Annotated in this window: 92 protein-coding genes, 1 tRNA gene and 1 pseudogene (2 of these 94 running past the window's edge); 49 read left to right on the top strand and 45 right to left on the bottom strand. The window is 57.5% G+C overall.

What is annotated here, in order from left to right; translation table 11 throughout:
- A protein-coding gene (locus EHN06_RS07115; RefSeq protein ID WP_127331483.1) for a DNA repair protein crosses the window boundary here: on the bottom strand, window positions 1-376 show its 5' end (the start). The gene continues 875 nt to the left of window position 1, outside the view; only the first 376 of its 1,251 coding nucleotides appear in the window; the start codon lies at window positions 374-376; its stop codon lies beyond the left edge, outside the window.
- 194 nt (window positions 377-570) lie between these two features.
- Window positions 571-2,640, bottom strand: coding sequence for an NADPH-dependent 2,4-dienoyl-CoA reductase (locus EHN06_RS07110; RefSeq protein ID WP_127334374.1), 2,070 nt, complete (start codon window positions 2,638-2,640; stop codon window positions 571-573).
- 146 nt (window positions 2,641-2,786) lie between these two features.
- Here EHN06_RS07110 and EHN06_RS07105 point away from each other — a divergent pair, with 146 nt between their 5' ends.
- Window positions 2,787-3,848: an AraC family transcriptional regulator gene (locus EHN06_RS07105; RefSeq protein WP_416332544.1), complete on the top strand. Its 1,062-nt coding sequence runs from the start codon at window positions 2,787-2,789 to the stop codon at window positions 3,846-3,848.
- A 60-nt stretch (window positions 3,849-3,908) separates the two neighbouring features.
- Here EHN06_RS07105 and EHN06_RS07100 read toward each other — a convergent pair.
- Together EHN06_RS07100 and EHN06_RS07095 are read right to left on the bottom strand one after the other, a co-directional pair.
- Window positions 3,909-3,985: transfer RNA gene (locus EHN06_RS07100), tRNA-Asp, on the bottom strand.
- 169 nt (window positions 3,986-4,154) lie between these two features.
- Window positions 4,155-5,186 carry an AraC family transcriptional regulator gene (locus EHN06_RS07095; protein ID WP_127331479.1) on the bottom strand — a complete coding sequence of 344 codons (1,032 nt, stop codon included), beginning with the start codon at window positions 5,184-5,186 and terminating at the stop codon, window positions 4,155-4,157.
- 230 nt (window positions 5,187-5,416) lie between these two features.
- Here EHN06_RS07095 and EHN06_RS07090 point away from each other — a divergent pair, with 230 nt between their 5' ends.
- Window positions 5,417-6,292: a MaoC/PaaZ C-terminal domain-containing protein gene (locus EHN06_RS07090; RefSeq protein WP_127331477.1), complete on the top strand. Its 876-nt coding sequence runs from the start codon at window positions 5,417-5,419 to the stop codon at window positions 6,290-6,292.
- Here the strand turns inward: EHN06_RS07090 and EHN06_RS07085 are convergent.
- The 3 genes and pseudogenes from EHN06_RS07085 to EHN06_RS07075 all read right to left on the bottom strand — a co-directional run bounded on the left by EHN06_RS07085 (window position 6,289) and on the right by EHN06_RS07075 (window position 10,974).
- A pseudogene (locus EHN06_RS07085) lies at window positions 6,289-7,856 on the bottom strand (response regulator). The gene EHN06_RS07090 and the pseudogene EHN06_RS07085 sit on opposite strands and share 4 nt — an antisense overlap.
- Window positions 7,857-7,901: 45 nt before the next feature.
- A complete protein-coding gene (gene fixJ / locus EHN06_RS07080; RefSeq protein ID WP_127331475.1) occupies window positions 7,902-8,528 on the bottom strand; it encodes a response regulator FixJ in 627 nt (208 codons plus the stop codon).
- 37 nt (window positions 8,529-8,565) lie between these two features.
- Complete coding sequence (locus tag EHN06_RS07075) at window positions 8,566-10,974, bottom strand: Lon protease family protein (RefSeq protein ID WP_127331473.1); 2,409 nt, start codon at window positions 10,972-10,974, stop codon at window positions 8,566-8,568.
- Between the two features lie 372 nt (window positions 10,975-11,346).
- Between EHN06_RS07075 and EHN06_RS07070 the strand changes: the two genes are divergently transcribed.
- From EHN06_RS07070 to EHN06_RS07060, 3 genes are all read left to right on the top strand, one after another.
- Window positions 11,347-11,811 carry an Hsp20/alpha crystallin family protein gene (locus EHN06_RS07070; protein WP_164735589.1) on the top strand — a complete coding sequence of 155 codons (465 nt, stop codon included), beginning with the start codon at window positions 11,347-11,349 and terminating at the stop codon, window positions 11,809-11,811.
- A 109-nt stretch (window positions 11,812-11,920) separates the two neighbouring features.
- Window positions 11,921-14,479 (top strand): alpha-glucan family phosphorylase, encoded by a 2,559-nt coding sequence (gene glgP / locus EHN06_RS07065; protein WP_127331469.1) that lies wholly within the window; start codon window positions 11,921-11,923, stop codon window positions 14,477-14,479.
- Window positions 14,480-14,512: 33 nt separating this feature from the next.
- Window positions 14,513-14,947: a host attachment protein gene (locus tag EHN06_RS07060; protein ID WP_127331467.1), complete on the top strand. Its 435-nt coding sequence runs from the start codon at window positions 14,513-14,515 to the stop codon at window positions 14,945-14,947.
- A gap of 51 nt (window positions 14,948-14,998) precedes the next feature.
- Here the strand turns inward: EHN06_RS07060 and lon are convergent, their stop codons facing one another.
- Window positions 14,999-17,431: an endopeptidase La gene (gene lon / locus EHN06_RS07055; protein ID WP_127331465.1), complete on the bottom strand. Its 2,433-nt coding sequence runs from the start codon at window positions 17,429-17,431 to the stop codon at window positions 14,999-15,001.
- A gap of 304 nt (window positions 17,432-17,735) precedes the next feature.
- Here lon and polX point away from each other — a divergent pair, with 304 nt between their 5' ends.
- On the top strand, window positions 17,736-19,457 hold the full coding sequence (gene polX, locus EHN06_RS07050) for a DNA polymerase/3'-5' exonuclease PolX (RefSeq protein ID WP_127331463.1): 1,722 nt from the start codon (window positions 17,736-17,738) through the stop codon (window positions 19,455-19,457).
- Here polX and glgA read toward each other — a convergent pair.
- Genes glgA through glgB form a run of 4 tightly spaced genes read right to left on the bottom strand, consistent with a single transcriptional unit; the run spans window position 19,432 to window position 23,325 of the window.
- Entirely contained in the window at window positions 19,432-20,691 is a 1,260-nt protein-coding gene (glgA, locus tag EHN06_RS07045; protein ID WP_416332550.1) for a glycogen synthase GlgA, read from the bottom strand. The genes polX and glgA overlap by 26 nt on opposite strands.
- Before the next feature lie 50 nt (window positions 20,692-20,741).
- Complete coding sequence (locus EHN06_RS21750; protein WP_416332543.1) at window positions 20,742-20,918, bottom strand: glycogen/starch synthase; 177 nt, start codon at window positions 20,916-20,918, stop codon at window positions 20,742-20,744.
- Window positions 20,915-21,070: a hypothetical protein gene (locus EHN06_RS21135; protein WP_164735588.1), complete on the bottom strand. Its 156-nt coding sequence runs from the start codon at window positions 21,068-21,070 to the stop codon at window positions 20,915-20,917. The genes EHN06_RS21750 and EHN06_RS21135 overlap by 4 nt, the downstream gene beginning before the upstream one ends.
- Window positions 21,071-21,096: 26 nt before the next feature.
- A complete protein-coding gene (gene glgB, locus EHN06_RS07040; protein WP_127331461.1) occupies window positions 21,097-23,325 on the bottom strand; it encodes a 1,4-alpha-glucan branching protein GlgB in 2,229 nt (742 codons plus the stop codon).
- 163 nt (window positions 23,326-23,488) lie between these two features.
- Here glgB and glgC point away from each other — a divergent pair, with 163 nt between their 5' ends.
- The 4 genes from glgC to EHN06_RS07020 all read left to right on the top strand — a co-directional run bounded on the left by glgC (window position 23,489) and on the right by EHN06_RS07020 (window position 29,245).
- A complete protein-coding gene (gene glgC, locus EHN06_RS07035) occupies window positions 23,489-24,811 on the top strand; it encodes a glucose-1-phosphate adenylyltransferase (RefSeq protein WP_127331459.1) in 1,323 nt (440 codons plus the stop codon).
- Window positions 24,812-24,828: 17 nt separating this feature from the next.
- On the top strand, window positions 24,829-26,475 hold the full coding sequence (locus EHN06_RS07030) for a glycoside hydrolase family 57 protein (protein ID WP_127331457.1): 1,647 nt from the start codon (window positions 24,829-24,831) through the stop codon (window positions 26,473-26,475).
- 5 nt (window positions 26,476-26,480) lie between these two features.
- Complete coding sequence (gene malQ / locus EHN06_RS07025) at window positions 26,481-27,998, top strand: 4-alpha-glucanotransferase (protein WP_127331455.1); 1,518 nt, start codon at window positions 26,481-26,483, stop codon at window positions 27,996-27,998.
- 458 nt (window positions 27,999-28,456) lie between these two features.
- Window positions 28,457-29,245 (top strand): Crp/Fnr family transcriptional regulator, encoded by a 789-nt coding sequence (locus tag EHN06_RS07020; RefSeq protein WP_127331453.1) that lies wholly within the window; start codon window positions 28,457-28,459, stop codon window positions 29,243-29,245.
- Between the two features lie 12 nt (window positions 29,246-29,257).
- Here EHN06_RS07020 and EHN06_RS07015 read toward each other — a convergent pair whose 3' ends face one another.
- The 3 genes from EHN06_RS07015 to pncC form a co-directional block, all read right to left on the bottom strand.
- On the bottom strand, window positions 29,258-29,728 hold the full coding sequence (locus EHN06_RS07015; RefSeq protein ID WP_127331451.1) for a flavodoxin family protein: 471 nt from the start codon (window positions 29,726-29,728) through the stop codon (window positions 29,258-29,260).
- Window positions 29,729-29,952: 224 nt separating this feature from the next.
- Window positions 29,953-31,005, bottom strand: coding sequence for a recombinase RecA (gene recA, locus EHN06_RS07010; protein WP_127331449.1), 1,053 nt, complete (start codon window positions 31,003-31,005; stop codon window positions 29,953-29,955).
- A gap of 74 nt (window positions 31,006-31,079) precedes the next feature.
- Entirely contained in the window at window positions 31,080-31,580 is a 501-nt protein-coding gene (pncC, locus tag EHN06_RS07005) for a nicotinamide-nucleotide amidase (RefSeq protein WP_127331447.1), read from the bottom strand.
- Between the two features lie 81 nt (window positions 31,581-31,661).
- Between pncC and mutS the strand changes: the two genes are divergently transcribed.
- Window positions 31,662-34,271, top strand: a complete 2,610-nt coding sequence (gene mutS, locus EHN06_RS07000) for a DNA mismatch repair protein MutS (protein WP_127331445.1) — start codon at window positions 31,662-31,664, stop codon at window positions 34,269-34,271.
- Between the two features lie 139 nt (window positions 34,272-34,410).
- On the top strand, window positions 34,411-34,734 hold the full coding sequence (fdxA, locus tag EHN06_RS06995) for a ferredoxin FdxA (protein WP_008170541.1): 324 nt from the start codon (window positions 34,411-34,413) through the stop codon (window positions 34,732-34,734).
- A gap of 81 nt (window positions 34,735-34,815) precedes the next feature.
- Here fdxA and EHN06_RS06990 read toward each other — a convergent pair whose 3' ends face one another.
- From EHN06_RS06990 to EHN06_RS06965, 6 genes are all read right to left on the bottom strand, one after another.
- A complete protein-coding gene (locus EHN06_RS06990; protein WP_228257425.1) occupies window positions 34,816-35,487 on the bottom strand; it encodes a LysE family translocator in 672 nt (223 codons plus the stop codon).
- The gene (locus EHN06_RS06985) at window positions 35,484-36,518 is read right to left on the bottom strand and encodes a hypothetical protein (protein ID WP_127331443.1); all 1,035 of its coding nucleotides are present in this window, start codon (window positions 36,516-36,518) and stop codon (window positions 35,484-35,486) included. Before EHN06_RS06985 ends, EHN06_RS06990 begins: the two co-directional genes overlap by 4 nt.
- Window positions 36,519-36,656: 138 nt before the next feature.
- The gene (locus EHN06_RS06980) at window positions 36,657-37,589 is read right to left on the bottom strand and encodes a DegV family protein (protein ID WP_265936917.1); all 933 of its coding nucleotides are present in this window, start codon (window positions 37,587-37,589) and stop codon (window positions 36,657-36,659) included.
- A gap of 128 nt (window positions 37,590-37,717) precedes the next feature.
- Window positions 37,718-38,551, bottom strand: a complete 834-nt coding sequence (locus tag EHN06_RS06975; protein ID WP_127331439.1) for a metal-dependent hydrolase — start codon at window positions 38,549-38,551, stop codon at window positions 37,718-37,720.
- 221 nt (window positions 38,552-38,772) lie between these two features.
- Entirely contained in the window at window positions 38,773-40,149 is a 1,377-nt protein-coding gene (locus EHN06_RS06970; RefSeq protein WP_127331437.1) for a solute carrier family 23 protein, read from the bottom strand.
- Between the two features lie 93 nt (window positions 40,150-40,242).
- Window positions 40,243-41,871 carry an acyl-CoA synthetase gene (locus tag EHN06_RS06965; RefSeq protein WP_127331435.1) on the bottom strand — a complete coding sequence of 543 codons (1,629 nt, stop codon included), beginning with the start codon at window positions 41,869-41,871 and terminating at the stop codon, window positions 40,243-40,245.
- 173 nt (window positions 41,872-42,044) lie between these two features.
- On the opposite strand from EHN06_RS06965, the gene EHN06_RS06960 reads away from it, so the two are divergent.
- Complete coding sequence (locus EHN06_RS06960; protein WP_228257424.1) at window positions 42,045-43,523, top strand: sensor histidine kinase; 1,479 nt, start codon at window positions 42,045-42,047, stop codon at window positions 43,521-43,523.
- A complete protein-coding gene (locus EHN06_RS06955) occupies window positions 43,516-44,166 on the top strand; it encodes a response regulator transcription factor (RefSeq protein ID WP_127331431.1) in 651 nt (216 codons plus the stop codon). The genes EHN06_RS06960 and EHN06_RS06955 overlap by 8 nt, the downstream gene beginning before the upstream one ends.
- Here EHN06_RS06955 and EHN06_RS06950 read toward each other — a convergent pair.
- A complete protein-coding gene (locus EHN06_RS06950; RefSeq protein WP_127331429.1) occupies window positions 44,152-45,561 on the bottom strand; it encodes a PLP-dependent aminotransferase family protein in 1,410 nt (469 codons plus the stop codon). The two genes, EHN06_RS06955 and EHN06_RS06950, sit on opposite strands and share 15 nt — an antisense overlap.
- Window positions 45,562-45,738: 177 nt before the next feature.
- Here EHN06_RS06950 and EHN06_RS06945 point away from each other — a divergent pair, with 177 nt between their 5' ends.
- From EHN06_RS06945 to EHN06_RS06930, 4 genes are all read left to right on the top strand, one after another.
- Window positions 45,739-46,044, top strand: coding sequence for a hypothetical protein (locus EHN06_RS06945; RefSeq protein ID WP_127331427.1), 306 nt, complete (start codon window positions 45,739-45,741; stop codon window positions 46,042-46,044).
- Window positions 46,041-46,844 carry a PhzF family phenazine biosynthesis protein gene (locus EHN06_RS06940; RefSeq protein ID WP_127331425.1) on the top strand — a complete coding sequence of 268 codons (804 nt, stop codon included), beginning with the start codon at window positions 46,041-46,043 and terminating at the stop codon, window positions 46,842-46,844. Before EHN06_RS06945 ends, EHN06_RS06940 begins: the two co-directional genes overlap by 4 nt.
- 94 nt (window positions 46,845-46,938) lie before the next feature.
- The gene (locus EHN06_RS06935) at window positions 46,939-48,120 is read left to right on the top strand and encodes an NAD(P)/FAD-dependent oxidoreductase (protein ID WP_127331423.1); all 1,182 of its coding nucleotides are present in this window, start codon (window positions 46,939-46,941) and stop codon (window positions 48,118-48,120) included.
- Window positions 48,121-48,178: 58 nt separating this feature from the next.
- Window positions 48,179-49,459 (top strand): MgtC/SapB family protein, encoded by a 1,281-nt coding sequence (locus tag EHN06_RS06930; protein ID WP_127331421.1) that lies wholly within the window; start codon window positions 48,179-48,181, stop codon window positions 49,457-49,459.
- Between the two features lie 2 nt (window positions 49,460-49,461).
- Here the strand turns inward: EHN06_RS06930 and alkB are convergent, their stop codons facing one another.
- Window positions 49,462-50,130: a DNA oxidative demethylase AlkB gene (gene alkB, locus EHN06_RS06925; RefSeq protein WP_127331419.1), complete on the bottom strand. Its 669-nt coding sequence runs from the start codon at window positions 50,128-50,130 to the stop codon at window positions 49,462-49,464.
- Between the two features lie 95 nt (window positions 50,131-50,225).
- On the opposite strand from alkB, the gene EHN06_RS06920 reads away from it, so the two are divergent.
- The 4 genes from EHN06_RS06920 to EHN06_RS06905 all read left to right on the top strand — a co-directional run bounded on the left by EHN06_RS06920 (window position 50,226) and on the right by EHN06_RS06905 (window position 57,347).
- Window positions 50,226-53,111: an HD domain-containing phosphohydrolase gene (locus EHN06_RS06920; RefSeq protein WP_127331417.1), complete on the top strand. Its 2,886-nt coding sequence runs from the start codon at window positions 50,226-50,228 to the stop codon at window positions 53,109-53,111.
- Between the two features lie 47 nt (window positions 53,112-53,158).
- Window positions 53,159-53,935, top strand: a complete 777-nt coding sequence (gene djlA, locus EHN06_RS06915; protein WP_127331415.1) for a co-chaperone DjlA — start codon at window positions 53,159-53,161, stop codon at window positions 53,933-53,935.
- Window positions 53,936-54,067: 132 nt separating this feature from the next.
- Window positions 54,068-55,483, top strand: coding sequence for an amidase (locus EHN06_RS06910; RefSeq protein ID WP_323053021.1), 1,416 nt, complete (start codon window positions 54,068-54,070; stop codon window positions 55,481-55,483).
- Window positions 55,476-57,347: a sensor domain-containing phosphodiesterase gene (locus tag EHN06_RS06905; protein ID WP_127331413.1), complete on the top strand. Its 1,872-nt coding sequence runs from the start codon at window positions 55,476-55,478 to the stop codon at window positions 57,345-57,347. The genes EHN06_RS06910 and EHN06_RS06905 overlap by 8 nt, the downstream gene beginning before the upstream one ends.
- Here EHN06_RS06905 and EHN06_RS06900 read toward each other — a convergent pair.
- The gene (locus EHN06_RS06900; protein WP_127331411.1) at window positions 57,340-60,405 is read right to left on the bottom strand and encodes an efflux RND transporter permease subunit; all 3,066 of its coding nucleotides are present in this window, start codon (window positions 60,403-60,405) and stop codon (window positions 57,340-57,342) included. The two genes, EHN06_RS06905 and EHN06_RS06900, sit on opposite strands and share 8 nt — an antisense overlap.
- A gap of 5 nt (window positions 60,406-60,410) precedes the next feature.
- On the bottom strand, window positions 60,411-61,493 hold the full coding sequence (locus EHN06_RS06895) for an efflux RND transporter periplasmic adaptor subunit (RefSeq protein WP_127331409.1): 1,083 nt from the start codon (window positions 61,491-61,493) through the stop codon (window positions 60,411-60,413).
- Between the two features lie 323 nt (window positions 61,494-61,816).
- On the opposite strand from EHN06_RS06895, the gene ilvG reads away from it, so the two are divergent.
- From ilvG to EHN06_RS06880, 3 genes are all read left to right on the top strand, one after another.
- Window positions 61,817-63,517 (top strand): acetolactate synthase 2 catalytic subunit, encoded by a 1,701-nt coding sequence (gene ilvG, locus EHN06_RS06890; RefSeq protein WP_127331407.1) that lies wholly within the window; start codon window positions 61,817-61,819, stop codon window positions 63,515-63,517.
- Window positions 63,514-63,792, top strand: coding sequence for an ACT domain-containing protein (locus EHN06_RS06885; RefSeq protein WP_127331405.1), 279 nt, complete (start codon window positions 63,514-63,516; stop codon window positions 63,790-63,792). The genes ilvG and EHN06_RS06885 overlap by 4 nt, the downstream gene beginning before the upstream one ends.
- Before the next feature lie 284 nt (window positions 63,793-64,076).
- Entirely contained in the window at window positions 64,077-65,081 is a 1,005-nt protein-coding gene (locus tag EHN06_RS06880; protein ID WP_127331403.1) for an AraC family transcriptional regulator, read from the top strand.
- A 22-nt stretch (window positions 65,082-65,103) separates the two neighbouring features.
- On the opposite strand, the gene EHN06_RS06875 is transcribed toward EHN06_RS06880, so the two are convergent.
- The 3 genes from EHN06_RS06875 to EHN06_RS06865 are packed head-to-tail and all read right to left on the bottom strand — an operon-like array spanning window position 65,104 to window position 68,247.
- The gene (locus tag EHN06_RS06875; RefSeq protein WP_127331401.1) at window positions 65,104-66,285 is read right to left on the bottom strand and encodes a thiolase family protein; all 1,182 of its coding nucleotides are present in this window, start codon (window positions 66,283-66,285) and stop codon (window positions 65,104-65,106) included.
- Between the two features lie 25 nt (window positions 66,286-66,310).
- Window positions 66,311-67,462, bottom strand: a complete 1,152-nt coding sequence (locus EHN06_RS06870) for an acyl-CoA dehydrogenase family protein (protein ID WP_127331399.1) — start codon at window positions 67,460-67,462, stop codon at window positions 66,311-66,313.
- Between the two features lie 23 nt (window positions 67,463-67,485).
- Complete coding sequence (locus tag EHN06_RS06865) at window positions 67,486-68,247, bottom strand: SDR family NAD(P)-dependent oxidoreductase (protein ID WP_127331397.1); 762 nt, start codon at window positions 68,245-68,247, stop codon at window positions 67,486-67,488.
- 194 nt (window positions 68,248-68,441) lie between these two features.
- Here EHN06_RS06865 and EHN06_RS06860 point away from each other — a divergent pair, with 194 nt between their 5' ends.
- The 16 genes from EHN06_RS06860 to EHN06_RS06785 all read left to right on the top strand — a co-directional run bounded on the left by EHN06_RS06860 (window position 68,442) and on the right by EHN06_RS06785 (window position 85,569).
- Window positions 68,442-68,870, top strand: coding sequence for a MerR family transcriptional regulator (locus tag EHN06_RS06860; protein WP_127331395.1), 429 nt, complete (start codon window positions 68,442-68,444; stop codon window positions 68,868-68,870).
- A 40-nt stretch (window positions 68,871-68,910) separates the two neighbouring features.
- Window positions 68,911-70,077 carry an isovaleryl-CoA dehydrogenase gene (locus EHN06_RS06855; protein ID WP_127331393.1) on the top strand — a complete coding sequence of 389 codons (1,167 nt, stop codon included), beginning with the start codon at window positions 68,911-68,913 and terminating at the stop codon, window positions 70,075-70,077.
- Between the two features lie 190 nt (window positions 70,078-70,267).
- Window positions 70,268-71,875 (top strand): carboxyl transferase domain-containing protein, encoded by a 1,608-nt coding sequence (locus EHN06_RS06850; protein WP_127331391.1) that lies wholly within the window; start codon window positions 70,268-70,270, stop codon window positions 71,873-71,875.
- Window positions 71,876-71,889: 14 nt separating this feature from the next.
- Window positions 71,890-72,693: an enoyl-CoA hydratase-related protein gene (locus EHN06_RS06845; protein WP_127331389.1), complete on the top strand. Its 804-nt coding sequence runs from the start codon at window positions 71,890-71,892 to the stop codon at window positions 72,691-72,693.
- Between the two features lie 5 nt (window positions 72,694-72,698).
- Window positions 72,699-74,693 carry an acetyl/propionyl/methylcrotonyl-CoA carboxylase subunit alpha gene (locus tag EHN06_RS06840; RefSeq protein WP_127331387.1) on the top strand — a complete coding sequence of 665 codons (1,995 nt, stop codon included), beginning with the start codon at window positions 72,699-72,701 and terminating at the stop codon, window positions 74,691-74,693.
- A 1-nt stretch (window position 74,694) separates the two neighbouring features.
- Window positions 74,695-75,603, top strand: a complete 909-nt coding sequence (locus EHN06_RS06835; RefSeq protein ID WP_127331385.1) for a hydroxymethylglutaryl-CoA lyase — start codon at window positions 74,695-74,697, stop codon at window positions 75,601-75,603.
- Complete coding sequence (locus EHN06_RS06830; RefSeq protein WP_127331383.1) at window positions 75,600-76,178, top strand: peroxidase-related enzyme; 579 nt, start codon at window positions 75,600-75,602, stop codon at window positions 76,176-76,178. The genes EHN06_RS06835 and EHN06_RS06830 overlap by 4 nt, the downstream gene beginning before the upstream one ends.
- 61 nt (window positions 76,179-76,239) lie before the next feature.
- Window positions 76,240-77,922 (top strand): AMP-binding protein, encoded by a 1,683-nt coding sequence (locus tag EHN06_RS06825; RefSeq protein WP_228257467.1) that lies wholly within the window; start codon window positions 76,240-76,242, stop codon window positions 77,920-77,922.
- A 456-nt stretch (window positions 77,923-78,378) separates the two neighbouring features.
- Window positions 78,379-78,879: a hypothetical protein gene (locus tag EHN06_RS06820; RefSeq protein WP_228257423.1), complete on the top strand. Its 501-nt coding sequence runs from the start codon at window positions 78,379-78,381 to the stop codon at window positions 78,877-78,879.
- Between the two features lie 222 nt (window positions 78,880-79,101).
- Window positions 79,102-80,331 (top strand): hypothetical protein, encoded by a 1,230-nt coding sequence (locus EHN06_RS06815; protein ID WP_127331377.1) that lies wholly within the window; start codon window positions 79,102-79,104, stop codon window positions 80,329-80,331.
- Between the two features lie 215 nt (window positions 80,332-80,546).
- Window positions 80,547-81,701 carry a reverse transcriptase family protein gene (locus EHN06_RS06810; protein ID WP_127331375.1) on the top strand — a complete coding sequence of 385 codons (1,155 nt, stop codon included), beginning with the start codon at window positions 80,547-80,549 and terminating at the stop codon, window positions 81,699-81,701.
- A 112-nt stretch (window positions 81,702-81,813) separates the two neighbouring features.
- Window positions 81,814-82,701, top strand: coding sequence for a hypothetical protein (locus EHN06_RS06805; RefSeq protein ID WP_127331373.1), 888 nt, complete (start codon window positions 81,814-81,816; stop codon window positions 82,699-82,701).
- Window positions 82,702-82,796: 95 nt separating this feature from the next.
- Entirely contained in the window at window positions 82,797-83,270 is a 474-nt protein-coding gene (locus tag EHN06_RS06800; RefSeq protein ID WP_127331371.1) for a hypothetical protein, read from the top strand.
- A 46-nt stretch (window positions 83,271-83,316) separates the two neighbouring features.
- A complete protein-coding gene (locus tag EHN06_RS06795; RefSeq protein WP_127331369.1) occupies window positions 83,317-83,973 on the top strand; it encodes a hypothetical protein in 657 nt (218 codons plus the stop codon).
- A gap of 148 nt (window positions 83,974-84,121) precedes the next feature.
- Entirely contained in the window at window positions 84,122-84,667 is a 546-nt protein-coding gene (locus EHN06_RS06790) for a hypothetical protein (protein ID WP_127331367.1), read from the top strand.
- A gap of 107 nt (window positions 84,668-84,774) precedes the next feature.
- Window positions 84,775-85,569, top strand: coding sequence for a hypothetical protein (locus EHN06_RS06785; protein ID WP_127331365.1), 795 nt, complete (start codon window positions 84,775-84,777; stop codon window positions 85,567-85,569).
- Between the two features lie 283 nt (window positions 85,570-85,852).
- Here EHN06_RS06785 and EHN06_RS06780 read toward each other — a convergent pair whose 3' ends face one another.
- Complete coding sequence (locus tag EHN06_RS06780; RefSeq protein WP_228257422.1) at window positions 85,853-86,812, bottom strand: AraC family transcriptional regulator; 960 nt, start codon at window positions 86,810-86,812, stop codon at window positions 85,853-85,855.
- 168 nt (window positions 86,813-86,980) lie between these two features.
- Here EHN06_RS06780 and EHN06_RS06775 point away from each other — a divergent pair, with 168 nt between their 5' ends.
- Both EHN06_RS06775 and EHN06_RS06770 read left to right on the top strand, forming a co-directional pair.
- A complete protein-coding gene (locus EHN06_RS06775; RefSeq protein WP_127331363.1) occupies window positions 86,981-88,066 on the top strand; it encodes an aldo/keto reductase in 1,086 nt (361 codons plus the stop codon).
- Window positions 88,067-88,189: 123 nt separating this feature from the next.
- On the top strand, window positions 88,190-88,741 hold the full coding sequence (locus tag EHN06_RS06770; protein ID WP_127331361.1) for a YdeI/OmpD-associated family protein: 552 nt from the start codon (window positions 88,190-88,192) through the stop codon (window positions 88,739-88,741).
- Window positions 88,742-88,770: 29 nt separating this feature from the next.
- Here the strand turns inward: EHN06_RS06770 and EHN06_RS06765 are convergent, their stop codons facing one another.
- The gene (locus EHN06_RS06765; RefSeq protein WP_127331359.1) at window positions 88,771-89,709 is read right to left on the bottom strand and encodes a carbon-nitrogen hydrolase family protein; all 939 of its coding nucleotides are present in this window, start codon (window positions 89,707-89,709) and stop codon (window positions 88,771-88,773) included.
- 143 nt (window positions 89,710-89,852) lie between these two features.
- Between EHN06_RS06765 and EHN06_RS06760 the strand changes: the two genes are divergently transcribed.
- From EHN06_RS06760 to EHN06_RS06750, 3 genes are all read left to right on the top strand, one after another.
- The gene (locus tag EHN06_RS06760) at window positions 89,853-90,554 is read left to right on the top strand and encodes a winged helix-turn-helix transcriptional regulator (protein WP_127331357.1); all 702 of its coding nucleotides are present in this window, start codon (window positions 89,853-89,855) and stop codon (window positions 90,552-90,554) included.
- A gap of 64 nt (window positions 90,555-90,618) precedes the next feature.
- Window positions 90,619-91,251 carry a glutathione S-transferase family protein gene (locus EHN06_RS06755; protein ID WP_127331355.1) on the top strand — a complete coding sequence of 211 codons (633 nt, stop codon included), beginning with the start codon at window positions 90,619-90,621 and terminating at the stop codon, window positions 91,249-91,251.
- Between the two features lie 116 nt (window positions 91,252-91,367).
- Window positions 91,368-92,054 carry a DUF2959 domain-containing protein gene (locus tag EHN06_RS06750; RefSeq protein WP_127331353.1) on the top strand — a complete coding sequence of 229 codons (687 nt, stop codon included), beginning with the start codon at window positions 91,368-91,370 and terminating at the stop codon, window positions 92,052-92,054.
- Between the two features lie 22 nt (window positions 92,055-92,076).
- Here EHN06_RS06750 and EHN06_RS06745 read toward each other — a convergent pair whose 3' ends face one another.
- Entirely contained in the window at window positions 92,077-93,372 is a 1,296-nt protein-coding gene (locus EHN06_RS06745; RefSeq protein WP_127331351.1) for an MFS transporter, read from the bottom strand.
- Between the two features lie 123 nt (window positions 93,373-93,495).
- Here EHN06_RS06745 and EHN06_RS06740 point away from each other — a divergent pair, with 123 nt between their 5' ends.
- Both EHN06_RS06740 and EHN06_RS06735 read left to right on the top strand, forming a co-directional pair.
- A complete protein-coding gene (locus tag EHN06_RS06740) occupies window positions 93,496-95,505 on the top strand; it encodes a hypothetical protein (protein ID WP_127331349.1) in 2,010 nt (669 codons plus the stop codon).
- 113 nt (window positions 95,506-95,618) lie between these two features.
- A complete protein-coding gene (locus EHN06_RS06735) occupies window positions 95,619-96,440 on the top strand; it encodes a YciI family protein (RefSeq protein ID WP_127331347.1) in 822 nt (273 codons plus the stop codon).
- A gap of 4 nt (window positions 96,441-96,444) precedes the next feature.
- On the opposite strand, the gene EHN06_RS06730 is transcribed toward EHN06_RS06735, so the two are convergent.
- Complete coding sequence (locus tag EHN06_RS06730) at window positions 96,445-98,124, bottom strand: NAD-dependent malic enzyme (protein WP_127331345.1); 1,680 nt, start codon at window positions 98,122-98,124, stop codon at window positions 96,445-96,447.
- A 224-nt stretch (window positions 98,125-98,348) separates the two neighbouring features.
- Here EHN06_RS06730 and EHN06_RS06725 point away from each other — a divergent pair, with 224 nt between their 5' ends.
- Entirely contained in the window at window positions 98,349-98,834 is a 486-nt protein-coding gene (locus tag EHN06_RS06725) for a VOC family protein (protein WP_127331343.1), read from the top strand.
- Window positions 98,835-98,955: 121 nt separating this feature from the next.
- On the opposite strand, the gene EHN06_RS06720 is transcribed toward EHN06_RS06725, so the two are convergent.
- The 13 genes from EHN06_RS06720 to EHN06_RS06660 form a co-directional block, all read right to left on the bottom strand.
- Complete coding sequence (locus tag EHN06_RS06720; RefSeq protein WP_127331341.1) at window positions 98,956-99,405, bottom strand: nuclear transport factor 2 family protein; 450 nt, start codon at window positions 99,403-99,405, stop codon at window positions 98,956-98,958.
- Window positions 99,406-99,519: 114 nt separating this feature from the next.
- Window positions 99,520-100,779: a DUF1329 domain-containing protein gene (locus EHN06_RS06715; protein WP_127331339.1), complete on the bottom strand. Its 1,260-nt coding sequence runs from the start codon at window positions 100,777-100,779 to the stop codon at window positions 99,520-99,522.
- 15 nt (window positions 100,780-100,794) lie between these two features.
- Window positions 100,795-102,339 (bottom strand): DUF1302 family protein, encoded by a 1,545-nt coding sequence (locus tag EHN06_RS06710; protein WP_127331337.1) that lies wholly within the window; start codon window positions 102,337-102,339, stop codon window positions 100,795-100,797.
- 113 nt (window positions 102,340-102,452) lie between these two features.
- Window positions 102,453-104,879, bottom strand: a complete 2,427-nt coding sequence (locus EHN06_RS06705; protein ID WP_127331335.1) for an efflux RND transporter permease subunit — start codon at window positions 104,877-104,879, stop codon at window positions 102,453-102,455.
- Between the two features lie 25 nt (window positions 104,880-104,904).
- Window positions 104,905-105,873 carry a WD40/YVTN/BNR-like repeat-containing protein gene (locus EHN06_RS06700; RefSeq protein WP_206075738.1) on the bottom strand — a complete coding sequence of 323 codons (969 nt, stop codon included), beginning with the start codon at window positions 105,871-105,873 and terminating at the stop codon, window positions 104,905-104,907.
- A gap of 51 nt (window positions 105,874-105,924) precedes the next feature.
- Complete coding sequence (locus EHN06_RS06695; protein WP_127331331.1) at window positions 105,925-106,308, bottom strand: c-type cytochrome; 384 nt, start codon at window positions 106,306-106,308, stop codon at window positions 105,925-105,927.
- Window positions 106,309-106,335: 27 nt separating this feature from the next.
- Window positions 106,336-108,072, bottom strand: coding sequence for an FAD-dependent oxidoreductase (locus tag EHN06_RS06690; RefSeq protein ID WP_127331329.1), 1,737 nt, complete (start codon window positions 108,070-108,072; stop codon window positions 106,336-106,338).
- A gap of 132 nt (window positions 108,073-108,204) precedes the next feature.
- Window positions 108,205-109,971: an FAD-dependent monooxygenase gene (locus EHN06_RS06685; protein WP_127331327.1), complete on the bottom strand. Its 1,767-nt coding sequence runs from the start codon at window positions 109,969-109,971 to the stop codon at window positions 108,205-108,207.
- A 55-nt stretch (window positions 109,972-110,026) separates the two neighbouring features.
- A complete protein-coding gene (locus EHN06_RS06680) occupies window positions 110,027-110,968 on the bottom strand; it encodes a VOC family protein (protein WP_127331325.1) in 942 nt (313 codons plus the stop codon).
- A 90-nt stretch (window positions 110,969-111,058) separates the two neighbouring features.
- Window positions 111,059-111,919: a fumarylacetoacetate hydrolase family protein gene (locus EHN06_RS06675; RefSeq protein WP_127331323.1), complete on the bottom strand. Its 861-nt coding sequence runs from the start codon at window positions 111,917-111,919 to the stop codon at window positions 111,059-111,061.
- 146 nt (window positions 111,920-112,065) lie between these two features.
- Window positions 112,066-114,444: an efflux RND transporter permease subunit gene (locus EHN06_RS06670; protein ID WP_127331321.1), complete on the bottom strand. Its 2,379-nt coding sequence runs from the start codon at window positions 114,442-114,444 to the stop codon at window positions 112,066-112,068.
- 14 nt (window positions 114,445-114,458) lie between these two features.
- The gene (locus EHN06_RS06665; protein ID WP_127331319.1) at window positions 114,459-114,716 is read right to left on the bottom strand and encodes a hypothetical protein; all 258 of its coding nucleotides are present in this window, start codon (window positions 114,714-114,716) and stop codon (window positions 114,459-114,461) included.
- Between the two features lie 32 nt (window positions 114,717-114,748).
- Window positions 114,749-115,343, bottom strand: the 3' portion of a protein-coding gene (locus tag EHN06_RS06660; RefSeq protein ID WP_127331317.1) for a hypothetical protein. The gene runs 152 nt beyond the window's last position; the window shows 595 of its 747 coding nt (coding positions 153-747); its start codon lies beyond the right edge, outside the window; it ends in the stop codon at window positions 114,749-114,751.

Raw genomic sequence — 115,343 nt, 5'->3', positions numbered from 1 at the left:
TATCCGGATCCCACAACTCCTCCGCAAACGATGGGTCCGGGCACTGGCTGCGGCAGACCAGGCGAATCGGCCCTGCCCCCATATCCGGTCCTTTTGCGCCTTCCAGGGCAAGCTTTTCGATGGGCACATTCCAGTGGCTATCAGCACGCCCTTCTTCATCAAAATAAATCCGGAAGAACACCAGTGACCGCACCTGCAGATCCCCACTCAGATCCACCAGCACCGCCTTTACATCGGTTTCCGCCAGGTCGGAAAGACCGACATAACCATCAAGGAAGGCACCGAATTCCGTCGCACGCATCTGTCGCGACACGTTGTTGCCGTCCATAAAAAACACCGCCGAATAACCATCACTCGCCTGGTCGGCAGATACCATTGTTGACTCCCCGCTATTCTGAAACCCGACACCAACACGCAAAACACCCCGGGGGTGTTCCATTTGTAATTGAAGCCGGTGCTCTCACCCCGGAGCGCTCAGGCCCGGGGCAAGATTTGAAACTGACAGACTTCTGGATAATAGTCTAGCCAGACTGGCGGTGGGGAACAGCGAAAAACTGAAACGTTTTGTGATCAGATCTGCGCTGCCAGGCGACTGCCCTGATCGATGGCACGCTTGGCGTCCAGTTCGGCCGCAACGTCGGCGCCACCGATCAGGTGAACCGGCAGACCAGCCGACTCCAGCCCCTCCTGTAGCTCACGCAAGGGTTCCTGACCCGCGCAGAGTATAATGGTATCCACTGGCAACAGCCTGTCCTCGCCCTGCTCCGCCCCCTTGGGCGTGACCGTAATATGCAGCCCATCGTCATCGATCTTGCGGTAGGTCACCCCCGGTACCATCTGTACCTGACGGTTCTTGAGGGAAGTGCGGTGAATCCAGCCCGTGGTCTTACCCAGGTTCTTGCCGACTTTGGAGACCTTGCGCTGCAGCAGATAGACTTCCCGGGCCGGCTCAGGCACTTCCGGCGTCACGCCTTTGATACCGCCACGGTGTTCAACACTGAGGTCCACGCCCCACTCCCGCATGAAATGCTCCGGGTCCAGCGCCGCGGATGTGCCTTTGTGAACAATGAACTCCGACACGTCGAAGCCAATACCGCCGGCGCCGATCACCGCCACTTTCCGGCCAACCGGTTTGCGCTCTAGCAGCGCATCCAGATAGCCGATCACCTTGGGATGATCCACGCCCTCGATCTCGGGCGTGCGGGGCTCGACACCGGTGGCCAGCACCACATCATCAAAACCACCAGCCTTGAGCGCATCCACGTCGACCCGGGTATTCAGGCGAACATCCACACCATGCTTATCCAGCATGACACGGAAATAACGCAGGGTTTCGTAGAATTCTTCCTTGCCGGGAATACGCTTGGCAACATTGAACTGACCGCCGATTTCACTGCCGGCATCGAACAGCGTGACCTTGTGCCCGCGCTCTGCAGCCACTGTCGCGAATGCCAGACCGGCGGGGCCAGCGCCCACCACGGCAATGGATTTCGGAGACGCCGTTTTCACGTAGCTCAGCTCGGTTTCATGACAGGCCCGGGGATTCACCAGACAGGATGTCAGTTTGCCGCCAAAGGTGTGGTCCAGACAGGCCTGGTTACAGCCAATACAGGTATTGATCTCATCCGCCCGGTCTTCCGCTGCCTTGAGTACCAGATCCGCGTCGGCAAGGAACGGACGCGCCATGGACACCATATCGGCATCCCCCTCCGCCAGGATCTTCTCCGCCACGTCCGGCATATTGATGCGGTTGGTGGTCACCAGCGGAATCGACACTTCGTCTTTCAGACGGGCGGTCACCTTGGTAAACGCGCCGCGGGGAACCGACGTGGCAATGGTAGGCACGCGGGCCTCATGCCAGCCGATGCCGGTGTTGATAATGGTCGCGCCGGCCTTCTCAATTTCCTTCGCCAGCTGAACCACCTCATCCCAGGTGCTGCCGTCCTCAATCAGATCCAGCATCGACAGCCGGTAAATCAGGATAAATTCCTTACCTACCCGCTCACGAACACGGCGTACGATCTCAATCGGCAGGCGGATGCGGTTTTCGTAACTGCCACCCCAACCATCCGTACGATGATTGGTATGAGCCACGATAAACTGGTTAATGAAATAGCCCTCGGACCCCATGATTTCCACGCCGTCGTAACCGGCACGCTGTGCCAGTGCGGCGCAGTCGACGTAATCCTGGATCTGCTTTTCGATGCCGGCCTCATCCAGCTCATTCGGCTTGAACGGGTTAATCGGTGCCTGAATCGCGGAGGGCGCAACCAGAGCCGGCGAGTAGGCATAACGGCCCGCGTGAAGAATCTGCATGCAGATCTTGCCATCAGCTTCATGCACGGCCTGAGTAATCACCTTGTGGCGGTCGGACTCTTCCTCGGTACTCATTTTGGCCGCATGCTGAAATACGCCCCCCTCCTCGTTGGGCGCGATACCACCGGTCACAATCAGGCCGGCTCCGCCCCGGGCGCGTTCGGCGTAAAAGGCCGCCAGGCGATCAAAACCATGCTTCGCCTCTTCCAATCCGGTATGCATGGAGCCCATCAGGGTGCGATTGCGCAAACGGGTAAAGCCCAGATCCAGTGGCTCCAGAAGGTTCGGGTATTTCTGCACGCCGGGGGTTGCTGCTGCGGTCATCATCTCTCTCCTCAGATTTTATCCGGACCGATCGAAGATCATTGCCGGCCCTGTTGATGAGGCTAAATTACCGATGCCCCTTGCAATGAACAATATCCCCAGACTACATTTTGATATCTTCAGATAACACTTAAGGCATGAGCATCATGGAAACGACATCCGCCCGCCGCCGCAACTCGTTGGGAGACATCAGTGTTCTTTACGTATCGGTATTGATGAGGGCCGTTACAGCGGAGGGAAAAAATCCGGCTCCCCTGCTGGAGCGTTTCCGCCTCAACGACGAAACCCTCGCATCCCCGGACGCCCGCATCAGCATTCCCCGCTTTATGCGCCTGGGGCAGGCCGCCATTGAGCTGACCGGCCAGCCCGCCATTGGCCTGACCATGGGCAGCCTGAGCCGCCCGGTGGATGCCGGCATTGCCGGGCTGGCCGGACAGTGCGCCGCCACCACCGGAGAGGCATTGACCACCCTGATCCGCTACGGTCTGCTGACCAGCCATAACAGCCGGGGCGCCTCAACAACCAGCCACAACGGGCAACAGGCACACTTTTACTCCATACGCCCCTACAACGTATTCAACTTCTTTGTGGTGGATTCCGTGCTGGCCGCCTGGACCCAGTTCGTACGAACCATCAGTGGCCAACAGGCCGTGCTTGAGCGGGTCACCATCGAATACCCGTCCATTGGCCTGGATGAGCAGTTTGAAGAATGGTTTGGCTGTCCGGTGACCTTCGGCGCCGAAAGCAATGGCATCACCCTCGCTCCGGACATTCCTCGGCTTCCTTCCCAAAGCGCACAAAGCGCCGTTCATGCCGCCCTGGTGCGACAGTGCGATGACGCACTGCGGAAAATTCGCCACGGCTGGACCACGGGAGACAAGGTCAGGGACCTGCTGACGCCATTACTGCAAGGGGAAACGCCCTCACTGGAAACAATCGCAACCCGCCTTGGCACAACGCCCTGGACCCTGCAACGACAACTGGCGGAGGAACAGACGGGGTTCCGGGAACTGGTGGACGAAACACGGAAGGAACTGGCAACTGACTATATCCGGGAAACCAGGACGTCCTTGGCGGAGATTGCCTGGCTATTGGGCTTTGCCAACCCGGCCGCCTTTCACAAGGCCTACAAGCGCTGGTTCGGCCTCAGCCCGGGCGAACACCGCAAGCAGTTTCATGAGGAACAGAAAAGCAAAGGTATACGCTGAGAGGCCATCTCAGGACGTGCATACAAAGAATAAAAAGGAGATTACATCAGGGAAGGAAAATGGCGGAGCGGACGGGACTCGAACCCGCGACCCCCGGCGTGACAGGCCGGTATTCTAACCAGCTGAACTACCGCTCCGCGTTGGCTACCACCTTCAGGACCGAAAACCGCTTTCTCTTTAGAGATCAGGTTGTTCCATCCACCACAGTCAGGGGCCTGACTGCTTGGTGACAACGAGGGCGCATTATAAAGACGCCCCTGATTATGTCAACGATTTTTTCCAAAAACTTTCCAGACACCCGCTATCTTACATGGCATCAACCATCGCATCCTTGCCTTGCGCGGTTTTGCGGTATTCGATCGGCGTCATACCCGACCAGCGCTTGAACGCACGATAAAAAGTACTGGGCTCGGAGAAACCGGTCAGGTAGACGATCTCATCGATGGATTCGTCCGTGGTCGCCAGCAACTGGCGCGCCAGCCGATAGCGGAAATCCGCCAACACCTGGTTAAAACTGGTCTCGGCTTCAGTCAGCCTGGTACGAAGCGTTCGGGGCTTGATGCCCAGCCGCTCGGCAACCGCATCCAGAGTAACCTCACCGCTGTCGAGGAGTTCCGCCACGATACGCTCAACCTGACCGACAATGTCTTTCTTCTCCAGGCGTGCCACTTGTTCGCTGGCAAAGCGCTCATGGAGATCCAGCAGTTCTGGCTCGGCATGGGGAGAGGCATGGGAGAGCATCTCAACCGGGAAATAAAGGCGATTTTCTTCAGCGCCGAAAACGACCTCACAGCCAAGAATTTCTTCGGCATGTTCCAGACCGTGATCACGCTGATGTTCGAACTCAATACGGGAAGGCTTGAACTCTCCGTCAGTGATCGACTGAAAGAAGATAATCAGCCCCTGAACAAAGCATTCGTTGAAATGCCTGAGGCGGCTAATTTCTTCAGAGGCAGCATCCAGCACCATACAGGCGTTGTCGCCTTCAATGAAGAAGTCGGTATTGGCGGCGTCGCTTAACAGGCGCTGATAGTTCTGAGCACGGCGCAGACCTTCACCGAAGGTCGGACTGCTTAAAAAAAGATATTCAAGCACCTGCCCCTTATAGGCGGGGAGTAACTGCCCGAGGTGCAAACCTATGTCAGGATCACCGGAGACATCCTCCACTGCCTGCCAGAAGTACACCTGTGCACTATGGGGTGTTCTTAACTGCTCGGTGTAAACGTATTTTTCGTCTACACCCAACCGGCTGAATATTGCATCTGTGTCGATACCCTTCCGTTTCATCGCCTCATAGATCAGGCGCAACATCACTCCTGCGTCACGAAGTTCCTGCATAACATCCCGCTTATAGTTGTGTTTGGAAACCGCCTTGGCCCACCGGACAAATACCCATGGGAACCAAGTCAATGTCGAATCCAGCCGGGTTTGCCAGACTTTAAGACCTTGGTCTTATATTAGAGCATATCAGGCCAGACACGCACAGTTGTACCAGAATGTTTACACATCTCACCCTTTTGGTCACCAAACAGCTTCTAACTGTTTCAAAGTGTTGGAGATTTCTCAGTATGTCCGATGTGTCTATATACCACAGCCATCCGCCGTCACTCTGGTCACTGTACGGTAAAGCCGTACTTCCCAAAGGCCAGACAACCACCGGTGACCTGAAAATTCCTGGACTCAGCGTCAGTCTGGTTGGCGTCAGTACGGCCAACGATAACCTGAAACGCTACCAAAAGGTATGCGGTTTTTCGCGGCAAACCCATGCCCCGATCACCTGGCCCCATATTCTGGCATTCCCACTCCACCTCAAACTCCTGACCGAAAAGGCCTTCCCCCTGCCTCTGCTGGGATTGGTTCACCTGCGCAACACCATCACCCAGCACCGGCCCATCGGCATTGGCGAAACCCTGGATATTGATGTTCGACTGGATGGGCAGAATCAAGGTGCCAAAGGACTGGAATTTGACCTGGTGACCGAGGCACGCTCAGCAGGAAAACTGGTGTGGGAGGAAGTCAGCACCAACCTGTTCCGCCAGCCCCAAAAAAATGACAAGGGCAAACCCGGCAAAACACCGGAACTGGAGCGCTACCCGAACACCCTGAGCATCAATGCGCCTGAGTCCATTGGTCGCCAATACGCCAAGGTATCCGGCGATCGCAACCCGATCCACCTGCATGCGTTGACCGCCAAGGCGTTCGGATTTCCGCGGGCGATCGCCCATGGCATGTGGAGCAAAGCGCAGGTTCTGGCGCTGCTTGAGCAGCAAGCAGGCTGGAGAAATGAAGCGGTATCGGTTTCCTGCCAGTTCAAAAAACCGCTGTTCTTGCCGGGTACTGCCCAGCTCAACTGGCAAACCGGAGAAGAAGGCTGGGATTACCAACTGCTGAACGCAAAGGGCGACGCCCCTCACCTGACCGGGAAGATCACCTGGGGCTGTTAATCAGCCTCGCAGGGAGTCCCCTCGGCGCCCGCAACCGGCAACGTGAAGAAAAAGCGGGCGCCACCATCTGCTGGTCTCTCAAACCCGATGTCTCCGCCCTGGGCCTGAATCAGCGAACGGCACATAGAAAGACCAATACCCATACCGTCTTCCTTTGTTGAATAAAAAGGCAGAAACAGTTTGTCTTCCGCATCCTCCGGCAGGCCCGGACCGTGGTCCCGCACGTCAATCCGCACACAGCGACTGCCAGACATGGCAGCGGATACTTCCACGGGTGCTGAGGCCCCCACACTTCCGGTAGCCTCCAGGGCGTTACGAATCAGGTTCAGGGCGACCTGTTGCACCTGTATCGGGTCCGCCAGAACGTCCGGAACATCCTCCGCCACAGAGACCTCAATCCCGCCTTCGTTATTGCGCATGTCCACCTCAGCAAACTGCCGGGTGTCCTCCAGCAAAGCCGTCACCGACAGAACTTCCTTGCCGGTAGCAGGTTTTTTCATGAAACGGCGGATACGACGGATAATCTCACTGGCACGATGGGACTGTGCTTCGATCTTGTCGAGGGTTTCCTGTAACAGGTCGCGGTCCAGAACTTCTTTCGCCATCAATCGCTTGGCGACACGGGCATAATTGGTGATGGCGGTCAGCGGCTGGTTGACTTCATGGGCAAAACCGGCGGCCATCTCACCCATGGTGGACAGCCTTGAAGCGTGCGCAAGCTGATCCCGCTGTTCTTGCACGATGGCTCTGGCGTCTTCCAGCGCCTGCTCGCTTTCCAGTTCCGCGGTGATATCCCGGAACACGACAACTGCACCGCGAAGCTCTTCACCATCCAGCTTGGGGGTAGAACGGCACTCGGCGGGAAAAGCCGTCCCATCCGGCCGCCCCATGACGATGTTCCGCTGATTCTCGGGAATACCCTGGCGACAGGTTGACTGCACCGGATGCTGACTGGTGCCTGCATCAACGTCGGCAGTGCAATGAAGCTCAAAAAATTACGACCGATCAGCTCTTCCACCGGCGAACGCATAATCAGCGCGGCAGCTGGGTTGGCAAAAATGATGTTGCCCTCGGCGTCCAGACCGTAAATCCCCTCGCTGATGGAGTTCAGGATACGTGCCTGGTCGCTTTCCAGTTGTCGGTTACGTTCCTGGAGTTCACGCTCAAGGCGAATAACGCGGGCGTGGGTTTTTACCCGTGCGATAACCTCCTGAGCCTGGAATGGCTTGGAGATATAGTCGGCACCACCAAGGGCAAACCCCCTGACCTTCGCCTGCACGTCATCCAGGGCCGACAGGAAGACAACGGCGCAATCAGAGGTGACCGGGTCGGCTTTCAATCGTTCACACACCTGGTAGCCGTCCAGTTCCGGCATCATGATGTCCAGCAGAATGACTTCCGGCTGGTGGCGATGGGCCAGGTCCAGGGCTTTTTCGCCGTCATTGGCAATCAGCAGGCGGTAGCCTTTGTCCTTCAGGGTCTCATAGAGGACTTTGAGGTTCTGCGGATTATCATCCACAAGCAGAACCGTCACCTCTGAGGTCTCACTGACAGCTTCAGTCATATAAACAGGGCCGGTTGAAAAGTTGACCGTATCATGCCGGCCAATTCAGCGGGCGTCGATAAGGTCCTTTACGGACAGGACCATGCGGACCAGGTGCGCAAGAGAATGAGTACCCATTTTGTGCATCACTCGCGAACGGTGGATCTCGACGGTACGCTGACTGATCTCCAGCTCAATGGCGATCACCTTGTTGGCCTGACCCGCAATCATCCGATCCATGATTTCATGTTCTCGTGGTGTCAGGCTTTTGATTCGCTTTATGATTTCCTGCTTCTCATCCAGCGATTTGCGCTGCTCCCGATCCTGGGCCAGGGCGGCCTCGATCTTTTCCAGCAACGCCTCTTCGCGATACGGTTTCTGGATAAAGTCCACAGCGCCCTCTTTCATGGCATCCACCGCCATGGGCACATCACCGTGACCGGTCACAAAGATAATCGGCAGAATGGAGTGTTTGTCATTGAGCTTTTTCTGCAGCTCCATGCCATCCATCCCCGGCATGCGGATATCCAGCACGATACAACCGGCCATTTTCTCGGAGTAATCCCGCAGAAAAGCCGTGGCGTTCTCGTAGGTCTTTACCGGCTTGCCATCCGACTTGAGCAGCAGTTCCAGTGAATCACGAACGGCTTCGTCATCTTCTACCACGTAAACGGTTTGCTGGATATCAGTCATGTGATCTTACTCTCCTGTCCTTTATTATCATTGCCGGTCAATGAATTGACGGGTCTTTGTGATCATCCCGTGCGTGTTCCTGGCGCTCATGCTCACGCATTTTTTCAAGGCGTTGCTGGATAATGCCAAAAACACTCTGCTTGGGGTACCGGCCCTTGGTGTCGGCCTTGCCCGCGGGCTTGCCCAGCAGCAAAGTGATCGCCTCCTCCGCGCGACTGACGGAATAAACCGAAAACTGGCCCTTACGCACGGCCTGGACCACCTCGCTGTCCAACATCAGGTTCTGCACATTGGTCTCCGGCAGAATCACTCCCTGGGTTCCGGTAAGGCCACCCTTCAACTGACAGGTGTGGAAAAAACCCTCAACCTTCTCGTTGACGCCACCAATCGGCTGCACCTCGCCAAACTGGTTCACCGAACCGGTAATCGCCAGGTCCTGACGAACCGGCAGTCCGGACAACGAGGACACCAGAGCACACAACTCCGCCAGAGACGCACTGTCGCCATCCACTTCGCCGTAGTTCTGCTCGAAGGTCAGGCTCGCAGACAGGTGCATGGGATCATTAACCGCAAAATGAGCCGCCAGCCAGGAACTGAGAATCATCACCCCTTTGGAATGGATATTCCCACCCAGCTTAACGTCCCGCTCTATATCCATGACGGCACCATCGCCATAATAGCAGGTGGCCGTGATACGGTTTGACAGCCCGAACTCGAAGCCCCCTGTGGACAGCACCGACAAGGCGTTGACCTGACCGACACAGGCACCTTCGGTGGATACGAGTGTGGAGCCGTCACGGATGGCATCATAGAACTGGTCGCGAATGCGACTGCTGCGATACCTGGCGCTCTCCAGTGCCCGTTCCACATGAACATCCTGAATCAGTCTGGCCTTCGCCTGACGGGCCCAGAAATCCGATTCCCGCAGCAGGTTGGCGATATCGGCAGCATGCAGGGAAAGACGATCCTGGTGATCGGCCATACGGGCACTGTATTCGATGATCCGCGCTACCGCCTTGTTGCTGCAGTGCAACAGCTTCTTCTCGCTGACCAGGCTGGCAATAAACTTGGCGTACAGGAGCTGACTGTCATCGGTGCGGTACATTTCATTCTCGAAATCCGCAGTGACCCGAAACAGCTCGGCGAACTCGGGATCGTGATCCTGCAGCAACATCCAGGTTTCGCGGTCACCGAACAGCACAATCTTGACGTCCAGGGGAACGGCTTCCGGCTCGATGGAAATGGTCCCGGACAAGGTCATTTCCCGCTCGAGGGAATTAATCTGGATTGACTTGGACCGCAACGCCCGCTTCAGGCCATCCCAGACGAAGGGCTGTTCCAGCACCTTGATGGCATCCATCAGCAGGTAGCCACCGTTGGCCCGGTGCAGACTGCCCGGACGAATCAGGGAAAAATCGGTGAACACGGTGCCCTTGTAGGTCACGTTCTCCACATAACCGAACAGGTTGTGATAGGTCGGGTTGTCCTCTACCACCACCGGTACCTCGTCCGTTTTCTGGTGCACCAGGACATTGACCAGATACCGGCGGGGCATTTTCTTGTCCAGGGACGCGTAGGCAATGGCGGCCTGTTCCTCATTATCCTCCAGGAAGATATCGAGGCTATCGACCAGATCCTTTCTTACCGCCTCGAAATAGGCCACCACATCCGGGAGGTCCTTGTACTTGGCAATCAACTCGTCCAGTTGGTGCCCGGAAATCCCTTCCAGGGTCTCCTGGTTCAGGGCCTGCTGTTTCTCGGCATACTCCTGCTCCCAATCCGCCAGCTTGCGCAGGGCCTGGCGCAGCTTCTTCTCCAGCTTGTTGATGGAGTCCTCAAACTTTTCCCGCTCCTCGTCGCTCAGCGCCTGGAACGTCTCGGCGGTATGCGGTTCTTCACCATTCATCGCCACCAGGCGATAGCCTCCCGGTGTTGTCACGTTCAGACTGACCTTCTTTCGCTTCGCCTGATTCGCCACCTTCTCCAGCTCGTCTTCCTGCTTTTTGCCGTACTCGTTCTTGAGCTGTTCGGAACGTTCCAGAAAGCTGTCGCTGTCAAAAGTCTGGGGGATCATTTTCATGAGCCGCCCCATCAACTGCTCCATGTCCTGTTTCAGGGCGTTGCCTTTACCCGCAGGCAAACGAAGCAGTTTTGGTATCCGGGGCTCCTCGAAATTGGCGACGTAGCACCAGTCGTGACTGCTGTGCTCGGTGTCCACATGGTGTTCGAGATAGCGGAGCATCATGGTGCGCTTGCCCAGACCGTTACGGCCGACGGCATAGACGTTGTAACCACTGTGGGGCATGGCCAGCGCAAAACGGACGGCTTCCTGGGCGCGGTTCTGGCCAACGATTTCAGCCAGCGGCTCCAGTTGCCGGGTGGTCTTGAATGGCAGATCTTTTAGGACACAGGCTTTGTAAAGCTGATGCAGGGACAGTGACTTCAAGGTTCGGTCCTGTAACGGTCAGAATGCTCTGGCGATCCCCTTTCGGGTATCGGACCGCCAAACGGGTTAGTTCTATGGCCGGTCATTGTAGAATCTGACGCCTGCTATGTCGCGTTCCCGCTGAAGATTTCTCGCATCTGGCCGACGCAAACCGATACATTGCCAATTCCCGGCACCGATCCTCGAACTCATTCTCGTCATCGCCACGGCAAGGAATCCCGCATCCGAGTGACCTAAGTCAGGGCTCGCCAGGGGCCCGGATCTATACTTTTCATGACTGGCAGCCAAAGGTATCGGAGCCAGCCAATCAAGGCGACTGACCTTGTCCCTGCACCCAAACAACGTGGTTCTATAATTCGAGGAGAGCACATCATGTCTCTGTTAAAACGCAAGTCCCTGAGCGCCTTCCCGCAGCTGCCGCTGGCGTCCCAACTGAGTGAAGAGATGAATCGCCTGATGGAGCGCGAGTTTCCCCTGCTAGGCCGTCACTGGGAAACCCTCGGCGGTCAGTGGCAGCCGGATGTCGATATCGAGCAGAAGGCTAACGAGTACCTGATCACCGTCGATATTCCCGGTGTTGATCCGAAGGACATCAGTGTGTCAATGGACAACGGCATGCTCACCATCGAAGGCAAGCGGGAAAGTAAGGTTGAGGAGAAGAAAGAGAACTACCGCTGCATCGAGCGGGAGTATGGCTCCTTCTACCGCAGTTTCAGCCTGCCGGATGCCGGCGAGTCGGACAAGATCAAGGCCCATGTCCACAATGGAGTCCTGGAGATCACTGTACCCAAGCTGGAATCCACCAAGCAGAAAAAGATCGAGGTTCATGTCGACTGACATTGCAGGGCCGGCGTGTTTGGCCACGCCGGCTGTTCCCGCTTTGCGGTGAACAACCGTGGTTTGAGGATCACAACTCGAGTGGATTAACTGCCGCTGGAAACGCCCAATGGTCGGAACCCTGTATTCACTGGAAGTACAGCCCAAGCTCCCCAAGCAAATTGAGCGGCTGGAAGAGCTTGCCGGCAACCTGTTTTACAGTTGGGACCGTCAGGTCCGGAGCCTGTTTTTCCGTCTCGATCCGGCCTTGTGGGAGAGCTGCGGCCACAACCCGAAACTCTTCCTGCGCTGGGTGGACCAGGCCAAACTGGATGCCGCCGCCAATGACCGGATCTACGTCCAGGACCTCCAACGGACCCTGGCCACGTTCGATGCCTACCTGAACGAACAACCCGGCAAGGAAGCTCGCAACTACCTGGACCCGGATCAGGACCTTGTCGCTTATTTCTGCGCCGAGTTTGGTCTCCATGAGAGCCTGCCCATTTATTCCGGTGGGCTTGGAATCCTCGCGGGCGACCACTGCAAAGCAGCCAGCGACCTTAGCCTGCCCTTTGTCGCCATCGGCATTCTCTATCGCGAAGGCTATTTCCACCAGACCATCGACTGCAACGGCAAACAGGTGGTCCAGTTCCAGCAGAACCGTTTCAGCGACCTGCCCATCGTACCGGCCACCGATCCGCAGGGCGAAGAGATGCGGGTGACCATCCAGTTTCACGGCCGCGGAATCCAGCTGAGGGTCTGGCGCACCATGTGCGGCCATATCCCCATATACCTGCTGGACAGTGACCTGCCGGAGAACTCCGATCAGGACCGCCGCATTACCCATCACCTCTATACCGGCAACCAGCACACCCGGCTGCTGCAGGAAATCATCCTGGGTATCGGCGGCGTGCGGATTATCCGGGCCCTCAAGCTGAAGCCCACGGCCTGGCATATCAATGAGGGGCATGCGGCTTTCATGATCCTGGAACGCTGTCGCGAGTGGATCCGCGAGGGCCTCGGGTTCAACGAAGCCCTGGAAATGGTGGCCAGCAACACCCTGTTCACGACCCATACCCCGGTGTCGGCAGGACACGACGTCTTCGATCCACAATGGATAGAAGAGGCGTTCAGGGACTATTCCGCGGAGCTCAATGTTCCGATGCCGGATATCCTCAAGCTGGGCAAGAGTCCGGATGCCGGGGAACGCTTCAACATGACCGCCCTGGCTCTCCGGGGTTCCAGCTACCACAACGGTGTCAGCCGTATCCATGGCAGCGTCGCGGCCCGAATGGAGAGTTACATCTGGCCACAGGTTCCGCCCACGGAGAACTCTGTGGGCTATGTCACCAACGGCATACATGTGCCCACCTTCCTGGCCAAGGAATGGGTCAACCTGTTCGACCTGCAGTTTGGTGGCGGCTGGCACAACAAACTGCTCGACGCCGAATTCTGGCAACAGATCGACAACATCCCCAATCACAGTTTCTGGAGCGTCCGTCAAACTCTGAAATCCAGGCTCGCCGAGGATGTCCTCAACCGGATAAGCCTACAGATGCACCGCAATGGCTGCAGCGAAGCGCAACTCGCCCATGTCACCCGTTTCCTGAAACCCCGGGAAACCGACCTGCTGATGCTCGGCTTCGCCCGCCGGTTTGCCACCTACAAACGGGCAACGCTGATCTTTGCCGACCTGGAACGGCTCAAGAAACTGCTGAACAATCCGGAATACCCTGTGGTGATCTTCTTTGCAGGCAAGGCACACCCTGAAGACGAACCGGCACAGCGCCTGATCAAGCAGATCTTCGACTACGCCATGCTGCCGGAGTTCGCCGGCCGGATCTTCCTGTTGGAGGACTACGACATGGCACTGGCCCGCAAGCTGGTTACCGGCGTGGATGTCTGGCTCAACACACCCCAGGCCCCGCTGGAGGCCTGCGGAACATCCGGGCAGAAGGCTGGTATCAACGGCGCTCTCAATGTCAGCGTCCTCGATGGCTGGTGGGATGAGGGATTCAACGGCGAGAATGGCTGGGCCATCCGGCCCCATGGACAGGAGTTCGACCACGGTTTCCGTGACCGCGCCGAAGCCGAGGAGTTACTGGACATTCTCGAACACCAGGTCATTCCGCTTTACTACCAGCGCAACACCCACGGCTACTCGGAGAACTGGGTGCTCAAGTCCAAGGAAGCCATGAAGTCCCTGATACCTCACTACACAGCCCAACGCATGGTGCTGGACTATACTCGTCAGTTCTACGCACCCGCAATCCAGCACGCCAGGGAGCTGCAGCAGGAGGACTGCCGGGGTGTCCGGGAACTCACGCGCTGGAAGCGGCAGATCATCGAGGCCTGGCCACGGGTGAGCGCACGCCGCATCGACCGGAGCCCCCAGGAGATCATTGCAGGCAGCACCTTGAACCTGGAAGTGCGGGTGCAACTGGCCGACCTGGCCGAGAGCGACATCCGGGTCGAATGCTTGGTGGGCACCTGTGACAAACAGGGCGAGCTGCATACGCATAGCAGCTATTTCCTGGATTTTTGCGATAAAGGCGAGAATGGTGAGGCCAGATTCTGTATGGAGCTGGACCCACCCCTGCCGGGTCTGCAATTCTATCAATTACGCATCTACCCCTTTCATCGGCTACTGGCCCATGAATTCGAGATGGGACGGATGCTATGGCTTTGATGACTTCCTCTAAGCGGGAAGCAGGAGGCAACAATGAACAAATGGGTATTGGTGGCAGATAGCAGCCGGGCACGCGTTTTCCAGATGCCGCAACCCAGGGGCGACCTGGAGGAACTGACCACCATGGTCAACCCGGCGGCCCGCCTGAAAGAGCACGATCTGGTATCGGACAGCCCCGGCGCCCACGGTGACGGGGCCATGGCGGGAAGGCATCGCATGCCGCAGAAAAACACTGCCAGATCGATCGCCAACAGGGAGTTCGCCCGGGAAATCGCGCAATGGCTGCGGCAGGCTCATAACGAAAACCGGTTCGATGCGCTGGTCATTGTGGCTGCACCGCACTTCCTGGGGGAACTGCGGCCTGAGCTGGATGAGCAGGTCAGGCAGATGGTTACGGAGGAAATGAGTCTGGATATTACCCGGGCCAGCCCCTCCGAAATTGCCGCAACACTGGCCCGTCACCAGTAGACAACAAACCGGACCTCCGGCCCCGGAGGTCCGGTTCACTATCGCGTGCCATTACTCCAGTGCGGCCTTCAGGACCGTATCCACATGCTCCGCCAGAATGAATGACAGACTGTCCCTGACCGACTGGGGCAGATCGTCCAGGTCCTTCTCATTCCGCTTTGGCAGAATCACCGTTTTCAAACCCGCCCGATGGGCGGCCAGCACCTTGTCCTTGATGCCGCCAACGGGCAACACCAGGCCCCGCAGAGTGACTTCCCCCGTCATACCCACATCGTGACGGACCGGTCGTTGAGTCAACAATGAGACCAGCGCCGTCACCAGGGTGACGCCGGCGGATGGACCGTCCTTGGGGATGGCCCCGGCGGGGATGTGGATGTGGATATCGGTCTGTTCGTAGAACTGGGGATCGATGCCCAGGCTTTCGGCCTGGGAACGGACATAGCTCAGGGCCGCCTGCGCCGATTCGCGCATGACATCCCCCAACTGTCCGGTAATGGTCAACCCCTTTTTCCCCGGCATGGCACTGGCTTCAACGAACAGGATGTCGCCCCCCACCGCCGTCACCGCCAGGCCAGTGGCAACTCCGGGAAGCTCCACTCGTGCAGCCAGGTCGTAGAAGAACATCGGCTTGCCCAGCAACTCCACCAGCACTGTTTCATCGACCGCCAGAGACTTCGCACCCTGTTCGGCGATGCGACCAACCGCCTTACGGCAGATGGCGCCGATACGGCGGTCCAGGCTGCGTACCCCGGCCTCGCGAGTATACTCACGTATGAGCTTGAGCATGGCCCCATCGCTGATACTCAATTCCTCTGGCCGCAGGGCGTTTTCCCGCCGTTGCCGTGGCACCAGGTAACGCTGCGCAATGTTGAGCTTCTCCTCATCGGTGTACCCCGGCAGGCTAATCACCTCCAGCCGGTCCCGCAGCGGCCCCGGAATACTGTCCAGGACATTGGCGGTGGCGATGAACATCAACTGGCTCAGGTCGAACGCCACTTCCAGGTAGTGGTCGCGGAAATCCCGGTTCTGCTCTGGGTCCAGCACCTCGAGCAAGGCCGAGGCAGGATCGCCCCGCCAGTCAGCGCCCAGCTTGTCCACCTCGTCCAGCAGCAGTACCGCGTTCCGGGAGCCAACATCCCGGAGCGCCTTGATAAAACGTCCCGGCATGGCGCCAACGTAGGTGCGGCGGTGTCCGCGAATCTCGGCTTCATCACGAATACCCCCGAGGCTGATACGATGCAGTTTTCGCCCCAATGCACGGGCAATGGAGTGTCCCAGCGACGTCTTGCCGATCCCCGGCGGGCCGACAAAACACAGGATGGCTCCCTCCCGTTCCCTGCGCAGCAGGTGATTACCTCCAGTATCCGCCGATTCGCCCGCTCGCTGCTGGCGGAGCTGGCGCACGGCCAGGAACTCCACGATCCGCTCTTTGATCTTATCCAGGCCATAATGGTCCTCATCCAGGATGGCCCTGGCCTGGTTGATGTCCAGGATGTCGGTGGTGACCGTGCTCCAGGGCAAGGTCGTCAGCCAGTCCAGGTAGGTCAGGATCACGCCGTATTCTGAAGACGCTTCCGGCAATCGCTCCAGTCTGGCCAGTTCCCGGTTCGCCTGTTCCCGCGCCTCCTCGGTCATGCCGCTGGCCTCGATCTTCTCCCGGTACTCCTCGACCTTGACCTGACTGCCCTCCTCTTCGCCCAGCTCCTTGCGAATCGCTTTCAACTGCTGGCGCAGGACATACTCCCGCTGCGCCTTCTCCATCGCCCCACGGGTCTCATCCTGGATCTTCTTGCCCAGCTCCATGACCTCGATTTCGTGGTGGATCATATCGATCAGCTTAAGCATCTTGGCGACGACATCCTCCTGCTCCAGAAGGTCCTGGGCCTCCTGAACATCCATCCGCATGCTGGAACTGATCAGGTAGGTCAGTTGCCGGTAGTCCTCGGTCTGGGCAACGGAATGCAGCAACTCATCCGGGAGGTAGGAGAGCGTGGTGACCAACCGGCTGAACTCCTGCACCAGACTATGGCGAACGGCTTCCGCTTCAACATCCCCTTTCTCGGGCTCGATATCCCCGAGCACTTCGATCCTGGCACTCAGGTAGTCCTTGTCGCCCAGCCACTCCAACACCCGGAACTTTTCCAGCCCCTGAAGGAGAACCTCCATTCGGTCCCTGCCCTGATTGACCACACGCAACACCTGGGCAACACAACCTGTTTCGTAAAGGTGCTCGGGCTGGGGTTCCTGGACCTTGGGATCCCGGTACGCAACGATGGCCACCAGGCAGTCATCGTCAACGGCCTGTTCCAGCAACCGCAGGGAACGGGGCTGCCCGACCACAATGGAGGTCACCGCATAGGGAAAGAGCACCATGTTGCGGACCGGCAATACCGGCAACGCCGACGGGATCGAAGCGGCCTTGCGCTGTTCCTGAACCGGCACCGGGTTGGCCTTGTTACCATTCTTGACATTCACATCGACCATCGCTGTTCACCCCCGTGACGAGCCTTTGCACCTGCTGCAAACCTGTGCACTTACTGCAAGGATATCCCCGTGAATTGCCAGCCTGGCTGACCTTGATCAGTCAGGTCCGGACAACTCAGGCTTCCATGACAGATCGCCAAGCCCGGAGCCGGGATTGCCCAGGAGCATAACCTGACCGCCTACCACAACGCTTTCCGCTGCCCCAGGGTGGTGGTATTTGCCTGATCTAAATCACCCCCCGCCACCACCTGTCTTCTAGACTGACACAATATCGGCGCCACAGAAGCAAAGTGGGTTGAAAGTGATGATTACCCATAACGAAGACATCGCAGCCCTGTTCGACCAATTAGCCAATATCCTGGAGATCGAAGACGCCAATCCGTTCCGGATCCGGGCCTATCGCAATGCCGCCCGGACCATCCGACAATTGCCCCAGGAGCTGTCGGAACTGGTTGAGCAGGGGGCAGACCTGAGCGAACTTCCCACCATCGGCAAGGATCTGGCCCGGAAGATCGTGGAAATCGTCCACACCGGCAACCTGCAGGCCCTGGAAAACGAGACCCGGAATGTTCCTCTGGCCCTGCTGCAACTGACCAGGTTACCGGGGCTGGGGCCAAAGCGGGTCAAAAGGCTGTTCCAGGAGCTGAACATAAAGTCCGAGGACGACCTGCGCAAGGCGGCGCAGGCTGGCAAGATCCATATCCTGCCTGGATTCGGCGAACAGACCGAGGCCCGTATCCTGGAAGCCATTGCGGCCCACGCCGGTGAGGAGCATCGCGTCTATCTCGACGTTGCCGAGCAAGTCGGCCGGCGCCTGCTCGATCGTATCCTGGGCATGCCGGGGGTCACCCGCGCCACCATCGCCGGAAGCTATCGCCGCCGCCGGGAAACGGTGGGTGATTTGGACATCCTGGTCACCTGCCAGGCCGGATCGCCGTTCATGGATCGCTTCACCAGCGATCCAGAAGTCCTGGAAGTGGTCTCCAGGGGCACGACCCGGTCGACCGTGATCCTGCATTCCGGGTTGCAGGTGGATCTCCGGGTACTGGCCGATGAGAACTATGGTTCCGGCCTGCACTACTTCACCGGCTCCAGAGCCCATAACATCGCCATCCGCAGGCGAGCCATCCGCATGGGCCTGAAAATCAACGAATACGGTGTGTTCAAAGGCGAGAAGCGGATCGCGGGCGAGACGGAGGAACAGGTTTTCAAGGCGGTGGGGCTGCCGTATATCGAGCCTGAACTGCGGGAGAACCGGGGTGAGATAGAGGCGGCACAACGCAAGGCCCTGCCACGGTTAGTAAAACAGGACCAGATACTTGGCGACCTCCACTGCCATAGCAAGGCGTCGGATGGTCACAATAGCCTGCGTGAAATGGCCCTCGCCGCCAAGGCCCTTGGCTATCGCTACCTTGCCATCACCGATCACAGTTCACGGCTGCGAATTGCCCACGGCCTTGATGCCAAGCGGCTGGCACGGCAACTGGACGAGATTGACCGGCTCAATGAGGAGTTCCAGGGATTCCAGCTACTGAAATCCTCAGAGGTGGACATCCTGGAGGACGGTTCCCTGGATCTGTCCGATGACATCCTGGAGCGACTGGACCTGACCGTCTGTTCCATCCACTTCAAGTTCGATTTGCCCGTGGAGCAGCAGACCGATCGCATCATCCGGGCAATGGATCACCCTGCTTTCAACATCCTCGGCCACCCCTCGGGCCGCTTGATCGGTGAACGCGAGCCCATCCGGCTCAATATGGAACGGCTGATGACCGCCGCCAGGGACCGGGGCTGTTTCCTGGAAGTGAACGGCCAGCCCAAGCGCCTTGACCTGACCGACACCTACTGCCGGATGGCGAAAGAGCTCGGTGTCAGGCTCGCGCTTGGCAGCGATGCCCATTCCACCGAACAACTGGATTACATGCACTTCTGCCTTGGGCAGGCCCGGCGAGGCTGGCTGGAACCCAGGGACGTCATTAACTGCCTTTCTCTGACCGACCTCAGGCGCTTACTGAAACGGGCCTAGATGATCCAGCCCGGTCCGCCAGTGCTGACTGGTAGACATCAAGGTATCCCTGGGCACTTTTCGTCCAACTGAAATCCTGGGCCATGGCGTTCTCGATCATTCCTGCCCACACGTTTGGCTGCCCATACAACCCCAGGGCCCGATCCACCGCCGTTATCAGTGCCACTGGCGTCGGTTCAGCAAACACCAGGCCGGTTGCGGTTCCGGCCTTCAGGTTGGCCAGGCTGGCATCCACCACGGTATCCGCCAGGCCACCCACACCATGGACGATGGGAATGGTACCGTAGCGCAGGCTGTAGATCTGATTCAGTCCGCAGGGTTCATACAGCGAGGGCATCAGGAACATGTCGGCACCCGCTTCGATACGATGGGCCAGGCGTTCATCGTAACCGGAAACAAACGCCAACTGGCGCGGATGACTGGCTGCTGCCTGTTGCAGGACCCGCTCAAACCGGGCTTCCCCCTTGCCCAGGATTACCAGTTGCAGGGACCGCCGGAGTAACTGTGGCAGGACGTCAATCAACAGCTCCAGCCCCTTCTGTTCCACCAGTCGGCCGACCAGACCCAGCAGGGGCTCATTGCTCTGGGACAGACCGATTTGCCGCTGCAGCTGACGTTTTGTCATGGCCTTTCCGGCCAGACTGCGGGAACTGAAATGATGGTCGAGACAGACATCCGTGGCCGGATTCCAGAGCGTGTAATCCGCCCCGTTCAGGATTCCCGCAAGCCGTCCCGAGCGATGACGCAGGAGTCCATCCAGGCCGCCGCCCTGCTCAGGCTCCAGGATCTCCCGGGCATAGGTGGGACTGACCGTGGTCAGGCGATCGCCGAATACCAGCCCGCCCTTAATGAACGATAGCTGGCCGTAGAATTCGAGGCCGTCCAACCCCCACAGCAACGGCGGCAACGCCAGCTCATGGAAGGTATCGTGGGGAAACAGTCCCTGATAGGCCAGGTTGTGAACAGTGAACACCGTTGCCGGGGGCGACGGCTCGTACTGGAGCAACGCCGGAACCAGCCCGGTTTGCCAATCGTTGCAATGCACCACATCCGGGCTCCAGGCAATGCCGCCGCGGCCGCAGGCCAGTTCCACCACGGCCCGGGCAAAGGCAGCGAAGCGCTGGGCATTGTCCGGCCAATCCTGGTTTTTCTCCGACAGGTAGGGGCCACCGTTGCGCTCAAACCACCTGGGCATATCAACCAACCAGACAGGAACATCGGTACCCGGAAGCACCCCTTCGATGATTCGTACCGACTCCCCCGACCCCGGCAAACTGAAGTCACTTACCCCCAACAGGCCCCCAACCGCTGGACCGCCGACCGGTAGGCCGGCAGTACCAGCCGTACATTCACTCCCAGGTGGTGCAACGCACTGGGAAGACTGGCGCTGACATCGCCGAGTCCCCCGGTCTTGGCGAGGGGGAAGGCTTCGCTGGTGGCGAACAGAACATTCGGCCTCATGACAGTCTCCGGTAGAAATACCGTGCCACCGGTTCCCAACGCTGCAGCATGCCTTCCATTATTTCCAGTTCAAGCCTGATGTTACCGCCACTGGCCAGACTGGTTTTCGCACTCCCAACGCCTGCATTTCGACTATTCGCAAAACGGCTCATAACACACCCTTGCGGGGAACCACACATCAGGCACTTGGCAACGTGAAAACCAGTCCGGCCAGTGGTGGTAACGTCAGGTTCAATGAGTTTTCCCATGCCATCCATGGAAGGGGATCCGCTTCCACTCCGCCCCGATTGCCGACGTTACTCCCGCCATAACAAGCGGCATCCGAGTTGAATGCTTCCCGGTAGAAACCCGCATGGGGTACTCCTATCCGATAGTTGTGGTGCACCACCGGGGTAAAGTTAAGGACGACGACGATCGTTTCGCCATCACACCGCCGCAGGAAGCTGAGGACAGACTGCTCGTGGTCATGACAATCGATCCACTGGAACCCACGCCAATCGGCGTCATACCGGTGCAGGGCGGGATGGTGCCGGTAGGTGCCATTGAGGTCGGTTACCAGCTGTTTTATCCCGGCATGGGCAGGGACCTCCAGCAGGTACCAGTCCAGTTCGCGGTCATGGTCCCACTCATTCCAGGATGCCAGCTCACTACCCATGAACAGGAGCTTCTTGCCAGGATGGGTGAACTGGTAGGTCAGTAGCAGGCGAAGGTTGGCAAACCGTTGCCAGTCGTCCCCTGGCATCTTGGCCAGAAGCGATCCCTTGCCATGGACCACCTCATCGTGGGACAGGGGCAGGACAAACCGTTCGGCAAAGGCGTAGACCATCGAGAAGGTCAGCTGGTCATGATGGAAACTGCGGTGCACCGGGTCCCTGCGCATATAGGACAGGGTGTCGTTCATCCAGCCCATGTTCCATTTCATGCTGAAACCCAACCCACCCAGATGGACCGGTTGTGTGATACTGGGCCAGGCCGTGGACTCTTCCGCCAGCACCAGTGTACCGGGGTGTTCCTCGTGCAGAACCGAATTCAGTTCCTGCAGGAAGGCAATCGCCTCAAGGTTCTCCCGCCCGCCATGAATGTTGGGCAGCCAGTTCCCGTCCTCACGACTATAGTCCAGGTAAAGCATCGAGGAGACGGCGTCAACCCGCAGGCCATCAAAATGGAACTCCTCCAGCCAGTACATGGCGCTGGCCACCAGGAAGTTCCGCACCTCGTTGCGACCGTAGTTGAAGATCAGGGTGTCCCAGTCGGGATGTTCACCACGGCGCGGATCGTCGTGTTCGTACAGCGGGCTGCCGTCAAACCGCGCCAGGCCATGCTCATCCCGCGGGAAGTGAGCGGGCACCCAGTCCAGGATCACTCCCAGGCCATGCTGGTGGCAGCAGTCGATCAGGTAACGCAGGTCATCGGCATCACCGAAACGCCCGGTTGGCGCAAAATATCCCAGGGATTGGTAGCCCCAGGAACCGTCGAAAGGATGTTCGGTCACCGGCATTAATTCAATGTGGGAAAATCCCAGGGACCGGACGTAAGGGGCCAGTTGATCGGCGAGTTCCCGATAACCGAGATAGCGGCCATCGGGCTTGCGGCGCCAGGACCCCGGATGCACCTCGTAGATACTGACCGGTTCGGCCTGCCAGTGGGTACCCTGCCGGGCATGCAGCCATGACTGGTCCCGCCATTGGTAGCTGGAGACAGCCGTCGTCACCGAAGCCGTTTCCGGCGCTGCCTGGCAGCGCCTGCCGTATGGGTCCGCCCGTAACAGGCAGTTGCCACCCTGACGGCTGACAAGCTCATACTTGTATAACTCCCCGGCACCAAGCCCGGGAATAAACAGCTCCCAGATCCCACTGTCACCGCGGCATCGCATGGGATGACAACGACCATCCCAGTGATTGAAATCTCCCACCACGCTGACCCGTTCCGCGTTCGGCGCCCAGGTCGCAAACAACATACCGTCAATACCATTGACCGTACGCGCATTGGCACCCAGAAAGCGGTAAGCATGCCGGTGTCGGCCCTGGTGAAACAGATGCAGGTCGAAATCGGCGATTTGAGGTGAAAAGGAATAAGGGTCGTACCAGGCCCGGTAAGCTCCCCGGTGATCGTAGCTGCAAAGCCGATAGGGCGGAACCACAACATCGGGAGCACCCTGCCATTGAAACAGGTCAGTGGTTCCCAGCCGTTCCATCGACAGTTCCTCCTCTGCACTGATGATACCGACCCTGGCAGCCGCCGGTACGAAGGCACGGATGATCGACTGTTCGGCAGACTGGTAGTAACCCAGCACGGCAAAGGGATCGTGATGGCGGGCCGTGACGATCCTGACCTGCTCCCGGGTCAGCTCACTGTCCAGCGTCTTCCCGTCCGGCTTTATGGATTGCTTGGTCTTGGCTGCAGGCATAGGTTCTTCGTCCCAGATTCAGATGTAGGTTCTTCATTCCCGATTTTGCTGCCTACATCTATAACCGATACGACCGACTCACTCGCTGACCTAGGTCAGACACCTGCCCGGGACAAGCTCCTATGGTGATTGATAGCTATCCATCATCAAAGGAGATTACGAGATGGTCCGCCCATCCTCACTGCATTACCTGACGTCCGCCAGCCCCTGCAATGTGTTGGCGCTGATACTGGCGGGTGGTCAGGGAACCCGGATGCAACACCTGACACGGCGATGCGCCAAACCGGCAGTGCCATTTGGCGGACGGTTCCGGAACATTGACTTCACCCTGTCCAATTGCGTGAACTCGCAGATCAGGCGAGTGGGTGTGCTGACCCAGTACCAGTCGCAGTCGGTGATCCAGCACATCCATAAGGGCTGGAACCTGTTTCACAGCGAACTGGGTGAATTCCTCGAGCTGCTACCGGCCCAAACCGGACAAGGGGACAACGGATACCGGGGCACCGCGGATGCGGTGTACCAGAACCTGGCGCTCCTCCGCAGACATTCGCCCGACTACACCCTGATCCTCGCCGGCGACCATATCTACACCATGGACTACCGGGAGATGATTTCCCACCACCTGCGGCGGGACGCCGACATGACCATTGCCTGCACCCAGGTACCGGTGCAGGAGGCCAGGAGTTTTGGTGTCATGGGCGTTGACGAGCAATGGCGCATACACAGCTTCCAGGAAAAACCCGAACGGCCAGCAGCCCTGCCCGGCGCCGGGAACCAGGCGCTGGTATCCATGGGCATTTACCTGTTCAACACCGATTTCCTGTGTGACCAGCTGTTGCTGGATGCATTCGATCCGACCTCGGGTCACGATTTCGGCCGGGACCTGATTCCGAAGATGATCAGGGACTATCAAATTTCAGCCTTTCCGTTCCGCGACAGACAGACCGGATCACCCTCCTACTGGCGCGATATCGGCACCGTTGAATCCTACTGGCAAGCCAACATGGACCTGTTGGGCGATCAACCGGACCTCGACCTGTACGACCGCAACTGGCCAATCCGAACCAGCCAGGACCAGTTGCCGCCAGCCAAGTTCATCGCCGGGACCGATGGCACCCAGGGTATTGCCATCGAGTCGATGGTGTCGCCCGGTTGCATCATCCGCGGCGCCGCGGTCCAGCGTTCCCTGTTGTTCCCGGATGTGGAAATCCAGGAAGGCTCCAGGGTGAATGCCAGCGTGATCCTGCCCGGAGCCGTCATCGGCCGGCAATGTTCCCTGGAACGGGTGATCGTCGAGCAGGATTGCGTTATCCCCGATGGCACACACATCGCACCACCCAGTGCCAATGTGCATGTACCGGGCGACCTGATGGGCCTCCAGCTAAAGGACTACCACCCGGCTCACTATTACGTGTCCCCCAATGGCGTCACCCTGGTGACGCGGGAAATGTTTGCCCATGAAGTCCCGCAGCTGCAGTACGCCTGAATTCAAGGGGATGCCCGATGTCTGAACTCAAGGTCGTCCTCTGCTGGCACATGCATCAGCCCCAGTACCGCGATGCCATCAGCGGCGACTACCTGTTGCCGTGGACCTACCTGCACGGGATCAAGGACTATTGCGACATGGCCACCATTCTCGCGGAAGTGCCGGAGGCCAGGGCCGTATTCAATTTCACACCAGTTCTGCTGGACCAACTGGAAGATTACGCCCACAACCTACGTCAACACCTGACCATCGGCGCCCGGCTGCGGGACCCGCTACTGGCAAGCCTGGCGGCCCCTGAGCCGGGAGACGGCACGACCAACCGCCAGCTCGAGCTGATCCGGCAATGCCTGAACGCCAACGAGACCCACCAGATTGACCGGTTCCCAAGCTATCGTTCACTGGTCCACGCCGGTCGTTTCCTGCTGCAACACCGGGACATACTGCGGTATGTGGAACACAGTTTTTTCAGTGACCTGGTGACCTGGTATCACCTGGTCTGGCTGGGGGAAACCGTTCGTAAGTCCAACCCCCGGGTCAAGAAACTGATCGACCAGGGGCAGGGCTACAATCACCAGGACAGGCTCGACCTGCTGGGGGTCATCGGCGATTTGTTGCAGGACATCATCCCCGCTTATCGCCGGCTGGCTGAACATGGCCAGGCTGAACTGGCGATGTCACCTTACGCCCACCCCCTGCTTCCTGCATTTACCGATAGGGCCGACAGCCCACTAGCCAGTCTTTACAATGGCAATGGCGAACGGGCCCGCTGGCATCTGGCTCGCGGACGGGAAAGGTTCCAGCACCATTTCCACGGCAAGCCGGTGGGCTGCTGGCCACCGGAAGGTGGTATCAGCCTGCCGACTGTCCACCTGCTGGATGAGTACGGGTTCAGTTGGTGTGCCAGCAGCGATGTGGTTCTGCATCAAAGCCTGCCTGACCACGCCAATCCACAAGCAATCTACCGACCCGAACACGGCCAGCTGTGCTGTTTCTTCCGCAATACCGAGCTGTCCGACCTGATCGGCTTTGAGTACGCCCGTTGGCGCTCCCATCTGGCAGTGAGGGACCTGGTGCACCGACTGGAGCGGATCTACAGTCACCTACCGGAAGACGCCATCGCCATCGTAACTATCTTGATGGACGGCGAGAATGCCTGGGAGCATTACGCGGAGAATGGATACAGCTTCCTTCACGGCCTGTATCAGGCCCTATCCGCCCACCACCACATTGACCTCACCACCTTTGCCGACGCCCTGGACAGCAGCGTCCCCATCCACCCATTGGCTCAGCTGACCCCGGGTAGCTGGGTATATGGCAATTTCGACAAATGGCACAACAACGAAGCCAAGCGTCATGCCTGGCAGTTGCTGGAATCCGCCAGATGCGCCGTGTCCGGCGTACTGCCAGACCTGGATAGTGACTGTCAGCAAAAGGTGCTGGAACAGCTGGCGGTGTGTGAGGGTTCCGACTGGTTCTGGTGGCCGGGTGAAGACAGCAGTTTGCCGGTACTGCAGTTCGATGCGCTGTTCCGCCACCACCTGTCCAGCCTTTACCATCTGGCGGGCCTCTCGCCGCCCCTGGAGCTGGAGCAACCACTGACAGAATCACCAACGGGTTCAGGGGATGCCCAGGTCATGATTCGTCAGACGCCCCCCAAGCGGTGACCACAATGAACCAGTGCGATCGTCAACGGCGCGCCGGTGTCCTGCTGCACCTGACCTCACTTCCCCATTACCCGGAAAATGGCGCCTTTTGCCACAATGCCTTCCAATTTATCGAATTCCTGGCTGCGGCCGGGTTCAAGTATTGGCAGGTGCTGCCAATGGGACCGGTCAACCTGGGATCCTCGCCCTATGAAAGTCTGTCGGCCCACGCCGGCAACCATCGCTTCATCAGTCTCAAGCCCCTGACAAACAAGGGTTGGCTGCCATTCCCCTCAACCACGGTGATGAATGAACAGGAGCAGCGCCTCCACCTTAACCAGGCGTGGCAGGGCTTCCAGCGCCAAGGGTCCAGCAACGATCACCAGGCCTTTGCTGACTTTATCGCCGAACAGAGGCACTGGTTGGAGGACTATGCCCTGTTCATGGCCTTGCGCCAGGCTCAGGACAACCGGCCCTGGACACAATGGCCGGATGACCTGCGTGACCGCAGATCCATACCTTTGCAGAAGGCCCGAGATCGCCTGCGGGAGGAAATCGGGCAGATACGCTTTGAGCAGTTCTGTTTCTTCTGCCAGTGGCAGGCGGTCCTCGATTACGCCCACAGTTTTGGCATCAGGCTGTTCGGCGACCTGCCGCTCTATGTCAGCCACGATTCGGCTGATGTCTGGAGCCACCGGGAGTTGTTCATGCTGGAAGCCAACGGAGAGGTGCGTTGTGTCAGCGGGGTTCCGCCAGATGACTTCAGCCCAACCGGCCAACGTTGGGGCCACCCACTTTTTCACTGGCCGACGATGGAGGCCCGCGGCTTCCAGTGGTGGATTGAACGGATGCAGACACAGCTCAAGCTCTACGACCTGGTACGCCTGGATCACTTCCGGGGTCTGGCGGCCTGCTGGAGCATTCCCGCCCATTGCCAGAATGCAACCGGGGGCCACTGGGCTTCCGTGCCCGGTGCCCGACTGCTCCGGGCACTGGAAGAGCATTTTGGCCCACTGCCGGTAGTGGCCGAGGACCTGGGGATTATTACCGAGGAGGTCACCAGGCTACGGGAACAGTTCCACCTGCCGGGCATGAAGGTCCTGCAGTTTGCCTTCAACGACGGCCCCACCAATCCACACCTGCCCCACAATCACCGGCAGCAGGACGTGGTGTACACGGGCACCCATGACAACGACACCAGCCTCGGCTGGTTCACGTCGCTGCCTGCGGACCCGAAAAAACGGATAAGGACCTATCTCGGCAAGTCGCGGGAACCCATGCCCTTGCCGCTCGTGCGGGCGGCGCTCGCTTCGGTGGCCTGGCTGGCCGTGATCCCCATGCAGGACCTCCTGTCACTGGGTAACGAGGCACGGATGAACCGGCCGGGAACCACCAGAAGGAACTGGATGTGGCAATTGAAGGATGGCCAGCTCAGCCAGGAACTGGCCCTACAGTACTACCAGCTATTGAAACAGTATGGACGCGCCCCGAACCCTAACCATGAAGTTCATGATGTCCTGACACACCCCGGACGACCAGAATAGGTTTATAAAAAGAATTGTCACAGAAACTGTAACATTCTAGAAACACCTGACAATTAGAACTCTATTTCTTATATAAAAAAGAACTCTAATATTAAAACAATCTCACCAGAAATTGATGCGCATCAACTAAGTGGAACTAGGCTCCATCAACAAATAATAAATTAAACATATATGTTTGACAATCATCTCAAAACATCTGCCCAACACACTGATTTATATAAAATAACCGAGACTTAAACCCTCCCTTTTTTATTATTGAAATCCACAAGTAATGGCTCAACAATCACTACTCCTAATGGTTAGAAACGCTCCCAATAACAGATAGCACCTAATTTAAATATTGGCAGGCTATAGTTCCTTGAAAGGTTAAGACAAATGGCAAGAAATTTTCGGAAACAGCGACCTCAAAACAGGTAGTAGGACACATAGGCTCAAAACGAGCAGGAGCCAAAAGGATTATGGGACAGAGTCAGCCCTTTCAAACCGAGCAATCCCAATTTAACCTTGGCCATGCACGGCCTGTCATACCGGTAACGGTCGACAACAGCATCACCCCGGCAGACAGCTATTGCCAATATTGCCGCGCCAGGAGCTACTGCCTCCCGGCAGAGTGCCACAATAACCGCCCCCATCACGAACTGGATCATCTGATCCAACGCCGACGGGTCTTGCATGAACACCATTACCTGTTCCGCCAGCATGACAAGGCGGATTTCCTGATGGTGCTCTCGTCCGGCGTCTGCAAGAGTTACTTTGTCGACAGCAAATCCAGGGAGCATGTGTGCGGTTTCTTTTACCCCGGCGACCTGATCGGCATCGAAGCCCTGTATAGCAGCAGCTACCAATCCAATGTGGTGATGCTGGAAACCGGATCAACCTGCTACATCCCGATTGCCCAGATCCGGCAGGCACTGACCACATCGCCGGAACTGCAGCAGCAGGTCATCAAGATGCTAAGCCAACAGTTAAGCCATGAGTATGTCGCTGCAGGAAGTTTCAGTGCGGAAGAGCGTGTAGTGCAGTTCCTGCTGGAGCTGTCACAGAAACAGAAGCGGCTGGGGTATTCCGATTGCCAACTGCGGCTGTTCATGAGCCGGAACGATATCGCCAACTACCTGGGCATGCGCTCCGAAACCGTAAGCCGGGTACTGACCCGCCTGGGCAAGCAACACCTGATCAGTGTAAGTCGGGACCTGGTCACGCTATGTGACATCCGCCAACTGCATCACCTCTCAGCCATTAACTAATCGAACAGGTACCTATATAAGCCCAGCATCCAAGCTAGCAGCCACGTACAGCCCCAGATCCCGGCATTGCTCCTCGAATTCGGGGCTGTACTCCCCGCGGCAGATTAGTGGCTCCTGCACCAGTTTCCAACGCAGGCCAGTGGTGATGCTTTCGATAGCGCGGTTGGTGCCGGTGCCATCGTGGCCGGCGCGGATGTAGTAGGCGAACGGCAGGCCTTGGGTCAGTTCCAGGCAGGGGTAGTAGCTGCGGTCGAAAAAGTCTTTGAGGGCGCCGCTCATGTATCCGAGGTTTTCGGTGGTACCCAGGATGATGGCGTCGCAGGCGAGGATGTCATCGGGGCCAGCTTCCAGCGGCGCTTTGACCACTACTTCGACGGCCTCGATGTCTTCATGGCAGGCACCGTCCTTAACGGCGTCGCGCAATCGGAGGGTATTCGGGGAAGGCGCATGGGCGACGATTAGCAGCTTTTTTGTTTCAGCCATAGTTCAAACCTTCCCATATGCCTTCTCTGACTCCTAGCCAACCTTGACCAAGGAGCCTGATCGGCACAAAACCTTCCCTTCCGGGAAACGCTACAAGCACATCCATGTGCGCTTGATCTCCGGCCATCCATGGCCTCCGACATTCCCAGAAGGGAAGGTTCTGCGCCGCTCTCCGGATTCAGTGCATGAGAGCCAGAAATTTGAAGAGCCTGAAAGGCTAAACCTTAAAGCAGCTCACCATTGGCTTCCGCCGGCTCTTCAGCGGCTGCCGCTTCTTTCTTGGAAACCGGCTTCGGCATCAGCTTGTCACGTACCTTGGCTTCGATTTCGTGGGCGATTTCCAGGTTTTCTTCCAGGTACTTGCAGGCATTGGCCTTGCCCTGGCCAATCTTGTCGCCGTTGTAGGCGTACCAGGCACCGGACTTGTCCACGAAACCTTCCTTCACACCCATGTCCAGCACTTCGGCCATGTGGTAGATACCCTTGCCGTACATGATCTGGAACTCGGCCTGTTTGAACGGCGGGGATACCTTGTTCTTGACGACTTTGACGCGGGTTTCGTTGCCGACGACTTCGTCGCCGTCTTTAACGGCGCCGATGCGGCGAATGTCGAGACGTACAGAAGAGTAGAATTTCAGGGCGTTACCACCGGTGGTGGTCTCCGGCGAGCCGAACATGACGCCGATCTTCATGCGGATCTGGTTGATGAACACCAACAGGCAGCTGGCGTGCTTGACGTTACCGGTCAGCTTACGCAGGGCCTGGGACATCAGGCGGGCCTGCAGGCCAACGTGGCTGTCGCCCATTTCGCCTTCGATTTCCGCTTTAGGAGTGAGGGCCGCGACGGAGTCGACGATGATGACGTCCACCGCATTGGAGCGCACCAGCATATCGGCGATTTCCAGAGCCTGCTCACCGGTGTCCGGCTGGGAAACCAGCAACTCATCCACATTCACACCCAGCTTTTCAGCATACACAGGATCCAGGGCGTGCTCGGCGTCGACGAAGGCGCAGGTTTTGCCTTGCTTCTGGGCTTCCGCAATCACCTGCAGGGTCAGTGTGGTTTTACCGGAGCTTTCCGGACCGTAGATTTCGACAATCCGACCGTAGGGCAGACCACCAATGCCGAGGGCAACATCCAGCCCGAGGGAACCGGTGGAAACCGCAGGGATGGCTTCACGGGGCTGATCGCCCATTTTCATGACGGCGCCTTTGCCGAACTGACGTTCGATCTGGCCCAGTGCTGCGCTCAATGCTTTTTTGCGGTTGTCTTCCATCGGTGCGAAACCCTCATTCCTGTATATTTGAACAGTATTAAAACATAACCCGTCGGCGAGACCAACCCCTGTTTTCAGGCTGACTCGACAAATGCCGTAACACCCTGAAGTGCATACAAAACGGCCTGTCTCCGGACGGCATCGCGGTCGCCCGGGAAACATTCCAACCTGGCCACGGTATCGTCCGGGCTGCTGCCCCAGGCAAACCAGACCGTACCCACGGGTTTGTCCTCGCTGCCACCACCCGGGCCTGCAACACCACTGATTGCCACCGCCACGCTGGCACCGGTGGCCACCAGGGCACCAGCGACCATTTCCCGCACCACCGGCTCGCTTACGGCGCCATATTCGTCCAGGGATTTTCCGGTGACGCCAAGCAGCCCTCTTTTGGCGTCGTTGCTGTAGGTCACCAGGCCGGCCTCTACATAGGCAGACGAGCCGGCCCGGTCAGTCAGTACCTTGGCGACCCAACCGCCTGTGCAGCTTTCGGCGGTAGCTATGGTGCGGCCCTGCCGGATCAGATGGTCCCCCAACCGGTTTGCGGCACACTCAAGTTGATCATCGGTCACAGACATAATCCTTTTCCTCGTTTCATCCGGGACGTTATTTTCTTACAATCCCCGACTCTGTTTAAAGCCAATGACCCGGACGCCTTCATGTCAGTAGCTCAGACCGACCTATCCCAGCACACGCCAATGATGAGGCAGTACCTCAAAATCAAGGGCGAACACCCGAATGAACTGGTGTTCTACCGCATGGGAGACTTTTACGAGCTGTTCTACGATGACGCCAAAAAGGCGGCGGAGCTGATGGACATCACCCTCACCGCCCGCGGTCAGTCCGGTGGCAGCCCGATTCCCATGGCCGGGATTCCTTACCATTCTGCTGAAGGATACATTGCACGGCTGGTGCGGGCAGGTCAATCCATCGCCATTTGCGAACAGATCGGTGATCCGGCAACGAGCAAGGGGCCGGTGGAACGACAGGTGGTCCGCATCGTCACCCCCGGCACCCTGAGTGACGACGCCTTCCTGGAAGACCGTCGGGACAACCTGCTGGTGGCGATATACAGCCACCGTGAACAGTTCGGCTTTGCCTCCCTCGACATTTCCAGCGGTCGTTTTGCAGTGTCTGAGCTGGAAAACCTGGAAGCCCTGCAGGGGGAGCTCCAGCGCCTGCGCCCGGCGGAAATCCTGATCAGTGAGGATTTTCCCTACCAGGAGCTGCTCGAAGGCTTCACCGGCATTCGCAGGCAGGGCCCCTGGCTGTTCGAGTCCGACACCGCCCGCCGGGTTATTACCCAGCAACTCCAGGTGCGGGACCTGACCGGCTTTGGCTGCGAAGACCTGACACTGGCGATCTGTGCCGCCGGCTGCCTGCTGCAATACGCCCGGGAAACCCAGCGTACCGCCCTGCCCCATATTCGCAAGCTGACCCGCGAGCGCCGCGAGGAAGCCGTCATCCTGGATGCCACCAGTCGTCGCAACCTGGAAATCGACACCAACCTGATGGGCGGCCACCAGCACACCCTGGCCTGGGTGATGGACAAAACCGCCACCTCCATGGGTGGCCGCGAGCTGCGCCGCTGGCTCAACCGGCCGCTGCGGGATGTGGACGTGGTTCAACAACGCCAGCAGGCGGTCTCCGCCCTTCTGGACGGCTTTCATTACGAGCCGGTTCATGACCTGCTGAAAACCGTGGGAGATATTGAACGTGTACTTGCCCGAGTGGCCCTGCGGTCGGCCAGACCCCGGGATCTCGCCCGGCTGAGGGACGCCTTTCAGGCGCTGCCGGACCTGCAGGAAGCATTAAAACCGGTCAACTCCCACCACGTCGTCAAACTGGCGTCCATCATTGGGGAATACCCGGAACTGGCGGATCTGCTAGAACGGTCCATCATCGACAATCCGCCCGTGGTGATCCGGGACGGCGGCGTAATCCGCGAAGGCTTTGACGAAGAACTGGACGAACTGCGCAACATCAGCGAGAACGCCGGTCAGTACCTGCTGGATGTAGAGACCCGGGAGAAAGAACGTACCGGCATCTCCACCCTGAAAGTCGGCTATAATCGGGTTCACGGCTACTACATCGAGATCAGCCGCGCCCAGTCCGATCAGGCACCGGTGGACTATATCCGTCGCCAGACCCTGAAGAACGCCGAGCGTTTTATCACCCCGGAACTGAAAGAGTTCGAAGACAAGGCCCTGAGCGCCAAGAGTCGCGCCCTGGCCCGGGAGAAATCCCTCTACGACGAGGTACTGGAAACCGTCGCCGCGGAACTGGCGCCCTTGCAGGACGCCGCCCAGGCCCTGGCCGAGCTCGACGTGCTGAGCAACTTTGCCGAGCGTGCCACCAGCCTGCGCTTCTGCGCGCCGGAATTCAGCGAGATGCCGGGCTTTGATATCGAGGAAGGCCGCCATCCGGTGGTGGAGCAACTGCTCAGCGAGCCCTATGTTCCCAACGACCTGCTGATGGATACCCAGCGGCGCATGCTGGTGATTACCGGTCCGAACATGGGCGGTAAGTCCACCTACATGCGCCAGGCAGCACTGATTGCCCTGCTGGCCTACACCGGCAGTTTTGTACCCGCCAACCGGGCGGTGATCGGCCCCGTGGACCGCATTTTCACCCGCATGGGCTCCTCCGACGACATCGCCGGCGGGCGTTCCACCTTCATGGTGGAAATGACCGAAACCGCCAACATTCTCCACAATGCCACCGAATACAGTCTGGTACTGATGGACGAAGTGGGCCGCGGCACCAGCACCTTCGACGGTCTGTCCCTGGCCTGGGCCACAGCCGAACACCTGGCAAAGGAAACCCGCTGCTACACGCTGTTCGCGACACATTATTTCGAGCTGACGCAACTGGCCGAAGAGCTGCGGCACGCGGTCAACGTGCACTTGACCGCCACCGAACACGATGACAGCATTGTATTCCTCCACAACGTACACGATGGCCCCGCCAGCCAGAGCTACGGCCTGCAAGTAGCCAAGCTCGCCGGTGTGCCCCAGGATGTCATCCGCAATGCCCGGGCCCAACTGGCCCATCTGGAAGGCAATAGCACGCCGGTGAACCCGGTGGCACCGGCGCCGCAAACGACCAGTGAACCGCAGGTGAACGAAGCCGTCTGGCAGGGAGATATGTTCGCCAGCCTGGAGCCAAGCGCGGTGGAGGAAGCCCTGAAATCGCTCGATGTGGACGACCTGACGCCCCGGGAAGCACTCAACCGGCTGTACGAATTAAAAGAACTGATGGAGAAATAGACAGCAAAACCGGCCGGATTGATCTATGTAATAAGTTTATAGCGGCCTGATGCTTGCGGGAGCCGGGGCCGCTCCCTACAATATCGCGCACTTCATATTATAAACTGATGAGACTGACCACTGGACCAGGAATCAAACTATGGCCTTTATCGTTACTGATAACTGTATCAAGTGTAAATACACCGACTGCGTAGAGGTGTGTCCGGTTGACTGCTTTTACGAAGGCCCGAACTTTCTGGTGATCGACCCGGACGAGTGTATTGACTGCGCCCTGTGCGAACCGGAATGCCCCGCTGAGGCGATTTTCTCCGAAGATGAACTGCCCGCTGATCAGGTCCAGTTTGTTGAGCTCAACGCTGATCTGGCTGCCAAATGGCCGAACATCACCGAGAAGAAAGATCCGCTTCCGGACGCCGAAGAGTGGGATGGCAAGCCCAACAAGCTCCAGTATCTGGAGAAGTAATGCCTGCGCGTCCCGTGACGTGAATCCAGAAAAGGGAAGCCTCGGCTTCCCTTTTCTTTGCCCATTCAGCACCCCCGCCCATCAATTTGCTGCCAGCTTTGCCCCCATGGCAACAAAGAACCCACCGGTCAGTGCATTCAGCGCCCGCTTTAGCCGGATACTCGCCCCCAGACCCCTGAAGCTGACAACAACCCACGCCAGCCCACATTGCCAGAACATCGCCAGCAGGAAATGCACCCCGGCCAGGATCAGTGACTGCTGGAACGCATTACCGGTGGGATCAACAAACTGTGGCAACAGTGCCATGTAGAACAGCGCGGTTTTGGGGTTGAGCACGTTGGATAACAGGCCTTCCCGGAAGGATACCCGCTGGGAAACGGCCTGCCTGACCACAGAGGATTCGGTGGCTCGGGGCTGATCTTCTCCCCTTATCGCCTGTCTTAGCGAGCCAATACCCAGCCACACCAGGTAGCAGGCACCCGCCCACTTGAGCGCGGAGAACGCCCAGGCAGTTTCCACCAGGAGAAGGGATATGCCCAAAGCGGACAATGTGGCGTGGATGAAGAGACCACTGCATATACCGGCGCTGGTCACGCAGCCATCTTTCAGACCACCCCGGCCGGTGTTGCGCATGACCAACAGTGTATCGACGCCGGGTGTCACAGTCAGCAGTGTTATGGCAACCAGGTAGGCCCAGAACAGTTCCGAAAACACAATCGCCCCCACACAAACGCTGGAGGCTCCTGCGATCACGCCTCCTGCTGGAGAATTTTTCGCGCCGCAGCGGATTTGTAGAACGGTGACAGGCGGCGGCGAACCAGGGCCTCAACATAACCCTCTTCCCGCAAAACGTCCACAACCGGCAGTATAAAGCCATCGATCTCCGCCATAATGACGTCCCTGGTAACGCCAACGTCGTTCAGCAGGTCGGTAATGGGCCGGTCACCGTATTTGGAGAAAAGGTGCGACACCACTGCCCTGACACACCCCTCAAAGTACGGCGTTTGGCGGAATTGCAACCAGAACTCGTACCCCATGACCACGAATTCCTGCAACTGGATGTCACCCAGCCCTTCGTGCAAATCCTCAATGGTACGATCTTCCACGGCGACCCAGGCCGCCATCACACTGTCCCTCAACTCGGCATCCGTCAGGGCGCGATGCAGGAACTGTTCGCTGCGGCTGATCAACCCGGGCAGGCTGTCGGAGAGCCAGGCCTTGATGCGCCGCTCGAAGGTCTCATCCAGGCCAGGCACGGCCCGGTTGGCCATGCGCTTGCCGAACTTCATCACCGAGCCCACCCCCGGGACAGACTTGGTAATCAGGTTGTCTTCGTAGAGGTAGTTCACCAGGCCGTGATAGACCACATTGGACACCAGTTCCTGATAGACCGGGTGGGCCATGATCTCGCTGATGATCCGTTCACGCTGCTGGCGTAACTCCAGTGCCTCTTCCAGAAAACCGGTGGCCTGCTCGCGGGTAAAGATCTCTCCCAGGGTCGTGTCTGCCTGCACGGAGGCATTCAGCACTTCCGTGGCCATTTCCGCAGCCATTTCAGGAAGTCCGTCACCCAGTTCCATATTCACGACAATACGCTGAATCACCCCCATCACCTGCTCTTCCGAGGTAATCCGGCCCAGGGTAACTTCACCGGCATAGCTCAACAGCTCATCGACTTCATTCTCGACAAACTTACGCAGCTTCGTGCCTTTCAGTGCCGCCATTTCGTATTTTACATGCTGCTCAAGCAGCTCATTGGCGAGATCCGTGTTGCCTTTTGTCATGGTGTCAGCTGTCCTGTTTCTGGAATGAGATCCGATGCCCAGAGGCTAACACGAAGAACGACGGGAAAGGTTTGCCAAAATTACCGATAAGCAGGTGCGGCCGGGTCAGTTACCCACGGCCGCACAGAGGAAGGGTTATTACTGGAAATCCCTGAAATGATGGGGCTCCGCCGCCAGGCACAGGCAGAGACTGCCGGGCCCGACATAGATGCTGCTGGTGATCCCCATTTGGGAGAGCAGCAGTTCCACTCCGTTACGTTCACAGGCGTCCCGGAGATTGTTCAGGCCGGGAAGGTCCTCAATCTCGGTCCAGGTCAACCCGCAGGACAGGCTTACATAGGGCGTTAACAAGCCCGCCTCGACCCTGGCAGCGGCGTAGTTCATCACCTTCTCAACGGCGACGTTGAAATCCCGCGTTTTTGCCACCGGCTCGCCAATGGCACCCTGACCAAAGATAACCGGCGTGATATTCAGCGCCTTACCCAGAAAGGCCACCAGGGCAGACACACTCTTGTCTCCCCGACGACGGGCACGCTCACGGATGTAGTGCAGATCCCGGGGAATAACACAGGTGTATATCTTGTCCGTAAAGCTGTCCACCTGATGACGCAAAGCATTTTTCGACAGATTCTGTCCGATCAACCGAACCGTATGCGCTGCCAGTAACCCCTGCCCTGCAAATATCTGCTTGCTGTCAATGACACGCATGGAAAACCGGCCTTCCCGTCCGGCGGCCTTCCGGGGTTCATGGTAATGGGCCATCACGCTGTTCATTGCTTCTGAAGCGTTCTGATAAATCAGGCTTCGTGTTCTGGTAACTGTTTCACAGATTGCCAGGTCGTACTGTGTGACTATCTTTTCCATGAACAGATCGTGGATCTGCTCGGGACTGAATGCCTGTGTTTCAGCATGATGGCCGCGTTGCAACAAACCACTTTGATAAAATTCCTGGGTAGTCACAGGATCGTGTTTATCGACGTAGGTCTGGCCGTCGATCACGGCGGTGACGGGAAGTACAAACAGATCGTGCTTGCGACTGAATTCAAAGGGCAAGTCGCACGCAGAATCCACGATTAATCCAACTCGCATCGGTGCCTCCAAATGCGGGATATTCCTGAAGCGGAATTCCCTTTTTATTGTCGTTGTTTTTGGCAGTGGCCAGCCTTACACGAAGTGATCACTGTTTCAGCAATCCCCGGTTACGACTCTCGCGCCACGTTTTCCAACTCCCGCAGATTGTCCTCCAGAAGTGAACGGTTATCCTGCTGCCAGGGGTGAAATCCCTTGCGGAAATAGGCCAGGAAATCCGGCAGGCATTGGCGCAGTACCCCCGGCTTCCCCCAGAGAAAATTCAGACCGCCGATCCAGGTCCTCAGACTCCAGAGTTTGCCGTCAGTTTTCAACAGGCTGCAGGTATTGATAAAGGTGTACTTGAAGAAATTCCAGGTCACGAACAGGAAGACAATGCGTCGCAGCCGTTCATTACCAATGCAATGACGATAGACATCAAAGGCAACGGATTTGTGTTCGGTTTCCTCAATGGCGTGCCAACGCCACAGGGCCCTCATGGTCGGGGTTGCCCCGTCCATCCATTCAGGATGGCTGAGAATCGCATTGGCCAAAACAGCTGTGTAATGCTCAGCGCCACAGGTGCCTGCGAGCTGACGGCTTGGGGGAAGGCGGGCCACCCACTCCATATGCTTGCGGAATCGCCGGTCCAGCCCCTCAATATCATAGCCACGAGCTTTCAGGGCCTCGTTATAGCTCTTGTGTTCACGGCTGTGTAACGCTTCCTGACCGATAAATCCGCGAATCTCTTTCGCCAGCTTGGGATCATCAACTCTGTCCCGGTAATGGCGTACGGCATTGATGAATTGCTGCTCACCGTCCGGAAACTGCAGGGATAAGGCGTTGAAAAACGCGGTACGAAAGGCGTCGTTACCGTGCCACAGGGTCTTGAGATCCTCGGCGACATCAAACCGCAAGTGCCGGGGGGCGACCCTTACGTCGTCAGGCGTAGAGCTGATGGTCATGCTTGCCTCCGGTTTTTATGATTATGAGATGGCGGACGAAAAACAATCAGCCACATCAGTTTAAACCTGAAAAGCAAAGGGAAGGAAGTCGAAGACAGGCGAAATCAGACAAATTGTCACGAAATGACATTCAGTCAAAAAAAGGGGTATGGCTATGCCAATACCCCGAAGGACACACAGGGGTTGGACCGCCTCCGGTGCAGAGGCCGGAGGCGACCGGTTTAGTGCTCTTCCGCGACTTTCGCGCCCGGTGCTTCCGGGTCCGCGGTGAAACCAAGCAATTTGGTGCGTTCAATCAGCAAATAGAGAATTGCGCCGGTAGCCAGCCCCCACCCCGCGCCATAGACCGCCAGCACGACACCCATGGTGCCGGCAATACCTCGCTCGGTGTTGTTCTCCAACTGCTCCAGACCCACCATCAGGCAGATGTAGCCAGTCAACAGCAGGGTCAGCGACAACGCGATGGGCAATACCGGCTGGAAAAAGCTCACCAGCGGCAATATGAACAACGCAATGAAACCGGTAATCCAGAAGGTGCCGCCGCCGCTGTAGATGGAATCCATGGCGTTACGGCCATACTTGTAGCGCTCCGCCATGGTGGCGGTGACCGCTGTCCAGATCGGACCGGCCAGGCCAGGGTAAGGTGCAAAGAAAGCGTGACCACCGTTGCGGATGGCGGTCACCAGGTGAACCCGGTCGATGCTGTTGTCGATGTTTTCGTCCTTGCGCAGGTGATCCACCCGATTCATCAGCGACTGGCCCACCACGATGTCGCCAAAGGCGATGACGTAGGCAATCACAGCCGTCGGCACGGCGTACATGAACACCTCGGCATCCGGGAAACCAACCGCAAACGGCAGGTAGTTCCACAACTCGTCAAAGGCCGGTTTGGTAATGCCCCACTCGACATTCGGCACCGCGTACTCGCCAGTGGCAAAACCCACCAGAATGGCAACCACCATCCCCGGCACCATGCCGTAGTTGGCGATCTTGCGGGCAAGGTTGCTGGTATCCACGAAGCCCTTGAAAGACACGGAAAACATCAGATACAGGCACACCAGACCACCCACAATCAGCGAGATCGGGGTTTCCGCCAGCCGTCCGCCGGCTTCGATCTCGCCCATCAGCGCGGCGATACCGGCGCCAATGATAATGCCGCCTTTCATCGACCGGGGAATCAGCTCCACCAGCTTGCTACCGAGGCGGGTAACCCCCGGCACCAGGAAGATGATGAACACCAGGAACTGCAGTGCGAACAGCGCCTGAATCGCCTCGGGACCCGGTTCGTAGTCACCGAGGAACAGCAAGACCACCGGAATGCCCGGGGTAATCCAGCCCGGCACCAGCGGCACGCCAAGCAACGCCGGTAACATGAAACCGATACCGCAGATGACCACATAGGCCAGCGCCACGTCGTACGGCACACCCAGGTATTTCTCCAGCAGTGGAATCATCGCCAGGCTGACCACGAACATGATCAGCGCCTGGACCATCTCCGCAAATTCCCAGCGGTAATGGACGAACGGCAGACGAATCTTGAAAGGTCCTGCAGGCCAGTACGGTTGCTCTTCCCCGTTGTTTCGATGAAAAATTTGCATAATAAGGCCTCCGGGTGCATGCCAATGCATGCACCTGATGTTGTTTTTGTGAGGGTTAATTAGAGGCGGCGAGCGCCAGTCAGCGAGGCTGGGTTATTCCAGCTCTTTTGCCTGGTCACGCAGCACAAACTTCTGGATCTTGCCGGTGGATGTCTTCGGCAACTCCGAGAACACCACCGTCTTGGGCACCTTGAAGCGGGCCAGGTGCTCGCGACAGAAGCTGATGATGTCCTCCTCGCTGACATCGCCGGCTTCCGGCTTGAGGGTGATGAAGGCACAGGGCGTCTCGCCCCACTTCTCGTCGGGGCGGGCAACCACCGCGGCTTCAAGCACGGCCGGGTGACGATAGAGGGTATCCTCCACTTCGATGGTGGAGATGTTCTCGCCACCGGAGATGATGATGTCTTTCAGGCGATCCTTGATTTCCATGTAGCCGTCTTCGTGCCACACCGCCAGATCCCCGGTATGGAACCAGCCGCCACGGAAGGATTCCTCGGTGGCTTTCGGGTTCTTCAGGTAGCCCTTCATCACGGTATTGCCGCGCAGGAAGATCTCGCCGATGGTCTTGCCGTCTTTGGGCACCGGTTCCATGGTGTTGGGATCACCCACCATGGTGCCGGCCAGGGTGTGGTAACGAACGCCCTGGCGTGCCTTCTTCCTGGCGCGCTCGTGCAGCGGCAAAGAATCCCATTCGGATTTCCATGCGCAGACGGTGACCGGGCCATACACTTCGGTCAGGCCGTAGACGTGGGTTACCGCAATGCCCATTTCCTCAATGGCGCCGATCACCTGCGCCGGGGGCGCGGCGCCGGCAGTCATCGACTTCACCTCATGATCGATACCGGTCTTGGCGGACTCGGGCACGTTCAGCAACGCATTCAGTACAATCGGCGCACCACACATGTGGGTCACCTGGTGATCGCGGATCAGTTGCAGGATCTTTTCCGGGTCCACCCGGCGCAGGCACACATGGGTACCGGCCATGGCGGTAATGGTCCAGGGGAAACACCAGCCGTTGCAGTGGAACATCGGCAGGGTCCAGAGATACACCGGGTGCATATCCATGGACCACACGGCCTGATTGCCCAGGGCGTTGATATACGCACCACGGTGGTGATACACCACCCCTTTCGGGTTGCCGGTAGTGCCGGAAGTGTAGTTCAGCGAAATCGCATCCCACTCGTTTTCCGGAAACTGCCACGCGTAATTCGGATCCCCTTCCTGCAGGAAGGCCTCGTAATCCAGGTCACTGACCTGGGTGCCTTCTCCGTATTCCGGGTCATCAACGTCAATCACCAGTGGCTTGGTGTCCAGGCGGCTGACGGCATCTCGGATTACCTCACCGAATTCGCGATCGGCGATCACCACTTTCGCCTCGCCGTGGCCCAGCATGAAGGCAATGGCTTCCGCATCGAGGCGAACGTTGAGGGTATTGAGTACCGCCCCGATCATCGGCACGCCGAAATGGCACTCCACCATGGCGGGAATATTGGGCAGCATCACCGCCACGGTATCACCACGGCCGATGCCACGACCGGCCAAAGCCGAGGCAAGACGGCGACTGCGATCGTAGGTCTGCTGCCAGGTATAGCGCAGCGCCCCGTGAATCACCGCCGGGTATTCCGGGTACACAGTCGCCGTGCGTTCGATAAAATCAACAGGAGACTGAACAGCGTAGTTGGCATCAACGGGTGCGAGACCCTGGTCAAAAATCGAGGTCATGATTGTGGTCCTCTGTGAGCTGCATTGTTCTTATGGTGTATTCAGGGAGTACGCTATAACAGCTATACTTCAATATAGACGGAATGGTATTTGATAGGGAATATACTATAAATTATACCAACGTATTATAGTGTAAATACTATACAAACATCAGATTATGAGACGTTATCCCCTTGACCAAGCTTAGCCCACTTCAGGATCTTGACCCGGAAGCCACCCTGATTCTGGATGGTGCCGCACAGGTGAAAAGTAAAAACCGCGCAGCCGCAAAGCTGTGTCAGCGCTGCCATCATAATGAGGCAGCGGCCCTGTTACCGGTAAACACCCGGGCCTTGATCAAGGCTTGTCTGGACCAGCAGCGGGCCATTGAGTCCGTTGAAAGCCGGGTATCGGACTGCATCCTGTTATGGACCTTCATACCCGTACCTGACACCGGTGAGGTGATTGCACGCGGGCGGAATGCCACCGAAGAGATCCTGGCGCGGGACGAAGCAGCCCGCGCCAGCCGTCTGTATCGGCTGATCACCGAAAACACCACGGACCTGATCTCCCGCCACGCCCCCGACGGACGCTTCATTGATGCCACCCCGGCCTCCTGGCGCTTGCTGGGCTATTGGCCCGAGGAACTTCGCGGCAAACCACTGGAAGATATCTTTCGGGGAGCCGGGGTGAGCCAGCAACTGGACGAAACCCGGCAAAAGTTACGGGATGACGGATACGCCACCATGACCCTGAATATCACCCACCGGGATGGCAGCAAACGCTGGTTCGAGATTGCCAGCCGTGCCATTCGCGAAACCTACACCGGCGCGGTGATCGAGGTTGTCAGCGTGTCACGGGACATTACCGCGCGGGTGGAGTCCGAGGAAAATAACCGGCGGCTGGCCGACGAACTGGCCCACACCGCACGACTGGCGACCCTTGGCGAACTGGCCTCCGGCATTGCTCATGAGATGAACCAGCCACTGGCCACCATTGTGAACTTTGCCAGCGCCAGCCAGCGCTACCTGAAACAGGCACGTAACAACCCCGATTGTCTGGACCGTGTGGACGATGGCCTGCAACGCATCACTCACCATGCCAACCGGGCGTCGGAAGTGATCAAGCGACTGCGCGCCTTCCTGCGCAAGGGCCAGAAACGTACCGCTCCCATTGCGGTTAATGACGTCATCACCAATGTGGTGCGACTGTGTCAGTGGGATGCAGATAAACACAGCGTCACCATCCACGAACAGCTGGCCAATCCCGGGCCGGTCATAACCGCCGACCCGGTGTTATTGGAGCAGGTGCTGATCAACCTGATTCGCAACGGTATCGACGCCAACGCCGAAACCGGAAAGGAAGGTTCCTCCCGGATCACCATCTCCACCACAGTCACCGAGGATCAGGAAACGCTGATCCAGGTGACCGATCAGGGGCCGGGGCTGGACGAAGAAGGGTTGCGACAGATGTTCACGCCGTTTTACACCAACAAGCCCCAGGGCCTGGGACTGGGCCTGTCCATGAGCCGCTCCATTATCGAAGGGTTCGGCGGCTTCCTGGATGCGGCCAGGGCCGAGCATGGCGGGCTGACCCTGACCTGCCGGTTTCCGCCCGCGACCTCCTCACGCCACAAACCTGTCCAGATAACGGAGACACCCCCACATGACTGATTCAGCCACCACCGTCTACGTGGTCGATGACGATGCCGGCATGCTTGAATCCACCCAGTGGCTATTGGAGTCCGTTGGTCTCAACGTCCGGGCGTACGCAGACGGCCGTCAGTTCCTGGAGGCGCTGACAGAAGACACGACCAGCGGATGCGTGATCCTCGACGTGCGAATGCCCGGCCTGGGCGGACTGAATGTGCAGGAAGAATTACAGAAACGCGGCTCCCGCCTCCCGATTATCTTTGTCTCCGGGCATGCGGATGTCCCAATAGTTGTGAGGGCATTCAAGTCAGGCGCCTTCGACTTCATCGAAAAACCGTTCAATGAACAGTTGCTGCTGGATAGCGTGCAGCAGGCGCTGCAGGAACACCAGCAACCCGAGCCACAGCCACCGGGAAACGAAGACACCGAGGCACTGATTGCCACCCTCACCCGGCGGGAACGGGACGTGTTCCTACCATTGGCCCAGGGCTATACCAGCCGCGAGATCGCCGACATGCTGGATGTCAGTGTCAAGACCATCGACCTGTATCGCTCCCGGGTCATGAAACGCCTGGGTGCGGAACGGATGCCGGATGTTACCGGCATCGCCATTGCCGCCGGACTGATGGACCCGCTGGATCTGCGCAAATCAGCGGTTGAGTGACTGTTCCGCCAGCTCTCCCAACCTGCGCACCGCACCCTCGATACGCTCGCTCCAGGGGTTGGCACTGTTCAACCTCAGGCAGTTGTTGTACTTGTCGGCGGTGGAAAATATCAGTCCCGGGGCGACATTGATATTCTCTTCCCGGGCCCGACGATAAACGTCGGTGCCGGTGTTCTTACCCGGCAACTGGGCCCAGATCACAAACCCGCCCTGGGGCCGGCTGACGGCGGTACCTTCCGGGAACCAGCGGGCCACCGCTGTTCTCATACGCTCGGTTGCCTGTCGATAGTTCTGCCTGGCCGAACGCAGGTAACGATCATAACCACCCTGCTCCAGAAAATGAGCCACCGCCAGTTGCGGGATGCTGGACGTCGCCAGGTTGACAAAGTACTTGTGTTGCCGGGCCTCAGCCATGTAACGCCCGGGCACCATCCACCCCAGGCGGAGCCCCGGGGAAATGGTTTTCGAGAAAGAGCTGCAGTAAATCACATTGCCGGTCCGGTCAAAGGCCTTGGCCGGTCGCGGGCGCTCACCGCCATGGAACAGGTCGCCATAGATGTCGTCCTCTATCAGTGGCACCCGTGCATCTTCCAGCATGGTCACCAACTGGCGCTTGCGCTCGTCGGGCATGCACGCACCCATAGGGTTACTGTGATTCGCCACCACGACGCAGGCCTTGACCGGCCACTGCTCCAACGCCACCTGCAAGCCTTCCAGGCTCAGCCCGTCGGAGGGGTGCGTGGGCACTTCAATGACCCGCAGACCCACCACTTCCAGCGCATGAAGAATGCCGGGGAAAGAAGGCGATTCCACCACCACGATATCCCCGGGCACGGTGACCGCCCGGAGGGCCAGAATAATGGCTTCCTGGGCACCGTTGGTGGCGAGGATATCGTCCGCAGTGACCGGCACCCCGAGTGTGGCCATGCGTTGGGCCAACTGGCGCCGGTAGGATTCCTTGCCGGGAAAGGCGTAATCCAGGTATTCCAGGCCCCGCCGGCCAGCCCAGAGAATGGACTGCTGAATTTGCCGCACCGGCAGAAAGTCCGGGTGTGGTACCGCGGCGGCCAACGGCACCATGCGCTTTTGCTCATCGACACACAATTCCAGGGCCATGTCCCGAGCACTGACCGGGACGGGTCTTGCCCTGTATCGCTGCATGATCGGCTCCGGCGCATCTTTTACCGGCAACCGCACAAAGTAGCCACTGCGTTCACGGGCCTCCAGATACCCCCTGCCCTCCAGTGTCTGGTGCGCCTGCAGAATCGTCGAAATACTTACGCCAAACTGCCGGCTTAACACCCGAACACCAGGCAGGCGTTCACCTTCGCGATAGACACCATCGCGAATCAGGGCCTGAAGCTGATCTGCCACCTGATTATAGAGAATACCCATAGCGTTATCCTGCCAAACTGAGGAACCCACGGGCAGTACAGATGGCCCGGATTATGACCAGTACAGATACTTTCACAACCCATCTGTACCGGTTCAAAAACAGATTATCTGAATCTGTTATGGAAGTCAGCCAGGAAAGACAATGGAACCATCGCCACTGGAAGAAGGAATTTCACCATGTACGCACAGACCAGGGCCCAGCCCAATACTGTCACGACACCGACACGCAGTAGCAGGAAAGACCTGCTGGCACTGAACCACGCACCGGCCATGCCTGTTTCGCTGAAGGGCTTGCGGGCAACCCTGCAATGGCTGGACGATCTCGGATTTCGGGTAAACCGTGAACAATGGGATCACTGGGTGGTCACCCACACCCACCCATTGCCTGAACTGCATTTTTACAGTGAAATCGAGCTTGAACGGTTTGCCACCGGAAAAGCCCACCACTACGCTAAACGAATTCTAATGGAGACAAACCAATGAGTTATCCGATTTATCAGGTCGACGCCTTTACCAGCACACTGTTCGGCGGCAACCCCGCCGCCGTCATGCCACTGAAGAGCTGGCTTGATGACGAGACGCTACAAGCCCTCGCCCTGGAGAACCACCTGTCGGAAACGGCCTATTTCGTAGCCGAGGAAGACGACCCGGACGTGGACTTTCACATTCGCTGGTTCACGCCGGGCGCCGAAGTGCCCCTGTGCGGCCATGCCACACTCGCCAGCGCCTGGATCATTTTCAACAAGCTGGGCTGGGAGAAAGACACGATCCACTTCCGCTCCAAAAGCGGCATCCTCGGCGTCCGCCAGACGGATGACGGCTGGCTGACCCTGGATTTCCCGCGCCTGGACTGGCAGGAGCAGCCCACGCCGGAACTCATCAAACAGGCTCTGCCTGACGCTCCCGCTACCGCGCTGTTCGTGCCCAATGACACCAACTACCTGGTCGTCCTGGCGTCGGAACAGGCGGTGCTTGATGCCAAACCGGACCTGCGGCTGCTGAAGCAACTGGGCAACCAGGGCCTGATCGTCACCGCCCGTGGCGAGGACTGCGATTTCGTCAGTCGCTATTTTGCGCCGGGCGTGGGCATTGAGGAGGACCCGGTAACTGGCTCCATTCACAGCGTACTGGTGCCCTACTGGGCAGAACAGCTGGGGGGCACAACGTTCGAAGCCCGACAACTGTCCGCGCGCGGCGGCGAATTGCGCTGCGAACTGAAAGGCGACCGGGTAGACATCTCCGGCCAGGCCGCGTTCTACATGGAAGGTCAGGTTTACCTCTGACCGGGCGCTTCAGGAACACACTGCCATACCCGGCAGACGTCGCCGACACCAACCCGTATAATCTGCGCACCTTTTGACGGATTGCGGTTATACCATGGCTTCAGACTACGACGTGATAATCATCGGTGCCGGGGCGGCGGGCCTGATGTGCGCCGCCACCGCAGGCTATCGCGGGCGCCGGGTACTGGTGCTGGACCATGCCAACAAACCCGGTAAGAAGATCCTGATGTCCGGCGGCGGGCGCTGTAATTTCACCAACCTCAACAGCACCCCCGCCAACTTCCTGTCGGAGAATCCCCACTTCTGCATCTCCGCCCTGAAGCGCTACACGCCCCAGCATTTTCTCGAGCTGGTGGAGCGCCACGGCATTGAGCACGAAGAAAAAGCCGCCGGGCAGCTGTTCTGCCGGGACAGCGCCAAGGACATCCTCAACCTGCTGCTGACCGAGTGTGAATGGGCCGGCGCCGAGATCCGCATGAAAACCCAGGTGCGGGACATCGCCGAAATATCCGGTGGTTACCGGCTGCGCACCGGTTCGGGCACCCTGAGTTGCGAATCCCTGGTGGTGGCTTGCGGCGGCCTGTCCATTCCCACCATGGGAGCCACCGGGTTTGGTTACGACATCGCACGACAGTTCGAACTTGAAGTGCTGCCGACCCGCGCCGGCCTGGTCCCTTTCACACTCCACCCGGAGCTGAAACAGCAACTCGCGCCCCTGTCCGGCATCAGCTGCCCGGTGGATGTCAGTTGCAACAATGAACACTTCCGCGAGCCCATGCTGGTCACCCATCGCGGCCTCAGCGGGCCGGCCATGTTGCAAATCTCCAGCTTCTGGGAACCGGGTGACACCCTGGCCGTCAACCTGCTGCCCGCCTGCCAGATCCGCGAAGACCTGCTATCACTGCGCAAAGCCAAGCCGCAATCCACCGTGGGCCAATACCTCGCCCAGCACCTGCCAAAACGGTTTGCCCAGGCCTTCAATGACCTCCATGACTGGACCGGCCCCCTGCAGGGTTACAAGAATACCGACATCGAACATGTGGCCAGCACCCTCGGCCAATGGTCCATCAAACCCGCCGGTACGGAGGGTTATCGCACCGCAGAAGTCACCCTGGGCGGCGTCGATACCCGCCAGCTGTCCTCCAAAACCATGGCGGTACTGGATCGGCCAAACCTGTATTTCATCGGTGAGGTGGTGGATGTGACCGGGCACCTGGGCGGGCATAATTTCCAATGGGCCTGGGCATCGGGTGTGGCGGCGGGCAATAGCGCCTAAACTTCAAAGGCATGCCCCACTCTCAAGAATATCGCCAAGCCAACAACCGGGCCAACGAATGGAAGATGTAGCCAGCCAATTCCTCGACACCAACCAGACCACCCTGAATCTGGCCGTGGCACTCTTGCTGGGTGCGATCATCGGTCTCGAGAGGGGCTGGGAAGCCCGGGAGCAGAAAGCCGGTGAACGCATCGCTGGCATCCGGACGTTCGCCCTGATTGGTTTGCTGGGCGGTGTGGCTGCGGTATTGACCGATGCCATTACCGAGTGGGCGTTTCCGGTGCTTTTGATCAGCGTGGTCGCCATATCACTGGTGGCGTACAGCGAGCGCCTGACGCACATCCGCAATTTCAGCATCACCGGTACCGTGGGCATGGTTCTTACCTTCTGCTACGGCGCCATAGCCGTTGCCGTTGACCCCGCCATTGCCGTCGGGGCGGCAGTTGTTACCGCCATTGTTCTCGACAACAAGCAGGAAATTCACAATGCCGTGAATCGGCTGAAAGCCCATGAGCTGGATGCTGCTCTGAAGCTGCTGCTGATTACCCTGGTGATGCTGCCCATCCTGCCCAATGAGGGCATGGGCCCCGGCGACGTGCTCAACCCCTATGAAATCTGGTGGCTGGTGGTATTGATTGCGTCCATTTCATTCGTGGGCTATTTCGCCATCCGACTGGCGGGCATGAAAAAAGGCATCCTGTTCACCAGCCTGTTTGCCGGCCTCAGCTCGTCTACCGCGCTGACGCTGCATTTTGCCCGCCAGGCCGCCAATGCGCCCAACCTCAGTCCCCAGTTCGCGAGCGGTACGCTGATCGCCTGCGGCACCATGTTTCCACGGATTCTGGTGTATTGCGCGCTGATCAACCCGGCACTGCTGCCCCTGCTCCTGTGGCCGGTGATCGTGATGGCGGCCCTGCTTTATATTCCGGCGCTGGTGATCTGGAAGCGCCACGAAAGCCGTCTGGATGTGCCGCAACCGGAACTCACCAAGAACCCCCTGGATCTCAAATCCGCCTTCCTGTTCGGACTTCTGCTGACGGGCATCCTGTTGCTTGGGGAGTATCTGAGGATCTGGCTGGGCGATATCGGGATATTCGTTCTCGCGGCTACTTCGGGGATCGCGGATGTCGATGCCATTACGCTGTCGCTCACCCGCATGTCCGTGGAGGCGATTTCCATGCAAACCGCGGTCATTGGCATCGTGATAGCTGCGGCGGTCAACAACTTGGTCAAAGCCGGCATGGCCGGCAGCGTTGGCGGCAAGGAGATGGGGCTTATGGTTGGAGTGCCCATGGTGGTATCGCTGTTGGCGGGACTTGCCATTGCCTGGCTGCTCTAGTGTCAGCGGGCGCGCCGGAAGGTAAGGTTGTACCGCAGATCCCCGGTCAGCGGGTGCTGCCCCGGTTTAAGGCGGAGGACGCCATGGTAGTTCCGCCGTGCCGACCGGCCCCACACCACCACATCGCCACTGGTCAGGGTGGTATTTACCGGGCGGTCACGGCGTCTGGCACCCCCGAACTGGAATGTTGCCGGCACCCCGAGTGATACGGATACGATCGGCTGACTGAAATCTTTCTCGTCCCTGTCCTGATGCAGGCCCATTTTCGCACCGGGCTGGTAACGGTTGATCAGGCAGGCATCCGGCTCAAAGCCGGGATACCCCGCTTCCGCTGCCGCTCCAATTGCCAGGTCCCGGAACACCTCTGGCATCGCCGGCCAGGGCTGACCACTGCCGGGGTCGGTAGACTGGTAGCGGTAGCCCGAGGTGTCAGTTACCCAGCCCCACATTCCGCAACAGGTCATGGCCACCGACATGGTATGACCGCCCGGCGTCTGCATATTGCGGAAAGGCGCCTTCCCGGCAATACCGGCAATCTCCGCCAGCAACTCCTCTTCCTTTTCGAGAGCGAAATGCCGCAACACCAAGGCATCATCCACCAGGGTCTCGGTCCAGGGGGCCGGGCGCTCCCCGGCAAACAGGTCCAGAGTTATAGAAAGTGACTTTTTCATAACATTCAAAGAAAAAACGCGTTCCAGGGTCTACCTTTCTACTATCTATCTTTCCACTATCGGAATACGTTCATCCTGCTGTTGAAGGATTATCGATGTCAGCCAAATACCAGTCGGCCCAGGTTTCCCTGGCTTTTCTGATCGCTTCGGCCATTACTCTGGGTATGCTCACTTTAGCCATTGTACTCGTTGGTCAAAGTTTTCGCGGCATGGAAGCGGCCAAAGTCTCTGCCGCCAGCGCAACCGCAAAACAGCTTGCTGTCAGCGTCGACGACCGCATCCGCGCCATCACCGGCCCGCCAGCGGCGGCCCTGGCGGTGCTCAGCCATGACCCACTGGCCGATACCGATACCCTGGAACAAAGACTGGCCCGTTTGCCTGTCATTGCAGATATCCTGACCAGCAGCGACATTGTCAGCGCTGTCTACGCCGGTTATGGCAATGGCGACTTTTTTCTGCTGAGAAAAATCCGCAAAGGTGAACGTTCCCGCTTCCCGGACGCGCCGGCCAATACCCGGTTCCTGCTACAGACCATCACCCGGGACAGCGAAGGCAACCTTAACCCGGAATGGCGCTTCTACGATCAGGACCGGGTTCTGATATCCCGACGATCCCCCGAAAGCTATGATTTCGACCCAAGAGTCCGTCCCTGGTATCAACAGGCCAGGCAATCCGGCGTCACCGAATTAACCGATCCCTATGTGTTCTTCACCACCCGTGAAACCGGGCTTACCCTGTCCCGAAGGGCGATCCGGCCAGACGATCGCACCAGTCATACGGTGTTCGGTGTGGATGTCACGGTGTCGGATCTCAGCCAGCAACTGGCAGAGCTGCGACATACCCCCGACACCCGCATAGGCATTGTAAACAGCGAAGGCGCAGTGCTGGCCTATTCCGATACCGCCCAGTCGCTGAGCACCAACACCCCAGGAACAGCTCCCGGCCCGATACAGGTTGACGACCTCACCAGCCCGGCGCTGTCGGATGCCCTGGCACAGTCCCGGGCAGGGGCCGAAAGCAACGGCGTCAGCCGGTATACCTCAGCCAATCGTGACTGGTATGGAATGACCGAACCGCTGTCATCCCTGAGCAGAGAAAACCTGACCGTCGTGGTGGCGATCCCCGCCGATGAACTGCTGGCAGATGTCTGGCAAGCCCTGTCACGGCAAACAATGGTGGCCGGTGCCATTGCGTTGCTGCTGTTGATTGTCGGCTGGCTACTCGGCCGCAGAGTCGGGAAACCCCTGGAACAGCTGACCGAGCGGGTCAGTTCGTTGTCCCGCTTCCGGTTCGACACCTCCATCAAGGTGGACTCTCATATACGGGAAGCCCGACAACTCAGCGTCGCGCTTGATGATATGGCCAGCACCATTCACAGCTTCCAGAACATTGCCACGGTACTGAACCGGGGACAGGACCTGAACACCCTGCTCCGCGACATCCTAGAGCACATTGTTCACATCGTTGGCCAGAACCGGGGCGCAATCTACCTGTTCAGCCGGCAAAACAACGAGCTGACCCTCGCCGTCGACAGGGATCTCAACCTGCCATCCACCGTCGGCGATGTCACAGCCGGTGCGGATGACAGCGACATCATCCGCCACCTGCGCCAGCACCTGCCCGGACATCCGGTGTTCGCTATTCTCCGTAATCGCCAGAAACAGCTGATCGGCGCCATGGTGATCGAAATGGAGTACGGCGAGCATACCCACCTCAGCGACGACCTGATTGTCTTTGTCGATGAGATAGCCGGCTCCGCCGCCGTCGCCATTGAAACCCGGGAACTGATCGAAAGCCAGCAGGCGCTATTGGAGGGCATTATTCGCTTGGTAGCCAACGCCATTGATGCCAAGTCACCCTACACCGGCGGCCATTGCGACCGGGTTCCCAAGCTGGCCCACATGCTGATCGAAGAGGCGGAGAAGAGCACGGAAGCACCATTCCGGGATTTCCAGCTCAATGATGAGCAACGCTACGAATTCCACCTTGCCGCCTGGCTGCACGACTGCGGCAAGATCACCAGCCCCGAATACGTGGTGGATAAAGCAGTCAAACTGGAAACCATCCACAACCGCATCCATGAAATACGCACCCGCTTCGAGGTGCTGCACCGGGATGCCGAGATCGCCTGCCTGAACGCCATACTGGCGGGCGAAGATCCAGGCCGGGCCCGTCAGGAGCGGGACCAGACACAGCAGCACCTGCAGGAGGAATTCGCGCTCATCGCCAAAGCCAACATCGGTGGCGAATTCATGGATGAGGCGGATATCGATCGCATCCGCCAGATTGCCCAACGTCCCTGGCTGAGACATTTCAGCGATCGACTCGGCCTGTCCAGTGATGAACGGGAAGCCCTGGCAGACACCCCGGAACCGGACCTGCCGGCGACCGAGACCCTGCTGGCCGACAAGCCTTCACACCTACGTGAATGGGGAGATCAGGTGCCTCCCGTGCAGAAGGACGATCCCCGTAACCGCTGGGGATTTGATATGGAATTGCCTGAGTATGCGTTCAACCGGGGCGAGATCCACAACCTGACAGTGGCCAAAGGTACCCTGACGGACGAAGAGCGGTTCAAGATCAACGAACACATCGTCCAGACCATCTGCATGCTCGACGCCCTGCCCCTGCCCGATCGGCTCGCCAATGTGCCCCACCTCGCCGGTACCCATCACGAACGCATGGATGGTAAGGGTTACCCCTGCAGGCTCAGCAGCGAGGACATGGGCATTCCGGAGCGTATCATGGCGGTGGCGGACGTGTTCGAGGCGCTGACCGCCGTTGACCGCCCCTACAAGGAAGGTAAAACCCTTACCCAGGCCCTGACCATCATGTCGCGTATGGTGGAAGAGGGCCATATCGACCGGACGGTGTTCGAATTGTTTCTCCGTTCCGGAACCTACCGGCGCTATGGTGAACAACACCTCCGCCCGGAACAGATTGACGAGGTTGATGAAAGCCAGTTCATGAAACCTGACTAAAAACCCGTATACTTTGGCGCTGGTCTATTGTTTCTGAAGGGATATCCATGCTGTTTGCAATCATAATTGGTGGTCTGATCGGGTACGCGTTCGGCAAATTCCCCGGTTTTCTTATCGGTGCGGCCCTTGGCGCATTTCTTGTCCATCGCCTGAAAAGCCGCCTGCTGGGCAAGCTCCAGAGCATACAACTGGGCTTCGTAGACTCGGTTTTCGCGGTTATGGGTGCCCTGTGTAAAGCCGACGGCGTTGTCAGCCGGGACGAAATCCAGATGGCGGAATCGCTGTTTGTGCGATTCCGGTTGTCGGAAGAACAGAAAGCCTCCGCCAAGGCTGCGTTCAACCGGGGCAAGGAACCGGATTTCGACCTGGAGGCAGAACTGAGCCACTTCCTGCGAATCAGCGGTGGGCAACCAGCGTTGCTGCAGATGTTTCTCCAGGTTCAGGTATCCGCCGTCGCGGCGGATGGCATGGTGCATCCGGCCGAGCATGAAATGCTGGTGCGTATCGCCCGCGGGCTCGGGCTACCGGAAAGTCAGGTGGATCAACTGGAAGCCATGCTTCGCGGCTCCCACGCTGGTCAGGCAGGTGGCGCACGCCCCTCGTCAGCACAACAGCTTGAAGACGCCTACAAGGCCCTCGGGGTCTCGCCATCCGCCAGCGATGAGGAAATCAAGAAAGTCTACCGCAAGCTGATGAGTGAGAATCACCCGGACAAACTGGCTGGCCGGGGGCTGCCGGAAAGCATGCGGGAAATGGCCGAGGAACGGACGCGGGAAATCAGCCACGCCTACGATGTTATCAAGGACGCCAGAAAGGCAGCCTGAAGCGCTGCCTCATAACCAGCGGGACACCCTCCTCCGGTATATCCCACAGGCTTCACTGCGCCTTTCCTGAAATGACATGTCGTCACGTTTATCATTGGATTAGAGTGTCAGGACATTTTCAGGAGATGCGCCATGACCATGCGGGAACAACCGAAGACCATCCATGCCTTCCAGGATGACGCGTTGGGCGACCATGACGCCACCGGTATTGCAGAGCTGATCCGTCGTGGCGAGGTATCAGTCGCCGAGGTCACTGCAGCGGCCATCCAGCGCGCCCGCCAAGTGGAGCCATTTATCCGGGGCATTGTCTTCGAAGCTTTCGAGCAGCCTGTCCAGGGCCAGACATCGCCTTCTGGCGGGTTCTTTCACGGCGTACCCACCTTCATCAAGGACAACATGGACGTCGCCGGCATGCCGACCCGTCATGGTTCCGCAGCCGTGCCTCCCAACGTTGCCAAAAACACCGGCGCATTCGCAGAACAGATGCTTGCCCAGGGCTACGTCTGCCTTGGTAAAAGCGCGTTGCCGGAATTCGGCTTTAATGCCAGTACCGAGCATGCCAGTGCGCCGCCGTCCCGCAACCCCTGGAACCTGGCCTTTTCCACCGGCGCATCCTCCGGCGGCTCCGCCGCACTGGTGGCCGCTGGCGTGGTGCCCTTAGCCCATGCCAATGATGGCGGTGGTTCCATTCGCATCCCGGCGGCCTGCTGTGGCCTGGTGGGCCTGAAACCCAGCCGCGGACGAGTGGCCGACAACGAAGCCGCGAAATCATTGCCCATCAACATAGTCAGTGACGGCGTAGTGACCCGCAGCGTGCGGGATACCGCTCGCTTTTACGCCGAGGCGGAGAAGCACTATCGCAACCACAAATTGCCGCCGATGAGCATGGTCGAGGGCCCGTCACGGCGCTCAATGACCATCGGCCTGGTGCTGGATTCCATCAACGGCCACGCCACCGATCAGAAAACCCGCGAAACGGTGGAGCGCACCGCACGGTTACTGGAGGGCATGGGCCACCGCATTGTCCCCATGGATGTCCCCATCGCGCCATCATTTGCCGACGACTTTGCCCGCTACTGGGGTATGCTGGCGTTTGGCGTCAAGGCCAACGGCCGCAAGCTGATGCATCCGGAATTCGACAAATCCCGGGTAGACAGCCTGACCCATGGCCTCGACAGGATGTTCCGCCGGCAGTTCTACAAACTGCCGGCCACCCTGTGGCGCCTTCGCCGCAGTTACCATGACTATGCTCAGGCAGTGGCCGGCTTCGACGCCATCCTGACCCCGGTCCTCGGGCACACCACACCGGAAATCGGTTACCTCAACCCGGAACAGGATTTTGACACCCTGTTTGACCGCCTTACCCGCTATGTCAGTTTCACTCCCCTGGCCAATGCCACCGGCGCACCGGCGATCTCGATGCCCATGGGGCGAACAGACACTAATTTACCGGTCGCGGTTCACTTGATGGGGCTCCACGGGGGCGAAAAAACTCTGCTAGAGTTAGCGTATTCGCTAGAGGAGGAATATTCTCTCTACCATGGATGACAGCGCAACCTTTGTGAGCTACCACAAGGCCCTGATGGAGCTAAGTCACGATGCCGGCTTCATCAGACAACCGAGGCACCACAAGCTGTCAGCACTGGCATCCCTGTGTGGACGCCTGCTGGAAGTGGAGCGCGTGAGTGTGTGGTTCTTCCCTCCGGAGCGGGACCGGATTACCTGCGAATGCCTGTATGACAAACATCAGGTAGCCGAAACCGGCCCGCAAAGCGTTGCTTCAGGCGAGAAGGGCCTGAGCTCCGTCAGCCTCTATCGTTCAGACCATCCCGGCTACTTTCAGGCCATCAGCGAGGAACGGATTCTGGCGGTCAATGACGCTCGCAATGACCCCCGGACCTCCAGCTTCAACTCGGATTACCTGCCCTCGGTCGGGATTCACTCCATGCTCGATGCGCCGGTATTCGATGGTTCACGCCTCAGCGGTGTGGTGTGCCTGGAAGCCTGTCATCCGCGAGAATGGACGCTGCCGGAACTCTCATTCGCAATATCCATTGCCGACACCATCAGTCTGATCAATACCCACGAAGCCTGGGTGCACTCAAAAAGAGCGCTGGATTTCGTCTCCCGATTCGACACACTCACCGGCCTCGCCAATATTGATTCACTCAAGGAACGCGTGATTCACCTGGCCGAAAAAATCCGCCGGCGCAAAACGGGCAGCCTGGCGCTGATCTGGATCGACGTGGACCGCCTCAAAGCCATTAACGACGGACTGGGGCCACAGGCCGGAGACAGCGTTATCGCGGAGATCGGTCAACGCCTCAAGGCCCTGCGCCTTGAGGGCAAGGATCTGCTGGCTCGCATCGGCGGCGACGAGTTTGCCATACTGATCCGCCATCACACCCAGGCGGACGCTCTGAACGGCACCGCCGAGCGTATCCAGGAAGCCATAAGACAACCCATCCGGGTATCGGGGCAATCCCTGAGCATCAGCGCCAGCATGGGCATCTGCCATCTCCCGGAAGACTGCGTGGAGCCACAGGAATTGTTACGCGGCGCAGAAGCGGCCATGTACCACGCAAAGAACCTGGGACGGGCACGGGCCACCGTTTTCGATTCCGCCATCCAGATCAGCGCACAATCGAGGTTCGCCCTTGAACGAGAGTTACGGGCAGCCATCAGCGGTGACGCTCTGGACGTATTCTACCAGCCCATCGTTGACCAATCGGGAAAAACAGTGATCAGCATCGAGGCCCTGGTGCGCTGGAACCACCCGCAACGGGGGTGGTTACCGCCCATAGAGTTTCTGGACATTGCCCGTGGCAGTGGCCTGATGTACACCCTGGGCGAGTGCGTACTGCGGCGGGTCTGTAAAGACTGGTCCACAGCGGATTCATTGGGCATCCACCTCCCCGTCATCTCGGTTAACCTGTCTGCCGAACAGGTACTGACCCTCGACCTGCCTGACCGAATTAAAGAGATATGCGCCAAGCATCGGATGCCGGTCAGTGCACTGCAGTTTGAAGTGACCGAAGACTCCATCCAGGGGGATTTCAACACCCTGGCTGGCGTGCTGGAAACGCTCGTCGATGCCGGGGCCAAACTCGCTATTGATGACTTTGGTACCGGTTATTCCTCGCTGGCACGACTGAAGAGCCTGCCGTTCTCTCACATCAAGATCGATCGGTCATTTATCAGCGATCTTCCCGATGACGAAAACGACTGCGCAATTACCCTGTCCATTATCGGTCTGGCCCGGGGGTTGGGGCTGTCCGTGGTGGCCGAAGGCGTAGAGACCGAGGCCCATGAACAGTGGCTGATTGAGAAGGGATGCGATTTACTCCAGGGCTATTTCTACAGCAAACCCCAACCCTTCAATGATCTGATGGAACATTATTTTCTCACCTGATTGACCTGACTCTGCGCCCTACCCGATCGCCCAGAACCAGCAGCGCCGGAGTCAGCAGCAGCGTCAGGATGGTGGCAAAAGTCAGGCCACCGGCAATGGCGCTGGACAGTTGGGTCCACCACTGGGTGGACGGCGCCCCGATGCCAAGGGACGGAGTCAGCAGATCCACATTGATACCCAGCACCATGGGCATCAACCCCAGCACCGTGGTGACAGCGGTCAGCAATACCGGTCGCAGACGCAGGCAACCGGTTTCCAGTGCCGCGTCGTAGGCTGACATCCCGCTTTTGCGCATCTGATTGTAGGTATCAATCAAAATGATGTTGTTGTTCACCACAATCCCGCCCAGGGCAATGATCCCCATACCCACCATCACGATGCCGAACGACTGACCATTCAGCAGCAGTCCCAACAGGACCCCTGCCGTGGAAAGCACAATCGCAGACAGGATCAGGAAGGTCTGATAGAGGGAGTTGAACTGGGTAACCAGTATCAACAACATGAGTGCGATGGCCACGAGGAAGGCGGTGGTCAGGAAGTTGGCCGCCTGCTGCTGATCCTCGTTTTCTCCGCCAACGGTAACGGTCACACCCTCCGGGGGGGCCGGCATCTCCGCCTGCAGGCTGCGCAGTATTTCATCGACCCGCCGCCCCGGTTCGATATCGGATTTAATGGTGACCGTGCGCTGACCATCCACCCGGACAATACTACCGGTCTTCGGCGCCGGCTCCAGGGACACAAACTCCGACAACGGCGCCTGGCCACGACTGGTGTGGATGGTCTGACGTTGGAACTGGTCGAGTTCGCGCCAGTTATTGGGCACCCGGACCGCAATGTCCACTTCATCCCGGACATCCTCCGGGCGGTAGGTGGCCAACACCAGACCATTGGTAATCAATCGCACCGCACTGCCGACACTCAGTACATCCGCACCAAAACGCGCCGCCGCCTCACGGTCCACCTGCAATCGCCACTCAATGCCAGGCAGGCTGCGGTCATCCTCTATGTCCACAAAACCGCCCATGGCGGACATACGTTGCTGAATCTGATTCACGTAGCTGTCGAGCGTGTCACTGTCCATACTGCTCACTTTCAACTCAACGGGTTTCCCACCTGCCGGACCACCTTCCTGTTTGCGGAAATCGAGTTGAATTCCCGGGATATCGCTGGTGCGCGCCCAAAAGTCCTCAAGGATGTCGTTGGCGGGTCGCCGGGTAAACCAGTCGGTGAACTGGAACTGCAATACACCGATCACATCAGGGGCCATCCGGTTGCCGGTACCGACCATGGAACGTGCATAAAGTGCCTTTACCTCTGGCATACCCTGCAAACGTTGCTCTACCTCACGAACAATCGTGTCCCGCTCCCAGATCGACAGGTCGCCCCGGGCACGGACCTGCACCTGGGCGGAATCGGGTTCGACCTCAGGAAAGAATTCCACGCCATGATTGAAGCGGGCATAGCCTGCATAGATCAGCACAATGAGCCCCAACACGCCCAATAGGGTGAACCCCGGGCGGCTGAGCAGGGTGGACAGCAATTTCCGATACCCCATCAGCATGACACCCCCGTCCACCGCTTGCCGGGCTCTCTTGCCGCCACTGACGGCTCCGAGCACCGGCAGGAATACCAGGGCCATCAACAAGGATGCCGTCAGACAGATAATCACGGTGGTGGGCAGGAATTTCATGAACTCCCCCACCACGCCCGGCCAGAACAGCAATGGCGCAAAGACCGCCAGGGTTGTGGCAGTGGACGCGATGATCGGCCACGACATACGGCTGGCGGCCTCCGCCCAGGCGGATCGTACCCCCAGCCCTTCCGACAGGTTCCGGTCTGCCAGTTCCGACACCACGATGGCGCCGTCCACCAACATTCCCGCTACCAGGATCAGGCTGAACAGAACCACAATATTAAGGGTCAGCCCCATGCCCCAGATCACCAGGATGCCCGTCAGAAAGGCGCCGGGAATGGTAAGACCGACCAGCACCGCAGAGCGTGGTCCCATGGCGGCAATCACCACGATGATGACCAGCACGATGGCCGTCAGTACGTTGTTCAGGAGATCACTCAGGATGTCGCGGACTTCCGTGGACTGATCCATGATGTAGCGAACGTCCAGTTCGTCCGGCAATTCGGCGTCCGCTGCCTCAATCAGCCCCCTGACCTGAGCGATAGTTTCGATGATATTGGCGCCGGTCCGTTTAGAGACCTCCAGCACCAGCGCTGGCTCACCATTGATACGGGCAAACCCGGTGGGGTCCTTGAAAGTACGTTGCAGCATGGCCACGTCACCAAAGGTGACGACCGTATCACCGTCCACCTTGATGGGCATGGACATCACGTCTTCGATGGTTTCAATCACCCCGGGGACTTTCATCGCCATGCGTCCGGCTCCGGTATCGAGACTGCCAGCCGCCACCAACTGGTTATTGCGTGAAATCAGCGTGGCAAGCTGGTCGAAATCGACTCCGTAGCTTTCCAGCACCTGTGGATCCACCACCACCTCCAGCAGGTCTTCCCGGTCACCGCCGATCTCCACCTCCAGCACTTCCGGAATGCCCTCGATGGCATCCTGGAGCCGCCGCGCGACGGTGATGAGTTCTCGTTCTGACAAGGGTCCGGAAAGACCGATAGACAGCACCGGGAACAACGATACGTTGATCTCGTTTACCCGGGGCTCGTCTGCTTCCTGGGGAATCTTGGTGCGGGCGGTATCGACCTTCTCCCGCACATCCTGAAGGGCTTTATCGGGATCAAAACCAGCGTCAAATTCCAGCATAACGGAGGCATGTCCTTCGGACGCCGTGCCCTTCATTTCCTTGACGCCTTCCAGTGATCGCAGTTCCTGTTCCATCGGCCGAACCAGCAGGCGCTCGCCATCTTCCGGGCTGATCCCCTCCAACGTCATGGAGATATAGATCATCGGGATAGTGACGTCCGGATTGGCTTCCTTGGGAATACTGTAGAAGGCTGCAATCCCGCCAAGAATCAGGAACGTGAGGGTCAGAAGGCTGGTACGGCTGCGATCAAGGGCCGCAAATATCAATGTCCGCATGCTGCTCAGCCCCGGTCACGTGAACGGGCAACCGGCTGTACTTCCTGCCCTATAGACACGAAGCCACCACCGCGTGTAATCAGTTGTACCTCGTCCGGCAATCCGCTGACCCAGGCGCCATCGGTAGTCACATTCAGTAAGTTCACATTGCGGAACACCACCCGATTGTTGTCATCCACATAACGCACGCCCGGGCGACCGTCGTCCCCCAGTGACAGGTAGGCCGGGGATATAAAGGTGGCCCGGGTTTCCGGCAATGCGATCCGCAGTGTGGCACTGCCGCCCGCTACCCGTTTGAGCTCCGGATTCTCCACCGTCACTTCAACCTCAAAGCTGCGGGTTTGCGGGTTGGCCGCACTGGCCACAAAACTCACTTCACCCTTCAGGGAACCACCATTGAGCAAACGGATGTACACGCTTTGCCCTTCCGTCACCTCTCCAACGGATTGCTGGGGTATCTGTCCGGTTGCTTTGAGTCGATCCACCTGGACCAACTCAAACAGCTCCGTGCCCGGTTGCACCAGGTTGCCCAGATCCACATGGCGGCGATTTACGATGGCATCAAAAGGTGCTTTTGGAGCGAGATCACTGACGGCATTGCGGACTTGCGCCAATTCCGCACGGGCTGCGGACAGGTCGCTCTCCAGCCCCAGGATTTCCGACTGGCTGGCCAGGTTGCTGGCGCCAAGACGGCGAGCGGCGGCCAGATCCGCCTCCAGCTTCCGAATCCGTGCCTGCCACCGCTCGACGCTGGCGCTGCGACCGTCATCGGACAGGCGCAACAGGGTCTGCCCCTGCTTCACCCGCTGACCCTGATCCACCATCAGTTCCTCTACCGTCCCGCTGACGCCCGCGCTGATGGCCACCGTCCGCCAAGGCTCCAGTTGCCCCTGCAGCATCAGCCCGGGCTCATAAAGGCGCGCCCTCAGGATTTCCACTTCGACGCTGGGTGGCTCCCCGGCATCGACGTCCACCATATCCGGAGCTTCCTGTTGCGCCACCTTAACGTCGCCACTGATCAGCCAGAGCGCGAGTGCAATGATCACCAATAATGACAACCCAAGGGAGCCCCACCTGCTCTTGCTCATGTTCTTCTCGTTTGTTGTGCATGTGTTATGTTTCAGGGAGTTAAACGGTATCACAAAAATATGGAATCAGGGGTTGCACTGATCTTCATTCCCGGGTTAACTTTCCATCATCGTAAACAGAGTTTGAGCAAGCGCACTTATCTCATGAACTTCAACGCTGTAATCGTCCTTGTGAAGCTGGTCCTGGTGGTCGTGGTACCGTCCGGGGGCTTTTGCGTGGACAAGCGGGTGAGATAGCGACAAACCTGACAAAACACCAGAAGCCCCCGGCACCGAAAGGTCCCGGGGGCTTTTTTTTGCGGAAGAAAAAGGGAAAAACGACCATGAACGGCGCACAGCACATTCTTGAAGCGTTCCACCGCCACAACATCAGCACGGTTTTCGGTTATCCGGGTGGCTGCATCATGCCGCTATACGACGCGCTGGTGGACGATGTCGGGGTGGAGCATGTGCTGTGCCGCCATGAGCAGGGTTGCGCCCTGGCCGCCGACGGTTATGCCCGCGCCAGCGGCAAGCTGGGTGTGTGTATCGCTACCTCAGGCCCCGGCGCCACCAACCTGATCACCGGGGTGGCCAACGCCCACCGGGATTCCATTCCCATGCTGGTGATCACCGGGCAGGTGCCCTCTGGCCTGATCGGCACCGATGCATTCCAGGAAACCGACGTTCTGGGCATGACCCTGGGCATCGTCAAACACAGCTACCTGGTGGATGACGCTGACGCCCTGCCCGCCATCATCGAAGAAGCCATTGAATTGGCCCAGAGTGGCCGGCCGGGACCGGTATGGATTGATATCCCCAAGGACCTGTTGCTCACGGATGTTACCGAGGTCTCCAGGGCCCGGACGGAGCCACAGGCCACCCGCTGCCCGGACCTGACCGAAGTGCTGGCCATGTTGCAAGCGGCCCGTAAGCCCCTGCTCTACAGTGGCGGGGGTATCAGTCTGGCCCATGCCGAGGACAGCTTCCGTACATTTGCAGAGTGCTCAGCCCTGCCGGCGGTGGTGACCCTCAAGGGCATCGGCAATGCCGGCAAGCACAATCCCTACAACCTCGGCATGCTGGGAATGCACGGCTCCCGCGCCGCCAACAAGGCGGTGGACGAATGCGACCTGTTGCTGGTGATCGGAGCACGCCTGGACGACCGGGCCACAGGCAAACTCGACGGCTTCGCCCCCAATGCGAAGATGATTCACATCGACGCCGATGCCGCGGAAATCAACAAATTGCGCCCGGCGGACCTGGCCATTCGTGGTGACCTGAACCACATACTCACCGCGTTGACCACCGCCTTGCAGGAAAAACCACTGGTCATCGGTGACTGGCGCAAACAGTGCCGTACCTGGCACACCACGGCCGGCTTCCACGCCGCCGATAATGAAGAGGCCCTGGCGCCCATCACTGGCCCCGCCTTTATCCGCCAGCTCTCCCGCATCGCGTCGGACGACACCGTCATCGCCTGCGATGTGGGCCAGCACCAGATGTGGGTCGCCCAGCATTACCAGTTCGACCACCCGCGCCATCACCTGAGCAGCGGCGGCCTCGGAACCATGGGCTTCGGGCTTCCGGCCGCCATCGGCGCCCAGTTTGCCGACCGCAACAGCACCGTGATCAATGTCACCGGCGATGGCTCGTTCATGATGAACGCCCAGGAACTGGCCACCATCCGCCGCTACAACCTGCCGGTAAAACTGATCGTGATGGACAACCAGTGCCTGGGCATGGTCCGCCAGCAACAGGAACTGTTCTACGGCAACCGGGAAAGCCAGATCAACCTGGACGACAACCCCGACTTCGTCGCCATGGCCCGGGCCTTCGACATTCCGGCCCTGCACATCGAGCGCACCGACCAGATCCGCCGCGGCATCGAAACCATCCTGGCCTACAACGGCCCGATGTTGCTGCACGTGGCCATCAGCCGGGAAGAAAATGTATGGCCCATCGTCAAGCCCGGGGCCAGCAACCGCGACATGATCGACGAAAGCCAGCGCACCAGCACTGCAAACAAGGAGAACGTAGCATGACCCCGCAAGCGGATACCTCAATACCCAGTTACACTCTCAACTGTCGCATGACCCGGGAAGCCGCCGCCCTGGAGCGCCTGTGCCAGGTGATCCGCATTCGCGGGTTTCGCATCGCCCGAATGGCCGTGGAATCCAGCGGGGAACATCTCGACATTGCCCTGACCCTGGAGGGCGCACGGCCGATTGCCATGTTGCAATCACAGCTGGAGAAGCTTCATACGGTGGTTGACGTTTACCATGAGCAGGTTTCTTTGGTCCGGTCTCGTATGGCCTGACTTTGGGGATAGGTTGTTTGTAGCCTGAGGTATTGCGGGCAGATAGGGGGTGGGGGTGCCTTTTCTTCTGGGAAAAAGAACTCGCTTCGCTCAGACACCTTTGTTCCCGGCAGAAAAGACACCCCCACCCCCTACCGACAGGCCAAGCCGATATCGCTAAAGGCTTCGTAGGTTGGATTAGCCGCAGGCGTAATCCGACAACAACTGTTGGATTACGCCTGCGGCTAATCCAACCTACTATTAATCAAATGGCCACCGATACTTGCCAACAAGGACAGCCTTTAATGCAAAACCTGACGTTCTCCTCCCACTACGCACGAGCCGTCCTGCACGGGCTGGAAGAACGGGGGCTGCCTATAGCCGAACTGTTGCATAAAAACGGCATCGATCCGGACTTCATCTACCCGCCACGGGCGCGATTGCCGACCGAACAATTCATTCGCCTGTTCCGCATGACCTGGAAAGTGCTGGACGATGAATTCATGGGGCGCACCACCCAGCCGTGCCGGGTCGGGCATTTTCACTTGATGGGGTCCTTGGTGGTCCACAGCGCCACCCTGGAAGACGTCATTCGCCAGAGCATTCGCTGCTACCGGTTGTTCAACCACGACATCGAGATTGAGCTGAACACCGAAGGAGAAGAAGCGGAACTGACCATGACCCATCGCCACCCGGAGCTGGACCCGGACCAGTTCCTGGTGGAGTGGCTGTTGATGGTGTGGCACCGGCTGGTGGGATGGCTGATCGGGCGCAAGATCGTACTCAGCCACGCCACCTTTGAGCATGGACTGCCCGGCCATTTCGATGAGTACCGTTTCGTCTTCCCATGCCAGTGTCACTTCGACCAGGAACGCAACAGCCTGTTCTTCAGCAAGGCCTACCTGACCATGCCGGTGACACGAACGCCGGCGGAACTGGACGAATTCATTCTGAGTTCGCCCCGCAACCTGCTGGTCTGGACCGACGACGATGACAGCCTGACCACGCGGGTAAGAAGGCTGCTGGAAGGGATGGAACAGGACCGCTTGCCGACCCTGGAGACGATGGCGGAACATCTCAACATGACCAGCAATACCCTGAGCCGCAGGCTCAAGTCCGAAGGCAGCGCCTATCAGAAGATCAAGGACAACTTGCGGCGGGATCAGGCGGTCACGCTGTTGCTGCGACCTAACCTGACCATCACCGAGATTTCATCCCGGCTGGGGTTCGCCGAGCCCGGCGCCTTCTCCCGTGCCTTCAAGCACTGGACCGGGCTCAGTCCCCTGGCTTACCGCAAGCAGGACTATTAGGTCCGCTTACAGCTACACCCGTTTACAACAGTTCAATAGCAACTGCGGTGCCTTCACCACCACCGATGCACAGTGAGGCAACCCCACGCTTGAGGCCCCGCTGCTTCAGGGCATTCATCAGGGTGACGATGATGCGCGAACCGGACGATCCGATCGGGTGACCGAGGGCGCAGGCGCCGCCGTATACGTTGACCTTGTCGGCCGGCAGGTTCAGCTCGTTGATGGCTGCCAGGGTGACCACGGCGAACGCTTCGTTGATCTCGAATAGATCGACGTCGTCGACAGTCCAGCCAGCCTTCTTCAGCACTTTCTCGATGGAACCGATTGGCGCCAACGTGAATTCGGACGGCAAACGGGCATGGGTTGCGTGGGCCACGATGCGTGCCTGGGGTGTCAGGCCGCGGGCTTCGGCTTCCGCCGCAGATGCCAGCACCAGCGCCGACGCGCCGTCACTGATGGAACTGGAGTTGGCCGCCGTGACAGTCCCGTCCTTGGCGAACGCCGGCTTGAGCGTCGGAATCTTTTCCGGGCGGGCGTTGCCCGGCTGCTCGTCGGTGTCCACCACCGTCTCACCACCACGGCCCGGTACGCTCACCGGTACAATTTCCGGCTTGAACCAACCGCTCTCGATGGCTGCCAGGGATTTGTTCAGGGAGCCAATGGCAAACTCGTCCATGGCTTCCCGGGTGATGTTGAACTTGTCCGCCGTGCGCTGGGCAAACACGCCCATCAGGCCACCTTCGTAGGCGTCTTCCAGGCCATCCAGGAACATGCTGTCCATCACCTGGCCGTGGCCCATGCGCATGCCGCCACGGGCCTTAGGCAGGAGGTACGGCGCCTGGCTCATGTTTTCCATGCCGCCGGCAATCATGACGTTGTTGGTGCCGGCCTTGATCTGGTCGTGGGCCATGATGACCGCTTGCATGCCGGAGCCACACATCTTGTTGATGGTGGTGCAACCGGAGCTGTCCGGAATACCGGAAGCGCGGGAGGCCTGGCGCGCCGGCGCCTGACCCAGCCCGGCGGGCAGTACGCAGCCCATAATCACTTCCTGGATATCCGCCGGCTGCAAGCCTGAACGCTCAATGGCAGCCTTGATGGAAACCGCACCCAGTTCCGGGGAGCGGACTGAACTAAGGGCGCCCATCATTCCGCCCATGGGGGTGCGGGCAGAACCTGCAATGACTACACTATTCTCACTCATACTATTTCCTCACTAACTCAGTTAATCAGCCCTTGCCCAACACCGAACGGGCAATGATCTCTTTCATCACTTCCGACGTGCCGCCGTAGATCCGCTGTACCCGTGCATCCATAAACGCCCGGGAAATCGGATATTCCGTGGTGTAGCCGTAACCGCCGAACAGCTGCAGACAGCCATCCGCTACCCGGCACTGCATCTCGGTGGCGCTGTACTTGGCCATGGACGCCGTCGGGGCATCCAGTTCACCGCGTTCGTATTCACTGATGCACTGGTCCACGAAGGCCTTATTCACCCGGTAATCGGTTTCCATGCGGGCAATTTCAAAGCGGGTGTTCTGCAGTTGGGCCAGTTTCTGGCCGAACAGTTCCCGCTCCTGGGCGTAGGCGATCGTCAGGTCCAGCGCGCCGCGGGCAGCAGCCACGCCAAGGGCGCCGATCACCAGGCGCTCGCGGGGCAGTTCCCGCATCAGGTACATAAAGCCCTGCCCTTCTTCGCCAAGCAACGCGGAGGCAGGGATGCGCATGTCGGAGAAGAACAGCTCCGAGGTGTCGCCGGAATGCTGTCCGATCTTGTCCAGGTTGCGACCCTTGCTGTAACCCGGCAGGGAGGTGTCCACCAGGAACAGGCTGATGCCCCGGGCGCCGGCGCTGGGGTCGGTCTTGGCCGCGACAATCACCATGTCCGCGTGCTGGCCGTTGGTGATGAAGGTTTTGGAACCGTTGAGAATGTAGTCATCCCCATCTTTCACGGCACTGGTGCGGATGGCCTGCAGGTCACTGCCGGCACCCGGCTCGGTCATGGCAATGGCGCCGACCGCTTCGCCGGACACCATTTTCGGCAGCCACTGCTGCTTCTGTTCCTCGTTCCCGATGTGGCTCAGGTACGGGGCGACAATGTCCGAGTGCACCATCACGTTGGTGGACAGCGCGCCAAATCCCAGGCGCGCCAGCTCTTCACCGACGACCACGGAATACTGGAAAGGCGCGCCGCAGCCGCCGCACTCCTCCGGCACATCCACACACAACATGCCGGCGTTACCCAGGGTATTCCAGAGTTCACGGGGGACAATGCCTGATTTTTCCCAGGCCTCGTAATGGGGCTTCACCTCGGCTTCCAGGGCCTTGATGACGGACTCCCGGAACATCTCGAGTTCTTCTTTATCGATTGCACTGCTCATAACGTTCTCCCGTTTGGTGGGGCTTACTTGGGCGCCATACGCAGGGCGCAATCCAGACGAACCACTTCACCGTTGAGGATGGGATTGCGAACCATCTGATCCACCATCATGCCAAACTCCTCCGGCTTGCCGAGGCGCTTGGGGAACGGCAGGGTGGCCGCCAGGCTCTCCTGCACTTCCTCGGGCATGCCTGCCATCATCGGCGTCATGAACAGCCCCGGGGCAATGGTATTCACGCGGATACCCTCGCGGGCCAGTTCGCGGGCGGCCTGTAGAGTCAGCGACACCACACCGCCCTTGGATGCACTGTAGGCCGCCTGCCCGATCTGCCCTTCATAGGCAGCGACAGAGGCCGTGGAGATAATTACACCGCGCTCGCCATCGGCGTTGGGCTCGCGCTGGGCCATATCCGCTGCCGCCAGACGCATGATGTTAAAGGTGCCTATCAGGTTGACCTGAATCACCTTGCTGAAGTTCTCCAGCGGCATCACCCCGTCGCGGCCCAGGATCTTCGCCGCCGGCGCGATACCGGCGCAGTTCACGGCGATACCACAGGGACCGTGAGCGTCACGGGCCTTGGCCAGGGCGGCCTCGGCGCTTTCGGAGGAAGTCACATCGCAGTGAACAAACAGCCCGCCGATATCCCGGGCCACGGCTTCACCCTGCTCTTTCTGAACATCTAAGATGGCAACCTTACAGCCCGCAGCCGCCAGTGCCCGCGCAGCGCCCTCGCCCAAACCGGATGCACCACCGGTCACAATGGCCGGTACATTCTGGAATTCCATAGCGTTCTCCTTGTTGTCAGAAACTGTTTACTGGTTGTTGTAAAGTGTGCTCCGGGCCCGGCTCCCATGCCATGACATATTCCGCCACAAAATTTGTTAAAAAATTCAATTCTGAAAATCGTCCCTTTTACACCCAAAATTTACTTTACGTTTACGTAAACTTTATCTAACCTTAGTCTAAAAAGGAAATCGCTATGGCAGACAAAAGCACCTACAGCATCAGTGAACTCGCCAAAGAGTTCGACGTTACAACACGAAGCGTCCGCTTCTATGAGGATCAGGGCCTGCTGAAGCCTTCCCGCAGGGGGCAGACACGGATATTCAGCTCAAAGGATCGAGTGCGCCTGAAACTCATCCTGCGCGGCAAACGCATGGGCTTCTCCCTGGCGGAGACCAAAGAGCTGTTCGATTTGTGGGATGAAACCCTCAGCGGCAACGAAAAGCAGCTGCTGAAAATGCTGGAAATTCTGGAAGCGCGCCGGGCACAGCTGGAACAACAGAAGAACGACATCGCCCAGGCCGAAATGGAAATGGACACCGCAGAAGCCCGTTGCCGCGAAGCACTGGCGGAACTGCAGAAGAAAAAAGAGAAACAGAACGCATCAGAAAAAGCGAGGGCCTAGGCCCATCGCCAACCCATTAGGAAGACCAAGGTAGCCAACAATGAAATCACAATACTCAGAGCTTAACTTCGGCCTCGGCGAAACACTGGACATGCTGCGCGAGCAGGTCAACGGCTTCGCCGCCGCAGAAATCGCCCCACGTGCGGAAGACATCGACCGCAACAACGAGTTCCCCATGGACCTGTGGCGTAAAATGGGCGACATGGGCCTGCTGGGTATTACCGTGAAAGAAGAATACGGCGGCTCCGACATGGGTTACCTGGCGCACGTCATCGCCATGGAAGAAATCAGCCGCGCGTCCGCCTCCGTCGGCCTGTCCTACGGCGCCCACTCCAACCTGTGCGTGAACCAGATTCACCGCAACGGCACCGAAGAACAAAAGCAGAAATACCTGCCGAAACTGGTCAGCGGCGAACACGTGGGCGCACTGGCCATGTCCGAGCCCAACGCCGGCTCCGACGTCATCTCCATGAAACTCAGCGCCCGTGACGAAGGCGACCACTTCGTCCTCAACGGCAACAAGATGTGGATCACCAACGGCCCGGATGCCCACACCTACGTCATCTACGCCAAAACCGACACCCAGGCCGGTTCCAAAGGCGTCACCGCCTTCATCGTAGAGCGCGACTACCCGGGCTTCAGCCGCCACCAGAAACTCGACAAACTCGGCATGCGCGGCTCCAACACCTGCGAACTGGTGTTCGAAGACTGCAAAGTACCCCGTGAAAACATCCTCGGTGGCGAAGGCAACGGCGCCAAAGTCCTGATGAGTGGCCTCGACTACGAACGCCTCGTCCTCTCCGGCGGCCCGCTGGGCATCATGCAGGCCGCGCTGGACGTGGTCGTACCCTATATCCGCGAACGCAAACAGTTCGGCCAGGCCATCGGCGAATTCGAACTGGTACAGGGCAAAGTAGCGGACATGTACACCTGGATGAACACCGCCAAATCCTACGTCTACATGGTCGCCATGTCCGCGGACCGCGGCGAAACCACGAGAAAAGACGCCGCCGGCGCCATCCTCTACTCCGCCGAAATGGCCACCAAACTGGCCCTGGACGCCATCCAGCTGCTCGGCGGCAACGGCTACATCAACGAATACCCGACAGGCCGCCTGCTGCGCGACGCCAAGCTGTACGAAATCGGTGCCGGCACGTCCGAAATCCGCCGCATGCTGATCGGCAGAGAGCTGTACCTGAACAAGTAAAGAACAAGCTCTTTCTTTGTACGGTGCGGATGCCTGCACCCAATGTATGCCAAGGGGCTGGTGGGCTGTCCTTCCGGAAATTTCGAAGGCCATGGATGGCCTGAGAGAAGCGCACATGGATGTGCTCGTAGCGGTTTCCGGAAGGACAGCCCGCCAGCACCGCGCCCCCAATTCTTGAGGGATAAAAAACATGACCGTGCTCCAAAGCAAAATCAACCCAAGGTCCGATGAATTCCAGGCCAACCAGGAATCCATGGCCCAGGCCGTAGCCGACCTGCGGGACAAAGTAGCCACTATCCAGCAAGGCGGCGGCCCCACCTACCAGGAACGCCACCTGGCCAGAGGCAAACTGCTGCCCCGCGAGCGCATCAACCAACTCCTCGATGACGGCTCCCCCTTCCTGGAAATCGGCCAATTCGCCGCCTACAACGTCTACGGCGAAGACGTCCCCGCCGCTGGCGTCATTGCTGGCGTTGGCCGCGTCTCCGGCACCGAATGCATGATCATCGCCAACGATGCCACAGTGAAAGGCGGCAGCTACTACCCCCTGTCAGTGAAAAAACACCTGCGCGCCCAGGAAATCGCCCTGCAGAACCGCCTGCCCTGCATCTACCTCGTAGACTCCGGCGGCGCCAACCTGCCAAGACAGGACGAAGTCTTCCCGGATCGCGACCACTTCGGCCGCATCTTCTACAACCAGGCCCGCATGTCCGCGGACGACATCCCCCAAATCGCCGTGGTCATGGGCCTGTGCACTGCCGGTGGCGCCTACGTACCGGCCATGGCCGACGAATCCATTATCGTCCGCAACCAGGGCACCATCTTTCTGGCTGGCCCGCCACTGGTCAAAGCCGCCACCGGTGAAGTGGTCAGCGCCGAGGATCTTGGTGGCGCCGACGTACACTGCAAAATCTCCGGTGTCGCCGACCACTACGCCGAAAACGACGCCCACGCCCTGGAAATCGCCCGCCGCTGCGTCTCCAACCTCAACCGCCGCAAACCGGCGGACGTGGAAATCCGCAAGCCCAAGGCACCGCTGTACGACGCCGAAGAAATCTACGGCATCGTCGGCACCGACCTGCGCAAACAGTTCGACGTGCGCGACGTCATCGCCCGCATCGTCGACGGCTCCGAATTTGACGAATTCAAACGCTACTACGGCCAGACTCTGGTCACCGGCTTCGCCCATATTCATGGCTACCCGGTGGGCATCATCGCCAACAACGGCATCCTGTTCAGCGAAGCCGCCCAGAAAGGCGCCCACTTCATCGAACTGTGCTGCCAGCGCAACATCCCGTTGTTGTTCCTGCAGAACATCACCGGCTTCATGGTGGGCCAGAAATACGAAGCCGAAGGCATCGCCAAACACGGTGCGAAAATGGTCATGGCCGTGGCCTGCGCCAACGTGCCCAAGATCACCGTGCTGATTGGCGGCAGCTTCGGCGCCGGCAACTATGGCATGTGCGGCCGTGCCTACAGCCCGGACTTCCTGTGGATGTGGCCCAACGCCCGCATCTCCGTGATGGGCGGTGAACAGGCCGCCGGCGTACTGGCCCAGGTAAAACGCGAGGGCATGGAGCGCAAGGGCCAGGAATGGAGCGCCGAGGAAGAGGCCGAATTCAAGCAGCCGGTCATCGACAAGTACGAGGAACAGGGCCACCCCTACTACGCCAGCGCACGGCTGTGGGACGACGGCGTCATCGACCCGGCCCAGACCCGTGAAGTCGTGGCCCTGAGCCTGTCCGCCACCCTTAACCGTCCGGCCAAGCCAACACGCTTCGGCGTGTTCCGCATGTAACGAGGAGAAACGCCATGTCAGATCAGGAATCAGCGGTTCTGCTCAGACCCCGGGCCCCAGGCGTCACCGAAGTGGTGCTGAACCGCCCGGACAAACGCAACGCGTTTGACGACGTCATCATCCAGCAACTGATCCAGGCGCTGGAAGACGTGAATGCAGACAACGACACCCACATCGTCATCCTGCGCTCGGAGGGTAAACACTTCTCCGCCGGAGCGGACCTGGGCTGGATGCGCCGTATGGCGGACAACACCCGCCAGGAAAACCTGGACGACTCACGTGAACTGGCGCGGCTGATGAACGTGCTGAATCACCTCTCCAAACCGGTGATCGGCCTGGTTCAGGGCGCCGCGTACGGCGGGGCCGTCGGCCTTGCCGCCTGCTGCGACATTGTCATCGCCACGGAGAAATCCAGCTTCTGCCTGAGCGAAGTAAAACTCGGCCTGATCCCCGCCGTGATCAGCCCCTACGTGGTGCGCGCCATCGGCGAACGCCAGGCCCGCCGCTACTTCATCTCGGCGGAAGTGTTCAGCGCCCGGGAAGCACAACAGTTCGGACTGGTACACGAAGTGTGCGACGACGTGAACGCCATGGACCGCCGCTGCGACGAACTGCTGCTGCAGCTCGCCCTCAATGGCCCCGAAGCCATGAAAGCGGCCAAGGACCTGGTATTCGCCGTCAGCCACAAGCACATCGGCGCCGAAGTGATTGAAGACACCGCACATCGCATCGCGGATATCCGGGTGGGTGCAGAGGGTCAGGAGGGCCTCAGCGCCTTCCTGAACAAGCGCAAGGCCAACTGGGTTCCGGAGGAATAACAACAATGTTCAGCAAGATACTCATAGCCAACCGGGGCGAAATCGCCTGCCGGATCATCCAGACTGCTCACCGCATGGGCATTCGTGTTGTCGCCGTGTATTCCGAAGCCGACGCCAACGCACGGCACGTGGCCATGGCCGACGAAGCCTTCAACATCGGCCCCGCCCCCAGCTCCGAGAGCTACCTGCGGTCCGACAAGATCATCGAGATCGCCAAGGAAAGCGGCGCCCAGGCCATTCATCCGGGTTACGGCTTCCTGTCCGAGAACACCCAGTTTGCCGAAGCCTGCGAAGCCAACGACCTGGTGTTTATCGGACCGCCCTCCTCGGCTATCGCTGCGATGGGCTCCAAATCCGCCGCCAAGGCAATCATGGAAAAAGCCGGCGTTCCGCTGGTGCCCGGTTACCATGGCGACGACCAGTCACTGGAGAAACTGCGTGCCGAAGCTGAAAAATGTGGCTTCCCGCTGCTACTGAAAGCCGTCGCCGGCGGTGGCGGTAAAGGCATGCGCGTGGTCGAGCGCCTGGAAGACTTTGACGACGCCCTGGCAGCGGCCAAGCGGGAATCGCAGAACGCCTTCGGCAACCCGGACATGCTGATCGAACGTTACCTGACCCAGCCACGCCACGTGGAAATCCAGGTGTTCTGTGACAAGGACGGCCACGGCGTGTACCTGGCCGAACGGGACTGCTCCGTGCAGCGCCGCCACCAGAAAGTGCTGGAAGAAGCGCCGGCCCCGGGCCTGTCGGAAGAGACCCGTAAGGCCATGGGCGAAGCGGCCGTGAAAGCCGCCCAGGCCATCAATTACGTCGGCGCCGGCACCGTTGAATTCCTCTACGACGTGGACGGTTCCTTCTTCTTCATGGAGATGAACACCCGCCTGCAGGTGGAGCACCCGGTCACCGAAATGGTTACCGGCCAGGATCTGGTGGAATGGCAGTTGAAAGTCGCCTGGGGCGAGCCCCTGCCGCTGGAACAGTCCCAGGTGAAAACCCGGGGCCATGCCCTGGAAGCGCGCATCTACGCCGAAGACCCGGACCAGGACTTCCTGCCTGCCACCGGCAACCTGCGCTACCTGAGCACCCCGGACGAAAGCGTCCACGTGCGGGTGGACACCGGCGTCACCGAAGGTGACGACATCAGCATCCACTATGATCCGATGATCGCCAAGCTGATCGTCTGGGACGAGACCCGGGACCAGGCCATCAACCGCATGGTGCAGGCCCTGGAGCATTACCGCATTGCCGGGGTGAAGACCAACATCCGCTTCCTGCATGCGCTGGCCGATGCCCAGCCGTTCCGCGAAGCGGACCTGACCACCGGGTTTATCGAGGACCACCGCGACCTGCTGTTCCCGAAATCCAAACTGGATACCCACAAGGCGCTGGTGCTGGCTGCCGGCTTCGTGCTGGAACAGCGCAAGTCCCGGGAAGTGGTCAGCACCGATCCGTGGTCACCGTTTGGCCGCCAGAACAGCTGGCGCATGAATTCCGAGTACGCCCAGCCGCTGAAACTGCAGGTGGGTGAAGACATCCACGAACTCAAGGTGCTGGAACGGGACGACCGCTACCAGGTGCACGTTGGCGGCAGCGTTTACAACCTCACCGCCCGGCTGGATGACGATTACCTGCAGGCGGTGATCAACGGCCACCGCATCAGCATCCACGGCAACCTGCACAACGACAAACTGGTGCTGTTCTACGAAGGCGACACCTTCCAGTGCACTGTTTACCGGGAAACCTACGGCCTCGAGGAAATGGCCGGCGAAGGCAGCCTGTCGGCCCCGATGAACGGCGCCATCGTAGCGGTACAGACCAAGGTGGGCGACAGGGTCACCGCCGGCCAGAGCCTGGTGATCATGGAAGCCATGAAAATGGAGCATGCCATCAAGGCCCCGGCCGACGGTGTGGTGACCGACATATTCTTCGCTGAAGGCGACCAGGTCTCCGAAGGCGCGGAACTGATCGCCATCGAAACCAGTGATGAGGAGGTGGCATAACATGGCCTTTCCGAAACAGGTAAGACTGGTGGAAATGAGCCCCCGGGACGGCCTGCAAAACGAACCCGGCCCGGTGATCCGAACCCGCATCAAAACCGGGCTGATCGACCGTCTGGCGGACTGCGGCCTGAACCACATCGAATCCGCCAGTTTTGTTTCGCCCAAATGGGTGCCGCAAATGGGAGATGCCGCCGAAGTCATGGCCGGCATCAACCGTAAACCGGGCGTTCGCTACTCCGTACTCACCCCCAACCTCAAGGGCTTCGAGAACGCCCTGGCCGCCGGCGTGGACGAAGTGGCGGTGTTCGGCGCCGCCTCCGAATCCTTCAGCCAGAAGAACATCAACTGCTCCATCGCCGAAAGCCTCGACCGCTTCGCGCCGGTGATGGAAGCCGCCAACAAATCCGGCATTCCGGTGCGGGGCTACGTCTCCACCGTGCTGGGCTGCCCCTACGAAGGTGACATCGCGCCCGAGCAGGTCGCCAAAGTGGCGAAAGCCCTGGCCGACATGGGCTGCTACGAAATCTCCCTGGGCGACACCATTGGCGTGGGCACCCCCCTGAAAGCCAAACGCATGCTCGAAGCCGTGGCCGCCGAAGTGCCAATTGAAAAACTGGCTGCCCACTTCCACGACACCTACGGCCAGGCACTGGCGAACCTGTACGCGGTACTGGAAGAAGGCGTGGCGGTGATCGACGCCTCCGTCGCCGGCCTGGGCGGCTGCCCCTACGCCAAGGGCGCCTCCGGCAACGTAGCCACCGAAGACGTGCTATACCTGCTGAACGGCCTGGGCATAGAAACCGGCGTGGACCTGGACAAACTGGTCGCCACCGGCGACTGGATCTGCCACCAACTCAGGCGTCACAACGGTTCCAAAGTTGGTCAGGCCCTTGGAGGGAGTTGCGCATGAACCAGAACAAGAACGTCGTGGCCCTGGATCTCCCGATCCCCGAGATCAAGGACATGCCGGAAGACACCCAGAAGTACTTCCAGATCTGCCAGGAAAAACTCGGCATGATCCCCAACGTACTGACCGCTTACAGCCAGAACCTGAAACAGCTCGAAGGCTTCACCCGCCTGTACAACGAACTGATGCTGGGCGAAGGCGAGCTGAGCAAGCTGGAACGGGAAATGGTGGCCGTGGTGGTCTCCTCCGAGAACAAGTGCTACTACTGCCTGGTGGCCCATGGCGCCGCCGTGCGGGTGCTGAGCGGCGATCCCCAGTTGGGTGAACACATGGTAATGAACTACCGCAGCGCCAAACTCGACAAGCGCCAGCGGGCGATGCTGGATTTTGCATCGCACCTGACCCGGTCGCCGGCCACCGTCACCGAAGAACACATCCAGACCCTGCGGGCTGTCGGTCTCAGCGACCGCGCCATCTGGGACCTGAGCAACCTGATCGGTTTCTACAACATGTCCAATCGCGTGGCCATTGCCAGCGATATGCAACCGAACCCGGAATACCACAAACAGAGTCGATAGCCGGCAGACAGGCCGGCTCGCGTTTCCGAATACAAAAACAATGGAGGCAGAGATAATGAGCATGACTCTTCCCAGCTACACCAGCGGCACCTCAGAGACCCCGCTGCTGGGCATGACCATCGGCGAAATGCTCGACCGCACCGCCGAGAAGTACCCGAACACCGAAGCCCTGGTCGCCCTGCACCAGGATATTCGCTGGACCTACAAAGAGTTTGTGGAAAAGGTCAACGAGGCGGCCCGCGCCTTCATGGCCATCGGCGTCAAACGCGGCGACCGCGTTGGCATCTGGTCCCCCAACCGTTACGAGTGGACCGTGACCCAGTTCGCCACCGCCAAAGTCGGCGCCATCCTGGTCAACATCAACCCGGCCTACGGCGTGCACGAACTGGAATACGCCATGAACCTGGCCGGCATCTCCGTGCTGGTCACGGCAGACAGCTTCAAGGCCTCCGACTACCGCAAAATGCTCTACGAACTGGCCCCGGAACTGAAAGCCAGCGCACCGGGCCAACTCAAGGCCCAGCGGGTGCCCGAGCTACGCGCGGTGATCAACCTGGACACAGAGAAACACGACGGCATGTGGACCTGGGCCGAGTTTATCGACTTTGCCGGTGACGTCAGCCAGGACGAACTGGACAAGGTACAGGGCCAGCTTCAATTCGATGACCCGATCAATATCCAGTTCACCTCCGGCACCACCGGCAACCCCAAGGGCGCCACCCTCACCCACCACAACATCCTCAACAACGGCTACTTTGTGGCGGAGAGCCAGCGCTTCACCGAGAAAGACCGCCTGGTCATCCCGGTGCCGCTGTACCACTGCTTCGGCATGGTGATGGGCAACCTCGGCTGCATTACCCACGGCTCCACCATGATCTACCCGGGTGAAGGCTTCGAGCCCAAGTCCGTACTGCAGGCCGTGCACCAGGAGAAAGCCACCGCCCTGTACGGCGTGCCCACCATGTTCATCGCCGAACTGGCCGAGCCGGAGTTTGAAAGCTACGACCTCTCCACCCTGCGCACCGGCATCATGGCCGGTTCCATCTGCCCGGCAGAGGTGATGAAAAAGGTCAACGGCAAGATGAACATGAAAGAAGTTCAGATCGCCTACGGCATGACCGAAACCAGCCCGGTATCCACCCAGACCAGCTCCCTGGACCCGTTCGAGAAACAGGTCACCACCGTGGGCCGCACCCAGCCACACCTGGAAACCAAAATCGTCGATCCGGGCACCGGCAACGTCGTCCCCCGCGGCGAAATCGGCGAACTGTGCACCCGTGGCTACAGCGTGATGCTGAAGTACTGGAACAACGAAGAAAAAACCCGCGAAGCCATTGACGACGCCGGCTGGATGCACACCGGCGACCTGGCCACCATGGACGAAGACGGCTACATCCAGATTGTCGGCCGCATCAAGGACATGGTTATCCGCGGCGGCGAAAACATCTACCCGAAAGAAATCGAAGAGTTCCTGTACACCCACCCGGCCATCGAAGATGTCCAGGTCACCGGCATTCCCGATGACAAGTACGGCGAAGAACTCATCGCCTGGGTGAAACTGGCCCCGGAGGCAGATCCGGTCACTGCAGACGACCTGATCGATTTCTGCAAAGGCCAGATCGCTCACTTCAAGATCCCCAGGAACTACAAGTTCGTGGATGAGTTCCCGATGACCGTGACCGGGAAAATCCAGAAGTTCAAGATGCGGGAGATTTCTATTGAGGAGATGGGGTTGAAGAAGTAACCGATTCCCCTGCCCTGTTCCATCTTCAGACCCCGGCTATTTGTCGGGGTTTTTCTATTCTATTCCCTCTTACTACGCTTCCAGGAAACCTGGTAATCGTGAAGCGTGTTTCGTTATTGCGTGGTGATATTACGGGAATGCTGGCTTCCGGCTTTGCAGGGTTCTGATTTTTCGGCTATTTTGGTGGTTAGTTTACAAACGAAGGCGGAATAGCGGAGCTGTCAGATTTTTGTTGGCGGCGTGACCGCTTTTTAATTGCTGTTATACAGGGGGCAAGCTTTGGATACATGCTACATGTGTGATGCGCCTTCAACTTCTCGGGAGCATGTCCCACCCAAATGCATATTCCCCGAGAAGAAGGATTCACCAAAAGGTGCCGACTTTAGAAAGAACTTAATCAAAGTCCCTTCCTGTGATCGTCATAATTCGCACAAATCGAAAGATGATGAGTACGTCATGTTCGTTCTTGCTAGTGCGTTCCGCGGTAATGAGCACAAGAGCAACCATTTTGCATCAAAGGTCTTGCGAGCCTTTTCGCGAAAACCGCACGTTTACTCGCATTTTATGGCGGGCTTGTCTCCCATCATGTTGAAGCACCCAGATGGGAAAATTGAGCATTCGGCCTCTTTCAAGGTGGATCTCGAGCGGTTTAATAATGCGCTATTTCAGATCGCCTGCGGGTTGTTTTACTACCAGTACAAAACGAAGTGGCAGGGCGGGTACCAAGTTCTAACGAATGAGCTCATGGCTCTCGACTCACCGAACGCGGTGCGGACAAACGAGGTGGTTCAGCGCGTAGGAGAACGAGTCAGCAAGGCCTTCGAAGGCCAAGATCGCCATGGCGAGAACGACAAGATTTTTACATATTCTATAATTTCTGATCAGCAAAACAGGCACGCTATATACATGAAATTCTATGAGGGAATCGAAATCACGGTGCTACTGACAAATGTATAACCAGCCGCTGTTGTCGGACAATTTTTCCACCGCTTTGCGGCTGTAGAAAAACTACAAGGGTTTCAGAGCGACGCGCTCCTACGTGAAATCTGATGATTTTTTCGATGTAAAGTGCCCCGGATTTTTCGAGAGAGCTCGGTTTTCGGTACAAATATTAATCAAATCGAGGCTCCAGAAACGGTCTGACCTTTTTCTACAGCCTCGTTAGCTCGAAGGTGACGAATGACGCGCTTATCTGAAACAACCGAGGGCATATCTTGGGTAGACCAGTTTCGGCCAGAAGATCAGTGCCTGGCTTGCTCCTTGCTCGATTCGCTCGCGTTGATAGAACACGATGAGCTCGTTGATGCCATCCAAGATTCGATCATAGATGTAGCAAGAAACATCAATGGTGTAATCGGTATATTTTCAGAGAGAGAGATTAGGCGAGGAAAAGGGGGGGTTCCCAACGCACTCTACCAACAACCTAGGAGGAAGAAGAATAGGAGAGCATTCGGCCAAGGCCCGCAACCCGTAAAGCCAAAGCTTCCTTATGACATGTCGGTTGGAAGCGAAGGTATTATTGCTTGGCTAGTGACTGATATTTGTAAACAACAGCCAGGGAAATTTGTCTCGCACCCTAGTCCAGCCCAAATAAGAAAAAAGAAGGTTAGACACTTCATGTTGGTTACCGACATGATAGGGAGCGGTCGTAGAGCCTATGAATATTTAGACTCTGCGTGGAAGGTTGCTAGTGTAAAAAGTTGGAAGTCGTTGGGCCTAATTGACTTTACTATTGTGTCATATACTGGAACGGAGGCGGGAGTTTCTTTTTTAAAATCCCACAAAACAAAGCCTGAAGTTCGAATTGCGAGATCATGTCCAACCATATTTACTGAGTTCGACAAGGATACAGCGGAAAAAATACGTTCTCTATGTATACATTATGATCCCATCGACCATGATGGAGCTGAATCATTGGGTTATCGAGGTTCTGGGGCTTTATTGGTGTTTTCTCACGGCTGCCCGAACAATGTGCCGAGGCTATTGTTCAAAAATGATAAGAGGAAAAACTGGAAACCAATGTTTCCAAATCGTGGTACAGCTGCAAGCCGAAATGCTTTCAATTCGGTTAAGGAAGAGAGCGAGCTGAGACGCAAACTGGCTCGAATGAATGAAGTACGGCTATCCCGTGGCGACTGGACGTCTTTATATAGTGATGAAGCCAAAAGCATGCTCTTTGTCTTGGCTGCAATCAGGACGGGACCGAGACAGTCAGAAGCCGTATCAAGAAAGACAGGACTTAATATCACATTGATCAATATTCTTTTGGAAAATGCAAATCAGTGGGGGTGGATAGATGCAAATAGACGGCTTACTAGTATCGGCAAAGGGCAGCTCAATTATGCAAGAAGGGTAAGCAAATCTCCCGTAAATTCAAAAAAAAACAGTGAACGAGCATTATTTTCCTAAATTGTTGAGGGTTCCAGTTGATGTATCTAGTTCACGCTGAACCGGTTCTTCCGGGTTGGCAACAGTGTGACACACTAGATTTGTCACACTTACGGAGAGCAGATTACTGCGACTCTATGGATGAGCTTGCGCTTGCGCTAAGGTTTGTCGCGCTATCCACGCGGCGGGGACTGGCGGGCAAGCGCGACAAATCTCACCTAAAGGTGTCAAAGTAGATGCATCGCTGGAATCCTCAACAATTTAGGAAAGCTGCGGAAGAACAAGGGGTGGCCCCTAAAGTCGTAGAGAATGCTATTTCCTGTGCGGAAATAACTCGATCAGTTGACCCTAGGTTGCCACCTCTATTCTCTCTCAGGCATTTGGCCCACTATGTAGAGGCCGATTATTCTCTGCTGCGCAAAGCTGTTGCAAGAAGTGGGGACGAGCCCTACACAACTTTTAAACTTAAGAAAAATGGGAAAAGGGCTTACAGGATAATCTGTGTCCCAGACATCTTTCTCCTTGAGGTCCAGCGCTGGATAGCGCAAAACATTCTTGCGTTTGGAACACCCCATCATTCAAGTGTTGCTTATGCGAAAAACTGCAACATCGTTGATGCTGCCAGTGTTCATTGTGGTTGCCGATGGCTTATAAAGCTTGATGTCGCAAATTTTTTTGAATCATTTTCTGAAATAGCGGTATATCGCGTATTTCGGTCACTTGGATATCAAGCACTGATTTCTTTTGAGATGGCAAGATTATGCACTAGGCTAGGCGCGCATACAAAAACACGCTCAGGTAATAGGTGGGAAGTACGGGATGATCGCATCTATAAAATAGATGGATACAAAAACTGTCGGATAGGCCATGTACCTCAAGGCGCACCAACAAGCCCAATGTTAACGAATCTAGCTTTAAGAGAGTTTGATAAAGATATCGGAGATATTGCTGCTGAGTATGGAATGTACTATACGAGGTATGCGGATGATATGTTTTTCTCGACAAAAGATCTCTCTTTTAATCGGGAGATAGGGAAAAAACTAATATCAAGATTGTATGGTCGTATGAAGGCAGAAGGATTTCGGCCCAATATCTCTAAAACTCGTATACACCCCCCTGGGGCCAGAAAGCTTGTACTAGGCCTTCTTGTTGACGGCGCTGTTCCAAAGCTTACTCGCGAATTTAGATCTAAAATTAGAATGCATTTATATTATATGAATAAGCAACATATAGGTCCTGCCTTGCATGCACAGAATCGCGGATTTGATTCAGTGATGGGTCTAAAGAATCATGTTGAAGGATTAATTAATTACGCACACCAAGTGCAACCTGATCTAGGTGCTCGATTGCGTGCGGAGTTTAAAAAAATAGCCTGGGGAGCTAGTGTTTAGCTTTATAGTTTTGAGCTAACAATCACATGCACTCGGACAGCAAAAGCTCCGCTCATTCCTCGCTCTGTTTTTGCTACCGGTGATATGGCGCGTTAGATTTAATGGAGAATTAATGATTAGTTATGTTTCTCAAGTTTTGAATATAATTTTGGTCTTCATTCTGACGCTCGTGATGAATTGGACGTTTGAAATGTTAACGGCAGATTCCGGATACGTTAGAAAAGGGGCAATGGTTTCTATCGGATATGACCGCTTCATCCCAATCGAAATCGAAAACTATAAGTCGAGCTCCATAAACGGCATAAAGATTCTCATGCCACTTGGGCTAGAGGAAAAAGAGATTGTATCGTCCAAGCCAGTTAAGATCGAAAAAGTTGATAGCACTGCCTCTCCCGATGAATTTAATGTCTTTAATATCTCAGAGGTTACTGGCGAGGCAGTTACAAGAATCCTGGTTCCTCTTAAGTTTGAGGATTCAAGTTGCTGTCAATTTCTAAATGCAAAAGATCTGAAGCTCGAGATAAAAAATGATGAAGATGTGGTAGATCCGGTAAAAAGTGCATTTTTAAAAGGTGCTCAAACCGCTGCGATATACAGCATTTTTATATTTTTACTGGCAATTTGGATGAGATCAAAAATAGAAGGATTGCAGAAAAATCTTGAGGATCTATCAGGGCAGCTTGAGAACTCTTCTGATAAGATTGATAGACTAACCGAAAGCTTGACTGAAATCCGTAAAATTTATAAGCGTCAGAGAGTCTTTCTTCTACGCCGCGTTTCAGATTATGGAAAAGAAGTCGAGTTTTGGCGAGACACTCTGAGAAGAATCTTGGTCGAGCAAGGTTGCGATAGAAACTCCACGAAAAAAATGCTGCGCGAGATAAGTAAAGCCTTGGGTACACTATCTACTCATGGCAATACAGTAAGTGAATATGAGGACTTTGAGGCTTTGCGCGAGGTTATTGAATCGATTGATGATTCTGCCGGATCTAGAGTCTAACCAACCCAAGCATGGCGACGTCTACTACATTGCGGCTTCGCCTCCATTCCGTAGCCGCGCATGCTGGATGGCGTTAAAATCACAGGGAGTCAGCGATGAGTATTCTGGAAGAAGTTAAGAGCCTTAATCCCAGCTCAGCTGTCCTTTTAGCTATTTTCTTCGTTTCGTTCATCGCGCCTGCCTTCCTTTTGATCTATCGGTTAAATCCAGAGCTATTTCTACAAATAGATACGGCCAAGCTGCTAATTTTGGCAGTGTCGCTGACAAGCCCAAGTTTTCTTGCGCTATTTTTCATCACCTGGGTCGCAGATCTCGTTCTGACGAACATGGGTTACCATGAAAGAGGGCACCTAGGTAGCTTCGTTGATTGGTTTGTGACCCATGGCATCTCTAATACGACAATTCTCTACCTAGTCACGTTCATCACGTATGCGTTTGGCCTTGGCGTCAAAGGTGTCATTTGGTGGATGGTGGGATTAGTTTCTTTTTATATGGTGTTCGAGCTTTGGCGAGTCCTCGTAGTTGCTAAAGGTCCCAACTTCAAGAGAAGTGCCTTGGATCGAGACTAAGTTTTAACAATCGGCTGCGCGGCCTTGCTAAGCGGGAGAGTTTGAATTGAATCAAGATTTACATGAGCAGGTCAGCAGGCTGATTTCTAATTTCCTTATTAGAGATACAAGGAATAGATCTGGCGAAACTGATTGCAAACTTCAGGCGAAGACTGCCGCATGCATGTTGAGCCTAGAGTCAATGACTAGTGTTTTCGATGAGGAGGTATACAGAGGAGTTGCTCCTCTATATAAGCTGGAACGTTACAGGGCCGATCTACGGAAAACTTTGGCTAGATACGACGAGCACGATAAAGATTCTTTAGATCTGTTTAAAAGAGACGTACTTTCTGAAGCATTTTACAAGGTTTTGGAGTCGAACAAGGAGGAAGCAGAAGCTAAAGCACGTGCTCGAAGAGAGATCGAGTACCGAAATAGAATTTTTGAGCTTGAAGAAAAGATTGAATACGGAAAGTTGCACGGTAAAGTCACGTTTTGGGATAGGTTGAATTCTGCTATTAATTTCCCCTACCTCATGGTTTTGGCACTAATATTAGCGATGTTGGCGTCGTTGGTGATATTAGGGCTGACTTCAGAGATTTCCATATCCGTCGACTTCAGTGTCGGGGAGATTATCGGGGCTTTATTGGTCGGTAGTGGTGTTGCAGCGGCAGGTATTTCCTATGCGACAAAAAGAGACCGCGAAGAACCTGGGCCACAGTGACATGACCATGTAACCGACGGGGGAAGTCCACCGGTTTTCCGCTGCCGCTCCAAACCGGCGGCTGAACCCGCGCGTTGATATGACTCCCCACTAGGGGGCTGCCCCCACCTCGTGGGGAGTCATAATGTCTAGATCCAAGGAATGAATTATGAATTTACCTGAGGAGGCGCAATTAATTCAGATCCTGGGAACCCTTCTCGCGGTGATCGTTGGCGGGCTTTTAACCTCCATTACGACCTTTTTTATTGAAAGACAGAAATGGAAGCGAGAGCGCCGAAACAAGCTTGATGAATTGCGTAGGGATGCAGTCGCGGCAGCGCTAGAGTGGATTAGCCCAATGCGTAGTGCAGAATACGCGGCATCGTCAATAGTAATGGCGGCACTACAAGGTGATTTCGAACATGAAAGGTTCATGAACGATTACCCAAACCTCGTGTTGGAACTTGCCAAATCCGACCTTACCGGGGTTCAGCGTGCCAGTCTTCCTTCTGATTTTTACGCACGTGGGCATGAGATAATTCGAGACCTTGAAAAGCTTCGATTTCTGGGCGTGAAGTGTGGTCAGGAAGTAAAGATTGGCAGGTCAGATCCTCAGGGATATAAGGAGTGCACGGAAACAATGACTAGAATTTCCACGGCAATTGAAGAGCTTGAGAGTGAGCTCAAGAGGTTTTTTCTCGAGACTTTCGATTAGTCATCATTAGTGTCAAGGCCAGTCACGGCGACGTCTACTCCATTGCGGCTTAGCCTCCATTTCGTAGCCGCGCATGCCGGCTGGCGTTAGCGAGAAAAGGATTCCAAATGAAAGGTCATGTCAATTCTTCAGGGTTCCCTCTACAAATTGCAATTGCTAATAATGTTAACGAATTATCCGTTCAACATGGCTGGTCGACGAAGTACACGGAACATTCATGGCGTAATGAAAACACGTCGGAATCGGGATTCATAGATTTGGTGCTAGCTCATAAAGGTGGTACTCAATATTTGGTTGTTGAGTGCAAGCGAGTGAAAGATACTTCTTGGATTTTCTTGGTAAATGAGAGCTCGCCGATGGTTAGGCGTCACACAAAAAGCTTTGTTTTCAGGAAGACCGGGTCTGACGTAAAGCGCTTCGAATGGATTGACCTTACCTTAGACCCTCCAACTCCGGAGTCACAATTTTGTGTGATTCCAGGGACGGATAATCGCTCGCAGTCTCTGATCGAAAGGTCCTCAGCCGAGTTAGTATCGGCGACCGAGGCACTGGCTATGGAAGATAAGTCGTTGAGTTTAGACGACAGAGAAGATTTAAAGATCTATTTCAACGTAATAGTAACTACAGCAACTCTTCAGGTGTGCCGCTTCAATGCCCAATCCATCTCGTTAAAAGACGGTACATTGGAGGACGCCAAATTTGAAGAAGTGCCTTATGTTCGATTCAGGAAGCAACTTAATCCGGTTTATGAGATTCCCGAAATTTATCAAGTTGCTGGCCATCAAGATGTTGCTAAAGCAAAGGAGAATACGGTTTTTGTTGTCAATTCCTCCCATCTATTCGAGTTTTTGAGAGAGTTTGAAATAGATAACGGTCACAGCAACATGAACTATCTTCGCTAATCGGGTAGCCGGGGGTATCTAACCCCCAGCCCCACAACACCCTGCATGCGACTCCGCACAGGGCGTTTCACCGGGAATGGTGAAGTTTGATCCATCCATCACGCAGTGGTACCAAACCATGGACTTTCAGGTATTTATTGGATAATGCCTGCTGAATGCCCGGTGTCTTGGAGCTGCGCCAAGGGCCTTTACTGGTGATGCCACATGCAACGGCGGCCTGTACATGCACGCCCAGCTTCATCAGGTTCCGGACTTTGGTGCGCGGCTTATGCGGTAATCCCCCTCACCCCCCACTCTCAATCGCCACACTAGACCGCATCACGGCCTTATCCCGGCCCGGTGGTGCGCCAAACAGTTTGCGGTAATCGCGGCTGAACTGGGATGGGCTTTCATAGCCGACCTGGTAGCCAACACTCGCCACTTCCTGATCGCTTAACAACAGCCGCCGGGCTTCCTGCAGGCGTACCAGCTTCTGGAATTGCACGGGCGTTAACCGAGTGATGCTCTTGAAATGCCGGTGAAAGGTCGCCGGGCTCATACTCGCCATCGCCGCCAGCTCGGCCACCCGGAAGGGCTGTTGGTAGTTCGCCTGCATCCAGGCCGTTACCCGGCCAATGCGGGCGGTGTCGCTGTCCTTCAGCCCGATCTGCTGCAGGGCCGGCCCCAGCGGCGACCGTAATACTCGCCAACAGATTTCCCGGCGGAAAAGCGGCTCCAGTACTTCACGGTCATCCGGTTGGTCGAGCAACCGGAGCAGGCGGATGACAGGATCGTACAGCCCATCCGGCATCCCGGCTGTGACCAGTGCCGGTTGTTTTGGGCCGCGGTACGCCACCTCTGGATGGGTCACCAGCAGTTCGGAAATCATTGCCGGATCAATCGCTAGGCTCAACGCCAGATACGGCTTATCGGGAGCGGCCTCCACAATGCGGGAGTTCACCGGCACATTGACGGACGCCAGCAGGCACTCGCCCTGGCGATAATGAAAGGCCGACTCCCCAATCGCCGTCACCTTGGCCCCCTGCAATACGATGCAGAACGAGGTCTGGTAAAGAGCCCGGATGGTGCCGCTGGGTTCCAGGGCGCGGGTCAGGCGCAAACCGTCGATCGCGTTCTCCGGGCCATGGGTCAGCCATTGCTGCTCGACAAGATCACGGAGCCGATTCAGGGAGGGGTTGTCCGGTTGCATTGGAATGACGTTGGGCTGGGCGGTCATGATGGTCTCCTCTTCTGATGGAATCATAGACTGTCCGGTGCCGCACTTCAGTAGGGTCATCCCCGGGCTGATGTCAGGTTGATAGAATTGTGCAATCCTCTGAGAGTTTCCGCCAGCCCGATTGGCCGTGCGTCGCCTAGTATGAACCCACGGTCCTGCTCCGGCAGGTTCTTCCATAACGAAGAGGTATCGGCTATGACAACTCCCAACCTACCCCAATCCACCCAAGACGCCCCCCTGCGCCTGAGAACGCTGGGCAATTCGGGGCTGTTTGTATCGGAACTGTGCCTGGGCACCATGACTTTCGGCGGCGGGGACGACATGTGGGGGCTGATCGGCCAGTTGCAGAAGGAACAGGCCGATGAGCTGGTGAAGGCTGCCCTGGATGCGGGCATCAACTTTATCGATACCGCCAACGTGTACGGTGGTGGCGCCAGTGAGCGCATCGTGGGCCAGTCCCTGAAGAATCTGGACGTCCGCCGCGAAGATGTCGTACTGGCCACCAAGGTGCTCGGCCCGATGGGCGACGGCCCCAATGCCCGCGGCGCCTCCCGTGGCCATATCATGAGCGAGTGCAAGACCAGCCTGCAGCGCCTGCAAACCGATTACATCGACCTGTACCAGATCCACGGTTTCGACCCGGCCACGCCGATAGAGGAAACCCTGGAAGCGCTGAATACCCTGGTGCAGCACGGCCATGTCCGTTACGTCGGCCTCTCGAACTGGGCCGCCTGGCAGGTGATGAAAGCCGTTGGCATTACCCGGGCCCGCCGCCTTTGCCCGATTCTATCATTGCAGGCCTACTACACCCTCGTGGGCCGGGATCTCGAACGGGAAGTGATCCCCATGCTGGAGTCCGAAAACATCGGCCTGATGGTGTGGAGCCCGTTGGCGGGCGGCTACCTCTCCGGCAAGTACGAAGGGCCGGACGTCTCTGAAGAAAACCGGCGCGCCAAATTTGATTTCCCGCCGGTCAACCGGGAACGTGGCAGCGCTGTCATCGCCGTGATGCGGGAGATCGCCGCCGGCAAGCAGGTCGACGGCCAGCCCGTCAGCGTGGCTCAAACCGCGCTTGCCTGGCTGCTGCACCAGAACGCCGTGACCAGTGTCATTATCGGCGCCAAGCGGGTCGACCAGTTGCGGGACAATCTCCTGGCGGCACAGATCCGGTTCTCAGCTGACGAACTGGCGGCCCTGGATGAAGTCAGCCGCCTGCCGGCGGAGTATCCGGGCTGGATGCTGGAGCGACAGGGGGAGTATCGGGCGCATATGAAGGCGTGATATTCGACGCTGCCCCGGCGTTACAGGCCGGGGCAATATACACTTTTGAGTTCACTCTTTGTCACGAGTCTGGTATCCATTTAGAGTCTTATCAATCACGGCAGATTGAGCTTCGAGGATCACATGACGCAACAAGACACGAGGTCTGAGTTCAACGCGCGACTGCTTCAGCCGAAGAGATCGGGTAGTGGAATTGTGTGGGCTTTCGTCATCCTGCCCTATGAAGCAAGCGCAAAGCTCCCGAGACGTGGTCGGGTAACGGTAACGGGCGCGATCAACGGGCACGGCTTCCAGGCCCTGCTCGAGCCGGATGGCCAGAAAAGTCACTGGCTGCGGATTGATGAAGATCTGCTTGAAGCTTCACACGCACGAATCGGGGACGAAGCCCACTTCGAAATCGCGGCCGTGGAGCAGGAGCCCGAGCCGGAAGTTCCTGCAGACCTGGCGCAAGCTCTGGAGGCTGCTCCTGAGTCCCTGGCTACGTGGAATGCAACAACGACAATCGCGCGCCTCGATTGGATTCATTGGATTACGTCAGCCAAGCAGGCGAAAACCCGCGTGAAGCGCATCAACGATGCATGTGACATGCTTGCCTCTGGCAAGAAGCGGGTTTGCTGTTTTGATCCATCGGGGTTCTACAGCAAGGCATTCAGTGCGCCGCAGATTGAGGAATAACAATCCAGCTTTCGGGTCCGGATCGCCCCCTAATCATTGAAACTGACCGGCCTTTGCGGCCGGGTGTTCACCTGCAATGAAAATATGTCTGGCCGGGCATAATGGCCAACGATATCCAGGCTGCGCCTTGCCGCGTTCACTTCGCTGACTTCAATGTCGGCCAGCAGCAGGCCGGTTTCCTGGCGCAATGGGCCGGCTACGATTTCCCCGGCGGGTGAAATGACCACCGAATCACCGGAATTGATCCATTCCTCGTTGTCCGGATACAGGCGTTCTACCTCCGGAAAGTCGTCGGGCAGATCGCTCGTGCGCAGCACGTTGCCCGCGCCAAGAACCCAGCATCCCCCTTCCCTGGCAATGTGCTGAAGGGTGCGAATCCAGCGGTCGCCGCTGTCGTAGGTGGGGGCGATGTAGATATCGATGCCTTGGGCGAACAGTGCGTAGCGTGCCAGCGGCATGTAGTTTTCCCAACACACCAGTGACCCGACCCGGCCGACGGGGGTGTCGATGACTTTCATTCCGCTGGCATCGCCGAAGCCCCACACCATGCGTTCCGGATTGGTGGGCATGAGTTTGCGGTGGCAGTTCTGCACAGTCCCCTGCGGGCTGATGGTGAGTACCGAGTTATAGAGGGTGGCCCGGCTGGTGTCCTCGTCGCGCTCATTGATGCCGCACACAATGGTCATCTGCCTTTCTTTGGCAACCTCCAACAGAGGGCGCAACTGGTCAGAACCAAGCTGGACGGCGTTGTCGAGCAGTCGCCCATGCAACTGCTCCGACAACCCCCAGTCGCCACCTGGTTTCAGCCGCCATATCCAGGCGGGATAGCCGGGGATGAAGGCTTCCGAGAAAACGATCAGCCGCGCTCCCTGGTTGGCGGCATCCTGTACCAGTCGCACGGCCCTTTCGATCGTCTTTTCCCGGTCCAGAAAGACCGGTGGTTCCTGAACGATGGCGAGCGTGATCATGTTGTTCCCCTTTTCAATGGTGTCCAGATTCACTATCCCCCCAACCGGATACAGGCGATAGTCCAGAAAATGGAGCGCCATCCGCGCTGAAAAGGACTAGGATGAAAATTCGGGGCATTAACGCCCCCACGGAGCCAAAGCCCATGACCAACTATGGACAGTTCTGCACCGTCGCCCGGGGTTCGGAAATACTCGGGGAACGATGGACACCGCTGGTGGTACGGGAGCTACTGTGTGGCAGCACCCATTTCAACGAGATCCGGCGGGGATTGCCGCGGATGTCGGCCACGCTTCTGGCCCAGCGTTTGAAAAAACTTGAGGAAGTGGGGGTGCTTCGGCGCGTGCAGGAGGGCAGTCACCAGGAGTATGTGCTGACACCGGCGGGTGAGGAGTTGCGCCCGATCATCCTGGCCATTGGTCACTGGGGGGCACGATGGATTGGCAGCCGGCTGCAGGCAAACCAGCTCGATGCCGGCTTCCTGATGTGGGATATTCGCCGGTTCGCAAATATCGACGAATTCCCCGCTAACCGCCGCGTGGTCATCCACTTTTTCCTGAATGATGCCCGGCATCGGGAGCGGCATTGGTGGCTGGTTGTTGCTGATGGAGAGATCGACCTGTGCCGTGAAGACCCGGGCCATGAGCTGACCCTGGTGGTCGAGGCCAGCGTAGCCAGTCTGACCGAGATCTGGACCGGCGACAGCGACCCGGATGCCGAGCAGCAGGCGCGCCGGCTGCTTGTCCGTGGTAGCCAGCAGGATTCACGGGACCTCTGGCAGTGGTTGGGGCGAAGTGTGTTTGCTTCCAGTAAAGCCCGGTTAAAAAAGGGCCCAAGAGTGGAGTGAAGTAAGCCTTGAGGCCATCCGCAACTGGAAGACGAACAGTGCCCGCGCACCTGTGGAGCTGGACATGCTGAAATTATACGGAACACCCCCAACCCGCGCCCTGCGCGTTATCTGGTTGCTCAACGAACTCGGCCTGGAGTACGAACTGCACCCGGTGGACCTCCTGCAAGGTGAGCAACTCCGACAGGATTTTCTTTCCCTCAACCCTGCCGCCAAAGTGCCGGTATTGGTCGACGGCAGCCTGGTGCTGACCGAATCCGCCGCAATCCAGCTTTACCTGGCCGAGAAATACCCACAGGCGGGCTTTATCCCGGAGGCGGTTGAAGACCGAGCCCAAATGTACCGCTGGATTTTCTTCCTGGTGACCGAGATCGAACAGCCTCTGTGGCGCATCGCGCGTCACACGTTCGTTTATCCGGAAGAAAAGCGGTTACCTCAGGATGTCGAATTGGCGAGGCAGGAATGCCTGGAAATGGTGGCGGTGCTTGAACGACACATGGCGGAACGAGAGTTCATCGTTGGCAACCGGCTCAGCGTGGCTGACTTCAACGCCGCCTATACGCTGGACTGGGTTAACAATGAGAAGATGCTCGACGACGCACCGAGGCTGCGAGAATACCGGAAGGCGATGTACGCACGCCCTACGGCTCCGATAACCATCTCCGAAGCGTTCGCGGCAATGGATAATCCGGCCTGAGGGTTATGAGTCAGGGTTGAAATGCTTCTCGGGCCAACGCCGGAGTCAGCGCTTGTCAGCAAGCTGCTGCCATGCTTCACTTTCCGGACTCGTACCCCCCAACCGGAGACCGTTTTATGTCCAACCCTGTCACTGTCAGTTCATTAAAGCCACAAGGTGCCTGTCAGTTGTGGCTATTGCTGCTCAGTGCCTTGTTTCTGGGCGGATGTTCCTCGGTGTACTACAAAACCATGGAAAAATTCGGGTATGAAAAGCGCGACATCCTGGTGGACCGGGTGGAAGACGCACGGGACAGCCAGAATGATGCACAGGAAACCTTCCGCTCTTCTCTGGAGCGCTTCCAGAGCGTTGTAGATACACCGGATACCGAGCTCAAGGATCGGTACACCGAGATCAGCGATGCCTATGACGACAGTAAGTCGAGTGCAGAGGAAGTCCGCAATCGTATCGATAAGGTGGAAGAGGTTGCAGAAGACCTGTTTGATGAATGGGAGGATGAACTGGATCTATACGAAAGCGCCTCTCTGCGACGTAACAGCGAGCAGCAACTTGATGAGACGCGAGCTCAGTACAGTCAACTGATTCGCCGTATGCACGAGGCCGAAGATCGCATGGAGCCAGTATTGCAGGCGTTTCAGGATCAGGTGCTGTATCTCAAGCATAACCTGAATGCCCAGGCGATCGGTTCTCTGGAGAACGAACTGGTGAGTATCCGCCAGGACGTAGATGAGTTGATTCGCAATATGGAACAATCAATCGACGAATCCGAAGCCTTTATCCGGCGCTTCCGCGAAGGCGGATAACCCATGCCCCGGTCGTGCCGGGTCACCCCCCTTCCGGTTGCTGTGCTGTTTGACCTGGCCGTTCGGGAGCTCCATACCTGAACGGCTCACCCTCCTCATTCTGAAGCTGGTAATCGTAGGCCGCCTGGAGGCCTGTGTCTTCTTCACCCTCCTCTTCGTGCTCCTGCTCAATGTGGCGCGGATACAGGGGTGACAACATGGCCACCATAATGCCCACCACTGAAAACATGGCAAACGCATCCGAATAACCGAATTCATTCACCAACACGCCAACAAGAGGCGAACCGGTCGCCTGCCCGAGCGACACCGCCATAAAGGGCAATACGGGTCCCATCGATAATCGGCCCGGCAACAAGCGGATGCCGGTCATCAGATACAACCCTGTCAGGCTCATGTAAGCCAGGCCAAAGACCAACGCGGAGAATGCCGCGATGGCCAGGTTAGCGGGACTGGCGGCGAGCAATGCCAGGCTCGCGGAAAGCATCATCAGCATGAGCGCCTGGGTGATCGGCGGGTTATTGCGATCGGCCACATCCGCCACCACGGCACCTCCGAGACCGGCGATACCAACCGCCAGCCACAGCCACCCGGTCGCATCGGGCGGCAGGGCACCAAGGTTGACGACCAGGTCAGGCGCGAAGATCCAGTACGCGGCGGAGACAAAGCCCATCATGAACGCAAACAGTGACAGCCTGAACAGACGCGACCACTGCAGGGCGCTGATCGGAGGTGGTGGCGCCGCGTTCGACGGCGTGACGCTCGACACTGAAGGGATGAAAATCCACGTGGCAAATATCCCGATGACCGCCAGAACCGCAAAGGACACATACGCATAACGCCAGGCACCGGCCAGGAAGAGAATCGTCGGTACGGCAATGATTACGCCTACACTGGTACCCGCATTCATCACCGAACTGACACGCCCATGCAGGGAACGTTTTACCAGCGCCTGCATGGCCGCAGTGAGTGCCGGCATCATCAGGCCGGTGCAGATGCCACAGGCAAACACACCCACGCCAAGGGATAAAGCGCCAGAAGCCTGGCTGATCAGCGCCAGACCGACAGCACCGAAACCACCGGACAGTACCGCCGTATTGCGGGCGCCAAGACGGTCAGCGGATAATGGTGCAACTATCGTGGCGAGCACAAAACTGATGAGCGGCAGAGCGCCGATGATGCCGATCACGTCCGGCGTCAGCTCCAGCTCTTCCCGGATTGGGGGCACAAACAGGCCGAATGCAAAGCGCGCAAGCCCGTAGCTGATTGCAATCAGTGCTGCTCCCAAAAGGGCAAAAGCTGTGCTTGAGGGAAACTTCATTCCACCTCCGAAAGACAAGCATCGAGGATTGGGGCCTTTACATTGCTGATTGTAATCAGCGTAGACGGCAATGAAACCACAAGCCAGACTTGTGTCAGAGATCACAAATAGGGAATCGAAGCCATGGAACGCCCAAACGCTGACCCTGCACTCGAGCAGGCATCGAAGCAATTTGATGGAGCGCTAGCTGAGTTCGCTCGAGCCCGTCACATTAACCCCAAGGCTTCCAGTCTTGGACTGTTGGAGCATGCCCGAATCCTGATGACGCTGCCGGGCGGATTCGACGTTTTGTACCGACGGATCCGCTCACTGGAATCCGCCGGCATCTTCGGCGCCAGCGACTGGGCTCAGCCGGGCCTCCTCCAGCCGGCACTGGCCAAGCACTCTCTACGCGAGGCCGGGGCCGTTACGACCATCGTAGAGGCCATCAGCGAGCTACGAATGCTTGCCGTCACCCTGGGCGACTACTTCCACCCCGGCATTTCGGCAGAACAGGCACGCCACTTCCTGACCCAGGTGATGGCGTTGAACCTGGATCTGTTGTCTGGCCAACTCACGGAAGCCGACCGGGAACGCCCGAAACAGCTCGGAATGATCGTCCAGGAACTCTACCGCTATCTGATTTCCCACCTTGGCTATGAGAGCCTGCTGGACAGCCTGGTGACCGAAGTCTGGCGATTGCTGGATCAGGGACCGGTACAGGTTAACAGCATCTGCGAGATGATCGATCAGATTGCCAAATGCCTCTATGATCCCACGATGAAAACCACTGGCAACGCCGATGCCACCCGCCTGGTCAACGCGCTGTTTGCGCCCACCCCGGGCAGCGCCGAAGACCCGGGCCTGGAGATCTATGAGCAGCGGCTAACGGAGATGGACGACGAAGCACTCTCGTCCGAAGCCACGTGCTTTGCCCGCAGCATGCACGACACCGGTCTGGCCTCCCCTTATCACGCGGTTATGCTGAGGTACCTGCGCAACAGTGACCAGGACGATCTGATACCCGACACACTGGGGCTGACCATGACCGGTCTGGATGACCTCTATTGCTACACGGAACTGGTCCATGCCCTGATCGACGAAGCCATCTATCCGGAAACCTGCCAGGCCGTGTATGGCCTTACCATGATGCTGGAACGGGGTTCACTGTTTACGTCACCGGTGGCCCAGGCCCTGTGGCGGCAAATCAAACTCCGCCTGTCCGCGGAGACCGCACACACCCTTCAAGAGGTCTTTGGCGATGCCCGACCGCCCCGGGTATTCCTGTTGGCCGGTGTTATCAATCTTTTGGGGCAGCCGCTGGGTGTAGGTCAGGGCAACAACCCCACCTGCCAGTCTGCCATCGGTCTGTCGATGTGGGCGGCCAACGAAGCCGATTACCTGCTCCAGGTATTGGCCTGGGCGGCCCGGGACAACGAAGTGCTGAGCCGTTTCGAGGGCCAGAACGTCTCTTCCAGAGATCTGAAGCCCGGGTTGGTCGAGGGAACACCGGTTGATGTGGACCCTGTATCACTGATCGTTATCCCCCACCTGGATCGCATCTATGGCGAAATGTGGCGCCGTTGCGAAAACCGGGATGATGATGCCCACCGCTGGATCAACCCGGAATTCTATGGCTGGTGGGTAAGCCAGGGGTTCCGTGTAGTGGCCGATATCCACACCGGCGAGATACGCGACTACGAAGGCTTCATTCGGCACTTCTATGCCAGCTACCATCCTTTTTACAACGGGAATATGCCAGTGATCCATGCCCAGCCGGCCGGTATTGCCGTCACCGACAGCGCCGCCCGCTTCGTAGGCCGCCATGCCATCAACATCCTGAGAGTCGGGCTTAGCCCACAGGACGAGATACGGGTCTATTTCTTCAACCCCAACAACGACAGCGGCCAGGACTGGGGCCAGGGCATTACCTGCTCCACCCGATGCCACGGCGAATATCGCGGCGAAGCCTCCCTCCCCATTGCCGAATTTACCTCCCGCCTGTACGCATTCCATTACGACCCCCTGGAGTTGGGAGACCTGTCGGCAATACCAGAAGACGAAGTCGCCCGAATTATGAGGCTTGGCTACACGAGCTGGGCGGTATCGCCTAAAAATAATCATAGTGAGGGAAATCAAGGAACAGATGCTTGATGGTGCACCGAGGCTGAGAAAATACTCAAAAAAAGTCCCTACAGTTGTCGATTTCCATCCGCACTGCGCGACTTACCGGTGAAGACAATCAACCATCACCGGAGGACAACCGAATGAAATACATGTTGATGCGCAAAGCCGATGCCGACACCGAGAACGGCGTACTACCCACCGAAGACATCCTGCAGGCAATGGCCGACTACAATGACCGGATGACCCAGGCCGGGGTATTTGTCGATGGCAACGGACTGAGGCCAACCCGCGAAGGCTGCCGCATTCAGTTCCGCAACGGCGAGCCCACGGTCATCCAGGGCCCGTTCGAGCATACCGGCGAGTTGCTGGCGGGCTACAGCGTGCTTGAGGTGGATTCCCTTGAAGAAGCCATCGCCTGGGCTAAGCAATGGCCGAAGGAAGACGCCAACAGCAATGTCACCCTTGAGTTACGCCGTTACTTCACACTCGAGGATTTCGAACCCAGCCCTGCCCTTGAGCAACATCGCGCCCAGGATCGGCTACCCCGGGAGATGAATGTACATGTGGCGTTTGCCGGCAACTGCCGGGAAGCCATGGAATTTTACGCGGAGGTAACCGGCGGCAATCTGGAAGCCGTGATTACCTACGGGGAAACGCCGGCGGCTGAGGATGTACCCCCGGAAATGCACGATCATGTCATCCATGCGTCGGTTAATCTCCGGGGTCGGCGGTTGATGGGGGCCGATATGGCAGGAGACTGTTATCAGCCGCCCCAGGGCGCCCAGGTTCACCTTGAATACGACGATGCGGAACAAGCGGAGCGGGTTTTCCGGGAACTCTCCGAAGGGGGCACGGTGATCATGCCGTTTGAACGAACTTTCTGGGCACACCGTTTCGGGATGACCACGGATCGTTTTGGTGTTCAATGGATGATCAGCAGCGGGCTTGAGCAGTGCCAGTAGATCTTTAAAACGGACGCCGGAGGTAATCCCGGTAACGGGGACGCCAGAAATGGCGATCGATGGTCTGGCGAATGGTGTCGTCATCGGAGCGCAAGGCGACACCGTCCTCCTGTGCCCGCCTGGCGACATCGAAGGCGATGTTGCGACTGATTTCCTGGATGCCGTCCAGGTCCGGCAACAGCCGCTCACCGGTTTGCTGGACAATGGGCGCCTGTTTCGCCAGTGCATTGGCTGCAGCCATCAACATGGTGTCGGTCACCCGGGAGGCGCCGACGGCGATCACTCCCAGGCCGATACCCGGGAAAATGTAGGCGTTGTTGCATTGGGCGATGGAGTAGGTCTTGCCATTCAGCTCCACCGGCTTGAAAGGGCTGCCGGCAGCCACCAGGGCTTCGCCGTTGGTCCAGGCCAGGATGTCAGCGGGTGTCGCCTCAACCCTGGAAGTAGGGTTCGACAGTGGCATCACCAGAGGCCGAGCACAGCCGGTGTGCATGGCTTTGATCACGTCCTCGCTGAACAGGCCGCGCTGGCCGGATACCCCAATCAGCACCGTCGGCTTCGCCTGTTTCACCACATCGATCAATTCCCGGCCTGACCAGTTTTCGAGCCGGGCCGGGTCCTGGGCGAGCGCCAACTGGAAATCCTGCAGGTCTGTCATGTCCGTGGTCAGCAGCCCGGCACGGTCAATCATGTAGATCCGCCGGCGCGCTTCGGGTTCCGGCAACCCTTCGTTCGTCATTGCCACGATGATCTGTTCGGCAATGCCGCAGCCGGCGGAACCGGCGCCCACAAAGGCAACCGTCTGGTCGCTGATCTTTTCGTTCTTGGTCTTACACGCCGCCAACAAGGTGGCCAGGCAAACCGACGCGGTGCCCTGGATGTCGTCGTTGAAGCAGCAGGCGTCGTTGCGGTATTTCTTCAGCAGGCGCATGGCGTTGTTCTGCGCGAAGTCCTCGAACTGCACCAGAACTTTGGGCCAGCGGCGCTTCACTGCCGCGAGGAATTCGGCCACGAAGGCGTCGTATTCTTTCTGGTCGATGCGTTTGTGGCGCCATCCCATGTACATCGGGTCATCAAGCAGTGCCTGATTGTTGGTGCCGACATCGAGCATGATCGGCAGCGTATTGGCCGGGCTGATGCCGCCACAGGCGGTGTACAGCGACAGCTTTCCGATGGGAATGCCCATGCCGCCGATGCCCTGGTCACCCAGCCCCAGAATGCGCTCGCCGTCGGTGACCACAATGACTCTGACGTTCTCCTTGGTGGCGCTGCGCAGCAGGTAGTCCATATGCTCCCGGTCGGGCCAGGACACGAACAGGCCACGATGGTGGCGGTAGATGTGGGAAAACTCCTCACAGGCCTCACCCACTGTAGGGGTGTAAATAATCGGAAGCATTTCTTCCAGGTGATCTTCCAGCAAGCGATAGAAAAGCGTTTCGTTGTCGTCCTGGATGGCACGCAACGTGATGTGTCGGTCGAGATCGGTCTGGCATAACCGGTATTGCTTATAAGCGCGTTCCGCCTGCTCCTCGATGGTCTCCACATTCTGCGGCAGAAGTCCGATCAGGTTGAAATCCACGCGCTCCCTGTAGGTGAATGCACTACCCTTATTCAACAACGGTATCTCCAGCAAGGTGGGGCCGGCGTAGGGTATGTACAGGGGGCGTTTTTTCGTATTGTTCATAATCACCTCGTAAATCGGGCGGGCTACGAACGAAGCAGTCTCTTGCTAATGAAGCTGATGGACAAACTGCCTTTAAGAAAATAGTAGCTGATGTCGACTTTATTCGCCGGTCATACAGAAGGATCCGCCAGAAGCCTCCCTTCCGAAAATTTTGCTCTTGCTGTCGATTTCGGGAAACGCAGCACGACTATCCTGTGTCAGTGAGCCACAAAAAGGAGAAACCCATGACGAAACGCGCAAAAAACACCATTTGCCTCTGGTTCAACGGCGATGCCGAAGAGGCGGCGAACTTCTATGCCAAGACCTTCCCCGATTCGTCGGTTGGTGCCGTCCTTCGCGCGCCGGGGGACTATCCGGCCGGCTCGGAGGGGGATGTATTGACGGTGGAATTCACCGTCCTGGGCATCCCCTGCCTCGGGCTCAATGGCGGCCCCGCCTTCAAGCACAGCGAAGCATTCTCGTTCCAGGTTGCCACCTATGATCAAGAGGAAACCGATCGGTACTGGAACGCGATTGTCGGCAACGGCGGCGAGGAAAGCGCATGCGGGTGGTGCCGGGACAAATGGGGGCTGTGCTGGCAGATTACGCCGGTGGCTTTGACAGAAGCGATCGCCGATCCCGATCCTGCCGCTGCCAAGCGGGCATTCGAGGCGATGATGACGATGGGCAAGATCGACATAGCGACTATTGAGGCGGCGCGTCGCGGGTGAAGCCATAAAAAAGAGGTCATCCCTGACCTATCAAGAGGCACAACAACGCTCAAATGTGTGGGTGGCAGGACATCGGCGGGTATTGATTCATACCCGGCCTTAATACTGTATTAGTTGTTGTTCAAAGGGCTCTGACCTTGCCATCGGCTAACCATGGATAACGATCGGTATCTGCACCTTCGTAATCCGGGTCCAGGTATATGAAACAGCGCTGGATCTTGAAATCCCGGATTTCAAAAACATCACACCAACGCCCCGCGTGTGTTACGCCGGCTCTCCATTTAACACCACTCATGGTTTTTCCAGAGGTGGTACCTTCCACCACCACAAGATCGCCTTGCTGGACAAGGTTGGTGTACGCCACGTTGTGATTAACTTCTGCGAGGATCCCCAGAAGGTCCCCGAACAACGTTTCGATTTCTGCCCTCCCGGTCGCAATTCCCCATTTAGGAAAAAACACCTGGGCGTGGTCATCGAACAGTTCAATAATGCTGTCACCACGGTCCATACGTCTGAAATACTCCAGCGCAATGGACTTGCGCTGTTCGTCTGTCATCGTTTTGGTTTCCATAGAACTAACCTCTAATCATTAAAGTCTTTGCATCCAGCTGTAACCCCAAGTGTCGGGTCCGACTATCAGTCCTGGCTAAGCGGGCTTGCCACTTCCGGGCAAGCCCTAAGGCCGTTAGCGGGCGATCATCTCCAGAGCACTCAGTGATATATCGCGAGACGAAATGTCCGGATCGTTCAGGCTGTAATCACGGAAGAGGAATATCGAAGCGTGCTTGGATTTGAAGTCGATGACGTGACCTTGGATCGACGAGATATACTTCATCCCATCTTTTCCAACAGACGGCGTTGTTTGAAAGTTGATGAACTTCCAGAACTCACCTTTCTTGTCATAGGCTTCGCCCTGATACAGCTTTGGATAATCAACATCCATGTACACCACTTTCCTGCTGTACGGATGTTCTTCAGGGGCGGTGCCCTCAATCACCCACACTTCCCGTGGCTGCCATCTCTGAACGGGGTTCCAGTAAGGAGGATTCTTCAGATCCACCGTTGCCCACTCCTCCGGGGTGCCAGCTTTATCAGGGTTGTACCCCATATCCGCATCACTAATCGCCAGAATCCAGCGTCGACCAACCACCTTGATTTCCGGATACCAGGAAGGCCGGGCATTCCACACGTAGATGTCATCATTGAGAAAGTCCAGGCCACCGATCGGGTCCATCCAGGCGCCGCCAGAGAGGCGCCGGGTGCGTCGGGCGGAGCGAATATACGCCCAGCTGTCTTCTACTTTCGGCTCATCGTAACGAATCGTAAAAGTGCCCACCCCTTTGATATCCTGCGGTGCGGTCGCCACAAAAAGTGTTTTCGTCAGAACGGAACCATCACCCAGAACCGGTTCTCCCCCGCTCAGGCGGCCTTTGTGGTAGTAACGTTGAAACAGCCAGTCCTGGGTTTTTTCCAACCCGTTCTCGCCATCAATCAACAGGAAGGTCGCTTTGTTGTCGACCACATCGCCTTCAGGCGATGCATAGTAGAAATTCCAGATCAGCTTTTCGCCGGCGTGGGGATCGTCTTCAGATACGTTGGGGAAAGGTATGCCTGCCACCCACCCGGTAACTTCCCGTGTTTCGGGGTCATAGGTGGCCTGACCGGCGTACTTTTCCGTGGCTTCGATGTAGCGCGGGTCCAATTCTATTGGAGCCGAATGGCTGAGCGGGATTTTGAGATTCCAGTTACGGATCTGCCATTCCAGTTTATCGGTCAACAGACTGGCAATGGTGTGGCCTTCAAACGTATCGTTCATGACCTCATCCAGATTGGACTTATCAATCACGGTACCTGCCGGCAGTTCAGCCGCAACGGACCATGACGCAGACAGACTGGCCACGGCCGAAAACAGGAAAGGGACACAGAGTTTTTTTACGTTCAGCATGAGATAGCTCCCAGATTAGAATTGGCGCGTCAGACGGAAGAGAAGTTGATTGTTGTTGGCGAAGCCACCGAACAGATGGGTGTCCTGCTCAATCTCACCGGGTTCTTTCTGTCCGTCGTGGAAGAACAAATCAGCCTCTGCCCGCAGTCGCCAGCTGTCGCCCATGACAAATTCAACACTCGGAATCACAAAACCACCGCCGTTACTCAAGTCTGTACCCACAGCCAACATCGGGTTGATAGAGTCGTTCTTGTAGTTCAGTCCCAAGATGGCGGTCAGCAGCGTGGTGTGTTCTTTGATCGGCGCGCCGAAACCCGTCAGCTCTACGATGTCATCGTCGCGGTCATAGGACTGGATCCATTTATCAAACAGCTGCACGGAGAAAAATGACGGGCGCTGAGTTCCCAGCCATGACTGCAGGTCCAGGTTCTTATCCAGCCGAACCATGGTCTGCAGAACATCTTTCTTCTTGATGCCACCAAAACCGGGCAACGCGCCGCCAAAGAAGTCTGTACCGACATTGAATGCGGCGTCCTGTGTGTAAACGATTTCAGTGCTGAGTACCGAGTCGATGGATGGGACATAGCCATTGAGCGTGACCCCGAACAGGTCAATCTCGGGATGGATAAAGTCACCCAGCGTGCCTTCCGGCGCCTCCTTATAGGGAGCAAAGGCCGAGTTGACTACCGGGTCGTTATTGAACGTTTTCAGGTAAGCGATCGAGTAGCCAATCCCGCCGGCAAAGCCTGACCAGCGGACACCACCGGTTGGATCATCGGCATCACCATCGGAATGGTCATGGTTAGTGGTGAGCAAGCCTGGAGCAAGGAAATCAATGCCCTTATTCGGCTGCAACGCCCAACGCCCACCGAACAGGTCGTACGTATTGCCAATATCCTTGTCACGATCCAGGCCAGGACGAAGAAGCAACTGCAGGCTGCCACCGGCTTCCGGTATGTCGATCGTCGTATCAACCAGAATCAGGGGCTTACGCAGTTCATCACTCTCCGGCTCCAGAAAGGAACGCCAGCGGTAATCGAAACCATGGACCACATCCATAGCCCGGAAGAAATCGGTTTCTCCCCAGACCACCTGTTGCTTACCCACCCGGAACCTGACCCGGTCCGTGGCTGCGTAATCAAAGTAGAATTCCCGCAATTCCCCCTGATTGTAGGTATCTGTCAGGTCACTGCCGGGACCACCGGGCGTCGCAGCCTGGTTCTGGTCCTCCAGTCGTTCCAGGTAGTCCGTTTTGTACTCGGCATCCGCACGGCCTATGGCCTTCCAGTACAGGGGGCCGGTTTTGAGGTCCGCATCCAGCATCAACGAACCACGCACCATGGACGGATCCCAACGATCGTCTTCGGGCGTTTCAGGAGGGTTCTGTAGGTTAAAGGACGTCCAGGCACGCACATACCCTCCAATACGGAAGTTACTCGTGTCCCAGCCTAATATTTCATCGGCACCATGGGCCACGCCAGAACCAAGAGCCATGCAAGTAATTAAGGCTCCGGCGCCACCACGACCCGTGAGGCGATACCACTTACTCAGTGTCTGCATATTCCATCCTCGATAACTGACTTATACTTGTTGTTTACCTATCAAGTTGGCCGGGGGCTTTCGGAGCCCGAACTACACATTCCCTTTGCACTAGCCAGCATGCTTCACTTCAACTACATGACTTCCTCCATTATCTGTGTCGCCGGACTGGCGAACGGTTTTTGAGGTTTTGGCTGTGTTTCACTCTCAATATCCGCCGGGCGGACACTTCCAGCCGTGATGAAATCCGGTCGAAGGACATAGACCATTGAGGGCACGATAAGCAGGGCACTGACCGCAGAAACGAAGAGCCAGATACCCATCAATATGCCCATATCGGCCTGGAACCGGAGGGAGGAGGCCCACCACAAGACAACGCTGGCGGTGAGTGTCAGCGCGGTGATGAGTACGCCTTTGCCGGCGGTGCGAAGAGAATTGACGATAGCCTTCTTGAGATCGCTGCCTTTATGTAACTGCTCACGGATGCCATCAACGATGTAGATGGCATAATCCACTCCCAGACCTATACCCAGGGCAGCCACCGGCAACGTGCTGATGTTCATGCCGATGCCTTGCCAGGCCATATAACTGAAGGTGACGGTATTGGCGAGCACGACCGGGACCATGAAGAACAATCCCGCCACTGTCGAGCGGTAGGCTATGGCACAGAAAATAACGAGGACTAACAACGCCAGAGCAATACTCTCAACCTGCCCGACCAGAATTACCTCGTTAACAGCGGCCAGTGTGCCGATCAGTCCACCCGCCAATTGGTACTCGCCCTCGGCGATGGGGTTCTGCTCCACATACTCTTTGACTCGGGCAATCGCAGTGCGAATGGTCTCTCCCTTGTGGTCACGGAAGTAGAAGGTCAATGCGGCATCTTGGTACTGAGGATCAGCAAAGCGGGCCATATCGCCGGGATCAGAGCCGGAAGTGTACATATAGAGAAGTTCGCCGTTCTCACGCCGGTCCGCACCAAGCTCCAGATGACGTGGATTCCCTTCCCAAAGCACACTTCGCACTGACGGAATAACATCGGAGATCGACAAGCTGCCACCCACTTCCGGCTGGGCGGCCATGAACTTCTGCAGCTCGCTCATGTTCTTGAGCACAGCCGGCTCCTTGACTGCATCCGGCTCATTGCCTGAGAACACAACCAACATCTGGTCAGATCCCTGGAATTGACTGTTGATGGCGGCGGAATCCTGGTTATACGTGGAATCCGGCCACAGAATTGGCGACCCCGGCTCGGCATCGCCCACCTGGATTTTCGTCGCGTAGAGGCCGGAGACGACAAAGGTCAGTACGGCCATCGACAGCATGGCGAAGCGCCAGCGGGAGGTTGCGATATGGATACACAGGTCAAGCACCCGCTGGATAACCGGGGATACGTCCAGTCCGTGCACATAGCCATCAGGCTTCTTGATCCACGACAGCAAAACAGGCGTCAGGACACAGGCGGTCAGGATAATGGTCAATACCCAGATGGTTCCGATGACCGCCACTTTCTCCAGCAGGGGGATGGGGGTGAGCATGACGACCATAATGCAACCGGCATCGGTCATGACTCCCAGCACACCGGGCTTGAAAAGCTGAAGCATGCTTGCCTGGGCCGCCGCCGTGGTACTTTCTGCACCTCGGGCAAGCTCATCGTCGAAGCGGGTGACTAACTGAACCGAATGGGAAATAGCACGCGCAGTAATCAGGAAGGCAATGACGATAACCAGGGGATCCAGGTTGAATCCCAATAGTTGCGCGGAACCCAGCGCCCAGATTGCACTGGTCACGCCAGCCAGCAGAGGCAGCAGCGTGCCCCGCCATGTCCGGGCAATAACGAACAGCAGGGCAATCAGACTGCAGATCGTCAGTAGAAATATTTGCAACGTTTCTGGAAGGTAGTGGTTGACCCACCCATACAGGATGGGTTCTCCAACAACCCGCACCCTGACGTCTTCATCCTCCACGGTATCGGCAATGGCCCTGATCTGGGAGAAAATCCGCGAGTAGTCCAGCTCATCGTCGTAGAAATCAACGGTGATAAGTGCGGCTTTAAGATCCTGCGAGACATAGGCCCCGTGGACCAGGGCGTTGGCTAGCACCGACTCTTTCAGCTCCGCGAGCCCCTGGTCATCCTCCGGTACATCAGGCCACATCAACGAACGCACATCGATGGCGTTGGTAGAGCCACGAACCTCTTTCAGCTTCTTTGATGCTAACGACGTAATCTGAAAAGGGTTAACGCCATCAACTTGCTGCAGGTCTTTGGTCGCTTTCTGCAACTTGCGCAGAAAGTCCCGGTTGAAAATGTCACCCTGCTCAACTTCGAGCATAATGCTGACCAGATTCGAACCGCCAAACGTGTTCTTGATCTTTTCATGAACCTGCACGTACGGGTGATCCTGTGGCAGCAGGTCCTCAAACACCGTCGTGATTTCTACCCGCGACGCGGCAACCAGCATTATCGCTGTCACCACCATATAGGCAGACACGACAAACAATCGGTAACGAATGCAAGCTTCAACGAAATGCTGAAGTTTCAGGAAATTGGAATCTTTCACTTTGGCCCCAACTATTTTTGTTCGATTAGTGACTAAGGATTTTCAGTGCCCCGTTCTCTACCCATGCCAACGTGGCACCGGCAAGGTAATAGCCGTCTTTGTGATGCGTTACTTCGGTATACCAACGACGCGTTTGCTGACTGCTCCGTGCGGCCTTCCATTCCCTTGCGCCGGCACCCGCGGTGAGCACAACGCCATCTCCGCCTGCGGCTATCCAACGCGCTCCGTTCCATGTCACGTCGAACAAATGTTCCGCCGTAACCGGGGCCCTGACCGTCCACTGTTTGCCGCCATCACTGGTTGTCATCACCAGCCCGGACATACCGACGGCCACTCCGTGACGCGAATCCCTGAACGCAATCGCCATGAGGCTGTCTTCCACCGGGCTGTCTACGACTTGCCACGAGCTCCCTCCATCGTCTGAAACCCGGAGGTTCCCGAATTCGCCAACCAGCCATCCGCGGCGACCAACGAAGAAGATGTCATTCCAGGAGATATCCTCCTGCTCAGCGGTCGACTCCCAGGTCATGCCGAAATCGTTCGAGCGCAGCGCCATACCACCAGCGCCCACGACCCAGGCGACACCACCCGGCATGGTTCTAACCCGAACGAATTTGTTGGCTATGTCGGAGCGAGGTACCTCAACCTGATGCCAGGATCTGCCGCCATCCTTCGTCGTCAGCACGACTCCGTCGTTTCCTGCAGCGACGGCCCTTTCTGAATCCCAGGCTTCTATGTCCTGCAAGGTGTCATTGACCGGAGTTGGCTGGAGCTCCCACGATTTGCCCTGATCAGTGCTGTGCACGATCTTTCCGCCGCTGCCCGCCGCCCAGAACGCTTCCGCCGACGGCAGAGCAATGCCGTAAAAGCTGTCCCCTCGTTCAAAGATGGGTTTCTCGACGCTTGAACCAGCCGGTTCCGGTCGGATAAACAAACCCGCATATAACAGTCCACCGACAACCATCAGTGGCACCATGGAAATAAGAAATTTCATTACTCGTTTCACTTGATCCTCCAAACACTTCGAACTAATTGGAAACCGCGCTCAGTTACTCGCCTCGAAATACTGAATAATCAGCTCACGCTTACCAGGATCATCCTGGAAGTAAGTCATGGCACTGCCTGGGGCGAGGGCCTGGGTATCGGCAAGCCAGGCATCCAGAAGTTCGCGGCTCCAGGGTTGCCCACCAAGCCGCTGCAGGAAGCTGTCCGAGTAGTCAAAACCGGGCGCTGAGCCCGCTGGTCTGTCTAGCAGGCCGTACAGGTTCGGCCCCATTCCGTGTGGTTCGTCGCGCTTGAAGGTGTGGCAGGCCCCGCAATGACTGGCCGTCAGTTTTTCCGGCAGGCTGATCTCTTTCCCCTGCGCCATGGCGTGCCACCCCGCTAGAATCAGCCCCGCTATCACTAGCTTTTTCGTCGTGCTACGCATTTGCATATCTCCTGTCGGTAGGCGCCATTAATCCTGAGAGAGAGGCTCGGCATGGGCCTGGTTAGCAGCCCGATAAGCAAATGCCATGATCGGCCCGAGGGTGGCTCCGCCTGACCAATAGGCCCGGCCGGAAGGTGAAGCAACGCAGTTACCAATCCCATACAACCCCGGTATTGGTTTGTTGGCGTAATCCAGTACCTGGCCATGGGAGTTGGTTCTTGGCCCGCCCTTGGTATCCAGAGTGCCGCCGGTAATCAGTGCGGCGTAGTAGGGCCCCCGGTTGGAAATTGGATACATGGTGGGATTACCGGATTTGCTTCCGGGCTTAACGTGTCCGTTGAACATCCTCTCGACGGCCCGCTCTCCGCGCTGAAAATCCAGATCCCGGCCATTACGTGCCAGGTCGTTGAACCTGTGAATGGTTGCCTTGAGGTTATTCAGAAAGTCCGGCGATAGTTTGAGGTTGCCAGTGTCTGACCGGTATTGGTGTAAACGGGCGGCTATCCCTTTGATCAGATCTTCAAGGGTTTCACCTTTGATGACATGGCGGTTGTCTGTACCGTCGGGGACGATCTGGGAACCATAATCCTTGCTCGCGCTGTGATCCTGCGCACGCTGGTCCCAGATGGAGCACATCACCAGATTAGGATATTCCGCTCTGGTACCGTCCCACTGGAAGAAGGTAGGCACCATTTCGTTGTACAGGGTCTTTTCATTAACCACTCGCTGTCCGTATTTGTTCACCATCAACATGGAGTCGCCGGTCATGGTAAAAATGCCGGACATGGAACCATCTTTGGCCAGCGCTTTTTCCAGCAGGATTGGGCAAGACCAGGCGTAATTCATGTTGCCAAGTTGCACACCCAAGTTGCTGGAGATCCGCACAAAATCCCCCTCATTGGTGAGTGCGGCGCACCCGCCATAGACCGGCATGCTCAGAAAATTCCGGCGCAGTTCCGGATCGTGAGTGAAACCACCGCTGGCAAAAATCACTGCCTTTCGGGCGCGCACCCGGCGTGTCGTCCCTTCCTCGGTTGCCACCTCTACGCCAACCGCTCTGCCCTTCTCATTACGAATGACACCGACAACCCGTTGGCCGGTATGGATTTTTACTCCGTCCCGGCGAGCCGCTACGGTCAGGGTACGAATGGCTACCTGGCCGCCATCGGCCATGCTGGGGCTGGTATCCTTCGGGATCAGTACCCGGCCCATAGGCGCGTTCTCTCCAGCCAGATCCGCCCAGTAATCAGGCACATCCGGCACATGGCGATAAGGCAACGCACCCTTCTCCGCCAATAGCTCTACAGCCGGCGAGGCACTTTCATAGATCGCCTCACACATTTCGTATTCCCAGTCACTCAGACCGAGCTTTGGCAATGAGGGATCGTAGGACTGCGGCCGACTGAGACGTGCGACATAGCGCATAAATTCAGGCTTGGGGTCCGTGTTACCAGCGTCACGCAGCGCTTTGTTGTTTGGAACCCAATACCAGAACGCTGCCTTGGCGGCCGTACCGCCCGGACTTGCGGCTTTTTCGAGGATCGCCACGTCATTGCCCAGCCAGCGGGCAAACAGTGCAGCTGGCAGACCACTACCTCCGCCCCCGCAGACAACAATGTCATGTTCACTGTCATAGGCCTGCGGAGTGGCCGAAACCGAACCTGCTGGCAACCCGCCCAGCGCGACGGCAGCCGCCCCTGCTCCGCTGGTCTTGATGAAATGACGCCGAGAAATGGAAGAGGGTTTTTGTTGTTTATCGGTCATTTCCAGAAACTCCAGTTATTTACTGCTAATCCAGCCGCAGGGGGTAACCACCTTATTTGCGGCACTAAGCTTCCTGGCCAGGTCCATAAGGACCTGGCAAAAGGCGTTATCTATCGGGAAAAGGAGTAAGCTTTATCGTCGATGCAACAGGTGCTGGATCACTTCCATCAACAATTGCTCACAGGAAGACTGGGGGTGGAGAGATCGCCAGCCGACATGGTTATCAGGTCTTACCAGTATGCATCCGCCCTCATCCACCTCGCGCAGCCGGGCCCAATCGCCGTAGCTGTCGGCATAGTCCAGACCGGGACCGATACGTCGTACGGGAAGCTCAATACCGAGTTCGCGGGCAATCGTAGTAGCCGCCTGGCACCAGGTATCACCACCATGCCCGGTCAAAAGCGTGAAATGCCCTTTGCCGGTAATATCAAGGGTAGAAACCCGATGGCCTTGAGGGTCGGTCAGCCAGGCGTGAGGAAGGCGGGCGCCCGGCCAAGTGGTGGGTTGGTAGTAGAGTTCAGCGTCACGCTGATAGTCCGGCTCATCGGTTCCGTCAGTGACGACCGCTGCACTTCGATAGCGCTGGCCAAGTTCAACGCCGTGGCAATTGAACTGATAATTCTGCAATTGAATGGCCTGATCCAGTTCGGCACGACGCTCCCGCCCGGCAATGCTATCGGTGGAGAGTTCCTGGAGGCTGGCCCAACCTTCTTCTTCGCTCTGCCCGGCTTTGAAACCCAGAGCATCGGCTATGGGCCGCATGTTTTGTACGCTCTCCATAGCACGGTCGACGACCTGGCGACCAACTGGCTGCCGCTCCTCACTGTAACTGTCCAGCAGGCCTGGGCCAGCCTGGCCATGAATCACCATGGCCAGCTTCCAGGCCAGATTGTAGGCATCCTGCACCGAGGTATTGGAGCCCAGTCCGTTAGCAGGGGGATGGCGGTGGACAGCATCTCCGACGCAGAACACTCTGCCCTCTGAGTATCGCTGCGCAACCACATGGTTAATCTGCCATTTACTGGTTGAAAGTATCTCGATCGGGATTGTCTCATCACCTATAACCCGGCGAGCCCGTTCGGTGACAGCCGCTTCGCTCAGGTCAGGCTCTCCCTCGGCCGGATCATACATATAGAGCATCACCCACTCATTCCACGGCCGCACACAGATGAACGTGCCGCTGCCTACCCAGTAGTCATTGCCTGGCTGAACCATCCAGTACAGAACGCCCGGTCGATGCTCGCAGTAGCGCCGGAGGTCGGCCCGAAGCCAGACATTCACCGCACAACCAAGCCCCGACTCGCCTTCAAGCGGAAGGCCTAGCTTTTCGACAACGCGACTGCGTGCGCCGTCAGCACCAATCATGTAATTGGCCCGGACTCGATACTCACGCTGCAGACCGCGATCAAAAATGCGCGCGGTGACACCTTCCTCATCCTGGCTGAAGTCAATCAGTTCATTGTTGAAACGGACTTCGCCACCGGCACGTAGTGCTTCGGTCGCCAGTACCGGCTCCAGGACGTGCTGGGGAATATTACACATGTAGGAAGGGCTGGCTTTCTCGTAGTCGGACTTTCGCTCAATGGCATTGCCCCAGGTAAGTAACCGACCCAGTTCCTGGCCGGCAAAGCTGGTAGCCCAGACGTTGTTAGCCATCAGATCATGGGGTGTCGCAGCTGCCATGACACTGTGCTCGATCCCCGCATCACGGAACACTTCGACCGTACGCTGGTTGGTGATGTGAGCGCGCGGACTATTGGCCGTCCAGCGATGCTTGGTGATCAGGAGAGAGTCGATCCCATAGCGGGACAACAGCAAGGACGCACTCAGTCCGGCAGGCCCGCCACCAACGATGAGTACGGGGACCTGGAAAACGTCATCTGAGTTTTGCTGATTCATTTTGTGTTCTCCGCATTTTGTTCTTGTAATGACGGTTCGGGGTTAAGATTCCGGGTTAAAGAGCTTCGAAATTAATGGTGAACTCAGGCGGCGCTTCCGGTCCCCACAGATAGAGGGAGTCCTCCGGCGGATGATCCGCAGACTGCCATTCAACTCCGGCAGGCACATAATCAATGTCAAAGGAGTATTCGCTGTAGCTACCCCAGGGGTCGCGAACGTAATGGAAGTAGTTGGAGCCCAGTACGTGCCGGCCCAGCCCCCACCCTTCCGACCATCCCCTATCGGCCATGAACATGGCGCCCAGCCCTACCTCGTTAATCGACGCGACATCCCAGCTGCAATGATGGAATCCCGGCGCCTCCGACTGGACAAACGCAACCGTGTGGTGGTCCGCGCCATGAATGGCGTGCATGAACGCGACAATGTCTGCAGCACGGTCCGACAGCCGAAGCCCGAGAATCCGCGAATAGAAATCCAGGGTTCGATTCAGGTTCCGGGTGAACAGCAGAATGTGAGACAACCGGCGCGGACGGACTTTTGGAGCATGGCGACGATACGGCGCCCCCCGGTTTCCGGCAGGCACTGGCTCAAAGGACGCAGACGCTTTTCCGTCCGGAGTCACTTTTGGAGCAACACGCACCCCTACCCGCGTGCCGTCGCAGTCGTGGAACCAGAAGCCTTGCAGTCCCTCCGGATCGGCATCCACGGTGAGACCTTCCGCCCGGACCCGCGCCTCAATGATCGGCAGGTCCTTGGCATAGACACCAAAACATATCTGCCTGAGGGACTTTCGCGTTCCGTGATGTAAGTATGCCCACGGATGGGGATCAAAATGGGATCGCAGGACCAGTACCCCGGATTCCTCCCGGACATCCAGGCCGAAGCTGGTATAGAACTCACGTGCGGTATCCAGGCACGGCACATTCAGTGCGAAGTGATCGAGTGAATGTACCCCTACGGGCCTGGTCGGCTGATTTGGCTCTTTGCTCAGTGGCATCGTACCGTCCTCCAATTACATGCAGCGTTGGAGTGGCTGCTTTTCTTGTTTTATTAAAGAGCCCCGCTCTCAGGCCGGGCTGCCGTCATCTCAGCATTCTTCATCGACAATGGGATTGCTCAAGACTCCAATACCCTCGATCTCAACCTCACAGACATCACCGGCTTTCATGAACACTTTCGGATCTCGTGCATAGCCAATCCCGGCCGGTGTGCCGGTCACAATCAGGTCACCCACTTCGAGTGTGATTGCCCCACTGATGATGCTCACCAGACTGGCCACATCGAAAAGCATGTCGCTGGTGTTGGCCTTTTGCATAACCTTGCCATTCAGTCGAGTGGTCAGTTGCAGGCCTTTAGCCCCGGGCGGGAGTTCGTCTGCAGTCACAAATTCGGGACCGAACGCCCCCGTAGCATCGAAATTCTTTCCGACAGTCCATTGCGGCGACTTGAACTGGTAATCCCGCACCGAGCCATCATTAAACAGTGAATAGCCGGCAACATGATTGAGCGCCTGATCTTTCGGGATATGACGCCCCTTTTGCCCAATCACGGCCACCATTTCCCCCTCAAAGTCCAACTGCACCGAACAGTTTGGACGCACAATAGCCTCACCGTCGGCAATCAGGCTCGAAGTAAAGCGGGGAAAAAGGGTGGGATAGTCCGGCTGGTCATAAGGACTCTCCTTGGTGTGATCGGCGTAATTCAGCCCCACACATATGATCTTCGACGGGCGATGGAGTGGAATGCTTACATTAAGAGCCGAGGCGTCAAGGACAGCGCTGCGCATCAGGACCGCTGCTGCTCTTTCCAATGCTTCCTGGCCCTGACGAAGCAGGCTATCAAGGCTTCCCGGATACCCTTCCTGGTTCGCGTACAAGCCTTTCAGGACGCCAGCGTCACGGATTGCAATACCTGGCACTGTGTCCTTCTCAATACTTACGAAGCGCATAGTCCATTCCCTATTGTTGGGGCGCATGCAGCGCCTGTTGTTGCTGGGATAAAATATATATCTCACAGCATTATATATTTTGTCAACAACATAATATATTTTCTTTGTATAAACTATCAAAGACATTTGGGGAGGGACCGCCCCCCTTAACGCACCTGCTGCCTGAACATAAAGTGCGCCAGGGCTGGCAGTAACAAACCGGCACCCAGCATGTTCCAGATAAACATAAAGGCCAGCAGAATCCCCATGTCTGCCTGAAACTGGATCGGCGAAAAGTACCAGGTGGATACCGCGACTCCGAGGGTGATGCCCGTCAATGCCACGACCTTCCCTGTAAACAACAGGGCTTCATAGTAGGCGTCCGATAGAGACTGCCCCGCACGAAGTCTGGCTATCGTCACCGACAGGATATAAAGCGCGTAATCCACCCCTATCCCTACGCCCAGGGCAATCACCGGAAGCGTGGACACCTTCACCCCGATATCCAGGATAACCATCAGCGCCTCACACAGGATCGACGTAAGCAACAGGGGTATAACGGCGCAAATCACAGCCTTGAACGAGCGGAAGGTAATGTAGGCGAGCACGATGACGGCGGCATACACCATCAATAGCATCTGGTAGTTGGCAGTCTTGACGACACTGTTGGTCGCCGCCTGGATGCCGGCGTTGCCTGCAGCATTGAGGAACCGGATGTCGTCAGTGCTGTGCTCTGCGGAAAAACGCTCGACGACATCCGCAACAGCCTGCAGCGTTTCCGCCTTGTGATCTTTCAGGTAAGCGTAAACACTGAGCAGGTCACAGCTTTGGTTAAAAAGCTCCCGGGGGGCCCGGGTGGCAATCGCGTTTAGTAGTCCCTGTGTTCTCGGAAGCTCATACCAACGCAGATTACCTTCGTTCATTCCGACGGCAGACTGTTTGCTCAGCCCGGCAAAGGAATTGGTTGACTCCACGGCATCAAGATTCTGTAACTGCCGCTCCAACGCCTCGACCATTAACAGGTTGTCGTAATTGACGCACTCGTAGGTCCCGGTTTCGACCATAACGACATAGATGTCACTGCTGATCGAGTAGTTATCAACGATAAAGGCGTTATCCATATTGTATTCGGAGTCTGGCCTCAGCTCCGGTGCGCCCGAGCCCAGGTCACCAATTTTCAGATCGGCGCTGATTACCAGACCCACTATGGCCAGACCAGCACTGACCACCACCGCCACCGAGGCAAACCTGCGCCTGGTGAACTTGTCCAGGACTTCCCACAACGGATGTTTCTTATGATCCACATCGTTACGGTCGCGCTGCTCTTCAGCCACGCTTCGCATGGCTGCTTGCCGGTTAACGCCAGTGTATGACAACAGCAGTGGCAGCATGACCAGATTGGTGAATATCAATGTCGCCACACCAAGGCTTGCAGCAATAGCCAGTTCCTGAATCGCCTGGATATCAATCATCATCAAGACTGCAAAACCGACCGCATCTGCCAGAAGCGCGGTGATTCCGGCCACAAACAGACGTCGGAAGGTGTAGCGCGCGGCGACCAGTTTATGGGTTCCCCGCCCGATATCCGCCATGATGCCGTTCATCTTCTGAGCCCCATGGCTCATGCCAATTGCAAACACAAGAAACGGCACCAGCACCGAGTATGGATCCAGCTGGTAACCTAACAATGGCAACAAACCGATCAGCCAGCTCACGGCGGTCAGTGAACAAATAACAACGAGAGCGGTGCTGGTCACACACCGTGTGTAGGCGTAGATCACTCCGGTACAGATGATGATGGCGATCAGGAAGAACTGTAATACCTGCTCGAGCCCAAGAATCAGATCGCCCACCAGCTTGGAGAAACCCGTAATATAGATCTTCACGCCCATGGGTTCGTATTTGGCTTCCAGTTCATTGAGCCGGTTCACGAGATCCCGGTATTCAATGCCGCTATCCTCATTGAGCGGCACCAGAATGATGCTTGACTGGAAGTTGTTCGCTACGAGACGCCCGATTTCACCGGACTTTTCGATGTTCGCCCGTACCTGCGCCAGGCTTTCGGCGCTCCCATCGTAATCATCAGGAATGACCGGGCCACCATCCAGGCCATACTCAGTCACTCCGACCCAACGTACCGCGGGTGTCCAAAGCGACTTCATGTAGGGGCGGTCTACGCCCTCCATCAGAAAGATCTCGTCATTAAGAAGACGCAGAGTGTTGAGGTAATCCGCGTCAATGACCGTCCCTTCGGTATTTTCCACCGCAATACGCAAGGTATTGGCCAGCCCCGACAGATCCGCTTTGTGGTCATAGTAATTAACGATGTACTGGTGTTGCAGCGGAATCATTTTCTCAAATGAAGCGTCCAACCGGATATCCCGGGCGGAATAGCCCAGAAACAATGTCACCAGCGCAAAGACCATTAGAATGAGTGCACGGTTGTTGAAGATCACCCTCTCCAGAAGGGATCCTGAGTTCCTGTCAAATGCATCGAGTTGGCGTACCACCTCGAAATCACTTTTTTCATTGTTTTGAGCGTTCATATTCTTTCACCGCGTCACTGGAGGGACTGTGGGCCCGCAAAGGTCGAGAAATAGATCCGGTCACCCTTGAGCGCCATGCCGGCAGCGGGTGCATTGACTCGACCACTTGGTTCACAACGGGTATCGCAGCCAGAAAAGACCTGCCCGGATTGAGACAGGACATAAAGCTGGTTGTCGTCCGAAGTTGAGATGTCTGCGATGGCAGCTTCGGTCGGTATGTTGACCAGCTCCCAGTTCCCTTCATCGCGCTGTCGGTACAGGTGCCCTTTCATTCCGTAGATATAGAGCGCCCCCTGAGCTTCCGTTACACCGAAGAAAGAGCCTGGATACGGGCTTTCCTGCCTGACATAGCTGAAGCCGGCATCGTCGGAACGGTATAAAGTACCCTGCTCTCCCACCACATAGATCGCGTCTCCATGGTGTGCCGCACCGTAAAGGTGCATGTATTCGTTCTCTTCAAATCGATGCGTAATAGGCTCGATGTGTACGTCCTCCCCGAGAATGTCATCTCCAGCGCCAAACCATAGGCACCGAACACATGTACTCGCCCCGGAGCAACCTCAATGGCATCGAACAGCGGTTTATCCGGGCCCTGCTGGGTATGGCTGGCCACTTCCCTCTCGAGCATCAACTTTTCCGGATCACTTAACTCCGCCTGATCGATGTATTGTTGGTAGATATCGGGGATATCCTCGCCATTAATCAGAATGCGCCATTGGGACTGGGAGGCATCAGCAAGGAGCAGCACAGTGCCGGAATGCCCCAGAGCTAACAGTCCATTGGAAACGGGCTTGATTCTGGTGATACTGGTCGAAACCGGTACCTGATCCTGAGACCATTGCCCATCCCCCGAGGAGCGCATGACAATCCCCCGTTCACCGGCCATAAACAGCTCATCA

Source organism: Marinobacter sp. NP-4(2019), from assembly GCF_003994855.1.
Classification (GTDB): domain Bacteria; phylum Pseudomonadota; class Gammaproteobacteria; order Pseudomonadales; family Oleiphilaceae; genus Marinobacter.
The sequence above is the reverse complement of the archived record's forward strand: the minus strand, read 5'-3'. Positions and strand labels throughout refer to the sequence as shown.

Bases quoted from the DNA above. Each gene is read 5' to 3' on its own strand.
- EHN06_RS07110 (WP_127334374.1), bottom strand. From the start codon at position 2,640: ATGACCGCAGCAGCAACCCCCGGCGTGCAGAAATACCCGAACCTTCTG.
- EHN06_RS07105 (WP_416332544.1), top strand. From the start codon at position 2,787: ATGGAAACGACATCCGCCCGCCGCCGCAACTCGTTGGGAGACATCAGT.
- EHN06_RS07095 (WP_127331479.1), bottom strand. From the start codon at position 5,186: ATGCAGGAACTTCGTGACGCAGGAGTGATGTTGCGCCTGATCTATGAG.
- EHN06_RS07090 (WP_127331477.1), top strand. From the start codon at position 5,417: ATGTCCGATGTGTCTATATACCACAGCCATCCGCCGTCACTCTGGTCA.
- fixJ (WP_127331475.1), bottom strand. From the start codon at position 8,528: ATGACTGATATCCAGCAAACCGTTTACGTGGTAGAAGATGACGAAGCC.
- EHN06_RS07070 (WP_164735589.1), top strand. From the start codon at position 11,347: ATGTCTCTGTTAAAACGCAAGTCCCTGAGCGCCTTCCCGCAGCTGCCG.
- glgP (WP_127331469.1), top strand. From the start codon at position 11,921: ATGGTCGGAACCCTGTATTCACTGGAAGTACAGCCCAAGCTCCCCAAG.
- EHN06_RS07060 (WP_127331467.1), top strand. From the start codon at position 14,513: ATGAACAAATGGGTATTGGTGGCAGATAGCAGCCGGGCACGCGTTTTC.
- lon (WP_127331465.1), bottom strand. From the start codon at position 17,431: ATGGTCGATGTGAATGTCAAGAATGGTAACAAGGCCAACCCGGTGCCG.
- polX (WP_127331463.1), top strand. From the start codon at position 17,736: ATGATTACCCATAACGAAGACATCGCAGCCCTGTTCGACCAATTAGCC.
- EHN06_RS21750 (WP_416332543.1), bottom strand. From the start codon at position 20,918: ATGAGGCCGAATGTTCTGTTCGCCACCAGCGAAGCCTTCCCCCTCGCC.
- EHN06_RS21135 (WP_164735588.1), bottom strand. From the start codon at position 21,070: ATGAGCCGTTTTGCGAATAGTCGAAATGCAGGCGTTGGGAGTGCGAAA.
- glgB (WP_127331461.1), bottom strand. From the start codon at position 23,325: ATGCCTGCAGCCAAGACCAAGCAATCCATAAAGCCGGACGGGAAGACG.
- glgC (WP_127331459.1), top strand. From the start codon at position 23,489: ATGGTCCGCCCATCCTCACTGCATTACCTGACGTCCGCCAGCCCCTGC.
- EHN06_RS07030 (WP_127331457.1), top strand. From the start codon at position 24,829: ATGTCTGAACTCAAGGTCGTCCTCTGCTGGCACATGCATCAGCCCCAG.
- malQ (WP_127331455.1), top strand. From the start codon at position 26,481: ATGAACCAGTGCGATCGTCAACGGCGCGCCGGTGTCCTGCTGCACCTG.
- EHN06_RS07020 (WP_127331453.1), top strand. From the start codon at position 28,457: ATGGGACAGAGTCAGCCCTTTCAAACCGAGCAATCCCAATTTAACCTT.
- EHN06_RS07015 (WP_127331451.1), bottom strand. From the start codon at position 29,728: ATGGCTGAAACAAAAAAGCTGCTAATCGTCGCCCATGCGCCTTCCCCG.
- recA (WP_127331449.1), bottom strand. From the start codon at position 31,005: ATGGAAGACAACCGCAAAAAAGCATTGAGCGCAGCACTGGGCCAGATC.
- pncC (WP_127331447.1), bottom strand. From the start codon at position 31,580: ATGTCTGTGACCGATGATCAACTTGAGTGTGCCGCAAACCGGTTGGGG.
- mutS (WP_127331445.1), top strand. From the start codon at position 31,662: ATGTCAGTAGCTCAGACCGACCTATCCCAGCACACGCCAATGATGAGG.
- fdxA (WP_008170541.1), top strand. From the start codon at position 34,411: ATGGCCTTTATCGTTACTGATAACTGTATCAAGTGTAAATACACCGAC.
- EHN06_RS06985 (WP_127331443.1), bottom strand. From the start codon at position 36,518: ATGACAAAAGGCAACACGGATCTCGCCAATGAGCTGCTTGAGCAGCAT.
- EHN06_RS06975 (WP_127331439.1), bottom strand. From the start codon at position 38,551: ATGACCATCAGCTCTACGCCTGACGACGTAAGGGTCGCCCCCCGGCAC.
- EHN06_RS06970 (WP_127331437.1), bottom strand. From the start codon at position 40,149: ATGCAAATTTTTCATCGAAACAACGGGGAAGAGCAACCGTACTGGCCT.
- EHN06_RS06965 (WP_127331435.1), bottom strand. From the start codon at position 41,871: ATGACCTCGATTTTTGACCAGGGTCTCGCACCCGTTGATGCCAACTAC.
- EHN06_RS06955 (WP_127331431.1), top strand. From the start codon at position 43,516: ATGACTGATTCAGCCACCACCGTCTACGTGGTCGATGACGATGCCGGC.
- EHN06_RS06950 (WP_127331429.1), bottom strand. From the start codon at position 45,561: ATGGGTATTCTCTATAATCAGGTGGCAGATCAGCTTCAGGCCCTGATT.
- EHN06_RS06945 (WP_127331427.1), top strand. From the start codon at position 45,739: ATGTACGCACAGACCAGGGCCCAGCCCAATACTGTCACGACACCGACA.
- EHN06_RS06940 (WP_127331425.1), top strand. From the start codon at position 46,041: ATGAGTTATCCGATTTATCAGGTCGACGCCTTTACCAGCACACTGTTC.
- EHN06_RS06935 (WP_127331423.1), top strand. From the start codon at position 46,939: ATGGCTTCAGACTACGACGTGATAATCATCGGTGCCGGGGCGGCGGGC.
- EHN06_RS06930 (WP_127331421.1), top strand. From the start codon at position 48,179: ATGGAAGATGTAGCCAGCCAATTCCTCGACACCAACCAGACCACCCTG.
- alkB (WP_127331419.1), bottom strand. From the start codon at position 50,130: ATGAAAAAGTCACTTTCTATAACTCTGGACCTGTTTGCCGGGGAGCGC.
- EHN06_RS06920 (WP_127331417.1), top strand. From the start codon at position 50,226: ATGTCAGCCAAATACCAGTCGGCCCAGGTTTCCCTGGCTTTTCTGATC.
- djlA (WP_127331415.1), top strand. From the start codon at position 53,159: ATGCTGTTTGCAATCATAATTGGTGGTCTGATCGGGTACGCGTTCGGC.
- EHN06_RS06910 (WP_323053021.1), top strand. From the start codon at position 54,068: ATGACCATGCGGGAACAACCGAAGACCATCCATGCCTTCCAGGATGAC.
- EHN06_RS06905 (WP_127331413.1), top strand. From the start codon at position 55,476: ATGGATGACAGCGCAACCTTTGTGAGCTACCACAAGGCCCTGATGGAG.
- EHN06_RS06900 (WP_127331411.1), bottom strand. From the start codon at position 60,405: ATGCGGACATTGATATTTGCGGCCCTTGATCGCAGCCGTACCAGCCTT.
- EHN06_RS06895 (WP_127331409.1), bottom strand. From the start codon at position 61,493: ATGAGCAAGAGCAGGTGGGGCTCCCTTGGGTTGTCATTATTGGTGATC.
- ilvG (WP_127331407.1), top strand. From the start codon at position 61,817: ATGAACGGCGCACAGCACATTCTTGAAGCGTTCCACCGCCACAACATC.
- EHN06_RS06885 (WP_127331405.1), top strand. From the start codon at position 63,514: ATGACCCCGCAAGCGGATACCTCAATACCCAGTTACACTCTCAACTGT.
- EHN06_RS06880 (WP_127331403.1), top strand. From the start codon at position 64,077: ATGCAAAACCTGACGTTCTCCTCCCACTACGCACGAGCCGTCCTGCAC.
- EHN06_RS06875 (WP_127331401.1), bottom strand. From the start codon at position 66,285: ATGAGTGAGAATAGTGTAGTCATTGCAGGTTCTGCCCGCACCCCCATG.
- EHN06_RS06870 (WP_127331399.1), bottom strand. From the start codon at position 67,462: ATGAGCAGTGCAATCGATAAAGAAGAACTCGAGATGTTCCGGGAGTCC.
- EHN06_RS06865 (WP_127331397.1), bottom strand. From the start codon at position 68,247: ATGGAATTCCAGAATGTACCGGCCATTGTGACCGGTGGTGCATCCGGT.
- EHN06_RS06860 (WP_127331395.1), top strand. From the start codon at position 68,442: ATGGCAGACAAAAGCACCTACAGCATCAGTGAACTCGCCAAAGAGTTC.
- EHN06_RS06855 (WP_127331393.1), top strand. From the start codon at position 68,911: ATGAAATCACAATACTCAGAGCTTAACTTCGGCCTCGGCGAAACACTG.
- EHN06_RS06850 (WP_127331391.1), top strand. From the start codon at position 70,268: ATGACCGTGCTCCAAAGCAAAATCAACCCAAGGTCCGATGAATTCCAG.
- EHN06_RS06845 (WP_127331389.1), top strand. From the start codon at position 71,890: ATGTCAGATCAGGAATCAGCGGTTCTGCTCAGACCCCGGGCCCCAGGC.
- EHN06_RS06840 (WP_127331387.1), top strand. From the start codon at position 72,699: ATGTTCAGCAAGATACTCATAGCCAACCGGGGCGAAATCGCCTGCCGG.
- EHN06_RS06835 (WP_127331385.1), top strand. From the start codon at position 74,695: ATGGCCTTTCCGAAACAGGTAAGACTGGTGGAAATGAGCCCCCGGGAC.
- EHN06_RS06830 (WP_127331383.1), top strand. From the start codon at position 75,600: ATGAACCAGAACAAGAACGTCGTGGCCCTGGATCTCCCGATCCCCGAG.
- EHN06_RS06825 (WP_228257467.1), top strand. From the start codon at position 76,240: ATGACTCTTCCCAGCTACACCAGCGGCACCTCAGAGACCCCGCTGCTG.
- EHN06_RS06820 (WP_228257423.1), top strand. From the start codon at position 78,379: ATGTTCGTTCTTGCTAGTGCGTTCCGCGGTAATGAGCACAAGAGCAAC.
- EHN06_RS06815 (WP_127331377.1), top strand. From the start codon at position 79,102: ATGACGCGCTTATCTGAAACAACCGAGGGCATATCTTGGGTAGACCAG.
- EHN06_RS06810 (WP_127331375.1), top strand. From the start codon at position 80,547: ATGCATCGCTGGAATCCTCAACAATTTAGGAAAGCTGCGGAAGAACAA.
- EHN06_RS06805 (WP_127331373.1), top strand. From the start codon at position 81,814: ATGATTAGTTATGTTTCTCAAGTTTTGAATATAATTTTGGTCTTCATT.
- EHN06_RS06800 (WP_127331371.1), top strand. From the start codon at position 82,797: ATGAGTATTCTGGAAGAAGTTAAGAGCCTTAATCCCAGCTCAGCTGTC.
- EHN06_RS06790 (WP_127331367.1), top strand. From the start codon at position 84,122: ATGAATTTACCTGAGGAGGCGCAATTAATTCAGATCCTGGGAACCCTT.
- EHN06_RS06785 (WP_127331365.1), top strand. From the start codon at position 84,775: ATGAAAGGTCATGTCAATTCTTCAGGGTTCCCTCTACAAATTGCAATT.
- EHN06_RS06780 (WP_228257422.1), bottom strand. From the start codon at position 86,812: ATGATTCCATCAGAAGAGGAGACCATCATGACCGCCCAGCCCAACGTC.
- EHN06_RS06775 (WP_127331363.1), top strand. From the start codon at position 86,981: ATGACAACTCCCAACCTACCCCAATCCACCCAAGACGCCCCCCTGCGC.
- EHN06_RS06770 (WP_127331361.1), top strand. From the start codon at position 88,190: ATGACGCAACAAGACACGAGGTCTGAGTTCAACGCGCGACTGCTTCAG.
- EHN06_RS06765 (WP_127331359.1), bottom strand. From the start codon at position 89,709: ATGATCACGCTCGCCATCGTTCAGGAACCACCGGTCTTTCTGGACCGG.
- EHN06_RS06760 (WP_127331357.1), top strand. From the start codon at position 89,853: ATGACCAACTATGGACAGTTCTGCACCGTCGCCCGGGGTTCGGAAATA.
- EHN06_RS06755 (WP_127331355.1), top strand. From the start codon at position 90,619: ATGCTGAAATTATACGGAACACCCCCAACCCGCGCCCTGCGCGTTATC.
- EHN06_RS06750 (WP_127331353.1), top strand. From the start codon at position 91,368: ATGTCCAACCCTGTCACTGTCAGTTCATTAAAGCCACAAGGTGCCTGT.
- EHN06_RS06745 (WP_127331351.1), bottom strand. From the start codon at position 93,372: ATGAAGTTTCCCTCAAGCACAGCTTTTGCCCTTTTGGGAGCAGCACTG.
- EHN06_RS06740 (WP_127331349.1), top strand. From the start codon at position 93,496: ATGGAACGCCCAAACGCTGACCCTGCACTCGAGCAGGCATCGAAGCAA.
- EHN06_RS06735 (WP_127331347.1), top strand. From the start codon at position 95,619: ATGAAATACATGTTGATGCGCAAAGCCGATGCCGACACCGAGAACGGC.
- EHN06_RS06730 (WP_127331345.1), bottom strand. From the start codon at position 98,124: ATGAACAATACGAAAAAACGCCCCCTGTACATACCCTACGCCGGCCCC.
- EHN06_RS06725 (WP_127331343.1), top strand. From the start codon at position 98,349: ATGACGAAACGCGCAAAAAACACCATTTGCCTCTGGTTCAACGGCGAT.
- EHN06_RS06720 (WP_127331341.1), bottom strand. From the start codon at position 99,405: ATGGAAACCAAAACGATGACAGACGAACAGCGCAAGTCCATTGCGCTG.
- EHN06_RS06715 (WP_127331339.1), bottom strand. From the start codon at position 100,779: ATGCTGAACGTAAAAAAACTCTGTGTCCCTTTCCTGTTTTCGGCCGTG.
- EHN06_RS06710 (WP_127331337.1), bottom strand. From the start codon at position 102,339: ATGCAGACACTGAGTAAGTGGTATCGCCTCACGGGTCGTGGTGGCGCC.
- EHN06_RS06700 (WP_206075738.1), bottom strand. From the start codon at position 105,873: ATGAAATTTCTTATTTCCATGGTGCCACTGATGGTTGTCGGTGGACTG.
- EHN06_RS06695 (WP_127331331.1), bottom strand. From the start codon at position 106,308: ATGCGTAGCACGACGAAAAAGCTAGTGATAGCGGGGCTGATTCTAGCG.
- EHN06_RS06690 (WP_127331329.1), bottom strand. From the start codon at position 108,072: ATGACCGATAAACAACAAAAACCCTCTTCCATTTCTCGGCGTCATTTC.
- EHN06_RS06685 (WP_127331327.1), bottom strand. From the start codon at position 109,971: ATGAATCAGCAAAACTCAGATGACGTTTTCCAGGTCCCCGTACTCATC.
- EHN06_RS06680 (WP_127331325.1), bottom strand. From the start codon at position 110,968: ATGCCACTGAGCAAAGAGCCAAATCAGCCGACCAGGCCCGTAGGGGTA.
- EHN06_RS06675 (WP_127331323.1), bottom strand. From the start codon at position 111,919: ATGCGCTTCGTAAGTATTGAGAAGGACACAGTGCCAGGTATTGCAATC.
- EHN06_RS06670 (WP_127331321.1), bottom strand. From the start codon at position 114,444: ATGAACGCTCAAAACAATGAAAAAAGTGATTTCGAGGTGGTACGCCAA.
- EHN06_RS06665 (WP_127331319.1), bottom strand. From the start codon at position 114,716: ATGAAAGGGCACCTGTACCGACAGCGCGATGAAGGGAACTGGGAGCTG.